At 45.6% G+C, this 115,343-nt stretch carries 104 protein-coding genes and 2 pseudogenes (2 of these 106 cut by a window edge); 19 read left to right on the plus strand and 87 right to left on the minus strand.

The annotated features are described in order from the left end of the window. The 3 genes from KI379_RS25740 to KI379_RS25750 form a co-directional block, all read right to left on the minus strand. Window positions 1–264, minus strand: the 5' portion of a protein-coding gene (locus KI379_RS25740) for a hypothetical protein (protein WP_212985359.1). The gene continues 39 nt to the left of window position 1, outside the view; the window shows 264 of its 303 coding nt (coding positions 1–264); the start codon lies at window positions 262–264; the stop codon falls past the left edge of the window. Window positions 265–347: 83 nt separating this feature from the next. Continuing rightward, window positions 348–518 carry a hypothetical protein gene (locus KI379_RS25745; RefSeq protein ID WP_244879439.1) on the minus strand — a complete coding sequence of 57 codons (171 nt, stop codon included), beginning with the start codon at window positions 516–518 and terminating at the stop codon, window positions 348–350. 40 nt (window positions 519–558) lie between these two features. Further along, on the minus strand, window positions 559–1,536 hold the full coding sequence (locus KI379_RS25750; protein WP_244879440.1) for an AraC family transcriptional regulator: 978 nt from the start codon (window positions 1,534–1,536) through the stop codon (window positions 559–561). A gap of 206 nt (window positions 1,537–1,742) precedes the next feature. On the opposite strand from KI379_RS25750, the gene KI379_RS25755 reads away from it, so the two are divergent. Further along, on the plus strand, window positions 1,743–2,696 hold the full coding sequence (locus tag KI379_RS25755) for an SDR family NAD(P)-dependent oxidoreductase (protein ID WP_212985360.1): 954 nt from the start codon (window positions 1,743–1,745) through the stop codon (window positions 2,694–2,696). A gap of 72 nt (window positions 2,697–2,768) precedes the next feature. Here KI379_RS25755 and KI379_RS25760 read toward each other — a convergent pair whose 3' ends face one another. Beyond that, a complete protein-coding gene (locus KI379_RS25760) occupies window positions 2,769–3,671 on the minus strand; it encodes an AraC family transcriptional regulator (protein WP_212985361.1) in 903 nt (300 codons plus the stop codon). A 241-nt stretch (window positions 3,672–3,912) separates the two neighbouring features. Further along, window positions 3,913–4,485, minus strand: coding sequence for a Crp/Fnr family transcriptional regulator (locus tag KI379_RS25765; RefSeq protein WP_212985362.1), 573 nt, complete (start codon window positions 4,483–4,485; stop codon window positions 3,913–3,915). Window positions 4,486–4,591: 106 nt separating this feature from the next. On the opposite strand from KI379_RS25765, the gene KI379_RS25770 reads away from it, so the two are divergent. Continuing rightward, complete coding sequence (locus KI379_RS25770; RefSeq protein WP_212985363.1) at window positions 4,592–5,554, plus strand: NAD(P)-dependent alcohol dehydrogenase; 963 nt, start codon at window positions 4,592–4,594, stop codon at window positions 5,552–5,554. Window positions 5,555–5,725: 171 nt separating this feature from the next. Here KI379_RS25770 and KI379_RS25775 read toward each other — a convergent pair whose 3' ends face one another. The 6 genes from KI379_RS25775 to KI379_RS25800 all read right to left on the minus strand — a co-directional run bounded on the left by KI379_RS25775 (window position 5,726) and on the right by KI379_RS25800 (window position 10,778). After that, window positions 5,726–6,949, minus strand: coding sequence for a multidrug effflux MFS transporter (locus tag KI379_RS25775; protein ID WP_212985364.1), 1,224 nt, complete (start codon window positions 6,947–6,949; stop codon window positions 5,726–5,728). 198 nt (window positions 6,950–7,147) lie between these two features. Then, complete coding sequence (locus tag KI379_RS25780; protein WP_212985365.1) at window positions 7,148–7,522, minus strand: hypothetical protein; 375 nt, start codon at window positions 7,520–7,522, stop codon at window positions 7,148–7,150. 215 nt (window positions 7,523–7,737) lie between these two features. Then, window positions 7,738–8,313: a dihydrofolate reductase family protein gene (locus tag KI379_RS25785; protein WP_212985366.1), complete on the minus strand. Its 576-nt coding sequence runs from the start codon at window positions 8,311–8,313 to the stop codon at window positions 7,738–7,740. 158 nt (window positions 8,314–8,471) lie between these two features. After that, window positions 8,472–9,257: a stalk domain-containing protein gene (locus KI379_RS25790; RefSeq protein ID WP_212985367.1), complete on the minus strand. Its 786-nt coding sequence runs from the start codon at window positions 9,255–9,257 to the stop codon at window positions 8,472–8,474. Window positions 9,258–9,435: 178 nt separating this feature from the next. Then, the gene (locus KI379_RS25795) at window positions 9,436–10,287 is read right to left on the minus strand and encodes a GNAT family N-acetyltransferase (RefSeq protein WP_212985368.1); all 852 of its coding nucleotides are present in this window, start codon (window positions 10,285–10,287) and stop codon (window positions 9,436–9,438) included. 146 nt (window positions 10,288–10,433) lie between these two features. Further along, on the minus strand, window positions 10,434–10,778 hold the full coding sequence (locus tag KI379_RS25800) for a winged helix-turn-helix transcriptional regulator (protein ID WP_145028534.1): 345 nt from the start codon (window positions 10,776–10,778) through the stop codon (window positions 10,434–10,436). Window positions 10,779–10,883: 105 nt separating this feature from the next. On the opposite strand from KI379_RS25800, the gene KI379_RS25805 reads away from it, so the two are divergent. Continuing rightward, entirely contained in the window at window positions 10,884–11,276 is a 393-nt protein-coding gene (locus KI379_RS25805) for a RidA family protein (protein ID WP_212985369.1), read from the plus strand. A gap of 239 nt (window positions 11,277–11,515) precedes the next feature. Here KI379_RS25805 and KI379_RS25810 read toward each other — a convergent pair whose 3' ends face one another. The 17 genes from KI379_RS25810 to KI379_RS25890 all read right to left on the minus strand — a co-directional run bounded on the left by KI379_RS25810 (window position 11,516) and on the right by KI379_RS25890 (window position 34,764). Further along, window positions 11,516–12,562, minus strand: a complete 1,047-nt coding sequence (locus KI379_RS25810) for an N-acetylglucosamine kinase (RefSeq protein WP_212985370.1) — start codon at window positions 12,560–12,562, stop codon at window positions 11,516–11,518. After that, on the minus strand, window positions 12,559–14,070 hold the full coding sequence (argH, locus tag KI379_RS25815; RefSeq protein WP_212985371.1) for an argininosuccinate lyase: 1,512 nt from the start codon (window positions 14,068–14,070) through the stop codon (window positions 12,559–12,561). Before argH ends, KI379_RS25810 begins: the two co-directional genes overlap by 4 nt. A 169-nt stretch (window positions 14,071–14,239) precedes the next feature. Further along, window positions 14,240–16,786 carry an NEW3 domain-containing protein gene (locus tag KI379_RS25820; protein WP_212985527.1) on the minus strand — a complete coding sequence of 849 codons (2,547 nt, stop codon included), beginning with the start codon at window positions 16,784–16,786 and terminating at the stop codon, window positions 14,240–14,242. Window positions 16,787–16,987: 201 nt separating this feature from the next. Then, the gene (locus KI379_RS25825) at window positions 16,988–18,730 is read right to left on the minus strand and encodes an ABC transporter permease (RefSeq protein WP_212985372.1); all 1,743 of its coding nucleotides are present in this window, start codon (window positions 18,728–18,730) and stop codon (window positions 16,988–16,990) included. A 16-nt stretch (window positions 18,731–18,746) separates the two neighbouring features. Continuing rightward, entirely contained in the window at window positions 18,747–19,829 is a 1,083-nt protein-coding gene (locus KI379_RS25830; protein ID WP_212985528.1) for an ABC transporter ATP-binding protein, read from the minus strand. Window positions 19,830–20,162: 333 nt separating this feature from the next. Then, on the minus strand, window positions 20,163–21,242 hold the full coding sequence (locus tag KI379_RS25835; protein ID WP_212985373.1) for an extracellular solute-binding protein: 1,080 nt from the start codon (window positions 21,240–21,242) through the stop codon (window positions 20,163–20,165). Window positions 21,243–21,277: 35 nt separating this feature from the next. Next, the gene (locus tag KI379_RS25840) at window positions 21,278–22,447 is read right to left on the minus strand and encodes an ROK family transcriptional regulator (protein WP_212985374.1); all 1,170 of its coding nucleotides are present in this window, start codon (window positions 22,445–22,447) and stop codon (window positions 21,278–21,280) included. Window positions 22,448–22,975: 528 nt separating this feature from the next. Further along, the gene (locus KI379_RS25845) at window positions 22,976–25,786 is read right to left on the minus strand and encodes an Ig-like domain-containing protein (RefSeq protein ID WP_212985375.1); all 2,811 of its coding nucleotides are present in this window, start codon (window positions 25,784–25,786) and stop codon (window positions 22,976–22,978) included. A gap of 233 nt (window positions 25,787–26,019) precedes the next feature. Then, entirely contained in the window at window positions 26,020–26,451 is a 432-nt protein-coding gene (locus KI379_RS25850; RefSeq protein WP_212985376.1) for a universal stress protein, read from the minus strand. 5 nt (window positions 26,452–26,456) lie between these two features. Next, window positions 26,457–27,686 (minus strand): CynX/NimT family MFS transporter, encoded by a 1,230-nt coding sequence (locus tag KI379_RS25855; RefSeq protein ID WP_212985377.1) that lies wholly within the window; start codon window positions 27,684–27,686, stop codon window positions 26,457–26,459. A gap of 230 nt (window positions 27,687–27,916) precedes the next feature. Next, on the minus strand, window positions 27,917–28,477 hold the full coding sequence (locus KI379_RS25860; RefSeq protein ID WP_145141191.1) for a helix-turn-helix domain-containing protein: 561 nt from the start codon (window positions 28,475–28,477) through the stop codon (window positions 27,917–27,919). 214 nt (window positions 28,478–28,691) lie between these two features. Continuing rightward, window positions 28,692–29,855 (minus strand): epoxide hydrolase family protein, encoded by a 1,164-nt coding sequence (locus KI379_RS25865; protein WP_212985378.1) that lies wholly within the window; start codon window positions 29,853–29,855, stop codon window positions 28,692–28,694. A gap of 177 nt (window positions 29,856–30,032) precedes the next feature. Then, entirely contained in the window at window positions 30,033–31,964 is a 1,932-nt protein-coding gene (locus tag KI379_RS25870; RefSeq protein ID WP_212985379.1) for a fructose-1,6-bisphosphatase, read from the minus strand. A 273-nt stretch (window positions 31,965–32,237) separates the two neighbouring features. After that, the gene (locus tag KI379_RS25875; protein ID WP_212985380.1) at window positions 32,238–33,128 is read right to left on the minus strand and encodes an alpha/beta fold hydrolase; all 891 of its coding nucleotides are present in this window, start codon (window positions 33,126–33,128) and stop codon (window positions 32,238–32,240) included. Window positions 33,129–33,160: 32 nt separating this feature from the next. Next, window positions 33,161–33,775 carry a DUF2239 family protein gene (locus KI379_RS25880; RefSeq protein WP_212985381.1) on the minus strand — a complete coding sequence of 205 codons (615 nt, stop codon included), beginning with the start codon at window positions 33,773–33,775 and terminating at the stop codon, window positions 33,161–33,163. Window positions 33,776–33,943: 168 nt separating this feature from the next. Next, on the minus strand, window positions 33,944–34,219 hold the full coding sequence (locus KI379_RS25885; RefSeq protein WP_163880891.1) for a hypothetical protein: 276 nt from the start codon (window positions 34,217–34,219) through the stop codon (window positions 33,944–33,946). A gap of 95 nt (window positions 34,220–34,314) precedes the next feature. Continuing rightward, complete coding sequence (locus KI379_RS25890; protein WP_145141201.1) at window positions 34,315–34,764, minus strand: MerR family transcriptional regulator; 450 nt, start codon at window positions 34,762–34,764, stop codon at window positions 34,315–34,317. A gap of 173 nt (window positions 34,765–34,937) precedes the next feature. Between KI379_RS25890 and KI379_RS25895 the strand changes: the two genes are divergently transcribed. Then, window positions 34,938–35,789, plus strand: a complete 852-nt coding sequence (locus KI379_RS25895; RefSeq protein ID WP_212985382.1) for an aldo/keto reductase — start codon at window positions 34,938–34,940, stop codon at window positions 35,787–35,789. 117 nt (window positions 35,790–35,906) lie between these two features. Here the strand turns inward: KI379_RS25895 and KI379_RS25900 are convergent, their stop codons facing one another. Continuing rightward, window positions 35,907–36,830 carry a DMT family transporter gene (locus tag KI379_RS25900; protein WP_212985383.1) on the minus strand — a complete coding sequence of 308 codons (924 nt, stop codon included), beginning with the start codon at window positions 36,828–36,830 and terminating at the stop codon, window positions 35,907–35,909. 117 nt (window positions 36,831–36,947) lie between these two features. On the opposite strand from KI379_RS25900, the gene KI379_RS25905 reads away from it, so the two are divergent. Continuing rightward, window positions 36,948–37,847 carry a LysR family transcriptional regulator gene (locus KI379_RS25905; RefSeq protein ID WP_212985384.1) on the plus strand — a complete coding sequence of 300 codons (900 nt, stop codon included), beginning with the start codon at window positions 36,948–36,950 and terminating at the stop codon, window positions 37,845–37,847. 125 nt (window positions 37,848–37,972) lie between these two features. Here the strand turns inward: KI379_RS25905 and KI379_RS25910 are convergent, their stop codons facing one another. The 5 genes from KI379_RS25910 to KI379_RS25930 form a co-directional block, all read right to left on the minus strand. Then, complete coding sequence (locus tag KI379_RS25910; RefSeq protein ID WP_212985385.1) at window positions 37,973–40,282, minus strand: helix-turn-helix domain-containing protein; 2,310 nt, start codon at window positions 40,280–40,282, stop codon at window positions 37,973–37,975. Window positions 40,283–40,445: 163 nt separating this feature from the next. Next, a complete protein-coding gene (locus KI379_RS25915; protein ID WP_212985386.1) occupies window positions 40,446–42,056 on the minus strand; it encodes an extracellular solute-binding protein in 1,611 nt (536 codons plus the stop codon). Window positions 42,057–42,094: 38 nt separating this feature from the next. Further along, a complete protein-coding gene (locus tag KI379_RS25920; RefSeq protein ID WP_089548865.1) occupies window positions 42,095–42,979 on the minus strand; it encodes a carbohydrate ABC transporter permease in 885 nt (294 codons plus the stop codon). Then, on the minus strand, window positions 42,973–43,971 hold the full coding sequence (locus tag KI379_RS25925; RefSeq protein ID WP_089548866.1) for an ABC transporter permease: 999 nt from the start codon (window positions 43,969–43,971) through the stop codon (window positions 42,973–42,975). Before KI379_RS25925 ends, KI379_RS25920 begins: the two co-directional genes overlap by 7 nt. A gap of 298 nt (window positions 43,972–44,269) precedes the next feature. Continuing rightward, window positions 44,270–44,815 (minus strand): TetR/AcrR family transcriptional regulator, encoded by a 546-nt coding sequence (locus KI379_RS25930; RefSeq protein WP_212985387.1) that lies wholly within the window; start codon window positions 44,813–44,815, stop codon window positions 44,270–44,272. Between the two features lie 116 nt (window positions 44,816–44,931). On the opposite strand from KI379_RS25930, the gene KI379_RS25935 reads away from it, so the two are divergent. The 3 genes from KI379_RS25935 to KI379_RS25945 all read left to right on the plus strand — a co-directional run bounded on the left by KI379_RS25935 (window position 44,932) and on the right by KI379_RS25945 (window position 46,853). Then, window positions 44,932–45,945 carry an NADP-dependent oxidoreductase gene (locus tag KI379_RS25935; RefSeq protein ID WP_212985388.1) on the plus strand — a complete coding sequence of 338 codons (1,014 nt, stop codon included), beginning with the start codon at window positions 44,932–44,934 and terminating at the stop codon, window positions 45,943–45,945. Window positions 45,946–45,959: 14 nt separating this feature from the next. Then, window positions 45,960–46,247, plus strand: a complete 288-nt coding sequence (locus tag KI379_RS34375; RefSeq protein WP_373309618.1) for a putative quinol monooxygenase — start codon at window positions 45,960–45,962, stop codon at window positions 46,245–46,247. Between the two features lie 201 nt (window positions 46,248–46,448). After that, window positions 46,449–46,853, plus strand: coding sequence for a VOC family protein (locus tag KI379_RS25945; protein WP_212970973.1), 405 nt, complete (start codon window positions 46,449–46,451; stop codon window positions 46,851–46,853). A gap of 76 nt (window positions 46,854–46,929) precedes the next feature. Here KI379_RS25945 and KI379_RS25950 read toward each other — a convergent pair whose 3' ends face one another. The 9 genes from KI379_RS25950 to KI379_RS25995 all read right to left on the minus strand — a co-directional run bounded on the left by KI379_RS25950 (window position 46,930) and on the right by KI379_RS25995 (window position 57,711). Further along, window positions 46,930–49,170, minus strand: a complete 2,241-nt coding sequence (locus tag KI379_RS25950; protein WP_212985390.1) for a helix-turn-helix transcriptional regulator — start codon at window positions 49,168–49,170, stop codon at window positions 46,930–46,932. A 104-nt stretch (window positions 49,171–49,274) separates the two neighbouring features. Next, window positions 49,275–50,909, minus strand: a complete 1,635-nt coding sequence (locus tag KI379_RS25955; protein WP_212985391.1) for an extracellular solute-binding protein — start codon at window positions 50,907–50,909, stop codon at window positions 49,275–49,277. Window positions 50,910–50,938: 29 nt separating this feature from the next. Beyond that, window positions 50,939–51,850, minus strand: coding sequence for a carbohydrate ABC transporter permease (locus KI379_RS25960; RefSeq protein WP_076176628.1), 912 nt, complete (start codon window positions 51,848–51,850; stop codon window positions 50,939–50,941). Window positions 51,851–51,861: 11 nt separating this feature from the next. Continuing rightward, the gene (locus KI379_RS25965; RefSeq protein ID WP_076176627.1) at window positions 51,862–52,794 is read right to left on the minus strand and encodes an ABC transporter permease; all 933 of its coding nucleotides are present in this window, start codon (window positions 52,792–52,794) and stop codon (window positions 51,862–51,864) included. A gap of 640 nt (window positions 52,795–53,434) precedes the next feature. Continuing rightward, complete coding sequence (locus KI379_RS25970; RefSeq protein ID WP_212985392.1) at window positions 53,435–53,953, minus strand: hypothetical protein; 519 nt, start codon at window positions 53,951–53,953, stop codon at window positions 53,435–53,437. A 52-nt stretch (window positions 53,954–54,005) separates the two neighbouring features. Next, window positions 54,006–54,911, minus strand: coding sequence for a copper amine oxidase N-terminal domain-containing protein (locus tag KI379_RS25975; protein WP_212985393.1), 906 nt, complete (start codon window positions 54,909–54,911; stop codon window positions 54,006–54,008). 341 nt (window positions 54,912–55,252) lie between these two features. Continuing rightward, on the minus strand, window positions 55,253–55,903 hold the full coding sequence (locus KI379_RS25980) for a hypothetical protein (RefSeq protein WP_212985394.1): 651 nt from the start codon (window positions 55,901–55,903) through the stop codon (window positions 55,253–55,255). 24 nt (window positions 55,904–55,927) lie between these two features. After that, entirely contained in the window at window positions 55,928–56,389 is a 462-nt protein-coding gene (locus KI379_RS25985) for a hypothetical protein (protein ID WP_212985395.1), read from the minus strand. Window positions 56,390–57,213: 824 nt separating this feature from the next. Then, window positions 57,214–57,711, minus strand: a complete 498-nt coding sequence (locus KI379_RS25995; RefSeq protein ID WP_212985396.1) for a hypothetical protein — start codon at window positions 57,709–57,711, stop codon at window positions 57,214–57,216. Between the two features lie 168 nt (window positions 57,712–57,879). Here KI379_RS25995 and KI379_RS26000 point away from each other — a divergent pair, with 168 nt between their 5' ends. Further along, complete coding sequence (locus KI379_RS26000) at window positions 57,880–58,128, plus strand: helix-turn-helix domain-containing protein (RefSeq protein WP_212985397.1); 249 nt, start codon at window positions 57,880–57,882, stop codon at window positions 58,126–58,128. Between the two features lie 57 nt (window positions 58,129–58,185). On the opposite strand, the gene KI379_RS26005 is transcribed toward KI379_RS26000, so the two are convergent. From KI379_RS26005 to KI379_RS26030, 6 genes are all read right to left on the minus strand, one after another. After that, entirely contained in the window at window positions 58,186–58,740 is a 555-nt protein-coding gene (locus KI379_RS26005) for an SMI1/KNR4 family protein (RefSeq protein WP_212985398.1), read from the minus strand. Window positions 58,741–59,331: 591 nt separating this feature from the next. Next, the gene (locus KI379_RS26010) at window positions 59,332–59,793 is read right to left on the minus strand and encodes an MEKHLA domain-containing protein (RefSeq protein ID WP_212985399.1); all 462 of its coding nucleotides are present in this window, start codon (window positions 59,791–59,793) and stop codon (window positions 59,332–59,334) included. A gap of 430 nt (window positions 59,794–60,223) precedes the next feature. Further along, a complete protein-coding gene (locus KI379_RS26015) occupies window positions 60,224–60,559 on the minus strand; it encodes a hypothetical protein (RefSeq protein WP_212985400.1) in 336 nt (111 codons plus the stop codon). Between the two features lie 99 nt (window positions 60,560–60,658). Then, window positions 60,659–61,099 carry a hypothetical protein gene (locus KI379_RS26020; RefSeq protein ID WP_212985401.1) on the minus strand — a complete coding sequence of 147 codons (441 nt, stop codon included), beginning with the start codon at window positions 61,097–61,099 and terminating at the stop codon, window positions 60,659–60,661. After that, on the minus strand, window positions 61,096–61,500 hold the full coding sequence (locus KI379_RS26025; protein ID WP_212985402.1) for a hypothetical protein: 405 nt from the start codon (window positions 61,498–61,500) through the stop codon (window positions 61,096–61,098). Before KI379_RS26025 ends, KI379_RS26020 begins: the two co-directional genes overlap by 4 nt. Then, on the minus strand, window positions 61,494–62,114 hold the full coding sequence (locus tag KI379_RS26030) for a hypothetical protein (protein ID WP_212985403.1): 621 nt from the start codon (window positions 62,112–62,114) through the stop codon (window positions 61,494–61,496). The genes KI379_RS26025 and KI379_RS26030 overlap by 7 nt, the downstream gene beginning before the upstream one ends. 507 nt (window positions 62,115–62,621) lie before the next feature. Here KI379_RS26030 and KI379_RS34165 point away from each other — a divergent pair. Continuing rightward, window positions 62,622–62,705 (plus strand): helix-turn-helix domain-containing protein, encoded by an 84-nt coding sequence (locus tag KI379_RS34165; protein ID WP_244879457.1) that lies wholly within the window; start codon window positions 62,622–62,624, stop codon window positions 62,703–62,705. 154 nt (window positions 62,706–62,859) lie between these two features. On the opposite strand, the gene KI379_RS26040 is transcribed toward KI379_RS34165, so the two are convergent. The 22 genes and pseudogenes from KI379_RS26040 to KI379_RS26145 all read right to left on the minus strand — a co-directional run bounded on the left by KI379_RS26040 (window position 62,860) and on the right by KI379_RS26145 (window position 93,495). Next, window positions 62,860–63,612, minus strand: a complete 753-nt coding sequence (locus KI379_RS26040; protein ID WP_212985404.1) for a hypothetical protein — start codon at window positions 63,610–63,612, stop codon at window positions 62,860–62,862. A gap of 117 nt (window positions 63,613–63,729) precedes the next feature. Then, window positions 63,730–66,000: a restriction endonuclease-like protein gene (locus KI379_RS26045; protein ID WP_306433705.1), complete on the minus strand. Its 2,271-nt coding sequence runs from the start codon at window positions 65,998–66,000 to the stop codon at window positions 63,730–63,732. Between the two features lie 118 nt (window positions 66,001–66,118). Next, window positions 66,119–68,341, minus strand: coding sequence for an MrcB family domain-containing protein (locus KI379_RS26050; RefSeq protein WP_212985406.1), 2,223 nt, complete (start codon window positions 68,339–68,341; stop codon window positions 66,119–66,121). A gap of 168 nt (window positions 68,342–68,509) precedes the next feature. Then, window positions 68,510–73,063 carry a hypothetical protein gene (locus KI379_RS26055; RefSeq protein WP_212985407.1) on the minus strand — a complete coding sequence of 1,518 codons (4,554 nt, stop codon included), beginning with the start codon at window positions 73,061–73,063 and terminating at the stop codon, window positions 68,510–68,512. A gap of 160 nt (window positions 73,064–73,223) precedes the next feature. Continuing rightward, window positions 73,224–74,993, minus strand: coding sequence for an HNH endonuclease (locus tag KI379_RS26060; RefSeq protein ID WP_212985408.1), 1,770 nt, complete (start codon window positions 74,991–74,993; stop codon window positions 73,224–73,226). Window positions 74,994–75,163: 170 nt separating this feature from the next. Continuing rightward, window positions 75,164–75,847 carry a hypothetical protein gene (locus KI379_RS26065; protein WP_212985409.1) on the minus strand — a complete coding sequence of 228 codons (684 nt, stop codon included), beginning with the start codon at window positions 75,845–75,847 and terminating at the stop codon, window positions 75,164–75,166. Next, on the minus strand, window positions 75,844–76,557 hold the full coding sequence (locus tag KI379_RS26070) for a hypothetical protein (protein ID WP_212985410.1): 714 nt from the start codon (window positions 76,555–76,557) through the stop codon (window positions 75,844–75,846). The genes KI379_RS26065 and KI379_RS26070 overlap by 4 nt, the downstream gene beginning before the upstream one ends. 130 nt (window positions 76,558–76,687) lie before the next feature. Then, window positions 76,688–78,406: an ATP-dependent nuclease gene (locus tag KI379_RS26075; protein WP_212985411.1), complete on the minus strand. Its 1,719-nt coding sequence runs from the start codon at window positions 78,404–78,406 to the stop codon at window positions 76,688–76,690. A 312-nt stretch (window positions 78,407–78,718) separates the two neighbouring features. Then, window positions 78,719–79,191, minus strand: a pseudogene (gene tnpA, locus KI379_RS26080) (IS200/IS605 family transposase). A 489-nt stretch (window positions 79,192–79,680) separates the two neighbouring features. Beyond that, a pseudogene (locus KI379_RS26085) lies at window positions 79,681–80,364 on the minus strand (DUF4317 family protein); the annotation flags it as partial. 133 nt (window positions 80,365–80,497) lie between these two features. Further along, on the minus strand, window positions 80,498–81,772 hold the full coding sequence (locus tag KI379_RS26090; RefSeq protein ID WP_212985412.1) for an alpha-L-fucosidase: 1,275 nt from the start codon (window positions 81,770–81,772) through the stop codon (window positions 80,498–80,500). Between the two features lie 40 nt (window positions 81,773–81,812). Next, window positions 81,813–82,910: a mandelate racemase/muconate lactonizing enzyme family protein gene (locus tag KI379_RS26095; RefSeq protein ID WP_212985413.1), complete on the minus strand. Its 1,098-nt coding sequence runs from the start codon at window positions 82,908–82,910 to the stop codon at window positions 81,813–81,815. A gap of 30 nt (window positions 82,911–82,940) precedes the next feature. Beyond that, a complete protein-coding gene (locus tag KI379_RS26100; RefSeq protein WP_212985414.1) occupies window positions 82,941–83,702 on the minus strand; it encodes an SDR family NAD(P)-dependent oxidoreductase in 762 nt (253 codons plus the stop codon). A 45-nt stretch (window positions 83,703–83,747) separates the two neighbouring features. Further along, the gene (locus KI379_RS26105) at window positions 83,748–84,917 is read right to left on the minus strand and encodes an extracellular solute-binding protein (protein WP_212985415.1); all 1,170 of its coding nucleotides are present in this window, start codon (window positions 84,915–84,917) and stop codon (window positions 83,748–83,750) included. Between the two features lie 22 nt (window positions 84,918–84,939). Beyond that, window positions 84,940–86,610 (minus strand): extracellular solute-binding protein, encoded by a 1,671-nt coding sequence (locus KI379_RS26110; RefSeq protein ID WP_212985416.1) that lies wholly within the window; start codon window positions 86,608–86,610, stop codon window positions 84,940–84,942. A gap of 51 nt (window positions 86,611–86,661) precedes the next feature. Then, on the minus strand, window positions 86,662–87,564 hold the full coding sequence (locus KI379_RS26115; protein ID WP_212985417.1) for a carbohydrate ABC transporter permease: 903 nt from the start codon (window positions 87,562–87,564) through the stop codon (window positions 86,662–86,664). A 14-nt stretch (window positions 87,565–87,578) separates the two neighbouring features. After that, window positions 87,579–88,502: an ABC transporter permease gene (locus tag KI379_RS26120; RefSeq protein ID WP_212985418.1), complete on the minus strand. Its 924-nt coding sequence runs from the start codon at window positions 88,500–88,502 to the stop codon at window positions 87,579–87,581. 107 nt (window positions 88,503–88,609) lie between these two features. Then, complete coding sequence (locus KI379_RS26125) at window positions 88,610–89,263, minus strand: GntR family transcriptional regulator (RefSeq protein ID WP_244879441.1); 654 nt, start codon at window positions 89,261–89,263, stop codon at window positions 88,610–88,612. Window positions 89,264–89,434: 171 nt separating this feature from the next. Continuing rightward, window positions 89,435–90,340: a fumarylacetoacetate hydrolase family protein gene (locus KI379_RS26130; protein WP_212985419.1), complete on the minus strand. Its 906-nt coding sequence runs from the start codon at window positions 90,338–90,340 to the stop codon at window positions 89,435–89,437. A gap of 23 nt (window positions 90,341–90,363) precedes the next feature. Then, on the minus strand, window positions 90,364–91,137 hold the full coding sequence (locus KI379_RS26135) for an SDR family NAD(P)-dependent oxidoreductase (protein WP_212985420.1): 774 nt from the start codon (window positions 91,135–91,137) through the stop codon (window positions 90,364–90,366). 414 nt (window positions 91,138–91,551) lie between these two features. Continuing rightward, a complete protein-coding gene (locus tag KI379_RS26140; RefSeq protein ID WP_212985421.1) occupies window positions 91,552–92,733 on the minus strand; it encodes a DUF4317 domain-containing protein in 1,182 nt (393 codons plus the stop codon). 192 nt (window positions 92,734–92,925) lie between these two features. Further along, on the minus strand, window positions 92,926–93,495 hold the full coding sequence (locus KI379_RS26145; RefSeq protein ID WP_212985422.1) for an SF0329 family protein: 570 nt from the start codon (window positions 93,493–93,495) through the stop codon (window positions 92,926–92,928). 473 nt (window positions 93,496–93,968) lie between these two features. Between KI379_RS26145 and hcp the strand changes: the two genes are divergently transcribed. Beyond that, window positions 93,969–95,657 (plus strand): hydroxylamine reductase, encoded by a 1,689-nt coding sequence (gene hcp, locus KI379_RS26150; RefSeq protein ID WP_212985423.1) that lies wholly within the window; start codon window positions 93,969–93,971, stop codon window positions 95,655–95,657. Window positions 95,658–95,724: 67 nt separating this feature from the next. On the opposite strand, the gene KI379_RS26155 is transcribed toward hcp, so the two are convergent. The 3 genes from KI379_RS26155 to KI379_RS34170 form a co-directional block, all read right to left on the minus strand. Beyond that, complete coding sequence (locus tag KI379_RS26155) at window positions 95,725–97,731, minus strand: DUF5054 domain-containing protein (protein WP_212985424.1); 2,007 nt, start codon at window positions 97,729–97,731, stop codon at window positions 95,725–95,727. Window positions 97,732–97,944: 213 nt separating this feature from the next. Beyond that, window positions 97,945–98,517 carry a hypothetical protein gene (locus tag KI379_RS26160; RefSeq protein WP_212985425.1) on the minus strand — a complete coding sequence of 191 codons (573 nt, stop codon included), beginning with the start codon at window positions 98,515–98,517 and terminating at the stop codon, window positions 97,945–97,947. 289 nt (window positions 98,518–98,806) lie between these two features. Continuing rightward, entirely contained in the window at window positions 98,807–99,034 is a 228-nt protein-coding gene (locus tag KI379_RS34170) for a GNAT family N-acetyltransferase (protein ID WP_306433706.1), read from the minus strand. 176 nt (window positions 99,035–99,210) lie between these two features. On the opposite strand from KI379_RS34170, the gene KI379_RS26170 reads away from it, so the two are divergent. The 4 genes from KI379_RS26170 to KI379_RS26185 all read left to right on the plus strand — a co-directional run bounded on the left by KI379_RS26170 (window position 99,211) and on the right by KI379_RS26185 (window position 100,699). Beyond that, window positions 99,211–99,612 carry a sigma-70 family RNA polymerase sigma factor gene (locus KI379_RS26170; RefSeq protein WP_212985426.1) on the plus strand — a complete coding sequence of 134 codons (402 nt, stop codon included), beginning with the start codon at window positions 99,211–99,213 and terminating at the stop codon, window positions 99,610–99,612. Next, on the plus strand, window positions 99,609–99,764 hold the full coding sequence (locus KI379_RS26175; RefSeq protein ID WP_212985427.1) for a YvrJ family protein: 156 nt from the start codon (window positions 99,609–99,611) through the stop codon (window positions 99,762–99,764). The genes KI379_RS26170 and KI379_RS26175 overlap by 4 nt, the downstream gene beginning before the upstream one ends. A gap of 4 nt (window positions 99,765–99,768) precedes the next feature. Then, entirely contained in the window at window positions 99,769–99,966 is a 198-nt protein-coding gene (locus KI379_RS34385; RefSeq protein ID WP_212985428.1) for a helix-turn-helix domain-containing protein, read from the plus strand. A 151-nt stretch (window positions 99,967–100,117) separates the two neighbouring features. Next, the gene (locus tag KI379_RS26185; RefSeq protein WP_212985429.1) at window positions 100,118–100,699 is read left to right on the plus strand and encodes a lysozyme; all 582 of its coding nucleotides are present in this window, start codon (window positions 100,118–100,120) and stop codon (window positions 100,697–100,699) included. A 159-nt stretch (window positions 100,700–100,858) separates the two neighbouring features. On the opposite strand, the gene KI379_RS26190 is transcribed toward KI379_RS26185, so the two are convergent. The 7 genes from KI379_RS26190 to KI379_RS26220 all read right to left on the minus strand — a co-directional run bounded on the left by KI379_RS26190 (window position 100,859) and on the right by KI379_RS26220 (window position 107,103). Beyond that, the gene (locus KI379_RS26190) at window positions 100,859–101,446 is read right to left on the minus strand and encodes a hypothetical protein (protein WP_212985430.1); all 588 of its coding nucleotides are present in this window, start codon (window positions 101,444–101,446) and stop codon (window positions 100,859–100,861) included. Between the two features lie 592 nt (window positions 101,447–102,038). Further along, window positions 102,039–102,203, minus strand: a complete 165-nt coding sequence (locus tag KI379_RS26195; RefSeq protein ID WP_212985431.1) for a hypothetical protein — start codon at window positions 102,201–102,203, stop codon at window positions 102,039–102,041. 102 nt (window positions 102,204–102,305) lie between these two features. Next, window positions 102,306–102,695: a VOC family protein gene (locus KI379_RS26200; RefSeq protein WP_212985432.1), complete on the minus strand. Its 390-nt coding sequence runs from the start codon at window positions 102,693–102,695 to the stop codon at window positions 102,306–102,308. Window positions 102,696–102,909: 214 nt separating this feature from the next. Further along, entirely contained in the window at window positions 102,910–103,779 is an 870-nt protein-coding gene (locus KI379_RS26205) for an aminoglycoside phosphotransferase family protein (RefSeq protein ID WP_163880795.1), read from the minus strand. Window positions 103,780–104,109: 330 nt separating this feature from the next. Next, window positions 104,110–104,646, minus strand: coding sequence for a hypothetical protein (locus KI379_RS26210; RefSeq protein ID WP_212985433.1), 537 nt, complete (start codon window positions 104,644–104,646; stop codon window positions 104,110–104,112). A gap of 337 nt (window positions 104,647–104,983) precedes the next feature. Continuing rightward, entirely contained in the window at window positions 104,984–105,922 is a 939-nt protein-coding gene (locus KI379_RS26215) for a phosphotransferase (protein ID WP_212985434.1), read from the minus strand. Between the two features lie 200 nt (window positions 105,923–106,122). Beyond that, window positions 106,123–107,103, minus strand: coding sequence for an aldo/keto reductase (locus tag KI379_RS26220; protein ID WP_212985435.1), 981 nt, complete (start codon window positions 107,101–107,103; stop codon window positions 106,123–106,125). A gap of 194 nt (window positions 107,104–107,297) precedes the next feature. On the opposite strand from KI379_RS26220, the gene KI379_RS26225 reads away from it, so the two are divergent. The 3 genes from KI379_RS26225 to KI379_RS26235 all read left to right on the plus strand — a co-directional run bounded on the left by KI379_RS26225 (window position 107,298) and on the right by KI379_RS26235 (window position 109,364). Beyond that, window positions 107,298–107,921 carry a CGNR zinc finger domain-containing protein gene (locus KI379_RS26225; RefSeq protein ID WP_212985436.1) on the plus strand — a complete coding sequence of 208 codons (624 nt, stop codon included), beginning with the start codon at window positions 107,298–107,300 and terminating at the stop codon, window positions 107,919–107,921. Window positions 107,922–108,051: 130 nt separating this feature from the next. Continuing rightward, window positions 108,052–108,969: a pyridoxamine 5'-phosphate oxidase family protein gene (locus KI379_RS26230; protein WP_244879442.1), complete on the plus strand. Its 918-nt coding sequence runs from the start codon at window positions 108,052–108,054 to the stop codon at window positions 108,967–108,969. A gap of 26 nt (window positions 108,970–108,995) precedes the next feature. Then, a complete protein-coding gene (locus KI379_RS26235) occupies window positions 108,996–109,364 on the plus strand; it encodes a hypothetical protein (RefSeq protein WP_076176581.1) in 369 nt (122 codons plus the stop codon). Window positions 109,365–109,491: 127 nt separating this feature from the next. Here KI379_RS26235 and KI379_RS26240 read toward each other — a convergent pair whose 3' ends face one another. Together KI379_RS26240 and KI379_RS26245 are read right to left on the minus strand one after the other, a co-directional pair. Then, the gene (locus KI379_RS26240) at window positions 109,492–109,788 is read right to left on the minus strand and encodes a hypothetical protein (RefSeq protein ID WP_212985437.1); all 297 of its coding nucleotides are present in this window, start codon (window positions 109,786–109,788) and stop codon (window positions 109,492–109,494) included. 180 nt (window positions 109,789–109,968) lie between these two features. Continuing rightward, window positions 109,969–110,502 carry a GrpB family protein gene (locus KI379_RS26245; RefSeq protein ID WP_212985532.1) on the minus strand — a complete coding sequence of 178 codons (534 nt, stop codon included), beginning with the start codon at window positions 110,500–110,502 and terminating at the stop codon, window positions 109,969–109,971. Window positions 110,503–110,893: 391 nt separating this feature from the next. Between KI379_RS26245 and KI379_RS26250 the strand changes: the two genes are divergently transcribed. Continuing rightward, window positions 110,894–111,637, plus strand: a complete 744-nt coding sequence (locus KI379_RS26250) for a TrmH family RNA methyltransferase (protein WP_212985438.1) — start codon at window positions 110,894–110,896, stop codon at window positions 111,635–111,637. 294 nt (window positions 111,638–111,931) lie between these two features. Here KI379_RS26250 and KI379_RS26255 read toward each other — a convergent pair whose 3' ends face one another. The 4 genes from KI379_RS26255 to KI379_RS26270 form a co-directional block, all read right to left on the minus strand. Then, window positions 111,932–112,795 carry a GNAT family N-acetyltransferase gene (locus KI379_RS26255; protein ID WP_212985439.1) on the minus strand — a complete coding sequence of 288 codons (864 nt, stop codon included), beginning with the start codon at window positions 112,793–112,795 and terminating at the stop codon, window positions 111,932–111,934. Between the two features lie 314 nt (window positions 112,796–113,109). Next, complete coding sequence (locus KI379_RS26260; protein ID WP_212985440.1) at window positions 113,110–113,442, minus strand: GNAT family N-acetyltransferase; 333 nt, start codon at window positions 113,440–113,442, stop codon at window positions 113,110–113,112. Between the two features lie 319 nt (window positions 113,443–113,761). Then, window positions 113,762–114,301, minus strand: a complete 540-nt coding sequence (locus tag KI379_RS26265; protein WP_212985441.1) for a GNAT family N-acetyltransferase — start codon at window positions 114,299–114,301, stop codon at window positions 113,762–113,764. A 389-nt stretch (window positions 114,302–114,690) separates the two neighbouring features. Beyond that, window positions 114,691–115,343, minus strand: the 3' portion of a protein-coding gene (locus KI379_RS26270) for a WG repeat-containing protein (protein WP_212985442.1). The gene runs 448 nt beyond the window's last position; the window shows 653 of its 1,101 coding nt (coding positions 449–1,101); the start codon falls outside the window, past its right edge; it ends in the stop codon at window positions 114,691–114,693.

Consider the following 115,343-nt stretch of genomic DNA (forward strand, 5'->3'; position numbering starts at 1 on the left):
ATCCTTTAGTGATTTACCAAGCGAATAGTGATATGGCTTCTCCTTTGGAATCACACATAGTATATTCCCAGCTTCTCCTTGAGATAAATTGGTTAACTGAAGAAGGTCATTATTGTCGTATATATAAGATACTAGATAATCATAATAGTCGTACTCTTTATCTGTTACATTTAATCCGGCATTAAAGAGCCTTATCTTGGTCCCCACCCATATTTTTTCGTCGTTGCTTATGTTTATTAAAGGAATCCATCCCTTAGATTGCATTAATCCTTCTCCCTCTGATTACCTGTATTTTCTAGTGATATTTCCGTTAGTTTGGCTCACTTTGTAAAGTACATGTTTCTCGTTCAGATAATGCCCTTCATATAATTAGCCGTGATTGTATGATTATTCCCCAGGCGCAGCGGCGGTTCGAGCAGGAAATCGTTCTCCCAGAAGCTGTAGGCGCGGATTTGCCCCTTCGCGGCATCTTCAAAGATATAATTGACGACATAAATTCCTCCGTCCTCGAACTGCACCCAACTGAATAACCGAGATCGGACACAGGACTGCATATACCTAACGACGAAATCTGTCCTCTTCTATTTCCTCTACACCGGGGCTATTCCTGAAAGCTTTGATATCTTTAGATGGTGAAGATCCAAAAAGTCTGCGATATTCCCGGCTAAATTGCGAGACATTTTCATAACCAACTTCCATAGCTGCTGCAGTCACATGAATTGCGCCACCCAGCATAAGACGCCTGGCTTCATAGAGCCGAAGCTGCTTTTGATATTGTATAGGTCCTAATGTTGTTACGGCCTTAAATTTATGATGCAGCCCGGATACGCTCATGTTCGATAATTTTGCTAGTTCCTTTATAGTAATCGATTGAGCATAATTCTCTTTGATCCAAGCGATGGCTTTGCCGATCCCCTCGTCTTGCTGATCCATCATGACTTGTTGAAAAAAAATATGCCCTGAATCCCCAGAAAGCAGCCGAAAGATCATCTCGCGTTTCATCAGAGAAGACAAGTAACGATTCGCATCCGGTTTCTCAATTAACTTGAGCAGGCGGTAAAAAGTTTCCACCAAACCTTCGTCGGCTGTCCCGACGTATGCTCCGGTATTCAACTTTTTATTTCTTGGTTTAAAATTAAGGCCAGCCTCCATAACCACAGAAGCGATCTCTTCCATCGTAAATTCAACGCGCAGACCGAAATAGGGTGATTGCTTGGTAGCCCCAATAATTTCTGCGGATGCCGGAATATCAATAACAGATACCAAGTAATCTCCAGCATGATAATCGATGACCTCATGGCCGAGATGAAGTTTTTTGGCACCCTGTAGAATCAGACAAATCGAAGGCGTCAAAACACCAGAAATTTCCGAAGTCTGCCGACTATACCGCATCGTCGTTAGAAACGGAATCATCGTTTGGGTACGCCCCTCGTCCAGGGTAATCCGTTTCGCGATCTCCAGCATTTGATCCAAATACATTTTGGATTGGGGGCTTTCTGAATATAAGTGGTAGTACTTGATTTGCCGCTCTCCCACAATACTCACCAACTTTACTTTGATAGATCCTCAGATGCTCGTTGAATCCTTTCTTGTAATCGTAACTTAATTCTGGATAAAGGCAAAGAACGGTTTCTATCATTTGCAGTTTTGAGCAAGTTTTAAGCAGAAACGAACTATTTCCATATATCCATTCAAGTCATAATGACCTTGAGATTAGAAAATCAAGAAAGAAGGAAATCACAATGTCGGAGTCCTCATTAATTACAACCCCATTTCATTCCGAATCGACAGCAAGCGATGTCGTTGCAGGGATCAATCTTGCGGGTCGCAGAGCTGTCGTGACGGGAGCTACATCCGGAATCGGCCTTGAAACGGCCCGGGCTTTGGCTGAAGCGGGCGCCGAAGTGACACTAGCTGTTCGCAATCTCAATGCGGGAAAGCTCGCAGCCGAAGATATTGCTGTAACCACGGGCAATCCACTCGTTAAGGTAATGCCATTAAATCTTACCGATCGATCCTCGATAGCCTCATTCGTTGCTTCATGGCGAGGGCCGCTGCACATCTTGATTAACAACGCTGGTATCATGGCAACGCCCGAAACGCGAACTCCTGAAGGCTGGGAGCTTCAATTCGCTACCAATCATTTGGGACATTTCGCTCTAGCCACCGGACTTCACGATGCTCTAGCTGCAGCAGATGGCGCTCGCGTGGTCTCAGTTAGTTCTGCGGGGCATCTCCGCTCGCCGGTGGTGTTCGATGACATTCACTTCCTGCGCCGTCCCTATGACCCGTTTCTTGCCTACGGCCAATCCAAAACAGCTAACATACTATTCGCCGTGGAAGCTTCAAAACGTTGGATCAATGAGGGTATCACAGCAAATGCTTTGATGCCTGGCGGTGTGCGAACTCCGGGAGTTGACCGTATACAGATCACTCCCGAGCAGATCGAAAAGCTAAACGAGACTAGAACAGGCTATCCGGAAATCATCTGGAAGACCCCTCAACAGGGAGCCGCTACTTCCGCGCTATTGGCAACATCTCCTTTGTTAAACGGTATCGGCGGCCGATATTTTGAAAACTGCAACGAGGTCGGACCTCGTGTTGGAGAAACTCAGTCGGGGCTCGCCTCTTACGCAATGGATCCCGACGCGGCTGATGAATTGTGGAATGTGTCTATGGAATGGATTAATAGCTAATGAGTCACTAGCCTACTTCATACAAAAAGACCCCTTTACGAGGGGTCTTACGCTACGTTATTACATAATCGGCTATACCTTTTTTACCGGCCGCAGCACAGCATAGCCATATCCCTCTGGGTAATGCCGTTGGTAGTCTTGTTTGATCCTTTCATCCCATTCGTAGCCCATACCTGTGGGGTCGAAGTTCCACGCCACTTCTTCAACGGTTCCCATCACAGCGCCATTATCCTTCAAATAATCGAAAGGCGGGTGAAAAAAGACCAAATACTCCGATTCCGGAATTTCCCTGCACTCCATCCCTGCCGGAATGGGACCCTCGTACTCCAGTGAAACGGGGATTCCATATAAGTACCCCTTTTGACCATTTTGGTAAAACCACCCCGCCGTCTGACCCATTTGTCCAGGGAGGGCGTGGTTGGACATACTCTCCAGCGTGCCGCAGATCTCGTCACAAGAATGTCCCCTTTCCCAGAATTCCCCAAAGTTTGCTGCGGAAAGGTCCCAAATTCCAATAAATTTGTGCGCTGGAATGAACTCGACTTTGATCTCCGCTGGTTGCAAATGCACCTTGCTCATCTTATCCCGCTCCTTGATCAAATAATGATAAGGCGAGAATACTTCCTGACGAATAGCCAACTTAATAGGTCGGGGAGCTTTTTGGTAAGCTGCGGGGGTGAGTTGAAAAGCTTTGTTGAACGCACGCGTAAACGACTCTTGGGATGAGAACCCGTACTTTAAGGCAATATCCAGAACCCGCTGGTCCGTGTCACGGAGCTCCAAGGCGGCTCGACTGATCCTTCGAGTCCAGACGTAATCCCGTAGTGTTATCCCAGTCAATTGGTTGAACTGCTTGGAACAATAATAAGGGGAATAGCCTAACTGCTCCGACATCTTCAATAAAGACGAACTCTCCGTTATATTGGCTTCGATCCAATCCACCATAAGCTGGACCATCTCGTTCCATTCGTACATGGAAGTCCTCCCTCCTTTCCCTTCGATCATAGCACCGGCGATCTTCGTATATTTGATTCGAGTTGCACAATAAAAACCGGGTGTTACTTGTGATATGGTTCGCCGCTCTAACTATAACGGTAAGTTTAAAGGGCACCTTGGAGGGTGCCCTTTATGTATATCCAGACTCGTCTATTGACTTAAGTCAATGAAAGGTAACATCTCCCTAGTTACAATTAGGGTGTTCGAACCAGTTAAGAGCTTACTGGATTCTCTTCTTAATTCGGCTTAGCGACTCGGGGGTGATGCCCAGATAGCTGGCCAGTTGATGTTGAGGTACCCTGTCGATAAGAGAGGGGCGCTTCATGAGAAGTGTCTTGACGCGTTCTTCAGGCGAAGAAGCGATAAAAGCAGCGAATTCCTCTTGGACCTGACTAAAGTTCTCCTCCATCATCCTGCGGGTCATGGATTCCAATTGAGGGTGTTTGTTGTACATGTCCTTTTCCTGATCCAGATCGCCAACGACCATGACCGAATCTTCTGCGCACACGAAAGTGTAATCGGAAGACTTATCTGGTTTATGATGATTGAAAATCGCGATGGCTTGCTCTTCAGTGTAAAAATTAGACGTGACCTCTCTTCCATCTTCATTGATCGAATACTGCCTTACGCAGCCTTTCAAGATGAAATAGCATGCTGTAGGGACGTCTCCTTGTTTGAAAAGAACGGTACCTTTTGTAAATTCCTCTATACGAATTTCGTTCACTATGGCTTGCTGATCTTCCTCGTTAAGAGAAGTCCATCTCGACATGTATTTGTATAGAATGTCTTTCATTATTCATCTCCTTGTCTTCCGTTCTTTCCCCTATATATTTTCTAATATTGGGGAGCCACTTGTAAATGCCCGTGACCATGATATTGCCTTTAGGAGGGGAAAACACATGAGAGCTATGATTCAGAACTCGTATGGTCCACCGGAAGTCTTTGTTCTACAAGAAATCGCGACACCGTCGCCTGGAAACAAGGAAATTCTCATACGGGTCCATGCCGCCAAAGTGGGGCCTTCTGACTGCGCTTTTCGCAAGGGCGATCCGTTTATGATTAAATTGCTATACGGACTGTCCAGACCGAAATTTGCAATTGGAGGAACCGAATTAGCCGGAGAGGTTGAAGCGGTCGGCACAGAGGTAAAGCATTTTAAAGTGGGAGACCGTGTTTTGGGAATGAGCGCCAAAAACTTCGGAGCTTATGCTGAATATAAGTGTCTTTCCGAAAAAAGCCCCCTTGCGGTTATACCGGACAACATCACCTATGAAGAAGCCGTTGGCGTCTGTGATGGGGGTGCCACCGCATTGACGTTCCTAAGAGATAAGGCAAAGCTGCGGAAGGGACAGAAAGTGCTGATTAATGGCGCCTCTGGGGCCGTTGGTATCTACGCTGTGCAGTTGGCTAAATACTATGGCGCTGAAGTAACCGGTGTTTGTTCTGGCGGCAACGAATGTATAGTAAGACAAGCAGGGGCAGACTTCGTCATAGATTATACCCGGGAAGATTTCACGAAGGCGAACAAAGCCTATGATATCGTTTTTGATGCTGTGGGCAAACGCACTTTCTCGGCATGCAAGCGCGTGCTTACGGCCAAGGGAGTATATCTGACAACCGCACCCGGGTTGTCGATCCTCTTGCAAATGATTAGGACATCTCTGTTTAGAGGCAAAAGGGCTGTTTTTGCAACAGCGGGCCTTATGCAGAACAAAGCGAATTTGACATTTCTTATGGAACTCGCCAACAATGGAACACTGAACGCCGTAATCGATCGTCGCTATCCTTTGGAACATCTGCCGGATGCCCACAAATATGTAGAGACCGAACGTAAAAAAGGTAACGTGATCATTCAATTCTAAAGCCATACAACTTGCCGTTACTTACGATAAGGTTCTCCGCGGTTGATCTTAAATTATCCTGCCCGTTAACACAACAACGGCAGCCGAGCATTTTCGCCCGCTACCGTCCTGTTATGATTGAACTATTGATTCCTATCAGCTTAACTGCACAAGCTCAGTCTGATCTAAAAATCAGGCTCGGATTTGAGCTTGTTGTGATGCCTCACGCGGGGCTTTTCTTACCAGTCCGAAATAAGCGAGCATGGCTGCCGTGCTCGTCGCTAAAATAATCAGGCCTAGCGGAACGGCGGTATTTTCACCGGCAATCCCAACCATAGGAGCAACCACCGCACCTAGCAGAAAAGGAATGACCCCCAGGAGTGCGGCAGCACTACCCGCCATATTGGCCTGTCTCTCCATGGCAAGCGGAAACGCCGCAGTGGATGTAATGCCTATGGAGCAAACAAAGAAAAACAGTGGGATGACCAAGGCGAACAGCGGACCATGGAATACAGCGACCACTAAAACAACGATGCTCGCCGATAAGGCTACCCATAGGCCAAACAGCAGAAAAGCCTGTTCAGATATGCGATGCGCCATCCGCCCGACCAATTGCGAGCCTATAATCAAGCTGATGCCATTTGATCCAAAAAGCAAGGCGAAAACGGCCGGTGTGACCCCATAAATATTTTGATAAATAAAAGGGGTTCCTGAAACATAAGCAAAGACACCCGCGATCATAATTCCCTGTGCCAGCATGTAGCCGACGAACTGACGGTCACGCAAGAGCATTCCGTAGCTGCGCAGCTGGTTCGCGAAGTTGGGTTTCTCGCGTCTTTCCGTGGGGAGCGTCTCTTTCAAGCGCCATTTTGTCATCGCCCACAAGTAAATCCCCAGCAGAGACAGCGCGATAAACACGCCAATCCACGTTGTGAACGAAAGAATACCGCTGCCTGCAATCGGTGCAGCAAGTGGACCTAAATTACCGACAAGCAGCAGCAAAGAGAAAAATTTAGTGAGTTCGTGGCCGCTGTACAGGTCGCGGGCTATGGCTCGCGAGATGACGATCCCTGCGGAAGCAGAAAACCCTTGGGCAAATCGGAACAGGATCAGCAAGCCAATATTGGGTGCGAATGCGCAAGCCAACGAGGAAATGATATACACGGCCATGGAAATCAGCAGCGGATTCCGCCGGCCATACACATCGCTTAGCGAGCCCATAACGAGCTGACCTATGCCTAATCCAAGCAAACAAGCCGTCAGGCTAAACTGGACGAGTGAAGCGCTCGTATTGAAATTATGTGCGATTTCAGGAAATGCCGGTAAATACATATCAATCGTAAACGGGCCTAACGTCGAAAATAAACCCAGCAGCAAAGCCAGGCCGAAAACATTCCCTGCATTATTTTTGCTCATTATGAATTGAATCTCCAATTCTAGTATGGTTTCTATTTTCTAAGATCATTTTCAGACATGCCGATGAGGCAGCTCACATCTTTTTCTCCAGTCTCCTTTCCTAGTCTTCGTTAGATCTTCTGCGTTTCTTTCATGTTTAGTTGAAGTATAAGGCCTAGAGTTAACTGTAGGTCAAGGATTTTCGCTTATAGAGTTTTTTCATTGAATCACATCCGCCGTCGGCAATGTAATATACACGGCATCAATTTCACTTTTGTCATCCATTAATGCTTTTGCAATTCGATGTCCCCCATCAATTAATTGTCCGTCTGAACATAATAATATGGGGTACTCCATGTTGGCATTGATAATCCGCTGACAATGAAGCGCAACATTGCGTATCGTTGGAATTGGGGTCCTCCTGCTATCTTTAAACCAACAATCCTGATCCAGTTCCTTTATTGAATCAATCTTGATTGTATGAACGGGGAAGTTCTTAGATAACTCCCATAGTTTCTCTACGTCCCAGAAATGATGCCTTCCGTCAATCATCCTTCCGTGTATATGTTTCATCCGTGAAAGTAACTCTTCCACAATCATCACCTCGGTTTTTCATAATAATCAATGACACATAGCTCTACATGTTTAGTTCGTTCAGAATAAGCAAACATGCACTCATGATGCCTGTTTTATTCATGGTTTAACTGCCCGTTTACGGAACGACGGCAGCCGAGCAATTTCGCTGGCTGCCGTTCTGTCTGATTGAGCTATTTTTCTTCATCTACGCATTCTAATTTACGAAAGCAAGGTCATCTAACCGCCTGGTAAAAGAGACCAATGGCCCCAGAATCAAAAGTTTTGTTGTCGATAAGTTTAAGATTGATCTTCTCTTTGATGCCTTGGAATAACGGTAACCCGCTGCCGATCAGGACTGGAGAAACCGTGATCTTATACTCATCAATTAAATCAAGCTCCATCAGGTAATGCGCGAACCTAGGACTGCCGAGGATGACCATATCTCTGCCTGGCTGCTGTTTAAGGTTCATAATCTCTTCTTTTACATTATTTTTCACCAGTCTGGAATTGTTCCACTCGACTTTCTCCAGCGTTGTGGAAAAAACGACTTTATTGGTCTTTTCGATCCACTCGGCATGATCCAGTTCATGCTGCGAAGCTGATGGGTCCGATGGCACAGATGGCCAGTAACTGTGCATCATCTGATAAGTCCCACGTCCCCAAATGACAGTGTCGGCAGTACTCAGAATTTCTTTCGCGAGTTTCTCCAAATCAGCATCGTAGGAAACCCAGCCAATGTCCATTTCGCCGTTTGGACCTTCTACAAATCCGTCAAGCGATGAATGCAAAAATAAAACAAGTTTTCTCATTTTCAGTTCTCCTATTGTTGATGTGGTGTGCTTCCATTGACTACACTTTACAACATTTCCATTCAGTCCGTTTATTATGGATTGCTAATTTAAACCCTCCTCTTGACCCATTAAAAGTAGTTTTTCAAACCAGCCTCTTAGTGAAGCGCTTATCCGTATTACGGTTCAATGATTTGTCTGCCCACATTCACATCGTCTACTTTCCATTGGTTATCAACAAATTTATAGAATACATAACGATCAACGAGCTCCAGATTGATAGGACCACTTTCAAAGTAAGCAGATTGGTGCATTCCCGCCGCTGTAGTGCTGCTGTAGGTAATATCGGCCATTTTTGTTAGTGTAGCGTTATTTTTAATGCCATTACTATAAATAATCTTGTTTATAAATGAGTCCGTGAAATAAGGGCTGAAATAGGTTCGAATTTGCGAAAAGCTTGAGAGATCGGTGGCTTCATTTATCTTTGCATTAAGTACGTTTATTCTCTCCTGACTCATTCTCCAAGGCTTGAGCGGCTCTGTATGGATAAAGACCTGTTGCAGACCGATCGTAATGGTTGCTATTCGTTCTTGTTCGGACCATAGTGCTGTACCGCCAAAAGCTTCAGCAAAAGCACGTGCTGGAACATAGGTTGTTCCATGATCAATTCTTGCTGGCACATCAATGCTGAGAGCAGCGTTATTTAATAAAGCAGTACGAGAATTAACAAGCAGCATGAGCTCCCGTTTGCCACGAATAATCGTAATGCTTTTTTGGGCCTGGTTCCAAGTCACTTCTGAATTGAATCTCTCTGAAACAGCACGCAGTGGAATAAGCATTCGTCCATTTTCAATTTTTCCGTTATCAACCGTATTCGAAAAATTATTGGCCAAGCTTATCGCTGGATTACCGATTAGTAAGGTACACACTAAAGAAAGTGTTAGTGCGATTTTTGTTTTTTTCATAGATTACTCCCACGGTTCTGTTATACTTTGGACCCTAGCTCAATTCTGTAGTCCAAACTTCTTTGCGATACACTCTCTTCAGTTAGGTAAACGCAATCCAAAAGGATAATGTTGCACCTATTCTTTGGTTAAGCGGTGTAGGCGCGTCCTCCACTCCTTGACCGTGACGGGTAATCTGCTACGGTGAAAAGATCGCTTCATAATGAATTCTTTGATATTCCTCCTGAAAACCAAATTTTGTATAGAGCCCTTTAGCCGCATCGTTGCTACTGTCTACACTTAACCGAACATCAACTGCACCTGAATGCTGCAGCCTTTGCAGTATTTCGGATAGCATCGCTTCCCCAATACCCCGTCTGTGCCATTCACGCTTTACTGCAAGGGTCGGTATTCTGGCGTGAATTTCTCGAAGTGTAGCGCAGAGGAGGCCAACCGCTGTCCCCGTTTCATTGACACATAGCATATACAGGTTTTGCGAAAAACCAGTTCCCTGAAATTCGTGAATGACACTCTCAACCGTTTTGTTACCACCGAATGCATTGTTATAAATCTCTGCCCAAATTGGAGCATCTTCTAGCGTAGGGGGACGGAATTCAAATTCTGATGGAGGGCTCGAAACTTTGATGTGGTGTAGGTCGTTTAAGCACAAAATATTCAGGCTGTTTTGCACCTGCATGCCAAAATTAGCACCAAGAGCGGTTTCTCCAGAAATACTCGTGAGTGCACGATGAATAAAGTGGATTTGTTTTGCCTCTTGCCTTGCGATTGCTTCCAGTCGAGCGAAAATGAACTTAAACATTGCCGTACCAATGCCTCGCCTGCGCCAATCCACGTCCACCGTCCCGTAACAATACACGGAAATGTGTGTAGTCCGTTCAACGAAACATAATGAAAAATAACCGACGGTTGTCTGTCCAAGCTCAACAACGAACGTGTTATCCCGAATTCGTTCGCCGGGTTCATCTAAATCCTGCTCAAACGCTTCGGCCGTTAGCCCGTTCAACATATGAAATGGGTCGCGATTGATCATGGATACAATGTTTGCTGTATCTGACCGTTTATGTAATCGGATTACCAATCATCATCCGAAAGCTTCATATTTTGCCTCCAATGCATATTTACGATTTATAACAATGCTGCCGGCGCTGAACTAACGTTTCCCGTTAATTGAAAGCCTCATGTCTTCGGTTGATTTTTTACCCCCCACTCGCATAACCCTTCCAAAACGGGCAAGAGTGTCTCCGCTTTCTCTGTAAGACTGTACTCGACTTTTGGAGGAACTTGAGGATACTCTTTCCGTTTCACCATCCCATCCGCTTCCAATTCTTTAAGCTGTGAACTCAATGTTTTAAAAGTAATAGCCCCGATCTGTCTCTTCAGATCATTAAAGCGAACCGGTTGATTTTCTGCCAGGAGGTAGATAATCACCATTTTCCATTTGCCGCCAATAACGGATAATGTGTACCCAAAAGGGGTATCCTGAATATTTTTCACTTTGCCTTTATACTCAGCCATACTCATATTTGCACTACCCTTTCTGATAGTACCTATCAATAAAGTGCGTACTATATTTTTATTTTTTCTCATCTTATACTTGCCTTACTTTGAAGTAAAGGAGAGAAAAAAATGACTACAGTGAAAACCTACAATCACGATCTTTGGGATCACGGCATTACCCAGGGCTATAGCGTCAACGGCACGATTTACATTTCGGGCCAATTTTCCCACGATACAGAGGGAGCGTTTGTTGGCGAGGGAGATATCGAGGCACAGACCCGGCAGACGCTGGACAATCTGGATCGAGTACTGGCGGAATTTGGTGTCACAAAGTCGAACCTGGCTTATGTTGAGATCTATCTGACAAACGCGCAAGAGCACTTCGACCTTTGCATTCGGCTGTTCAAGGAATACATCGGACAACACAGGCCGGCCGGCAGCTGTATCGGCGTAACATACCTGGCGTCTCCCGAACAGCTGATCGAAATCAGAGCCGTCGCACACACGGACGAACTCGGCTAACGTGGTTGGCCGGACTGCAAGGCGCAGCATTTACGAAAAAAGACTGAACGCCCTATTCAGGGCCTCAGTCTTTTATTGACGATCGACAAAGTATTGATTGCAGTAAGCGGAGCGCCGGTGAACTAGAGAACGGGAAAAAAGCGCCTTCTATGCTAACAGTGACTGCATTAGCAAAGGCGCTTCAAGCTAAGCCATTGATTTTTTATTAAAGGGTATGGGACAGATCGTTCCCCGGCTGCCTAGAACAGCCGCATCCCCTGCGCAATCACCCCGTAAATCGGCTCCATCTTTGCCTCGTCAACGCTGGCCAGAGGCGAGATGGAACGGATTCGTTCCGCCAATCGGCTTCGCACAAGCGGAATGTTCTGCAGCACGCCTCCCTGCAAAATCAGGGCAAATGGCTCTTCCGCTGCAGCCAATCCGATTCTTTCGATCACGGCTCGGGCCCCTAGAAACAACTCGTCGGCAGCAGCCTCGAGAATCATGCGTGCAGACGCGTCTCCCTCCTGCTCCGCTTCACTCACGAGCTTGCTGAGCCCGGCTGTTTTCTCCACGCTGTATGCCGCGGAGTAGGCCCAGTTGAACAGTTCCTCTTCCGTGCGCAGCTTCAGATGATACAGCAGCTTACCCGTTAACGCCGTGGCGCCGCTCCTTCCGTCATATCCACGCAGTGCGGCGATGATGGCCTGCTTACCGATCCAATAGCCGCTGCCTTCATCGCCGACACGGTGGCCCCAGCCGCCTGCACGGGCGCTTTCCCCGCTCGCATTGATCCCGTACACGATTGAGCCGGTGCCGGCGATGACCAGAATGCCGGGGGCACCGCCTGTTGCACCGAGTAGAGCGGCCACGCCGTCATTCTCCACGATGATGCGGTCGGCCTGCACCTGCGTGTTTCGAAGCGCTTCATGGACAAGTTCCTCAATTACTTGACGGTCATAGTCAGTATCCAGGCCGGCGAGGCCGAACACCGCGCAGGCAACATGCAGCGGTGATTCTACTGTTACGGCAGGTGAAGGATCTTCGGCCTGAGAAAGGAGAGGAGCTGCATCCCCGTCAAACGCAGACTGCGTATTCCCTTGAACATCCAGATCCGCCAGCTGCCTCTTGGCTTCCTCGATTGCACGCATAAGCTCAAGCGCCGCGGCTTCGCGCCCTACTCCCTGGTAGTTGCATGATCCCGCACGCCCGCTCGCCAGTACCTGGCCCTCGGCATCCGCAAACACGGCCAGACACTTCGTCCCCCCGCCGTCTACGGCCAGCAGAGGAATGGTTGCCATGTTCATCGGCTGCCGCTCCAGCCGGCCAGGATGTCATCCAGGTTCTTCAAGGCTCCTTCCGCCTGTTTGCGGGCTGCGTCCAGCCATTGCTCCTGAGTCTGCTGGGCTCCTTTCCGCTTCGTGATCACGCTTTGAATTTCTGAAGGAGCCGGTCCGCCGGGGAGCGTACGGATATTCACAAAATGAACCGGATCCAGCGCCATTCGCAGCTGCTCCTCCGTCAGCGAGAGCTTGCGGCCGATGACTTCCAGTGCGATCTCATTGACCAGATCCAGCGTAATCTGGTTAGCGGCAAGTCCATCGGCGACGGCACGCTTCACGAGACGGCTTACGATATGATGGGAGCCGCGGAACGACAAACGGTCGGAGCGCACCAGTGTATCCGCAAGCTCGGTCACCGTGGCAAAGCTGCCCTCGGTCCGCTTCCGCAGCACCTCCTTATTAACGTCCACGGTCCCGATGACGCAGGAGAGCAGACGATACATCCGTTCCAGCACCTTCAGCGCCTTCCAGGCATAAGGCTGCATGTCATCCTCGGTATCGACGATATCGCCGAATGGCGTGTTGTGCATCATAGTCAGCACGGTTTGGGTATTGCCGACGCAGCTGGAGAGCAGCGCACGCATATGCTCGAACGACACCGGATTTCTCTTCTGCGGCATGATCGAGCTGATCTGCACGTAAGGATCGGCCACGCGCAGCATGCCGAATTCCTGTGTGCACCATAGCAGGAAATCCTGCGACGACCTGCCCAGGTTAATCGCGGCCAGCTGCACGGCCGTCATCATCTCGCCGACGTAATCGGCACCGCCAATCGCGTCGTAGGAGTTATAGATCAGCTCGTCGAAGCCCAGCAGCTCCTTCACCCGCTCCCTGCTGATGGCGAAGCCGGAAGTGGTCAGTGCTGCCGCTCCCATGCTGCTTCGGTTGCAGTTGGCATAAGCCGCCTGCAGCCGGCGGATGTCGCGATCCAGCGAGTCGGCCATCGCCAAAATATAGTGGGCCAACGTCGTCGGCTGCGCCTGCTGCGTATGCGTATACCCGATCATGATCGTGCCTTTATGCTCCTCTGCAAACGAAAGCAGCTGACTCTTGAGTGCAAGGGCTCCGCGAAGCGTTACGAGCAGCTTCTCCCGCAGCACGATCCGGTAAATCGCGATCCCCATATCGTTACGGCTGCGGGCCAGATGCAAATTGTCGGCAATGTCTCCGGCCGCTGTATGCAGCTCATGCTCAACCTGAAAAAACAGGTCCTCGTACTGTCCCGTATATTCCGCTTGGCGCAGCCCCTCCAGGTCAAGGCCGCGAATGGCCGACGCGATTTGAAGGGCTTCTTCCCCGCTTACGAGTCCCTGCTCCTTCAGCATGATCAAATGCGCTTTGTTGATCGCCATCATCGCCCCGAGCAAGCTGTTCTTCGCTTCATCGAAAGCAGGCTCGAGCACGGCTTCCGTATAGGTACGCCCCGGAAAATGTCCGCCTTCCCGTTCCAAAATCTGTTCCCGATTCCTCATGTTGCCCCAGTCCCCTCCATAGTTTGTGTTTTTGTGTTTATGTACGTAAGCCAAAGTCTTATCCGTTTGAAAATCCAGGGTCCGGCGCGAAGCATATCATTGCTCCGCGCCCTCCCCTTTCAAGCTAAATCCTTCAACGATTCATCCTATATTCCGGCCCGATCATCCATTACTTCTGGGGAGTGGTTCCGGTAGAAACCGTCCCTTCCTGCTTCAGGCTGATCATGTTCACGAACATGCGAATCGAGCCTGGAACAAGGCTTGGCATTTCGCGGTACCAGACAATGGAGCTGTACGTGTAATTCCCTTTCCCATAAGGGGCTGTGAGGAACGTGCCCGTAAACTCTTTCTCGCCGGGATCTCCATTCGAGATCAGCTCCGTATACTCCTTGCCCCATTCGGACGGGTTGTAAGCAGAGCGGTCCTGAATCCAGTTCTCCCAGTCGGCCGATGTAATTTTATTCGGCGTGTTAAAGATCGGATGATCCGGCGCAAGCATCGTCACCTTGGAGTTTTCGTCCGTGACGCGCCATTCGATCAGCGGCGCCCCAATCTTGATCGGATACGGAGCGAGGTCCGGCGACCATTTGTCTTCCGGTTTGTGATACTGGACCACCAGGTTGCCGCCATTTTTGGCGTAATCGAGCAGGCGCTGATTGCTAGGAATCAGTTCTGGACGGAACGCATAGGCCCGAATGCCGAGTACAATTGTATCGTACTGCGACAGATCGCCGAACTGAATCGTTTTGGCATCCAGATTCGTCACATTGATGCCCACCTGGCGCAGCACCTGATCAATGTTATCAAACCCGCTGGACACATAGCCGACCTTCAGTCCCTCCGGCACCTTCAGATCGAACGCTTGAATGGCCAGGTTGGCTGGCTTAACGTAATAGGTTTTGCCGATATGCGGATACTGAATGACCTGCACCGTTCTGCTGCTGTCCAGCGCTCCGTCGCTCGACACAGCCGATAAGCTGTAGCTTCCCGCCTTCACGCCCTCCGGCGCCTTGACCGTAAATTCAGCCGTCTTGGTTTCGTATTTGGCCGCGAAGCTCAATTCCTGCGCCGCAGGCTCCACTGTCCAGCCTTCCGGCGTTTTCAGCGAAACTTTCGTCTTCTCCGCGCCTGGCGCATAATTCGTCGCGGTCACCTTGACCGATACGGCGTCTCCCGGTTTCAGCGTATTCAGAACTGCCGCTTCCGGACTTAGGGACAGCGCAACCGGCGGCAGCACGGCTACCGCATTATCCGGAACCGCATGCAGCGTTGTTGCTGTTCCGAACGCCTCATACCCGATATCCGCGGAAATCAGCGGAAGCGCATAAGGATTGAAGTCCTCCACCTGTTTCGGCACGGTGACCTCAAATTCGGTTTGGACCGTCTTGTTTTTGTCCAGCTTGGCAAAGGTCGCCGCTCCTGACGCTTTCGCATTCCAGCCTTCAGGAACATTCAGCTTCAGGCTGACCTTGCCGACATTCACGTCTCCGCCGTTAAAGGCCGTTACCGTCACCTTCGTTGTTTGCCCCGGAATAAGCTCTCCGGTCTCCGGCTTCACCTTGACGACGACGGAAGTCGCCTCCTGGCTGGCTTTATTGAGCTGTCTTTCCTTCACGTCCAAGCGATGCAGCAGATCATTTTTCGCCGATGAATCTAAAGATGAGGACTTGACAAGCTCCACAGCGGTTTGTACGTCCGCTTTCATCTCATGAACTTCGCGGGCGACTTTTGCAAATGCAGGATAAGCCGCAATCACTTCGTTGGCGTCCTTTTGCAGCGTGTTCAGCTGCTTGGCGACTTTGTTGTCTTTTCCTTTGGCGTCTATTTCTTTGGCCAGATCGTCAAACGTAAAGGCGATCCCGCCGAACAACGACGCTGCCCGCTTTTCGTCCTTCTTACCGTCCGCCGACGCCTGCAGTGTGTAATAGGCCGTTCCTTGGCCTTCGTCCACTTGCCGGCCCATGCCCTGGCTCTTATGCATATAGCGGGATTCTTCTCCGAGCTGGGCATAGGAAGCGCCGTACAGCTCATTGTATTCGTTGACCGGCAAAGAGACGTCGTATGCCTTCTCCGTTCCTGGTACATAGAGCTTCTTCGGCTGCCAAGGCTGCAGCCCTTCCTTCAGCTGCTCCGGGAACACCTGCGGATTGCCCGCATCCTTGAAGGCACGTACGGTCAGCACGTTGATCGCCCGATGATGCCCGTGCGTCGAAGGCTCGTTCAAGAACGCCGGAATCAGCACATCCGGACGTTTCTCCCGGATTTGGCGGATCAGCCGTTCATAAGCGACGTCCTCGCCCCATTTTTCCAACGTTTCGTCAGGGCTTTTGGAGAATCCGAAATCATAGATCGGATCGTCCAGCTTCTGGCTCAGGTTCGCCAGCGTCACATTCGTAATCTTCGACGCTTCCTGAAGCTCCCGTGTGCGGATGATTCCGAGGGCGTTGCCAAGCTCGCTGCCGATTTCGTTCTGCCCGCCTTCCCCGCGGTTGGCGATGACACTGTATGTATCCACGCCAAGTCCGAGCGAAAGATACGCGAGTGTCGCACTGTGCTCATCATCCGGGTGAGCCCCCGTATTCATCGCGCTGGCAATGGTGGTGAGGGGCTTGATGGCTTTCCATAAATCGACCACCCCCCTGTCAGCAGATGCCTTTCCAGGACCGGCTTGAAAAGCCAGCGTTCCTGCCATCACCAGGCTCATCGATGCCGCCATCCATTGTTTCACCCTGCGTTTCTTACTCCGTTCACGTTGACTCAAGTTACTTCTCCTCCTTCAAGCGTGAGTGTTGGCTGCATCGGCAAATGCCGCTGCCTGCCTGTATCATTATCGTGGAGGCTCGCCTTTTATCGGACAGGTCGCCGCGTAATGAAAAAAGGTGTTCTTTTACCGCTTCAGGTTCAGGGAAATGGATCGTCAAATCGCGGAGCCGGCATTGCCGCCGGTCAACCTCCGGGAAACGTAAAGCACGAGAATAATCATGACGATTTGCAGCACGCCGTACGCGCAGGCGGTTCCGAATTCAAAGGCGTACATCCGCTGAAAAATCTCGACCGAGATCGGCGTCGTCTTGTTGGTATACAGCAGAATCGAGGCGACGAACTCGCCGATGCCTTCCACAAGCGCAAGCAGCGTGCCCGCCAGGATGCCGCTCAGCGCCATCGGAAACACGACGCGGCGGAAGGTGTACCACCAGGACGCTCCCAAATTTCGCGCCGCCTCCTCTACCGAGCGGTCGGTTTGCATCAGCGTGGACGAGGTCGAACGGAAGATCAGCGGAAGATGCCGGACGAAATAAGCCAGCGGCAAAATCCAGAAGCTCCCGATCAGCACCTGTCCAAAGGAAAACGCATTGGGCTCGCTGAACGCCGTAATGAGGTTCACGGCCACGACCGTGCCCGGAAGCGCCCAAGGCAGCATGATCAGAATGTCGAGCAGCGTCTTCCCTTTAAAGTTCATGCGCACGATGGCATAGGCGGCTGCGACGCCGAACAACAGGTTGCCGATCGTCGCCGCAATGCTGATTTTGAAGCTGTTGGCGATGGGACGCCATGTTTTGCTGTCAGTGAAGAGATCCTTGAAATGGTCCAGCGTATAAGACGGCGGCAGCACTTGGGTCGTCCACTTTCCGTCTTCGGAAAAAGCAAGCAGCACGATCACAAGGATCGGCAGCATCAGCACAAGCACCCCCAGAAAAGAGAGCACCATCGCTGTGTTTCTGCCCGCTTTGCTTTTCACCTCGGTCCGATGAACGCTGACGCCTTTGCTCATGTTCTGGTAGTTCCGCGCGCCTTGGTACCAACGCATCAGAATGAGAAACAGAATGGACACGACGGACAGCAGCGTCGATTGCGTCGCCGCCATATCCAAGTCGCCGTTGGTGCGGGACAGATAAATCTGCATCGTCATCGTCCGTTCAATGCCGAAGATGAGCGGCGCGGTGTACGACGCCATCGAGATCATAAAGACGAGCAGCGATGCCGCAACGATGGCCGGCGTCAGCATGGGCAGAATCACCCGCCGCCAGATGGTGAACCGGTTCGCCCCCAGATTCGCTGCGGCTTCCTCAAGTGACGGATCAAGCCCCTTGATCGCCGAAGACGCCGTCATATAAAAATAGGTGTACATCGTAAACGTATGGACCACCAGTACGCCCCAAATCCCTTTTAGGGTAAAAGGCGGCTTGTCCAGATGAAGCAGATGCTGCAGCCCCCGCGGAATAATCCCGCTGGAACCGTACAAAAATTCAAAAGATAATACCCCGATCAATGGCGGCAGCGCCATCGGCACGAGGACAAGCACCGACAGGAGCTTGCGCCCGGGGAACTCATACCTTTCGAGCAGAAATGCCATAGCCACCCCCACGATGCCGCAGGTGATCACGCTGAGTACCGAAATGTATACGCTCGTCCACAGGGCCTCCAGATTCGCCGTATGTTCCAGACTAAAGAAACGGGAGTAGTTTTGGAGTGAAAAGCCGCCGTCCAACTGCAAGCTCTGCCGGAACGTCTGGAAGAACGGATAGATGACATATGCCAATAGAATAAGAAATAACGGCGCAATCAGCACATACACAAAATGCGGCGATCTCGTCAGCGAATTCCAGCGGCTGCTTGAGCGAATAGGCGGCGGTGCCAATTGAGGCTGAGGTTTGTTCATCGCTTCGGGTCACCTCCTATTCCAAAAAATAAATGCTGTCCGGCGCCACGGTAAACAACACTTCCTCGTCCCGCTCCCTCATCCGGTGCCCCTGCCCGACAAACATCGCCTTCACGGACAACGGGCCGGCCTGAGCCATATAATTCACGCTGATCCCGGTGAATTCCGACAGCAGCACCTTCACGGCCATCGTATTGGCCTCTCCGCGTTCGGACGCGGCGGCCTCCCGGACCGCCTCCGGGCGTACCGACAATGTAACCTTCTGTCCCACCGCCAGCTTGCATTCGGGCGAGGCGTTTTTGGCGAGGCCGGTCAGCCGCAAATCCGGTGCGAGCCGTACATCTACCATCCCGCCCTCCAGCCGCTCCACCGTGCCTTCCCACAGATTGGACTCCCCGATAAACGAAGCGACAAAACGGTTGACCGGACGGTTGTAAATTTCATGCGGCGTGCCGATCTGCTGCACGACGCCATCCTTCATGACCATGATCCGGTCCGACATGGACATCGCTTCCGATTGATCATGCGTAACGTAAATCGTAGTAATGCCCAGCTCCAGCTGAAGCCGCTTGATTTCCTGCCTTGTCTCTTCCCGCAGCTTGGCATCGAGATTGGACAAGGGCTCATCGAGCAGAAGGATATTCGGCTCGATCACCAGTGCACGAGCGAGCGCAACCCGCTGCTGCTGCCCGCCGGACAATTGATCAATGCGGCGCTGCCCGTAGCCGTCGAGATGCACCAGCTTTTGGGCGCGCGTGACCTTCTCGTTAATTTCAGCCTTTCCCTGTTTCCGGACTTGAAGACCGAAAGCAATATTCTCGAACACGGTCATGTGCGGAAATAAGGCGTAGTTTTGAAATACCATGCCCGTGTTGCGCTTATTGGGCGGCATGTTGGTGACATTATGCTCACCGAACAAGATTCGTCCGTCGCTGGGGTAATAGAAACCGGCGATCATGCGCAAAGTGGTCGTTTTGCCGCAGCCGCTCGGACCCAGAAAGGTAAAAAACTCGCCCGGATTGATATGTACGTCAACTTCCTCCACACCCTTGGCCCCACCGAATGTTTTGCTGACGCGGTCCAGCGTGACTCCGATCATCATTCGTCCTCCTTCAAGTCATTCACGTTCAGATGCAAGCATGACCGTCTTCATGTAATAAGTAGCTACATAAGTTGATCTATTGAAATGGATGATGGGGGCAAGTACGTAAAATGTTCCTATGATCGCTCTTGTTTTCGGATTTCTTGATTGTATATGACCCTTAAGGTAGAAATCCGAAAGCCAAAGCATATGCTTTCGATGTCAGCTTTCCTTTGGAAAGCTTTTAGACCGCTCCGCTTCTTCGGAATCATTTTTCTCCCTTGCCTTCATCGTATTTTTTGATTTAACTTATATGGTTGTAGAACCTCTGCTCATCAAGCCGCAATCCCGTTATTTGCCGCCCTTGCCTTTGATATTCTCATCCCAATACTGCATCCATTCCTTCTCTTTATCCGCCAGAACCGTCCAATCCAGGTCCAGCGGCTTGGTATCGAGGTTTTTGTACCAGTCCGGGAACTGGCTTTTGTCGATATCGGTCCGGGTTGGAATCTGGAACAGCTTGTCCGCCTTTTCCTTAAGCTGGCCTTCATCAAAAATAAAATCAAAGAACTTCTTCGCGGCGTCCAGGTTTTTGGCACCCTTGATAATACCGACACCATCCACCAGAATCGGTGCACCGCTGGTCGGATAGATGTAGTCAAACGGCTGCTTCTGCAGCTCCTTCTGGATCAGAATGTCCTGCAGGTTCCACAGCGACAGCTTTCCTTCCTGACGGGCCAGCTTCAAATACAATTGGGTCGGGTCCTGCGTATACTCTTTCGTGTTGGCATCGAGCTTTTTCAGCCACTCGTAGCCTTTTTCCGGATTCGCGGGATCTTGGCGGTAAATCATGGCATCATAGATCGTTCTCATCGTGCCGGACGCCATGACGCCACGGATCAGAATTTGATCCTTCCATTTCGGATCGAGCAAATCATCCCAATCCTTCGGGGCATCCTCTTTCTTCACCGCCTCGGAGTTGTACATGATGACCTCGGGCAGCAGCATCTCCCCGTACCAGCGGTCCTGCTCGTCTTTGTATTCGGCCGGAATGCTGTCCGCATAGCTCGGCTTGTACGATTCCAGCAGCCCTTCATTCGCCGCCGTGATAAAAGAGGACTGCGTGCCGCCCCACCAGAAGTCAGCCTGCGGGTTGGCCTTCTCGCCCCGCACCCGTTCCATGATCTGCTGGGCGCCCATCGTCATCACTTCGACGTCGATATCCGGGTTCTGCTCCTCGAACTTCGGCAGGATCTGCTCGACGACGTTTTTGTCGCGGGCAGTGTAGATGACGAGCTTCTGTGATCCCTTGTCCCCGCCCGCTTCACCGGAGGCGGCCTGCTCCTTGTCTCCGCCGCCGCAAGCGGTCAGACCGACCGTCATTGTCAGTGCGATGGACATCATGCCGAGCTTGAACCATTTCTTTGCCATTGTTAATCCCCCTAATTTATAATTCGAAATGTTAACTACCTGGATGCGTACGAATGCGATTCAAGCACGCTGTGCACCGCACCCATGAGCCCCGCGCGCTCTCGCAGCGCCGCCAAGCGGATTTCCGGCATCACCGGCACCCAATCCAGCAGCAGCTCACGGATCCGGTTCATTCCGGCTTCGTTCAAATGGACCATCTCGCCGCTCAAGACCAGCATCTCGGGATCGAGCACGCTGACCGTATTGGCGATTCCCGAAGCCCAGCCGTGATACACGTCATTCAGCAGTCCCTCCGCCTGCGAGCTGCCTTCCTCGCTCAGCTGGATTAACTGCCGGAGAATGCTCGTCTCCGCGTCGACCTCAAGCCCGAGCGCCTTCGCTTTACCGTGTATGCCGTTCACCGAGAAATTTTTCTCGAACACACCGAATTCGCCTTTGCGTCTTCCCGGCGAGTCACCGATCCGCATATACCCGATTTCACCGGAGGCTTCCTTGCTTCCGCGGTACAGTTGCTTGTCAAGGATAATGCCGGCGCCGATCCCCGTTCCGACGTACATATATACCAGGCTGGATACGCCAGACCCGGCCCCGCCGAAAAATTCGCCCTGCGTCATCATGTTGACGTCATTATCCAGCACTACCGGCAGCTGAAGGCGCTCTTCAATCTCCCTGCCCACGGGGAGGTCCATCCAGCCCGTGCTTGGAGCATGGCTGACGGTGCCGCTTCGGCGCTGCGTAATGCCCGGAAGCCCAACGCCGATTCCGATCACCCGGCTCCGGTCCGTCCCGCTCATATCCAGCAGACGCGCCAGCGTCTCCTCGAGCGCCTGGAGCGCGGATTCCCCATCCACCGGCTGCTTCAAACGCGTATGCATTTGGGCGATCAGCTCGCCCTTCATATCGGCTACCGCCATTTCAAGCTCGCTGCCTTCAAACACGGCGCCTACGACCGCATACGCCTGCACATTGTATTCCAACAGGATCGGCCTGCGCCCCCCTCTGGATTCTCCTGTACCCACCTCACGAATGAGCCCTTCATGAATCATCTCTTCCACCAATGCCGAGACACAAGGACGGCTAAGCTTCGTTTTTACTGCCAGTTCGGCTCGTGACAAGCGGGGCTCCTGCCGGAGCTGATGCAATATACCTTCCCGGTTCATCTGCTTGACGAATTTGGCGTTCCCGGTTTTCCCCCTACCGATCACGATGTCATCCACCACCTTACTTTGTTAAAATAACTAACAAATCCAAATTTAGGCTCAAGTATATGAATGCGCTTTTAATCAGTCAATGCGGTTTCCCGAAAATGAGGAATCATGCCTAGTCGTCGAAAAAACTCGAAACTCATGCTCACCTACTCCTCTTTCCAAACGTTCAAATTCTCGCCTGCCCCGAAATGATACGCTTTTTCCAGTCTCCACCATCTGTGGAATATCCCTTTTCTTAGGATCGAATCAGAGTTAAACCGTTTTTGTGGGATACGACTTTCTTCCCGCACCCTTTTTTCCTATGTTGAAATTAAATTCCCACTAAATAACGAGAAAAAGCCGGGCGAAAATCAGGCGTAAATACCTGGGTATCGACCGGCTCCTCTTCGGGTAACTTTTACAAACTTTTAGCATGATACCTTCTGATAGAAAGTCATTTTTCAAATCGTCACAAGAAAAGGCCCCCAGCGTTTATGCCGGAAGCCTTCTTCATGACATCAATCGTTCATAGGATTAAAATTTCATCTACCCTCGAAGTACGAACATATTCAGCAGGACCGTCACAGCCTCAGCTCTTGTAGCAGCTTCTTGGGGAGCGAACCGGTTGCCGTCTTTCCCAAGCATAATCCCGTTTTGTTTCAGAAATGCAGCGCTGCCCTTGGCCCAATCCGGAATTTCGCTGTCATCCGCGAAGCCTGCTTCCGGAGTGCCCTTGCTGATCTGGCCCACAGCATTGGTAATGGTGACGGCTATCTCAGCGCGTGTGATTTCTGCGTTGGGACGGAAAGTACCGTTTTCGTATCCTTTCATCATACCTAGCTGCACCACTTGTGAGACCGCATTTTGTGCCCAAGCACCGATACTGGCTGAATCGATAAAGGTCAGCTCAGCTCCTGTCTTTTTGAGGCCTAGCGTATTTACGAGCATTACCGTGAACTCTGCGCGGGTGACCGTCTTGCCCGGTTTAAACGTGCCGTCCGGATAACCGGTGACGATTCCGGTGCTTGCCGCCTGCTTGATGCTGGCTTCCGCCCAGTGTCCGGATATATCGCCAAATTCCGCCGGGTTGCTGATGACGGTTAACCCAGTTACCTGATCTATGGCAAGTACTGCAAACTTTGTGAAGTGATCGACAGTGACAGCAATGCGGTTTTCCTGTACCCTGCCGGCCGGAACCATGATCCAAATTTTCTTCGCTTCATCATAATAAAAAACAGCCGCCGTTTGATTGCTTTTCAAGCTCGCCGGGTCAAATGCAAAAGATAACGTTACCGATTTATCGAAGTATGCCGGTACATTTTTTGAAAGCTCGAATACCGGGCTAAGGAAAACTTCATGATGAGTTATAAATTGATGAGTGTCCGTTACTTTTTGGATCGCTAATTTCAGCTCTTGCTTTGTCGCGCATGCTGGAACAGAGATCGAGATGGCATCTCCTAATCGAACCTCTCCGGCTTTACCTGGAGGAAGGGTTAATTGACCATCCGTAGAGATGATTTTGTTATCGCTCGGGATTACCGGTGTGGTTGAACAGCCGCTGCTTACACTTCCACCACTACTGACGCTGCTACTGCTACCATTGTCGCGGCTCCCGCCCTCATTTGTCTCGCGATTAGCACGTGTCACGGAGATCGTGTAGGTCTTAGTCGAATGATCCTCAGCAATTACAACCACCGTAATGGAGTTTACACCTACGTTTAATGAAATATCCTGACTTGGTTGCCCGCTGGCTACCGGACTTCCGTTCACGGTCATCGTGGCGCTGTTATCCTTCATTGTCGCGTGTACTTTTATGCTGGATACAGCATAAGGAACATTGGCGGTATAGCTTGTCGTTTCGGGTACAAAAGCAGGGCTTAATGTGCCGCTCGATATGGTTAAATTGCTCAATGCCGCAGATGGCAGCACCGTATCGACAGTATAGGGATTGGATTTTGTCACTCCCTCCCCCAATGAATTGCCGGCCGCATTATGCACCCTGCTGTTGTCGAGCGTAACGAAATTGTCAGCCGCATTAACGTTGGCTTTAGGCGTCAGCGTAACGTTCCAAGTCCTTCCCCCGTCGATCGAAGTGAGATTACTTAGTGTCCCGTTACTCGCCGTAAGGCTGGATAAGTTGAAGCCTGATACGGCCTCCGAGAAAGTGATGGTCACAAGTGACGTTTCGCCTGACTTTAGCTCATTGTCGGCAACCACAATGGTGGCCGTTGGGCGTACAGTATCAATCTCGTAGTTGGCGGAATTGATCGTTCCTTCACCCGCATTGCCGGCGAGATCCCTCACTCTTGTATTATCTAGTGTGATGATATTGGTGTTATCCTGTATATCCGAAGTCGGCGTCAGGGTCGCCGCCCACGTCTTGCCGCCGTCACTCGATCTGGGGTTACTTAATGTACCGTTAGCCACCGTCGGGTCAGATAGGTCGACACCCGTTACCGCTTCCGAGAACGTAAACGTCACTGTTGTAGTCTGGCCGGCCATCAGTTTGGAATTGGCAATCGCAATCGTGGAGGTTGGGCGCTCTGAATCCAACTCATAGGGGTTGGAGGCGATCGTTCCCGTTCCGGGGTTGCCTGCGTTATCTAGTACACCCGCTAAGGCGAGCGTTATGATATTGTTTTTGATGTTGAGATTGGCCGCGGGCGTCAGGGTCACCGTGTACGTGATGTTGTCTGAAGTGCTTGGGTTACTTAAAGTGCCGTTTTGCGGAGTCATGTCGGCTAGATCGAAACCGGTCACTGCTTCCGAGAATTTGATTGTTACCGTTGAAGTCTGACCGATGCCCAGCTTATCCTTGTCCGTCATAACCACAGCCGTTGGGCGCTCTGGATCCAACTCATAGGGGTTGGAGGCGATTGTTCCCGTTCCCGGATTGCCTGCAGCATCTTTTACACCCGTTAAGTCGAGCGTGATGACATTATCCTTGGCTTGGCTGTTCGGACTCGGAACCAGCGTCGCCACCCAGGTGATGCCGTCATCTGAAGAGGTTAAGGGACCTAATGTGCCGTTACCCACCTTTAGATCAGCAATCGTGAATCCGGTCACCGCTTCCGAGAACGTGATCGTTACCTTTGAAGTCTGACCGATCCCTAGCTTATCATCGTCCACCACAACGGTAGCCGTTAGCGGTTCCGTGTCAGATTCGCTCGTTCCCTGAGAGGGGGATTCGGCCAAACTAACCACATCGTCGCTGGCTGGCGTGTTCACGCTCCCCGCCGACTGGACAGCGGCTGCTTCATCACTGGCGGACGCTTTATTGATAGTTGTTAAAGGAAGCGCCCCCGCTATAATGATCAAACAAAGAAATAACCTCCACATTTTTTTCACATGGTACACATAGACCTCTCCTTGTTCTTCAATTCATCTATCAATTTGTTATTTTATTCCTTCCATATCACTCTCCATTATAGGTTTAGGCAACGAATCTAACAATCTACTTGCCTGGAATCTAAACATAATATTTTTGATAGAATCGCCCGATCAGCCTCATGACGACACCAAAAAAGCCAAGAAGGTACTCTTCACCCTCTTGGCTTTTTCCCATATCATCTTTGCAGTTCCCGAAGGAGTCAATGCATAATGAGGACTGGACATTTGGACAGCTGTGAAACCTTGTGGCTGACGCTTCCAAGCATCATTTCTTTGATGCCCCTCAGCCCACGGCTTCCGATAATAATAAGCTGCTGCTCGGTATCCCTTGCATAATTTAATATTTCATGTGCAGGATCACCCTTAAGATGAACGGTTTCCGCATTAATCCCCGCAGATTCCAATTTAGATTTGGCTTGCTGCAGCTGTTCCAAACCCGCTTTCTCCATTTCGTTCAATATTTCTTCCAAGAAATTCTCTGGTACATAGGTCATGCCATTTGACACATATTCCTGGCTGACATGAACCAAGGTTACTTGCGTTTGTTTGTTTCGGGCGATTTCAACGGTTGCATCAAGGAGCTTGTTCATTATTTCAGCTTGATCAATGGCCACCATCATTTTGTCAAACATTCCAATCATCCTTTCCGTGGCAGCTCGTAACGATTTCGGCTACCGACATAACGGTTTTTTGCTGCGCCTAAACCGACTAGAAAGAGTAAGACCGAAGCGCCAAGCAGAATGAAAAGCGGTAAGTTCCAACTATTTGTCGTATCATGCAGGTATCCGATAAGGGCAGGGCCGATTGCGGCAAGCAGATATCCGATCGATTGTGCCATGCCGGACAGTTCCGCTGCCTGATGCGCATTTTCAGTACGCAGCCCGAAAAACATCATGGACAAACTAAAGGCGAAGCCTCCACCAATTCCGAGTAAGATGATCCACAACAGAATGATATCGGAGCTACCGTAAAGGATCCCCAGCGTTCCCGTCAAAAGCAAAATGGTTATGATGACGACTAACAAACGTTGGCTGGACATGCGCCCAGCAATAACGGGGACAACAAAGGTAAATGGAAGCATAGCCAACTGCATGATCGAGAGGTACCATCCGGATTGGCTGGAGTCAATTCCTTGCTGCTTTAAAATTTCAGGCAACCAAGCGATCAACACATAGAAAACCATGGACTGTATCCCCATAAACAAGGTTACTTGCCAGGCAAGCGGGGATCTCCAAACATTCACCTCGTTGCCGGCCACCTGTTGACTCGTCGTGGCCGTTTGCTTCGTTTGATTTCTTAATTGGGGTAACCAGCAGAGGACCGAAACAAAGCTTAGCATCCCCCATATTCCCAATGCTCCCTGCCATTTTAGACCTGCGTTCACGGCGATCGGTACACTGATTCCCGATGCGATTGCTCCGCATAAGCTCATTGAAATGGAGTAAACACCTGTCATGGAGCCAATTTTATTCGGGAAATCCCTTTTGATGATACTTGGCAGTAATACATTACATACGGCAATGGCGAATCCAAGAATTGCTGTTCCAATAAACAGATCAACTGCGCCAGATAAAGAACGTATGACAATACCAACGGTCAGAAAGATGAGGGCCATCAAGATGATCCGTTCAACCCCATATTTTCGTCCTAATTTCGGTACTAGAGGAGATAATAAAGCAAACGCAAGCAAGGGTACCGTTGTGATCAGGCCCGCTAATGTATTTGAAATATGAACGTCATCCCTTATGAGACTCACTAAAGGACCGACAGAGGTTAAGGGAGTACGTAAATTAGCTGCAATAACAATAATGCCGAGAATGATCAGCCCTATAGAGGATGGTACCCCTTTTATATTTTGTTTCGGCATTCTTCAATTCTCCTTCCTGAATTCATGCCTATGATTTGTTTCCTATGGATTGAAAAAAACGAAAAAAACGATGCAATAACATTCGCGCGAACAACAAAAGTATATTATAGTATACTATTTTTAACAATAAGTATTTTATAGTAAACCTTATCTCGTCTAAAAACAAAAATACAACTCTGAATCCCATCATGGAATTCGAAGTTGTATGTAATAAGAGGAATTTTCGATTTTTAGAAACCATACTTTAAGGAGATATGGAGTACGGTTTCACTATCCGTAGGATTCGTATAAGAGTGAGCATAATCTGCACGAAAACTCATCGTATCATATTGATTCAATGTGTAAATCTCTCCGTTGACTTGTATTTCAATGGAACCCGTCATGACTGTCGCAATTTCCGTTGTATTCACATGATGACCTTCCGGGTAATACGAGCTATTCGGCTGTAAGTATGCCCGACACATTTCAATATCGTTGCTTTTAAAGACAGGTTCAATGATCCAATTTTTTTGACCATTAGAAAACCGCAGTCCTTCCCCAGCTCGATACAAACTAACAGGTTCTTCTGATTTGAACAAAGCCAATAGCGGTAAAGATATGCCTTTTGAAATTTTCCATATCATCCCCAAAGTTGGATTTGTCTCGCCACGTTCGATATTCCCAAGAGTAAGCTTGCTGACGCCCGTTAACTCCGCTAAGTCGTCTAAGCTCATATTTTTTTCTTTTCTGTACTTTTTCAAGGCACCGCCGATTTGTAATACAATTTGTTTTGAATCATCGATTTCTTCCATTTGATATTCACCTCAATAAAAAACAGTTATAGGGATATAGATCTATGACATTCATTTCTTTAGTTCATTCTATACAGTATATTGTTTATCTGGATTCTTTTCCATACGGCTAACCGGAGCAAGCCCAAGCTGTTTGCCGAGCAGCTGAATGACGTTTGATAAAAAAGCCAAGAAGGCGTTCTTCACCCTCTTGGCTTTTTCCCATATCCCTATATCAGCGGTATCGGCTGAAGAATGACCGGATGTCAGGAATCAGAAGATCCGGCGCATCCATAGCGGCAAAGTGGGTGCCGCGCTCAAACTCCGACCATTGCACAATATTGGTATTGTCGCGTTCGGCAAAACGTCTTATCGATTTGAAATCATCGCCGAACACCGCCACTCCTGTCGGAGTCGTATTTGGTCCTTGCGGCTCCTGCTGCTGATGAGCGTTCTCGTAATATAACCGGGCGGACGATTCCGCCGTATTGGTCAGCCAGTACAGCGTGACATTCGTCAGGAGTGCATCCCTGTCAATAAAATCCACATGATCGCCGTATCCGTTAAATAACTCCGCTATCCAAGAGAGCTGACCTGCCGGCGAATCCGCAAGCCCATAGGAGAGCGTCTGCGGCCGGGTGGATTGGATCGAATTGAAGCCCGCCCGTTCATGAAAATTCGCCAAAAATTGAAGCCGCTTCTGATCATCCTCCGATAAATCCACCATCTCGGCAGGATCTCCTGACGGGAAAGAAAATAACTGCAGCACATGGATGCCGCGCAGGCCTTCCGGCTTTTGTATACCAAGCTCTCTGGACACGAGTGCGCCGCAGTCGCTGCCGTGTGATCCGTACTCGGTATATCCCAAACGCTTCATTAACGTATCCCACGCCTTTGCAATGCGGGCAATATTCCATCCGGAGCCGAGCGCCGGACCCGAGAAGCCGAATCCGGGGACGGAAGGGATGACGAGATGGAATGCGTTCGCCGGATCGCCGCCGTGGCTGCGCGGATCGCTTAGCGGTCCAATCAATTCGAGAAATTCGACAATCGAACTGGGCCAGGCGTGGGTAAGCAGTAAAGGAAATGCATCTGGCTCTGGCGAGCGAACATGCATGAAATGGATCTGGGCTCCGTCGATTGTCGTTGTAAATTGCGGATACTCGTTCAATTGCGCCTCGTATTTCCGCCAATCATATTCATTCTGCCAGTAGGACGCCAACTCTTTGATGTAGTCAAGTGAAATGCCGTATTTCCAGCCGGCCCCGTTCATCGCTTCAGGCCACCGCGTCCGGGACAGACGATACCGAAGATCATCAAGATCATCCTGTGGCACGGCGATATGGAAAGGATGGATCGCTTCACTTACCTCGTAACAATTCGGGTTAACTGTAGTCATTTCATTTTCCTCCTCAAATGGGTTGGCGTTTGTCTTGCTTACATTACTAATATTAGACCACCCACCTTGACAGCATTATGTCAGGGTACAGCAGGAGGCAAAACATTTTTAAAAATAAAAAAGCCGCCCTCGGGCGACTCCTTTTACCTATAGCCATGGTTCCATTTCGCAGCTGTTTCATTTCATATAGCGATATTCCAGGAGATTCTTCAAATTGGATATTTTCTGCTGCAGCTTCTTCCCGACATTGGTTTCCCTTACCAGCTTCCGCTCCAGTTCTTTGTCCACCAGTCTTTTTACAGACAATACGTCCGTCCCGTTACATAACACATCTTCTCTGGAATTGAATTTCTGATGGGCGACAAGCTGCATGCCAAAAGAATTATACAGCAACGTATATCCGGCAATGCCGGTTGTAGACTGATAAGCTTTGGAAAAACCGCCGTCGATGACGACCATTTTCCCGCCTGCTTTAACCGGGTTCTCCCCACGAATTTCTCTAACCGGCGTGTGCCCGTTAATGATATGTCCATGATCCGGATTCAATCCGAAATCCAGCAGGATTTTCCGGCAGATCTCCTCATGTTCGCGCAAATGGTAATAAGGGTTCTTTCTCTCCTTATGGGTCTCTTTATCTTGGATAAAGTAACGTTCAAAGGTTGTCATTTCTCTTTTTCCAAAGAGCGAGGAGCACTCCCCTGTCCAGATGTACCATACCATATCCGTAGCCAGATCATCCGTCTCTTCCGGATGCGCAAAGGCGTAACGTAAATAATATTCAAAAACGTCGAGCAGCTGACGGCCCGAATACAGTTGGTCTTCGATCTGCATTTCTTCCATATTTCCTTCTTCGTCCAAAGGAATGCAGCCGTGGCTTAACAAATTCCCGTTGTATTTTAAATAAAGGCTGCCCTTTTTCATCAGAAAATTCATATGTCTCGCCAGCTTTTCGGAATGCTGAACGGAGAACAGCAGCTTTTCCAGCACCTGCTGCTCTTCCTCTAACAATTGTTCAGGCTGCTCCGGGTTTACGGTCGCGAAACAGGTGTTTTCCAGTGGGTAAGTTTTCCCGCCAATGTTGATTTCATTCTTCTCGTAATCGATCTTCTCCAGCAAAAGCCTTTCAGACATATTAAAGTAAGGGCGTCTCTTAATAATCGGGATTTCAAGCTTAAACTGGATCATGGCAATGGCTTGATGAATTTTAGTAATCTGCAGAATTTCCGACTCCGATACGTTGTGGTCCGCTTGCAGCTTCGGTCTGAAGGCCGGATTGTCATCATAGTACTTCTCCGCCAAGTTCAGCAGTGGGCGAAGATTGATTCCGTATACGTCTTCGATGATGTCCAGATTGTCGTATCTGGCACAGATCCGGATAATATTCGCAAGGCAGACCAGGGAACCCGCATAGGCGCCGATCCATAAGGCATCATGGTTCCCCCACTGGATGTCTACAGAGTGGTAGTTAATCAGCGTGTCCATTATTTTATCCGGTTCCGGCCCGCGGTCATAAATATCTCCGACCACATGAAGATGGTCAACCACCAGGCGCTGGGTCGTATAAGCAAGGCCGATAATGAGCTTATCCGCCTGCCCCAAAGAGATAATTTGCCGGTAAATTTCCTCATAATAAGGATCCTTATTGTGGGTCAAATCCGTTTTGTACAGAAGCTCTTCGACAATATATACAAACCGCTCCGGCAGAGCTTTACGCAATTTCGAGCGCGTGTATTTGGAAGAGGCATAAGAAATGAGCTTAAGCATGTGTTCGATCGTTTGCCGATACCACCGGTTCAAGGCTTGTTTATTGCACAGGTCTCCTTTAACCAGCTGTATTTTTTCTTCCGGATAATATACTAATGCTGCAAAATCACTGATTTCTTGATCCGTCCATTCCTCACGGAACAAATCTTTGATTTTCTCTTTGACGGTACCCGAACCGTTTCTGAGCACATGCTGAAAAGCCTGGAACTCTCCATGCAAATCACTGACAAAATGCTCGGTTCCCTTGGGGAGGTTGGAGATCGCTTCAAGGTTGATGATCTCGGTGATCACTTTTTCTTCTGTATCATATTGCTGGGCTAATAAATCTAGAAACTGCGCATCCAAAACAGATGTCCCCCTTCAAGGAAAGATGGTGATGTATAAGTTTTTTAAGCTAGCGGCGTACCGTTATGCTTAGTGTAGACAATAAAAGGAAAAACATGACGTTTCCTTGTTCCCCTGGTATTATGCTAACAGCTTTGCCTTTGGTGGATCAAATTTGCATGAAAAAGAAATAGACCGCCCTTTACCAAGGTTTGCGGTCTATCTCTTGTGATCAGCACTGCGCCCCTGAGCCTGCTCAGCCCTCTGGGCATTGCGGACTCACAGAAAAGCGTGTCAATTGCGGCGAGCCGTCCGCTCTATGCCATCAGCGATTTCTTCGTACAGTTGATGCGGCAAGTCGTGTCCCATGCCGTCAACCAACATGAACTTGGCGCCAGGGATGGCCGAAGCCGTGTCCTCGCCACACGCTGGCACGAACATGGGATCATCCGCCCCATGAATGACAAGTGCGGGTACTTTGATCGTCGCCAGCCGCGGACGACGGTCACCGGAGACAGCGATCGCAGCGATTTGTCGTCCGACACTGCCTGGATTGTAGGCTCGCCGGACTTCCTCCAGAATAAGCGCCCGATAAGCGTCCTCTTCAAACGGATAGCCAGTACCGGCAATGCGTTTGGCAAAAGAGAGGCTGTGCGCCAAAAATCCTGCTTCATCCTCAAAGGGGTTCGGCGCCGGTTGAGTCATCATCGCCATGACATCCGGGGAAGTTGGCGGAAGGGCTGGATTACCGGAACTGGACATGATGGAAGTGAGGGATAAAACCCGGTCAGGGTACTCACTGGCAGCAACCTGGGCGATCATTCCGCCCATCGACCTGCCAACGAAATGTGCCCGGTCAATGGAAAGGGCGTCGAGCAGTCCGATAGCATCGTTGGCCATGTCGTCGAGAGTGTAAGGGATGTCCGGCCGCTGTCCCGACATGAGAGCAGCCGCCAATGCGTCAAAATCCAGCGTCTGGTAATGGCTAAAGTGTGTCGAGCAACCAACGTCGCGATTATCAAAGCGGATCACGCGAAAGCCCCGTGCTGCCAATAGTTCACAAAACGGAACCGTCCATCGGATCATCTGGGTTCCAAGCCCGGCGATTAAGATGATCGCCTCGTCATTTTCGTTGCCAAAACTGTCATAGGCCAAATCAATGCCATTGACTTTCAAAGTGTTCATCTTCATGTTCTCCTCCATCCACATGCTTTCATTCAGAAGCTCTCTTCTGGGAACGCATTAGCCGATAATTTTTTGATATAGTCTCTGATATCAGGTGCCCAGTCATCGATAAAGTGGTAAAAACGATCCACATCACCAGCATACAGTGCCCGCAGCGCTTCTTCGTAATGATGAAAGTTCCCGGCCATGGCTGTCATAAAGTGATATGTCGCTTCTTGGGACTCTCGTCTTTTGCTCTGTTCTCCTCCAGCATGGCGAGCCTCATCAATGAGTTTTCGTAATGTTACCGAAGCCCCTCCAGGCTGACTCTTGAGCCATTCCCAATGCCGCGGTAATAACGTAACCTCACCGGATACAACCCCCAGCTTGGGTCGGCCGACCCGCCGTGCAGGCTGATGATCCACTTCTGTATCGGGAGGCAAGTCACCGAACTGTTCTCCTAATCGATGGAGCACGTCGTCTGTCTTCCCGCGAAAATCAACATCGATTTGCTTCCCCGAGATATCGTCAAATATAAGCAGCTGTGTGAGGTCCCTGTCATCCAGAGTATCCTTTACCGTAGAAACAACGTGCTGTAGCGAACCACTGGCGACGACTCTCACATCCAAAAATGCCGTGCAGTAAAATCGCGTTAGGTCATTTCCCATGCCTGTATCTCCTTCTCTGATTTCTTCACTAATTATACCCGGGTAAAATAGATAAGTCAATATTACCCGGGTAAAATAAATTTTGTCGCTCGCCCTGGTCGTTTATCCAAACACGAAGAAGCCAAGAAAGGTCAAACTCCCTTCTTGGCTTTATCCATTTTTTAAGCATTATCTGGTTTCAGATTTCAGCTTATCAATATATTCTTTACCTTCTAACAGGGAAAAGCCTAAAGTTTCTCTTGCTTTTTTAATGGCTTTTACGTCTTCACCCTCTTTTATCAACTGACGAAGTTCATCATTTATGGGATTTTCCGGCAGTCCCGATTGTTGGGTTAACTGGTTTATGGTATATTGCATTCCTTTTATGCGGCCTTCTAATTTACTCACCTTAGCCCATAAATTTATGATGATCAGGAGAGATATGGTGATTAGAATGTATTCCATTTTCCGAATTAAACCTCCAAACTCTATGGCTTATCTATAGAACTACCCATTTTCTCCCCCTCGACTAACGCCTTTGACCCGCTCAAGAATATCTCTTATGCCTTCCGAACCGAAGGCGAGTAGAATACGTCGCCATGCATATGCTGAATGTTGTCCCAGTTGCCCGGATTGGTCGTGTCTGGAGAGCGGTGCTCCAAAATGGCCTGATAGAGCTCCGTTTTTTGTTCCAAATGGGCAATGTGCCGCTGGGCTTCTTCGAGCTTAATGCGCGCGGCTTCTTTATGTTCCATGATGAGTTTGTAGCGCTGCGGAATAGACGAGTCTCCTTCGAGACAGAGATCGATGTACGTTTTGATGACTTCAATCGGCATCCCGGATTGCTTAAGGCATTTGACGCCAAGCAGCCAGTTGATCGATTCTTCGTCGAACATCCGGATGTTATTTTTATCGCGCTGTACGCTCGGCACCAGGCCTTTATCCGTGTAAAAGCGTACGGCGTGCTCGGTAAGTCCCGTGATCAAGGCGGCTTCTTTGACCGTATGCATGGTAATCCCCCTTGGAAAATTAATTTTTGATCGAGGCTTGCCTTCGTGTTACACGAAGGTAGTAGGCTTATTGTAAAGCAAACCGGCCGTAAGCGGAAGCCCCGCTGAGGTGCCCGATTCCCGGGATTCGCGGCCGTTTGCCGTTTTACACTTAAACCATGGGAGGAATTACAATGCAAACCGTAACTTTAAATAACGGAGTACAAATGCCGATCATCGGCTTCGGTGTCTACCAAATTCCCGATGCAGAAGAATGCGAGAATGTGGTCTATGAAGCGCTGATGGCCGGTTACCGCCTGATCGACACCGCCTCCGGTTATCTGAATGAGGAAGCAGTCGGACGCGCGATTAAGCGCAGCGGCATACCACGTGAGGAGCTGTTCATCACGACCAAGCTTTGGGTTCAGGATGCCGGCTACGAGAGCGCCAAACTGTCTTTTGCTAAGTCCCTGAAGAAGCTCCAGCTTGACTATCTCGATCTGTACCTGATTCACCAGCCGTTTGGCGATTACTACGGTGCTTGGCGCGCGATGGAGGACCTGTACCGCGAAGGCAAAATCAAGGCGATTGGGGTCAGCAACTTCCTGCCTGATCGTCTAATGGACCTCATCGTGCATAACGAAATCGTGCCCGCCGTCAATCAGATCGAAACGCATCCGTTCTACCAACAGATCGAGAGCGCCGCTTTTATGAAAGAACAGGGAGTACAGCACCAATCGTGGTCACCGTTCGCTGAAGGACTTAACAACTTGTTCGGCAACGAAGTGCTGGCCTCCATTGCAGAAAGTCACGACAAGTCTGTCGCCCAAGTCGTGCTTCGCTGGCTTGTCCAGCGTGGAATCGTTGTGATTCCAAAATCAGTGAGAAAAGAGCGTATCGTCGAAAACTTCAACATTTTCGATTTTGAGCTCCATCCAGAGGATATGGAACAAATTTCGACCCTGGATACACGGGAAAGCCAGTTCCCGTCGTACCTTGATCCGAATACCGCCAAAAGAATGGGCAATTGGAAATTCGATCTGTAACCCTTAGTTTAGACTCCCCTCTACCGCCACTACACCACAAAAGCCAAGAAGGTGACGTCCACCCTCTTGGCTTTTCCCATTCCTCTTACGGATTGTGTCACGGTATCGATAACCCCTTTAAACCACGCTTGTACACTGCTCGCCGATCGTTTTCGTTTTGGCTTTTCCCGACCGGATGAGGTTAGCGGACAACAGCATCCCCGTAATCACGATAACACCGCCAACCATCTGGGAGACCAGTAATGCCTGGCCTGTCATCACAGACAGGATCGCCGTGAAAATCGGCATCAGATTCATCGTGATCCCGGCTTTGCCCGGCCCAAGCACCTTGACTCCCTGGTTCCAGAACAGGAACGAACCGATGGATGGGAATAAACCCAGATAGATGACCCCGGTAATGCCGATTGCAGTAATATGCCCGGTTTGCAAAGGCTGAATAAACAGCAGTGGAACCATACAAATAACGCCGATCGAGGCTGTAAAGGCTACAAATGTAATCGGGGGCAGATGCTGCGCCCTTTTGTTGACGATGGAATAGATGGCCCACAGGAACACGGCTATGAGCAAAATGCCGTCTCCTTGGTTATAATGCGTGCTGAACACGCCAAGGAGGTGTCCCTTCGTCAATACCGTTAATACGCCCAGGAAAGATAAAACGAGTCCCACTCCCTGCCACACCGAAATCTTGTCCTTCAGGAACAGCAGCGACAACACGATCATCACGGCCGGAGTCAGGCTGTTGATCAGACTGCCGTTTGTCGATGAAGTATGCTGAAGTGCTGTATAGGTAAGCAGCGTGTAGAATACAACGCCTACTAGCGAAAAGAATAATAAAAGACCCCAGTTATTTTTCCACACCTTCCGCCAATTGGGTTTCTCCACCAGCTGGGCCATCGGGATTAACACGACAGCTGCAATCGCCCAACGCAGAAAGGAAGCCCAGACCGGTGGAAAATCGGCCGTAACCGCTTTGCCGAAGATCAAATTCCCTGCCCAGAACAGATTAGCCAATACTAGAAAAAGCCACGCTTTAGCTTTCATTACCAAACACCTCTCCCCACTCTATTCCAAGTCTTTCTCTTGTTCTATTGTCATGTTACAATAAACCATATCATAAATAAAATGAATATAAATCATGAGGGAGATATCAAATTTGGTATGAACAAATCACTTCTTCAATTGATTGTGGCGATCTCGGAGACCCGAAGCTTTACGTCCGCCGGGGAAAAGATGAATATGACACAGCCTGCCGTCAGCCGTGCGGTCACCGCTCTGGAACGCGAGCTTGGGGTAACGCTGCTGATTAGAGACCGGCGTCTGGGCGTTGCCCTCACACCAGTTGGAGAACGAATCGTCCGGATCTTTCGCGAGATTCTTCAAGGGTATGATAAGGTCGACCAGGAAATCGCCAGCGAAAAAGGAATGGAAACCGGCAGCGTCCGAATCGGCGCATTCCCGGTTGCCGCTTCATATTTTGTTCCGAAGATCATCAGCCATATCAAACAACAATATCCAAAGCTCGAATTCAGCATTCTTGAAGGGACCATTGCGGACATACAGGAGTGGCTGGATAACCGGGTAATCGATGTCGGGTTTGTTATCCCCTCGGATAAAACGGCTCACTCTCATCCACTATACCGGGAAGGCATTTACGCCGTGATGAGAGATGATCACCCTTTAAGCGAAAAGTCCATCATCAGCCCGGAAGATTTGCGGGAGGAGCCTATGCTGATCTGCAAAGCCGGTTACGAGCCTCCTGTCCTGCAATGGTTCGACAGCGCCGGGGAAGAGCCTAATATTAAGTACATTCTCTACAACTACAGAACGGCTCTTCAAATGATTGCTGCAGGCGAAGGCTTGGCCGTCATGTCTGAGCTGTCCCTGTTGGACCTGCCTCCTGGCCTTATCCTCAAACGCATCTCACCAGCAGCCTACCGGGATATTCACATCGTCTCCGGTCCTGTGGAGGACTGTACCATTGCGGTCAAAACCTTTATCGAGACCGCCCAGAAATTATTCCCCGTCCAAGCTGAGCATGAACCCTTGATTAAACTATAGGGTTTTGTCACCCAACGTTATCGTGAACTTGCATACCGTCCCTACACTACAAAAGCCAAGAGGTGATGTCCATCCTCTTGGCTTTCTCCCGTATCTCTTCGTTCGGCGGCCTGTCGTCTTGCAGTTTAACTTTTGGCAATATTGCGGTATTGGATCGGCGTGATGCCTTCGGCTTTTTTGAATTTGCGGATGAAGTTCGTCGAGTCTACGTAGCCGACCTCGTTCATAATGTCTTTGAGAGGCAAATCTGTTGTTTTCAGCAGCTTTTTCGCCTGATCCATCCGGATCGAATCAATATATTTCATCAGCGGACAGCCCGTATGATCTTTGAAAAATCGCGTCGCGTAAGACGGCGAGACGCCGAACCGGTTCGCGATCGATTCGAGATCAATCGTCTGATCCGAATACTGCTGGGCGACGTAAGCCTTGATATTCTCCAGCAGCTCGATATTCTTGCTCTCTTTCTTCGCTTCTACGTACCGGCATACGTTGCGGCATATCGAGACGACGAGACGTTCCAGTTCCTCGATCGTTTCGAAGCGCGGAACGAACAACTGCTGCATCGTTTCCCCCAAATCGTCGTCGATTTCGATTTCCAGCTCGATAAGCGTTTTCATCATATTGTTGACGATATCGAAGCAGATGCATTCCGCCGCCTCGAGCGACACGTCCATTTCCACGATATGGCCAAATGCCTCGCGAACGGCCGGTTCAACCTGAGACATGTTTCCTTGCTTGATCGCCTTCACGAGCCGGTCTATCCGTTCGACGGGGTAGACGTACTCTCCGCTTGAGCGGGGCACGATCTCGGCAAACAGAAACACCTGGTCGCCTCCCTTCACGAACCGGTACCTTGCGGCATGACTTGCTTCTACGAACGATTGCGGAACGGAGGACAAATCGTCGTAAATCCCCCCGATGCCGACAGTTACCGTAAGCCGGAAATATTGCCGGAAAAACGCCTTTGCCTTCACGGCCAGTTCCCGTAAAACGTCGGTATCGTCAAAGCCTTCGTTCAAATTGACCAAAAAAGCGATGGTACGGCCGTCCATCAACTCGGCTCCATATCCTGCCCCAGACTCCAAGGCGAGCTCCTCGACCACTTTCATCAAGCTGAACGTCAGCACCTCCTGCATCTTCTCTGAATTGTCCTGCCGAAAGCGGTTGTAATCGTCAATCAGCACAATCATGACGGCGTAATGGGGTTTGTCGAGCTGGATATTGGAAAATTGCAAAATATCGCTCATTTCCGCTTTCGTGCTCAGCTTCCCCTTGAGCAGCGTCAGCAGCACCTGCTCGCGGAGCGTGCGGCCTTGGTTGCGCAGCTGATGCTGCAAGCTCTGCTTCTCGCTGGCCATGAGGCCGACAGCGCGGGAAATGTAATCGATCTCGTCGCTCGAACGTACCAGCGGCTCGGACCGCGCTTCGCTGGAAACGATCCCGGCCAGACGCTTGAGCGGCCGGTAATGCTGGACCGAGAAGCCGAAGGCGATGGCGATCCCGATTAGGAAAACGGCCGCGATGGTTATGCTGAATATGCCGCGCTTCTCATTCACTTTCCGCATCCATTGATCGGTTGGCAGCACCGCCACGTAAGACCATTGACGGTTGCTTGACGAATGGATAAGCACCGAATATTTCCGGCCGTCTACGGACAACTCGCTGAAGGGAGACCGGTTCGGAATATCGTTGATTCGTTCGAGCAGGCGTTTGCCGGATTCGGGCGATTCTCCTTGCGATTGACTGAAGACGATTTCGTTGCGTTCGTTCAGGATGAACAGAAATCCGTTCGACTCCGTCAGAACGCCTTGGGCCAAATCTGTCAGCGCCTGCTCGCGAATGAGGAAAAGCGCGACACCGTAAGGGACTTCCGCGTTTAGCGGGATCGGCACCATGTAGGTGGCATACCGCCGTTCCTCAAGCCGGTTGAACAGAACCGGTTCAACCCCCCGCATAAGCGGAGCGGACAACGTAACGGCCGTTTGCATAAACTCCGATGGGCTCCAATTGCGATAATGGTAGATCGAATTGAAAAACAGATCGAGTTTGTACGTTCCGCTTGCGGCATAAAGCTGTTTGGTGCCTGATCCGTTGAAGGATAACACGACATCCTCGATAAACAGGTTCGTGGACAAGTATTGCTTCAGCTCGGCAACCGCTTGCAGAGAACCGTATCCACCATCCGAGGCCATGTAGGGGGTCAGCACCGGATTGTAAGACAGCTGGGAGGCAAGCCGGTTCATTTCGTTCATGCGCAGATCGACCGCATCCCGAAATTGGCCGAGGGCGCCAACGGTCGTATGCTCCACTTCTTTGCGGAGCGTATCGAAAAAGTTTTGGTACACGACGCTGCTGACGGCAACGAGCAGAACGACGACCAGCACAATATAGGAGAACAGGAAGTTGTAAAATCGTTGGCTGCGGATCATGTTCATCGGGCGCTCCTCCATACCGGTTCCGGGAGTAGTCGGTACCCGGGCTTTCCAGCCGGGCACTGCTCTCCCGTCTACGATCCCTAACACTTTCGCTGTGCGGCCGTGTTTTCCGCTCGGTAATGGTCCGTTTTACCCGGCCCCACCGCTCCGGCGCCGCGTTTTATTAGTTCTTGTACCGATCATACGCGGCTTGATAAATTTGCATATAGTCGTCGAGCCGCATTTTTTTCAACGTGGCCACATAGTTATCCCACTCCGAGAATGGCGCTTTGCCGGAGACGAATTTGGCGGCCATTTCGGTTACGTACGTATTGATGTCGGCGGTTAACGCGGACATTTTCGTACTTTCCTCGGCAGTATAGCTGAATGTCGGCCAAACCTCCTTCGGCATGTACTGCTTGAACTTCTCCGCCGCCTGGATCGATTCCGGCTGCGATTCGGCGCCTTTGAAAAACTTTTGCTGCACCATGTTCGGGTAACCGCCACCCGGCCATACGACGTATTTCACAAGCGCCTGCTCGAACGTCAGGCCATTCGGATTGGCCGTAATTTCTTTTGTATATTGAAGCTCGCCGGAGGCGGTTTTCTCGTACGACTTTCCTTCGAAGCCCATAAAGAACATTTTGCTGCCTTCCTCGCCGTACAAGTAATCCATCCAACGAACCGTTGCTTCCGGACTTTTGTTTTTGTCGGTAATGACGAACGCGCCCAGACCAGCGAGAGGGGAGCCGACGGCGGAATACAATTGGTCGCCATGAGGACCTTTAAGCGCGCTTGCGCCTATATATCCCGTCTGGTTCATCAGCGTGTACGGACTTGTCGTGATGGTAGCTCCGTATAATCCTTTTGCGCCGGTTGCATAAAATTGATTCGCTTGGATCGTAAAAATATCTTCCGCGATCAGCTTTTCGCTGTACAGTTTGTTTAAATATTCCAGCATTTGCTTGTAGTTCGGATCGGTAGGGATAAATCTGAGCTTCCCGGCGTTGTCCATATCTACGTTAGCGTGGCCTGCCCCCCGGGTACCGAGCCCCCAAGCGCCCTTGAAGTAGTTCATTATGACCGGCAGCCCAACACTCTCGAACGGAATTTCGTCCGCTTGGTTGTTGCCGTTCGGATCTTTTTCTTTAAACGCTTTCAGCATGTTGTAGAAATCTTCGGTCGTCTCCGGCTCCTTTAAGCCAAGCTTGTCGAGCCATTCTTTCTTGATCCACATTTTGCCTCCGGCGAGCACGGACGTAAACTGCGGGTCGTAGATTGTCGGGAAGGAATAAATATTGCCGTCTGGCATTGTCAGCCCTTTGCGTACCTCCGGGTATTGATCCAATAACTTTTTGAGATTCGGGGCATATTGGTCAATCAGGTCGTTCAGCTTGATAAATACGCCTTGCGAACCGTATTTGAGCAAATCGGTCGATGGGATGGCTGCCGTAAAGAAGGCATCCGGATAATCGCCGCCGGCCAGCATAATGTTACGCTTTTCCGTTAAGTTGTCGTTTGGCACCATCTCCCAAGTGACATGTATGTTTGTTAGCTTCTCATATTCTTGCCAGAGCATCACTTCGTTCCAGTTGGAGGCGGTCGTCGGCGCTTTCCCGGCCACCATCTTCAGGTTGATTTTTCCGGCTACGATCGGCATTCCCGTCTTATTGATGCCGGATTCTTTCGGTTTGTCGCCTACCGCTTCATTCGATCCACCCCCCGAACAAGCCGAGAGCAAGCTAAGCAATACGAAGAGGGATAACAAAGCCGCTGTCGTTTTTTTAGATTTCAAGAAAAAACCTCCTTTTTCTTTTCACTTCTTGGGTAGGATTAACCTTTTACCGCGCCGATCACAAGTCCTTTGACGAAATAGCGCTGCAGGAACGGATACAGCAGAAGGACCGGCAGATTGGCGATGATAACGACCGCGTATTTGATAGATTCACCTTCCATGACGCTTTTGGCAAGCGACTCCTCGTTTGTTTCCACCATATCCTTCAAATTACTCTGAATCAAAATCTCCCGGAGCACGAGCTGAAGCGGGTATTTGCTCCGGTCGGTCAAATAAATAAGCGCGCTGAAAAATGAATTCCAATGGGCGACGCTGTAAAACAAGGTCATGACGGCCAGGATGGGCATCGACAGCGGAAGGACGATGCGAACCAAGATTTGCAGGTTGGAGCAGCCGTCAATTTGCGCCGATTCCTGTACTTCGATGGGGATATTTTGCTGGAAAAAGGTGCGCATAATGATGACGTTCCATATGGCGAGCGCATTCGGGATGATAAGCGCCCACATCGTGTTGACCATGCCGAGATTTTTCACCAGCAAATAGGTCGGAATGAGCCCGCCGCTGAAAAACATCGTAAATACGAAAAAGGCGGTAAAGTAGCCGCGTCCGGCCAAATCTTTGCGCGACAGCGGATAGGCGGCGAGTATCGTCATAACGATATTAATAGCCGTCCCGATAACGGTGTACAGGATCGTATTCCCGTAGCCCTGCAAAATGTCGTTGTTTTGGAACACTTTCTCGTATCCGCGGAACGTGATGCCCTTCGGCCACAGCCACACCTCTCCGCCCAAAACTTTGGAAGGATCGCTAATCGAGGCGGCCAGCACGAACAACAGCGGATACAGGACGGCGATCAGGGCGAGAACGAGCAAAGTGTGGATGATGAAACTGAGCACTCTGTCGCCAAACGTCTCTTTTACCATAAGCTCGTTTCACCAGCTTTCCGTGCAATGTAGTTGACCGTAATGAGCATGATGAAATTAACGACCGAATTGAACAGCCCTACGGCGGCAGAGAAACTGTATTGTGCTTCCAGGATGCCGCTTCGGTATACGTAGGTCGAAATGACGTCCGAGCTTTCCATATTCAGACTGTTCTGCATCAGAAATACTTTCTCGAAGCCGACGCCAAGAATGGATCCGACATTCATAATGAGCAAAATCACGATGGTAGGCAATATGCCCGGCAGGTTAATATGCCAGATGCGGGCCAGCCGGCTAGCTCCGTCAACCTTGGCCGCTTCGTGCAGCTGCGGATCGATGCCGGTCAAGGCGGCCAAATAGATGATCGAACTCCAGCCCATCTGCTGCCATACCCCGGAGAAAACGTAGATCGTTTTGAACCAGCCCGCCTCAGTCATGAACGAAATGGAATCCCCGCCCAACCACCCGATGAACAGGTTCACGATTCCATGCTGCGGCGACAAAAAAACCATCAGCATGCCGACGAGCACGACAGTCGATAAAAAATGAGGGGCATACGTTACCGTTTGAATCGTTTTCTTGAACCATTTCGCCCTCACTTCATTGATGAGCAGCGCGAGAATGATCGGGACGGGAAAGCCGACAACCAGCTCATATATTCCGATGCCAAGCGTGTTGCGGATGAGCCGCCAAAAATAGTAGCTGTCAAAAAAACGCTGGAAATGGGCGAAACCGATCCAAGGGCTGCCGGTTATCCCTTTGGAAGCAATAAATTCTTTGAATGCGATCTGCACCCCATACATCGGGATGTAATGAAAGATCAAGTAATAGGCGACGACCGGCAAAAGCAGCATATACAAATCCCAGTTTTTCTTGAGCGAACGGCCTATTGCCGATCTGCGGCCAATGGCGGTCTGCGCGGAAGCCGCTTCCGGAGGAGCATGCTTCAAGAGTGCTTCACCTTCCTTCCAATTCGGGAGTGTCGCTAACATTTCTTCAAGGGGCCCCTTTGCCGTTATGGTATTTTAAAACGCTTTCATCGTCCATCAGCAATTTTTGCGGCGACCATCTATTCTTGACATCGCTGCAAGGTGGTAGGCCGACATAACGAAAAACTCCCCTGTTCATGATCGACGGGGAGCAAATATATAGATTATTTTTGCCTTAAAGGGGTCGTACCCCATGCCCTTCAAGCTAGGGTTAACGTAACGACGGCAGCCGATTTGGCCGGCTGCCGTCGTGTCATGATGGAGCTATTGTTCCCCGTTAGTTCAATCTCGTGCTACTCGATCAATTCGTCAAAATCGCGCTCGCGATAATACGGAAGAGATGCTCAGCCCGTGGCGCGGACGAGGGCTGGTTGCTAAGCCATGCAAGCGCAGCTGCTAACGAGAACAGGTCATCCCCATCCATGTCGGTACGCGCCAGACCTTCGGCCTGAGCACGAGTGAGAAGTCGCGTGCCTGCCGAGCGCATCGTGACGCACGATGCGTGGAGTGCGGACTCCGGGTCCTCCTTGGCTGCCATCATCACGTCCACAACACCATGATAGTTGCCCGTAAATGTAACGACGTCGCGCAGCCACGATACGAGTGCATCATCGGGTGTACTCGCAGTTTCGAGCTCACGTGCCTTTGTCGTAAACTCGTCGAAGCTTGAGCGGAGCAAAGCTTCGAGCAGCGCCTCTCTCGTCGGGAAATGACGATACAGCGTGCCTAGCCCGACACCAGCTCTGCGAGCGATGTCGCGCAGCGATGCATCGACACCCTGCTCGGTTACAACGACGTTCGCGACTTCGAGTATGTGCTCATAGTTTTTCATTGCATCGGCTCGCATAGAATTCCTCCTTGACAATCGGAGCAGTGCTCCGTATAGTTATAAACGGAACAGTGATCCGATTATACGGAGCACTGCTCTGGTAAGTATAACTCATCTACATGAAAGGAGAAAGCATGATGTCTATAGATACAATGAAAGCGATTCGTTTGCATGAATTCGGCGGCCCAGAGGTGCTGCGTTACGAGGAGGCGCCGCTTCCCGAGCTGAAGCCAGGTGAGGTGCTTGTGCGCGTTCACGCGGTTGGCATAAATCCCCCCGACTGGTACCTGCGCGACGGGTATAAGTCGCTTCCTCCTGAGTGGCGGCCGCCTGTGCCCTTTCCCATCATTCTGGGGTCGGACGTGTCGGGCGTTGTCGAGGCAGTAGCCACGGATGTGAAGGATTTCTCCGTCGGCGATGAAGTTTTCGGGATGGTTCGCTTTCCTAGCTTTGGGGAGAGCGCCGCTTATGCTGAGTACGTCGCCGCGCCAGCGTCGGACCTTGCACTCAAGCCGGCTGGCATCGATCACGTGCACGCTGCTGGGGCGCCGATGGCTGGCCTCACCGCGTGGCAGTTTCTGATCGATCTGGGGCACAATGAACCGAACCCGCTTCAACCGGAGATGCATCGCCCGGTGCCGCTGGACGGCAAGACGGTGCTCGTCAATGGTGCTGCGGGCGGCGTGGGGCACTTCGCGGTACAGCTGGCCAAATGGAAGGGTGCGCACGTCATCGCGGTGGCATCGGGGTCGCATGAGTCGTTCCTGCGTGAGCTCGGTGCCGACGAATTCATCGACTACACCAAGAGCCTTCCCGAGGACGTCGTGCATGACATGGATCTCGTCCTTGATACCCTCGGCAGTCCGACCACCGGTCGTTTCTTGCGTACGCTCAAGCGTGGCGGCGCTTTGTTCCCAGTGTTCCTAGGCTTCAACGATGCCGAGGAGGCCGCGAAACTGGGTGTCACGGTATCGATGACCCAAGTGCGCTCAAACGGCCCGCAGCTGGCGGAATTAGGGCGCTTGCTTGACGCCGGAACGGTTCGCGTCGCTATCGACAGCACGTTTCCACTTGCCGATGCTCGCAAGGCGCATGAACGTGCAGCCGGTGGGCACATTCAAGGCAAGATTGTGCTCACGGTCGTGTAACCATGATTATACTCATGGGTTACGTTCACCTAAATCCGTCTGATGTGAATGAGTTTACTGCAGACGTTCAGTCTGTCGTTACCAGCACGAGAGCTGAAAAGGGATGTCTCTTTTATGCCTTTACTACGGAAGATGCGCGCGCCGGACGCATGCTGACGGTCCAGCGGTGGCAAGATCAAGAATCGCTGTCGGCCCATGTTGAAAGACATGAGTCGGCGCCGTTTTTAAATAAATGGGGAAACAGAATGAAAATGGACATTCTAAAATACGATATCACGAACGAGCGCTCGTTCATGGAATAAAGGCCCCATCGGCTCAATGAACAAATCTGCCTGTTAGTTCAAAAACGAATGTTAAAACGCTACTGACATACTGTTGTCAGTAGCGTTTTTTTATACTCGGAGTATGTAACCGTAAGAAATGGGAGATCAATGCGAAGTATTCTGACCCAAAATGATGATTATACGGTTCTGTATCACTTAATATAGGAAGGATGGTATTTCATGAATTTTGCTTCTGTACGCATCATTACCGACGATGTAGATCGTCTTGTCGGGTTTTATGAGAAAGTTATGGGCGTGTCGGCGGAACGCCCCGCGCCCGTCTTCGCCGAAATCGTTGGGTCATCGTGCACCCTGGCGATCGGCCACTCCCAGACGGTGCAGCTGTTCGGTGCTGGTTCCGCCGTGGCGGCCGACAATCACACGGTCATCCTCGAGTTCCGTGTTGACGATGTCGACGCCGAATACGAGCGCTTGAAGCCGTTTGTCAGCGAGTGGGTCAAGGAGCCAACCACGATGCCGTGGGGGAACCGTGCGGTGCTGTTTCGGGATCCCGACGGCAACCTGATTAACCTCTTCACGCCGGTGACGGAGGAAGCGATCAAACGGTTCAGCGGCAGGTCGTAAACGGACCGTTGAAGTGAGTGAGACAGATAAAGAGACCAGAGACTATAGCAATGAGCTATGGTCTCTTTATTTTATCTCACCGGCATTCCGCCGACTCCACGTATTCGTCAGGCTTGATGCCTTCATATCGCGCAAAGGCGCGTTTGAAGGAATACACATTTTCGTACCCCACCGTGCGTGCGATGTGATCGATACCGCAGCTTCGCTCCCGGAGCAGCTCTTTCGCCTTCTCCATGCGCAGACGGCATACATAATCATAGAAGTTGATGCCGGTCACCTCTTTGAATATTTTGGACACCTTCGATAGGGACATATGATACATCTCCGCCAGCTGCTTTAACGAAATGTCCGCACTCGAATAGTTGTCGTTCACGTATTGCAGCAGCTCGGTGCCGGCCGACACCGCCGAAGACGTATTGGCATACCGTTTGCGCTCGCAAATGAGCGTGCCGACCTCAAACATATAGCTCCACATTTCTTCGATGTTCGCCGCTTTAGCCCGGCTGCAAAACTGCTTCGTGTAGATATCCGTATCGAGATTCAGCTCATGCAGCACCCGCAGCATCGTCTCCATCAGCAGGGAGAGCAGCCGGCTCACGCTGGCCTCGGCCAGTTCCCGCTTGTCGTTCTCGGCATGGATCTCATGCAGAATTTGCAGGGACGTATCCAGGTTCCCGATCTTGAGGTTATTGATCAACTGCACTTCCCAATCCGTCGGATAATAATAATCGACGCCGGCCTGCATCGTCTCCTCCTGCAGTACCTGAAAATGCTCACGCGAGAATACGGTGTAGCGCAGCCTTTCATTGGCCGTGTAATACGATTTGCTGATGCCGACCAGCCCTTGCTCAACTCCTCCGTATAAAATATCGGGATGAAATCCGCTCAGCCGCTCGATTTCGTCAGCCATCTCGGCAGCGATGCGCTCCAGCATATCATCGTCTCCAAACGGCTGCCCGGAGGACACGATCATCGCCTTGTCCGCATTCGTGACCTCGAACAGCGCATAGTCCAGCCCGTAACGGCTCATCGCTTTTTCCACGATCACCATCATCAGCATTTCGATCTTCCGGATTTTCTCGAAGTCGGAAAAGTCGCGAATAGCGTGGAAGCTGACAAGCATCGTGCAGTAATACATGTCCTCGGTATAACCGATCCCCAGTTTGCCCAGCTCATTCTTCTGCTGATCGTCCATAAAATATCCCTTGAGCAGGCGAAGATACAAATTCGACTTGGCGGCATTTTCGTAATCCTGCATCGATTGCTGAAGCTTGCGGTTTTCGTGCAGCAGCCGGTCAAACGATTTTTCTATAAAATTGTATTCGGACTCCGTCACTTTGCCGCTTCGGGAATACTCAACCCGCGCCGCGGCGCTCAGCTTACTCAGCAGAGCCCCGAGAGGACGGTAGCTGATTTTCGCCAGCAGATAAGCCATACACGCGCCAATAACGATGGAGATCAGGATGGCCGCCAGCGAGCTGAACAAATTGCCGATGCCGATGACGCTGCTGTCCGCGTAAGAGATCGCATACTGCACATCACTGGCCTCCGAAGACAAATGAATGGGGTAGGAAGCCGCTCCGTTGCGGGCTGCCGGATCATTTCGGACTTGGCTGTAAATCAGCGCATCCCGGGACGTCATGACGATCTCCTGCGATTCAATCCCTCCAAACCGGTGCATATACTCTGAAAAGTAAGCGCTATCAATAAACAATACTAAAACCGCACGCGGATGATTCACCACCTCCAGGCTTTGCAGCACGGGAATCACGCGCTTTTCGCTGCCCCACAGCTTCATGCTGGCCGGCGGCAGGATGGTAAAATACTGCTGCTGCGCAAAGGAGCTCTGCAGCTGCTGCTCAGCAGCTTCGTCGAATGCGACAATCGATTGAAAAAATTCCTTCAGCGGGAACATCCCCCACGAAGTCATCGCCTTCTGCTGCTCCGGAAACACCACCATGCCAAACGAGAGAATCCCCTGCGAACTCACGCTATTGCCGAGACTGGTGCGGATGTCCAGCATTTTGGTAATGTCGAATTCCTGATCGTATACGTTCGTATCCTGCATCAGCTTCTTCACCCAGGATTCGTTGCTCAGCGTTTTGCCCAAGGTTTTGAGCTCATTCAATTTATTGTCGACCAGATCGGCGATCCGCTTGGCGTCCAAAGCATGTGCCTCATGCTGCCGGCGTTTCTCCTCGACGATGTTCCGCTGCACGTTTAATGCGCTGAACACAATAATCGGGATGATCAAAATCGCGGTATAAGACAACAGAATTTTACGAAACGTGCCGCTTCCGAAGCTGCCATTGCGCACAGACTATCCCTCCCCCATTAGATAAGCAAAAACAGGAAAACAGCAGAGCCTCCAAAGCGAATTGGAGCCTGCCATTTTCCAAAGTCATACGGTTACTGTCAACGTTACTGGATGCTGTTGTATCTGTCGAGCAATTGCTGGTCGATCTCCAGCAGCTGGTCCAGCCCCAGCTTTTTCAGATCGGCCATATATTGATCCCAGTTGTCGAGCGATTTTTGCCCCAAAGCCAGCTTGGTCGCAAGCTCCGTGGAGTACGTGTTCAGGTTGGTCAAAATCTTCGTTTTCGCTTCCAGCTGCTGATCGTCGGGAATCGCCAAATAGTTGTCGTTCATATTGACGAAATACGGCTTGTATTTCAGAATATTGAGCTCGTTGTCGGCTTTGTATTTCGGTACGCCGGACAGCTCAAACTCGAGGTTGGCGAACTGAACTCGCGGGAACACCGTATCGCCGAACAGGCGGAGTCCGGGAACTTGACCCGTTTTGGCCAGTTCTTCGTCCGAGGCGTTGTTGATGAATACATTCGCGCCGCTCTCATCCTTTTTATAGGTTTGTCCTTCGATGCCCCAATACAGAAGTTCCGCATACTTATCCGAATAGATCGTGTCAAAATACTTGATCGCCGCTTCTACGTTTTTGCTGTCTTTCGTAATCGCGTATTTCTGCCACACCAGAAACGGCGGCTCAATTTGGGCTGCTGGCGCAATGCCGTCTACCGCTTGAAGCGGCATGAGCGGAAGATATTCCCCGCCCCCCTTGATCGTCGGCTCCAGATACGTCTCCAGATTGTAATCTCCTGTGGAAGCAACCTGGTTTTCCGTCATCTTCTGCTGCTTCTGCTCCCCTGTCGCCCCGATCAGGCTGGTGTCGAGCACGCCTTCCTTCACCAGCTGCTGCAGGTAACGGAAGTAATCCTTGATACCGTCCTGGTACCACGGGGAGACGACCTTCTTGTTCTCCACATCCACGGATGAAATGCTGGTCCCCAGCCCAAACCACTGCGCGATCGGTCCCGAGAAGGCACCCGGATCGTAGACGAGCACCTCATCTTTTTGCCCGTTGCCGTTGGCGTCCTTGTCGCGCATCGTCTTCAGCGTTTGCAAGTATTCCTCCGCACTTGTCGGAACCGGAAGGCTCAGCTTATCGAGCCAGTCCTTGCGGAGCAGCATCGTTAAGGAGACCGGAGCCGGATCGGTGCCTTGATACGTTTTTTTGTGCAGATCGCTGAACCAGTACATTTTCCCGTCCGACGTCGTTGTCGTCTTTTTCGCATACGGGAACTCCTGCTCATACATCTTCTTGATGTTGCCGTTGCTGTACTTCTCGATCAGCGGATTCAGGTCCAGCAGCACGCCCTGCTTCGCCAGATTGAGCACCGTCGTATTGTCCAGCGCCGAAATGTTGACGATATCCGGAAGGTTGGAGCCGGACGCCATCCGCGTCTTGATGACGACGTTATACTGCTCGTTCGGAACGAGCTCGTAATCGAGCTGCAGGTTCGCATCGGTCAGCAGCTTGTCGACTTCCTTCCAGACCGGGTACTTGTCCCTGTCCTCGAATTTGATGAACTTGTTCGAACCCGTCGGCCCGAGAAGCTTCAGCTTGGCGGACTGCTGCCCGGCCGGAGCGTTGCTGTCAGCTTCCTCTGGTTTGCTGTCTCCCCCGCTGCAAGCGGTTACAGAAGCGATCAAAACAACGGCGATGATGGCGGACACAAGCGGTTTTTTCCTTTTTTTCATACAACTCTTCCCCCTTCGGATGGCCTAGCCTATTCCTTTAATGAACCCAGCAGCGCTCCCTTGATGAAATACTTCTGAAAGAACGGATATGTAAAAATGACGGGTAACGTCGTAAAGACGATAATGGCGTATTTCAGCTGAATGTTCGAAAGCATGTTGGCGACCGCATTTTTCGCATCCTCCATCGACAGCATCTTCAAATCGACCGACTGCTGGACCACGACCCGGTACAGGTACATTTGCAGCGGATGCAGCTTCTCATTCGGTAAATACACGAGCGCGTCGAACCAGCTGTTCCAGATGCCCACGACCGAATAAATGGCGATGACCGCCAGGATCGGCTTGGATATCGGTATAATGACCCGGAACAGCAGCTGCAAATGGGAAGCGCCGTCGATAAAGGCCGACTCCTTCAGCCCGTCCGGAATGTTGGCAAAGAACGTTCGCACCAGGATGATATTCCAAATGCTGACCATCCCCGGAATGATGACTGCGAACATCGTGTCATACAGTCCAAGCTTGTTCACCAGCAGGTAGGACGGAATGAGACCGCCGCCAAAATACATCGGGATCAGCAGGTACGACACGACCCATTTTCGGCCCATGAGATTGCGAACGGTGAGCGGATAGGCGCCGAGCACAGCCGTCAGACAGTTTAAAATCGTCCCCGCACTCACATAGATCAGCGTATTGGAATAAGCCCACCACATTTTCGTATCGCTGACGATCAGCTTGTACGAGTCGAGGAAGAATCCTTTCGGGTACCAGAACACATTCATGGCCGCGACTTCCGTCGGATTGCTGATGGACATAATGATCACGAAATAAAAAGGATACAGCGTGATTAAGCAAAGGGCGAGCGCCAGCGCGTACAACACGACGTCGACGACAACCGAGCCTTGCTTGATGGTGTTCGGATTTCTTTTGACCAAGGCGGCCATGGGACTCCCCCTTACCATAAGGCGTAATCGGAATATTTACGGCTGAGCGTATTGGCTGTGTACAGCAGCGTGAAATTGATGATCGAGATAAACAATCCCACGGCCGTTCCCGCGCTGAAATTGCCGCCCAGCAGGCCGTCGCGGTACAAATACGTGCCGATGACGTCGGCCGTCTCGTACACCATCGGGTTGTAGATGAGCAAAATAAACTCGCTGTTAGCCGACAGCAAATTGCCGATCGCAAAAATCAGCAGGATAAAAATCGTCGGCCGAATGGCCGGCAGCGTAATATGGAGCATTTGCTTGAAGCGGTTGGCCCCGTCCATCTTCGCGGCTTCGTACTGATGCGGATCCACAGAGGACATGGCGGCCAAATATAAAATGCTGCTCCACCCAAACGACTTCCAGATGCTCGTAATCGTATAAATCGCCGGAAAATACCCCGGCTCCGTATTCAGCGCCACCGGCGTGCCGCCGAACAGCTTGACGATGGCGTTCACGATGCCGTCCGTATTGATAAAAGACAACACCATCCCCGCCACGACCACATTCGAAATAAAATGGGGCAAATAGCTTGCCGTCTGAACGTATTTTTTAAATACGCCGCTTTTGAGTTCATTCAGCAGCAGGGCAAACAGGATCGGCACCCAGAAGCCAAACACCAGAAAATAAAAGCTGAGCAAAAACGTGTTCCGCATCAATCGCCCGAAGTACGGGCCGTTAAAAAAGTCGATGAAATGCTGAAAGCCGACCCAATCCGTTCCGTGCAGGGATAGAAAGGGTTTGCCCGGGTAGTAATTCTGAAACGCGATCAGAATCCCGTACATCGGAATGTAGCTGAAAATAAAAATGTGAACCAGAACGGGAAGCATTATTAAGTACAGCTGGAGGTTGTCACGCACTCGAAAAGATTTTCGCTGATTCGGCTGACGAATGGCTCTCATGATCTTCCCCTTCCCTGATGATCTCGACGGAACTTGCAGGCCCGCTTCCGCATGGACTCATGATATGCCGAGCCCCGGATTTCAGGCAAGCAACATTTTTTGATGGGGTGCGCAATATTTTCGGGGGTGGGGGAAGATGGGCGGTGGGAGGCGGGAAAGGCCGATGGTGCGGGGATCTTCGGGGTTGTCGAGCTCATGGTTAAACAAAAAAAGAAGCCACCATAATTGGTGACTTTGAGAGAGGATCAGATCGTTATTTCTTCTGCTTGGCATAGAAGTAAACCACCATTGAAACCAGTGTGATGGTCACTAATACCTTGACTACATTAAAAATAGTGCTCACGCTCGAAAACTCAAAGACCGTTAAAAAGACGGTCCCATTTCTCGGACCAGCAGCCCATGCTAAATTCACCAGCAAAATGCTTAAGCAGATGGTTACGATCATGACTAACAAAGATATTTTTGTTAAAAAGTTGTCTTTTTCATTCTTAAATATAAAAATGAGCGAAAATAATAAGCAGATCATCAGAAAAATAAGATACATCCTGTCCACCCCAAACTTAAATTATGGTAGTAACAAATGTCATAGTCTTCGTCTAGGGATCCAAATGCCTAAACATCCTGGTGAAACAACCTGCTGTTAAGGGGTTAAAATTTCAACTCCATCGACATACCAGGATTTCGAATTTCTTTTAGACCTTAAATCCATGACAACGTAAGAACCATTGGCCTTTTCCCAATAAACTAAAGCCCGTGACTTTTCTGGATTTATCAGTAATGCCGACATATAATCGCCTACGTCAAGATTAGCTCTCCGCTCCTCACTATAATAAGCCTCTAGAAAAGAAGAACGTTTTTGCATAGAAAAAGTAGGTATCATATCATAAAATTGAGCAAAATCGATAAACGTCCATTTTGACAAATCTTCGTTTTTGCTGTTGATTCCAAATGCCCTTCCCTCACTGCTCAGTATGATCTCACGACCTTGGCTCCATGATTGAGTTAGACGATCTTGAACGGCTTGCGGAAGAGCCTCATCTTCGGGACTTACATTTGGAAAAAGAGAAGGAAGAACATCGCTTGCATATACACTTGTCCCTGTGATCAAAACAAGAACAGCAAATGTAAGAATTATAAATCTTCTATTTATTTTTCTCATGATTAGCCCCTTGACTTAAAAATATGAACCAGCCATCAATTCAGGTAGCCATTTAATGTTTCATGTAGTTCTTTTCCTCAGGGATGTCTACAATAACCCCTTTGTTACCATCTGCTTCACCTAGCTGTTTGGCCTTTCCTTGCTCATTGATAATGCCATAATATACAGCCGCGATAGCTCCAATGTTTTTATAATATACAAAAGACCCCTTCACGCTTGGCCGCTCCCCTATTTCTTGAACAATTTTATACGGAAAGAAAGGAAGACCCTTATTCTCAACAATATCGTAAGTTGTTCTAGCAGCCCATATCTGAACCGCTCTTCCTTGCTGCACTTTATAATAATCGATTCGGTTTTCCTCTTTCACAAAATATTCATCCGCTTTTCCTACAGGGAAATAGCAGACAACCGTCATTAATCCACCCGCATGAATCTGTTCCTTTAAGCTCACACGAGGTAGAGAGAGGACCCGGATTCGCTCCAAGGTTAGAGCACTTTTAGCATGACTACTTACCGTTGAACTCCCAACCGTTACCGTTTGAGCCTTTGCATCCCATGCCACCGGTTCACCCAACGCCTCTCCAACGAATCTTACAGGAACCATAACCCTTCCATGCTTTATCTGGGCAGGCTGCGCTAATGGAGTCCCCTCATCTCCGATAATCCCATATTTTTCGTTAACCTTGACCGTGATCATGACTTTTCCGTATGAGATCCTAACCTGTTTGCGGGTATTGTCCCAAGACATATTGAGATTACTTAGACCAAGCTTTCCAATGATATTGATCGGTACCAGCACGGTTCCTTTCTTTAAGTAAGGTGCAACATCCGAGGAAATGGGGCCGTTCTTCCCGATTACTTTGATGCTAGAAGCTGCGGCATGATTTTGTCCACCAAAGACCATGGACATCCCTAGTGCTACAGTTGCGAATAAGGTTAGTGTCTTAAACTTTCTCATTACGCTCTCTCCTTTCCTAGCAGTCTACCTTATGGAGGAAGTCTCCTCTCTTTATTTAAGACACGTTATGGTTATAATTTGTTTTGTTGCTCTACGATAAATCCAGAAAGATTAAACACTTGAGATGAGTTGATCCATTATTTCAAGTGTGAGATTCGGTTAGTATTTGAAAATGGAGAAAAAGCGCCTCTTTGCTCACGATTACTGCATAAGCAAGGGGCGCTTCAGATTAAAGGTCCGGTTTTGGTAGAGCGGCGAAATATCAAATTACGAAAACCCAACTGTTAAAACTGGTAGGGTCCTCTTAATATGTAGATTCTATGTTGTAAGCAGATAGTTAATTAACGTGGCCCAACCCAGATATCCTTGGAGTTATAGGAGTAAGCATAGTGGCCTGTTTTAACTGTTAGCGTGAGAGTAAGAGTACCGGTTTCACCAAGCTTAATTGAACCTCCGACATTAAGTGTTCCATCACCATAATTATAAAAGTCCCCATTTAGAATCCAATGAATTGATTGTCCATTCTCTAAATAAGTTTTGATATTGCCTTCGAATTTTTTACTTCCATTACCACTAATATCATTTCTATTTAAATCCCACGTAATAATTTTTTCAATCGCTATATAGCCACCACCCTCGGTTGTTTGGCAATAAAATTCCATAGAAGGTTGGTATGCATTATTCATTTTGTCTAAAGAAGATGTAATAGTTCTGTAAGATGCAGTTGTGGCATTTAGTGTCTTTACTGAATTTTGGCTTAACAATTTAGTTGCTTCGTCAATGGATATATTAAAATCGTCTGAGATTTTTTGTGCCATTTCATCAAACGTTAAAGATTCACTAATCACCGTATCATTAGAAGTGTTATTTAAATCAATATTCCCTTGGTAAACCCCAGTTGCCGGATTATTGTCAAAATCAGCAGCAGAAGCAGATCCAACAGCAGTAAATAAGAGCATTAAACAAACGACTAGAGAATAAACTTTTTTCATAAGTATCACTGTCCCTTTATAGATTTAGTTAGAGGGTGTGGCGTAGGCATTCCCTCTTGTTTGGATATAACGGAAATCCCAATCATCATAAAGATAAGCAGTAACGACTATTTTATATGTACCCGGTGGTACATTAGTCCAGCTTTTTTGGATATCACCAGTTCCTGTAAAATGTGCCTTCTCGCCAACCTCTACACCTTTTGAATTAACAAGCGCATAGTCAAATGAATATTTTTCATTACTTGCCTTTTGACTACCTGTAATTGAAACTGTAGAGGTAGTGCTTATACTAAATGAACTAACTGTTGTTGATGATCGATCTTCTCTAAATACAGTGTCCCCCCAATACCCAACAACTGCTTGAGGAGATATTATGGCGTTTGAATCAGCACTTACAGTCTCAGCAAAGGTAGGCGCATCCAAATAGAGCGAACACCCAATAATCCCACATAACATTATAATAGTTACTTTATTACCAATTTTCACTTTTACACCACCTTTCTCCTAAAATATAGTAATAATGGTAACAAGGAGTATTTTATCATAAATTTATTTTGAATATAACCCATAAAATGAAAAAACTACTAATTATATTTATTATTATTATTGCATTACTAAATAATTACATAGTTATAATTTAGAGTAATAATGGTTTATTAAAATGCTCTTAAACTTTGAATAAAAAAAAAGCAACTGCTATATCTGTTTAGATAACTATCAACAGATATAGCAGTTGCTTCCCTATCCTGATGCTATTAACTTATTCATCGCCATGTTTTATCATTTTGGTTATCCCTATAATAAACATCAAGATGCCAATCAGAAAACATGAGAATAATGTACAATTTAGCATCGTATGGTAGATTCCCGTTAAGTCCGTATTATAGAAAAAAATATTAAATAAGAAATTTCCCAATGGTGCACTAAAAATTAAAAAAACAAAAGAGACTACAAACCAAATAGTTGATCTTTTCATAATCTACTCCCTTCAAAAGTTTGGTTGTATAAGTTACATTTTACCATTTTATTCGGAAAATATATATTTATAACCTATTTTGATAAAAAATTGAGGGAATGTGTAAGATCTAAAATAGGAATAATTATTTATTGGTAATTTTCAGGAGTTTTCAGCGGAAAGCCTCTTTTCTCTTAATTGTTCTAACATAAAAGTTAAAATTACTCGTAGTTACAATTAAAGTATTATAATTACCACCACAACCACTTGCTTTCATGCTTTCAAGCGATTGATTTTTTACTGTGCGCTATTACCTATGACCTCTAATGGTTACAGAAAGTGACCCTATGTTAAATTAATCCCCATTGCTATAATCCATTTCTACAAAAAAAACAGAATGGTATGTTTCAGAGGGTAGGTGAAGTCGATCCGATAGTCGAAGAAGCAGGTCATCCGCTCGCTTGATTAGGTTCATGAGATGGGTTGGCTGCATTTTGCTGATCAACAGCCTCTCCTGAGATAAATAGGATAAGGATTGGATAAAAGTAATGGCTTCCATACCCATCTCATCAGAAAGGTCCTGAAGGATATCGTCCAGCAGCATAGTTGTAGTGTGCAGCTGGTTCTGCTGCTTGATATGAATTGCGTGTAACATGCACTCCAGTGCCCTGTTGCAAAGTAATAAGCTGACATGAAGTAAGCTTTCCTCCAAAAAATGCACGGATAATCGCATGTATTCTTGAGCGCTGTTGTTCAGACGATGGATCGTTTCCTGGTAAATGAAGCCCGGCTTCTCCTGCTTGTGTGACATTTGCCTGGTAACTTCGATATCACTTTTCGCGATCGATTTCATGATTAGCTTCAGCTCCCGTTTGATCTAAGAATACATGCTGGTTCTCCCAAATCATATTTTCCAGTATCTGTATTATATCATTCACATCATTTTGTAGGCAATAGCCTACGGAAATTCCCTTATAGAACCGCATAAGATTATTTTAACTATCCAATAAGGGGTTATAACGTGGCCAATCATACTGAGAAATCCATAGAATTGCTTGCCTTCGGCAGAGCTCTGCGCAAAATCCGCAAAGAAAAAAAGCTCACTCAAGATGAGTTGAGCGTCTATTCCCGCGTCGACCGGTCTTATATTAGTGAGCTGGAGAACGGAGAAAAAGCGCCCTCTCTGCTCACAATTACAGCATTAGCAAGGGCGCTTCAGGTTAAAGCTTCGGTTTTGGTTGAGGGGTATGAGAGAGAATTGGAGGAATAGTGGGTGGTTTCGTATATTCAGTCCAAGAATCTTCTGAATCTCGGTTGATTGCCATCGTTACTTATTATTACGGTAGAAAATCTTAGATGTAATTTTGGGCCAGTCCCAAAAGTGATCTCCTTGGGAGACAATTAATCGATCCAAGAATAGTTCGAAACTCAAATTAAGCATTTCTCCATCATGATCGGGAGGAGTGTAGATTGAACGAACACAGAGATACTCCCTTTTTTGTTCCTTGAAGCTGTAGCTGTCGATGCAAATTAATACATCATCATACTTAGCCATAGGATACTGATGACTAGGTATAGAATAATCCTCTATGCCGCTGGCAATCTCCTCTAAGGAGAAGATGTTCCATGATGGATCATCAAAAACCTCAGAATTCACAAATAATCTAGCCCCATTGTGAATCTTAAAAAAATCTTTATGGTCACCCGGTATATAAAATCCTGTATTCTCTTGAAATTCATTAACTTCATTCATTGTTGCTGGTTGGTAAAATTCACAGTGACACCATGCGGAATATCCCAAACTTCTTTGAATGAGTATTTTATTTGAATCATCGAGTCGACTTTTGAAGCGATGAAGAACCCGTTCAACTAAATTTTCCATGGATGGTACCTTCCTTCTTAACAGAAAGTAAACCAAAACGTAAATTTGGTGTGAATATCAGCCCATCAAGGGATAAGATTACCGTAACTAATAGAATAGAAAAAGGACTCTCGCAATGAGTCCTTTTTCGTATAATCTGGTTTGTGCAGCACAATTTGTGGTGGGTATACATAAGCCTCCAGAGGGAGGTGATGTGTATGAACTTCTCTTTTTCCGATATTATCGTGTTTGCAGCGTTTATCGTTGCTTTGTTGACGTATATCGACAGAAAAAAGAAGTAACCCGCCACAGGTTGACGGCCTGACGGGTTACTTCTTGTTCAGTTACACCTGAGGAGGTAATCCCACCACAAATGCTGTATTGGGGAGGAGTTGGCCGCTGCTCCTTATTTATTGTTATCTTAGCATATGGAGAAATATACCTCAAGTTACTTCTGCAGCTTAGCCTCAAGATCAGCAGCTTTTTGCTTGGCTTCGCCGAAAATCACGCGAAGTGTTTACGTATAATTACCCGTTTTTCCCAACCATGATTTCGAGAGGGGCGCTAGTTTAAAACCATGTCTGTTTCGTATCCTTGGATCAAACCGCATCCTCAAACGTAACGATACTCTCGGAATGCAGCGGCCTGCCCGTGAAGCTTCCCGGTTTCATCCGTCAAATTCCATACGGTTGCCTCCAAGATGTGAAACCTCCGGCCTGTACTGGATATGCGGATTCCCGTGTAGTTATCGATATAGCCTTGTTCGCCTACCGTTCTTAGAAAAACCGACCGCGCCTCCCGTTCCATCGGTTCCGCGGTGAGTCTTGACGGCGTGCTTGTGAACTTGTCCCAATCCATTGCCCATAGCTCCAGCGCCGCCCGATTGCCGAAGTTCAGGACCGGGTCGGTCTCCGTTCCGTGGGAAAGCACCACACAGGGTGCGCTAAATAATTGTTCGAACGGGTGGCTGTCTGAGGCTGGCTCACCCAGAAGCGATTGTCCGGTCAATCTTTGATAGCTCTCCATGATCAATCTTGCATGCTCGTTAGTGGCTCCTATTCCATTGTAAGGCATAACTGCAAATCCCCCTCTTATCCGTCTCAAGATCATATTATACGTATGTATATCTCTTTTACAAAGAAGGGCTCGAGCCGCCGTCGATATTAAGGACGCCGCTTCGGATGCGAGGAATGCGATGACTTTCGCCGCCCCGTCCGTGTTACCAAGCCGGCCGAGCGGAAAGTCATGTTCCGGCTCACGCGCGTATTACACTCATGTCAAATCCGGTTTTTCTCGTTTCCACCGGTCCTCCAGCTGCCCGCTTCGGATCAAACCTTTTGGACGCCATGAAAATCACATCTCCACAGCATAAGACCATATGCGGATTCAGGACTCGGATTTGTTGAAGGAGGAGCGGCCCGGTCGACTGGATTTGATGTTCAATATCCGTAAGTACCGCCTGCGAACCACCAGCAATCTTCTTCACGTTGGAAAAATAAACCTGTCATAAAAACTGATCTGCCTCTTCCTTTATATTTGCATAACGATTTTCAACTTCGAGGAATTCAGGATATCCATGCAGAATCCCATACGTCCACCGAATGAGCGTCGGCCTGGTGCTGCTTTTCTTGAGATATCCCTTCTCTCTAACAAACCTCTGCAGATTCCATCCAGCATCAGAAGAGTTTACTTCTTTCAGTAATACCATAAGTTTGAGCCGAGAACCGGACAACACTTCCTCGTCCACATGACCGCCTTGGATAAAAATCCCCTCTGCACATGCTTCGTGCATCTTCCACTGTTTGACCAGTTCATCGAGTTGGCTGTGGATGGTCATCATTCACACTTCCCTCTATATTTTCAAATCTATCATTCTTCTTCGAGTTGAAAATGTTCCGTGAGACGTTCATTCGTAATCTGGTTTCTCAACAAGTTACATTCAAAGAATTTTGTCCATGAATATCGAAGCTAATACTAATAGTAAATAAGGAAGCCAAAACATCCATCTCTTTGGTTGAAATAGCTTCAAGAGATCCACTACTGTTGGGGTCAAAACATTTGTCGATATTCCGTCCTTTGGAATTTGTATTTCTGCACCAACAAGATAATCATTAATTGATCTCTCCATTTCAATCGACTTTTCAATATACTTATTCTGTAAAATACGCATTCCAGCTTCCAGTAACAAAAAAATCAAGATTATCATTAGTGCAATCAAATACATAGATCCATTTTTATTTTTATAACCGTAGGCTATAATTGCTGCCCAAAAACCTATGCCCATGGTTCGAACTTTCCATGCGTTTTCCCCAAATCCTTTAGATAAATTTTGAAAAGATTCCCATGCCTTCACAAGTACTTGAATTATATTGTCATTCACACTAACAAACCTCTCAATCTTTTTGCATTATCGTCGTTCTTGAATAATGAATGATTTATAAGCGTGTTAGATAATTTTTTCAATTCTTTGTTCATAAAACTATCAAGATCAGAATTATGATCAGAGTATGTTTTAGAAAAGACAATTGGATATTCCCTAAGCACTGCATCAAGCGCAATTAATATCTCCTTGTCTTCTTGATTGGAAAAGTTTTGAATATTTTTATTAATCAATGCTCTAGTTCTTTGACCACTGGGGCTCTCTTGAAAATAATAATTACATAACTGTTCATTAATTGAATCAATAATTACTTTCATTTCTTTTCTACTTATTCTTTTTTTTGTATATTTTAGTGTATAATATTTTTCATATAATCTCCAAATCATTGCTGTGTCTAACATTTATATAGTGCCTCCATCTTTGATAAATAATAATTCGTTACTTCAATTGCGATTTTTTTACAGGAATAATTCCATTTCTTATTAATGACACCACGTTCAAAATAATTATATGCATCAAATATCAGATCATAGTAATATTCTCCGAATGTATATTTAATTGCCTTTTCTTTATTAAACAAATAAATTCCATTTCTAGCTAAATAGAAAATGGAGAAATTTTTAACGTTTGTAAACAAGTTCGAAAACAATGATAAATAATGATTACCAAATATTTCGGTTTTCTTGAAAATTTCATTTAAATCTAATATTTTGACAATCTCATTACTAAAATTACCAGTTAAACTAAAATTCAATATAAGCTTTTCCCACGAATCTATGTTTCCTTCAATAAGAATACCCTCTGTTAGAATGTGATATATAAATAAACTTCCAATATTATATAAATGCTGAAAAGTCTCAGTGTCATAATCTATATAATTAATTGGACCATCTGGCCAATCAGTTTGTCTATTAATGGTAACATCACTGTTAATTCTGCAAATATCAATATCACTTCCAACTGAGTAATCCTTTCGGGCTACTGATCCTATTAACACCACAAAACTTTCCATCATCTTTCTCCTCTGTGAATTTTGGATAGCGTTCTAGAATTTTCACGAGACATAACATTGTTGAGTCCATCGCCAAATCAAAATGAATAACTAGTCCATACGATTGCAAGTATAAAAAAGTTAACTTCTAGTTCTTCAATATTAATGTTCGAAGGCAAAAATATACTTAGCCTAATCCCCATCAAAAAACAAGACATTAGCACTACGCCTTACCACCCATGTTATGCCATAATTCCAAATTATTCAATCCCAGAAATTGGTACAAATGGCATAAAAATTGACAATACTTTATTAAAACTAACTTTCTTAAAGAAACATTCCCTTTTGATTTAAGAATATATGCTGCTAATATTTGCAGGCAATAGCCTACTCTTTTAACTTTTAACGTCGCCAGTTATAGTTAGAAATCCATAGATTACTTGCCCTCGGCAGAGATGTGCTTAAAATCCGCAAAGAGAAAAAGCTCACTCAAGATTAGTTGAGCGTCTACTGCCCGTCCACAGGTCACATATTAGTGAACTAGAGAACGGAGAAAAAGCGCCCTCTTTGCTGACAATTAATGAATTAGCAAGGGCGCTTCAGGTCAAAACTTAGTTTTAGGTTGAGGGTATGTGAAGGGTGTTGGAACCACCAATACAAGAGTAACAAATAAAGACTAATCCAACCAGTATGTACAGAATCACGATAGAAGGTGGGTGAAAATTTCACATAAATGGACCTAAATCCCTTTTTTTGTTGAAATAACCGTTTAATAAATCGAGAAAAGCTTTTTTAATTTCTCATTTATATTCTTTGAAATTTTGCTCTTCCTTCTATTCTTTTTTATCAGTATTTCCTTAAACATCATCATAATTGACAAAATGAGGATTGCTGAAATGACCAATAGTATGGCATACGTTATATTCCACCATTTAGGCACCAAATCAAGAGGAACAATTAGATGTGCAATTGTAAAATAAAGAATAACACAACTAATCCAAACAACAAATACCGAGAAGTGATATACAATTCTAAATATACTGGATATCATAACTAAGAATGGATTGTTAAATGTATCACTAATAAATTGCTTATGATCCTCATATATAGTATCGTGAGCATTCCAATATTCATCTTCCATCATAGGATAAAGTCCATTTATTTTCTCTAAGAGTTCAAGTTCATTCACTCTATTCTTTTCATTTTGATACTTTATGTAAACTTTCCTAAGGTCGTGAAAGTAGTCCAAAATAAATGATGATGCTATTAACCGAATTTTTGTGTCCTTACCCGAATACTCCTGTATAAAAGTATCAATCATCATTAATTTCTCGTTTTTCTCCTCAGCATTTATTATGATTGACAATTGTTCAAACATCGGAGAGTAAATCTCGTTGTAGCTCGTAGTCAACTCCTTGATAAATGCTTCTCGTTTTTTTGCTCGGTGATTAAATTGATATCCGATATATGCAGTTACAAGTGCAACAATAATGACCGACAAATCAATACCCCAAATTTTCATGCTATAACTCCTATCAATCTTTCCGATTTATATTTAATTTTTTGAAATAAAGATAAGATATTAGAGATAAATTGATTTTTGAGCACGCAAAAAATGCATGCATTTCTAAAATAAATCTTATTTCATCCCCCGAATCCCCAACACCCGCTTCGCCAAATCCACCTGCTCATGATCCAGCTCCACCTTCACCGAACCCGTACGTCTTTGCTCACGCCAGAGGATGATATCCTCTTCCGTCTCGAGTTTCAGCTCCGCAATTTCCGCAGCTCGGTCAAAGATATACTTCGAAGTATACAACGCCGTATAGATCCCTCGCCCACCAGAAACGATCGGTTGATCCCGCTTAATCCATTGGTCGATCGTAAATTTGACATACAACTTCTCCTCCGACCCTTTCCCCGCAGGACGCTCAGTGATTTCTTTGCGTCGTAGAACCTTCCAATCCACAATGCGCCCATACCAATGGATACCGGTCTCCCCAGTAGAAGCAAACTTCCCTTGCGATTGATAGAGCGCAATATATTCGATCTGCGTTAGGATCTTGTGATCCGAGATATTTTCAAGCGGCATATGGTAAAACCTAAGCTCCAACGCCTGTTCCAACTGCGAAGGCTCTCGCAACGAGCCTACTAGCACGTTTTTGCCGGCTATTTTATTCTGGTAATAACTCTTTGTGCCTCGTGGTCTTGTGGAGCGTTCGTAAGCTTTTTCCGGACTGTCCATAATGATCTCATCCAGGAAGGCTTCCATCAGACGGGTCGAGTTAGGTAGAAACGGAAAGGCCCCTACGTTTACGAGCTCGATGCTTTTATAAAAACGGTGCTCCCGAAATTGCTTCTCATCATGGTAAGGAAATAACACATACGCTCCAAACATACTCCGTTCATACTCTCGCCGCTGCCCTTCCCCATCCGCGTACACAATCGCGTCCCGGTATCGATGCATGGTGTTGATATCGTCTTCCTCCGGACCGGGCTGACTGTATTTATCATAATAGGGAGTCCCCTCGTATGCCGGGTTCAAACGATATTTCGCGTCAAAAATATACTTGTACTCTACCGCAGCCTCATTTTTCTTTAGCGTCAGCACATTATCCGGCCTCTGGCCGAGCGTCTCACTTTTATCACCTTTCGGAAGAGCATTGTAATATAGGGTGAATAGCTCTCCGTTCTTCGGATTGCGGTACACCATTTTGGCTTTCGCAGATTTGTCCAAAGTCACAAAAATCCCGTTCCGCTGGACCTTAATAATATCTTGCTTAAGAAGCTCGTACTTCCGGCTGAGGAGATCGTGAATTTTCAGGAAGCACCAATACTCATACAGCTGCGCCAAGTCTTTCATCGAGAGCCGAAACAGGTCGCTTTGGATCGATAGGCCCTTCATCAGCATCAAATAATTGCGATACACATCACGATACCCTGGCGCCATCTGCAGCACTAAGGAAATTGAGAGTTGCTTCATTCCGCCAACGTTGAGAAAATCGAGCTTCAGAAGCCGCAGCAGTTGATTCTGCATCGAGTCGATTCTCTTCATCAGAAGAGGATCCTGCATCCGCGCTTTTCCCGAAAGTCTAGATTTCAGCTCCTTCAATTTACTTGATATGCGTTCGAGAACCCACCTTACAAAACGATTCTCCAACGTGTCATATTGAATCCGCCGTTTCATCTCTAGCGCATGGCTGGGATATAACGTTTGCCCGTTGATGGGAATAAATCCGATCTTGTTATCGGCTCTAAGGAACTGAGGATGCTTCGTCAGATAAGCAATGTTCTCCTTCCCGGTCTTCTTTACTCTAGCTGCCTCGACCCTTCTCATCTCTTTCTCTAACCGATAGTTAGGCGAAGTCTCAATTCGCGAGACGGCCTGTACAAGTTGGTCAAACACATGCTGTAAAATCGTAAAAAACTCCGTCAAACTCTGATGCTTCGTTTCTTTTAACCCGGTTAAATGGTACGTCTTCCGCAGAAAATCAAAGGACAAGTTATAGATCTGCCGATTCACATCTTTTAGAATCATTTGGTAATCTTGTTTGTAATCCATTTTGGAGGGAAAGATCTCAATTTGCAGTTGAAAAATCGCCTCCCCACTCAGCCGAAGCTCCAGATCGGTTAGCCCTACCTCATTCTGAAAATTCAGGATCCCCGACAGGATCGTCTGACCCAGCGGCTTAATCGCCTGTCTTACGCTAGCATTATCGTGATGAAAGGTCATCGCCAGCGTCAGCTTCTTCTCCACTACCAATTCATACGACTGCGTTTCGAAAAATAGCGGCCAACTTCGCTCTCCCACCTGCCATGGGATAAGCTCCCCTTGTTCCGGTGAGAATATCGAAATTTGTTCGATCTGAAGTTTACTCGAAAGAGAGCGAACCAAAAGACTGGTATCCATCCACTCTCCATCCTGGCGACGATGCAACTGCAACGACTCCACCGTGGGATGATAGGGTTTGCCTTGAATATATAAATTGAAGAGGTTGGTTTCGATGCGCAGCAATTCAGCGCTCTGATTAAGAGAGCCAGTAAGAGGTGAATCCATCTTCTTCTAACCTCCGTAGCATAAAGGCGATTTTCCGGGCGCTAAGGGGATGCTTAGCCTTCTTTTCTTCTTGATCGTCATTCCATTCTTGGTCGATGTTAGACGCATCTTCCATAAGGTCGGAGAACGAAGAGAGCTTTCTTCCTAGTGTCCCCTCTAGAAGCTTTAAAAGGACCCGTTTCACGGATAAATTGCTCCCCTGAACGCGCGGTAGGATTTTCTGCAGCAGTTGCAGATCAAAAGCTTCGTCTGGAGTAAGCAATTCATAGCGTTGATTGTAAACCATATAAAAACAGATCGAATCCCGAATCCGGAATCCCACATGGGAATGAATCTCTTCTAAAATATGATTGATCTTGACTAACTTCTCTGTCGTAGTGTGGACTAAGTCCGTATAGTCGGCGTACACATCAACCAGTTGTAAATACTCGCTTCTCAAAAACGAGTTATGCACGGGAAGCAGCGTCTCCTCTTCTTGCAGCGCAAGACTCGGATATTGCTGAAGATCAATATAGTTGAACTCAATCGTGTTCGCGCGATCCAGTACCTTTTTGCTAAAAGGATGCGTCGTCTCGTCCATATTCACCGTGCCAATCAAATACACGTTATCCGGTATGGACAAGTCCCCATAAACCGATTGGTCCTCCGGCAGCAAGGACTCACGGTTGATAAGCTTGGACGTGACAATCCGATCTTGCTTCCACTCCTGCGTCTCAATCACGCTGAGCACATCACTGAAGTAGTACTCCACCCGAGCCAAATTCATCTCGTCCAGACAGATAAAATATGGTTTATGCTGATTCGCCGGCTGAGAAGCTTCAACGAGTACCTCAGCTAAACGACCGGGCCGAAATGCGCCCGATAAGTCTTTGTATCCTAATAAATCTGAAGGATCGCTCCAGTCCGGCCGTACTGGGATCAGGGTAAACTGATGGTTATCCCCCGTAGCACCTAACGCTTCGGCAAATAGCTTAACGAGCTTGGTTTTCCCGGTACCGGACACGCCTGCTAAGATGACGAATGGCTTGGATTTCAGAGAGAGGTATAGGTTCTCGATAAGGCCGTTTGGGTAGTGGAACCCACGGCGAGAGATGTAGGATTGGATTTGTTCAATTTGTTCTGGCACATTTAATGAACTCAAGGACGTACTCCCCTTCTCTTCTTTCGGCGGCATCTCTTCGTCATTGCCTTTATTCTTCAAAACGTGGTCCACATACATTTTATAGTTAGTAACCACATTTTCTAGATCGGCCAGTAATTGATCGTCGTCCGGAAGAGCATCTCGATCATAGCGGATATACGCCACGGTAGAGACTTGGTAGTCGCGACCGAGTCCGCTTCTCGAAGTGAGATTAATGCCATCATCCTTCTGCATCCCTTCCAGTGGAAGGAGTTTACGGAGTTCATTGGCCTTCTGCTCAAGGTATTGATACCCTTCTTTCTTTCCGAGCTCATCTTTGGGTACAGTGACTCCTTGGGCCAATGTTAAGTAGACGGACTCCATATCTTCGGAAAACAAATACACAATATATTCACCATGTTGCGTCGTATCCGTAATCCGCTTGTCCATCACCGCAATCCAAGGAATGGTCGCCCAGTTGCCCATACCAACAGAACCTTGGATTTTATAGCTGGGATCCATATAAGAAAGGGATCGTAACTGCTCGGGGATCGTCTGTCTGAATAATGTGCCCAATTGGTGGCCTGCAAAAGTTTGGCTTCTTGCTGTTATGTAACTGTTCATGATTTCGGACAGAGCGCTATGGAGGGAAACCTTGGGTTCCCCTAATTTTTCGTTATAGTTCTGCAATTCGTTCAAGGCATACTCCTTTAATTCTAGGATGACGTCCTTATCCAATTTATTAGCTATATCGGCGCGAAAAGATACGATCTTTTGGTCATAGTCAACTTCAAGTATGGACGATAGAGCATCAAAGGGTGTTTTAAGTAAGGTTAGCGTTTTGGATAAGTTAAACTCACTCCAGTATGTTGCTATCCCTGGCGGCGGGGAGTCTACTTTAATGCCCTGTCTGCTATTCTCCTGAAAGTATGCCAAAAACCGCTCAGCTATTGCGCTGAGCGGGAAAGAGAAAGAGTTGGTTTGTTCGTATTGATCAATGAGACAAAGGATTAAGACCATTTTGTATGATTTTTGTTTGGTGCGAAATATGGATGAGAGTTGTTCTGGTAGCATTGGGACCTCCGATAAATTTGCTCAGTTATTACTTTATATATGGGGGATTGCTTTTAAGCAGTTAAATAAAATAATATTATTTACATTTACGATAGAGCTAATATCGGTTAAATCGTTTGGTAACTCTTAGGTTATTTTAAGGAAATGTAAAATCTAATGCAATTCCTATTATCTTTCCATCATCTCCTGACTTAATCGTCTAACTGGTCCAATTTGCTTTTCAAACATTAAATCCCAGATATCAAGACATTCATTTGCTATTTTTCTTAATTCATGTTTCGTAGACCCAGAAACCTCATCATATAGTCCAATTACTAATTTAGATATTTCATCTTGTATTCCCCAGGCACCTTCATACTTCCCAATTTCAGTTTTGGTTAAATGATAACCTATTGACAGTATAATATCTTTGTAATCAATTACTGACTTTGATTCCTCTTCGAGGTAATGTACAAATGCGTGCAACGTTCTACGACTTAAGTCTGAGCTCATAATTTCAATTAAAAAATCTTTATCCCTCTCTATGTCAATATGATTATCATAAAATAATCTTGAAATTGGAATTTCTAAATCTAATGTACTAGTTTTAAATTGTCGTATAATATTTTTTACTAACTCGTTATATTGCGGTTTATTAAAATATAATATAGCCATTTTGAGAACTGCTTCTGCTTGCCTTTGACTCATAGAATTCACATTATTCATTTCTTCAATGAATTCACTTTTAAGAATAAACATTTCTGATAAACAGTAAGCCCCCATTTTTATTAAATCCTCATCTTCGGACTCATAGCATTTTTTAATAATTCCTAATATACGTTGACGATATCGAGGATACAATAAAAAAAACAAATTTTTAGAATCATGGAAGCCTGCTAGCCTATAATCTTGTTCATAAAGATAAATAATCCTCTCAGATGTCCAATCTTTATCAATATTATATGACGGCCATAATGCAAATAAACTTGCCAATCTGACTGCCGGATTTTCATCCAGTACCAGTTTTTCAATTGTATCTTTAAACTGTTCAAAAAAATAAGTGTCACCATTCCACAGTAAGTGACCAATCGCTTGTGCAGCTTTTCCTCTTACACAATTTATCGCGTTACTTTGTAATAAATTATAGCTATGCATATTTTCGTCTTCACTACTAGTTACATTTGGCTTGCCAATTTCCGGATTTTTATGATTAATCGCAATATCCTTAATTATATCTAATACCTCTAGGGACCATTCCTTCTCTTTTCTTTTCTCAATTAGACTACAAATGTAGCCCGCCCTGTGAGAGGTATAGTCGTATAAGTACCTTAAAATCATTGCTTCCAATAATTCCATTGGTACATGACTCAAATTTTCACTATATACCACTCCACTAAATAAGGAGTCAATGTATGCATTCAATATGTTATTATGCGAAAGCGCTAACTTTATCATTCTTGCAGGCTCTTTAGAAGCGGCATCTCTAAAACTACTTGAAAATTCTTCAATAGAACTTTCAACAAACCCACCGGGGATTTCTTTCCAACGGGACAGAGTTTTGTTTCTGAGCTTATTATTTGTTAGTATATCTATCCATTTTTTATTACTTAGATTTTTCCCTGCTATGGCGGAACTTACCCATCCACTATGTCCATCTGAATACTTGTATAAAGTAGGTTCTTCAAAAAATTTTCGTTTCAAAATACATAGCAGCTCTTTAGCCTCATCGCTTAATCGATTATACGGAAGTATTTCCAGGATCTCCTTTTGGAGGTCCCCCCAAAAACTCCAGTACACTGTGTAACCCCTTTTTTCTTTGTTTATATCAATTCTTTGCCGATATAAATCTTTAGCTTTCGGCGATACATAATTAATAACAGTTTTCTCTAATAAATTAAATGCATTTTGGTTGCAATATTCAGAATGCTTTGCTAAAACTTGTTTGGCAAGTAATAATTCATCGCCATTACCACTAGTTTTTTCAAATAAGTTACCATTAAAGTCAGTACATAAATACTCAACTACTAAATCGCTGTGTAAAGTCGGCAATTTATGCATAGAGTCTAAAATGATCTCGTTAAATAATTCATTTCCAGTTCCCATATACTCCTTATATCGTTCCCAAAATATAGTGGGATCTCGCGCAATTAATGCTGCATTAGCTTTTTTGATAATTTGGACGCATGTTCTTTCAAGCCCCCTTTTGTGAAAGTACCTTCCAGACCACTCACTAAAGGGTAACATCTCATCATTTTTAGTTGGAATATATGGTAATAATAGATTGACAACTTCCATACCATTCTTTATAAATATTTCTGAATCTTCTTGCAAAAATTCCTCTTCATATCTGTAAATACTTTTAGAATTTCTTTTCAGCTTATTATCCAATAGGAACGCAAAGACTCGTATGGTTCTCATTTCACAATTTCTAAGCATTGCCCTAAAGTCAAGATATGAATCAGCCATCTGTGGATATTTATGATAAAATTTCATCCGTAATTCGAACATCGCATCAGTATCTTGATTAATATCGTGTAAAAAGCATCGAGCAAATTTATTATCATCCTCTTGTGACTGAAATGCATACCTTTCAATAAATGCCACATCTATACTATCAAATTTAGGAGCCATGCTTATCATCAGATTAAATACGATATCTTTCCTATCTGGTATCTTAAACCATTTGTCTAAAACACCAAAATCTCTGAGAAGTCTAATATATTGCGGTCTGGAATACACAACATTATTAATGATATGAGTTCCATATGGTTCCTTCTCACAATTTCCAACCACATAGTTCTGTATATGCTCGTCTAAAACTTCCAACTGATTTAATATTTCAAAAAAGACAAATTTTATACTATATCTGATTTTGTCTGAATCCAGTATTTTTTGACCTGCATTTATAAAATCTTCGCTATCAAATTCAACTAAATTCTGCAGAAGCATTTGCACCTGATATCTTTTTCCTGGGGTTTGCCGTTCTTTATTTCCTATAACTTCAATTATTGCTCCTCTTTCAAAGTATTTTTTTAGCATCTTTTCAGCAAAAAAACAATCTAATATAGATTGATGAGCAAAAGACACCCTATTGTCCTGAATTACTAAAAAACCATTGGACGATAAAAAATCAAGGCATGACCTATTGACGCTCAATATATTTAAAGGGACACATATTCTACCTAATTCATCAAAACAACTAATTATTTTTTCTTTTGTTTCAATTATATCTCCCTCATTCAATCCAAACTCAAAACACTTTCTTGCCAATTGCCCCCACCATTCAGATACCAAATGGTTGGCAGTCGAACATTCATTATATTCTTTACTAGTTTCCAACTGATTCCAAATATAAAGGTTGCTTGGAATTCGTAGTATTTCCTTCAATTTACCTGTTAAACGTTCATAACGAGTTCCAATAATAACCCTCACTGTCTCATCATTCAATTCCCTTATTTGAATCTTTTCCCACTGAATCCCACTTCTATTGTTATCGCTTTTAAACAACAATTTAATATTATTATCGTTTTCTAAATCATACGTTCTACTTACAAAAACAACAGAAATCTTAAACTCTCTTTCAGAATTCAATCTTTCAACTTGGTTAATAATCTGAGTGCATACCAATAATGCGTCTCTAGAATGTGCTTGGGTCCACCGTAACGCATCTAATTGATCTAAAATAATTACTGCTTTTTCAAATTTAGAAATACTATGAATGCAATGAACTATTGATGCTGGAAGTCCTAAATCTCTACCCCATTTGTCAGCAGTTCCACTCGGAATGCGCTTATCTAATTTGACAGCTAAGTATGGTATAGTTTTTTCTTTGCAATAATTAATAATATCCTCAGTACAACCGCTCTTTCCCCTTCCAGCTTTTCCATGAATTATTAAAGATCCCCCTGTATCTATTGTTTTTCTACAAATAGAAAATTCCTCCCTGTTAATCAACTCATAATTCAACGGAATAAATACTGAACTGTATTCTAGATTCAGTTCCTCCAACCTTGGAAGTATACGGTTATCGGAAGCAAGACTCTTTAGTTTAATACCTTTTTCGCTAAGCAACTTATACAATACTGATTGGTTAATTGGTTTCCCTAAAATATCCCCATCCACTATCCAAGCAACCAATGTTTCATAAATATCTTCCTCTTTACCAACTAATAGGTAACTTATTTTTGCTAATATTATTTCTTTAAGTTCGGTATCTGGAAATTGGCGATAAAACATTCTTCTTAAATAGGAAATACACTTTGATAACTCAGTATCTACCTCTGGGTTAATATTCATCGACTTACAAAAGTTTCTGAAGAAATCTATGAATTCTTTGCTAGCATTAAGTATTTGATTATGATAAAAATCATCGGGATTGTCACTACTAGTCTTTGCTCTATTAATCAAATCTTCTAATAATGTAAAAGATAAAGGAGATACTAGCGCCACTGTATTCAATTCATCTCTATCTAAATGAAATTTCCAATTCGAAAAGATTCCTCTTGCATTTGCTGTACCAAAATCCCAATACTCCTTACTCGAATTTCTCCCTTTACATTGCTGTCCCTCTCTACTACTTTCTTTGCCAATCCAGATGTCCACTCCTCGCTCATCATCACCAAGAGCTTCTAAAATAATATAGTCTAGTTTCTCATCCAATATTTCAAGGATTTTATATATGACCCATCTAATTTCAAATCTATTACCACTTTTATCAGCTCTTCCACCTAATTCATATGGCATAATTAAACACTCCTTAGTTCATTCTATTTATTTTTTCTTTAATTTTTAATATCAGTAATAACAAGGAGCATAGATTCTAATTGCTTTACAAAAAAGAGTCCTGCGTTTCTATAGAGAAACCAGGACATATATAAAATTGTTATAACTATGTAATTCGGTATTACGCCAAAACTCGAACTCTTTCTAAATCACATAAAAAAGCGTATTCCTGGCCAAGGACGTTTAGAAAAAAAACAAGTTCTAGCACTAGTTTCTCTTCATTTGCGATAGTTCCTTCACGAAGCATTACACATAGTGATCTTAATGTATACTCCATGTTACTTCCATTAATACTACTTCTATTTCTTATGTCCATCAGTTTTTGCTCAACACTTTTAATTATTGATTCTAAGGAACCATTTCCATCAAGCTTTATATTTATATATTCTAACGTCCCTTGGTTTAATTTAATGTAATTTAAACAAAGCAGTATAGCTTTATAAACACCATCAATACTTTCAACACTCAAATAATGACGTGAGTGAGTAGCAAAAAAAATTTGGACTTCATCTATCCAATTTCTCATAATTTCGATATTTTTAATGTCTGTCAGAATATTGTGTGAGATCACTGATAAAGTAAAATCTGAAGTTTCAAACGTCGGCATTAAAAACTTTCTTCTTTTAAATAAATTATGAAAAAATGATTTTTGTTTTGATTTTTTATATTCAAGTACCACAGGTATTAACCTGTTTTTAAGCCATTGATATGAATATTCAGCATCCCATACAATGTTGTTTTTAAACTTTACACTATCTTCTTTATTATCAATTAAGAAAGACGGCTCCCAGCATAACCAAACCTCTTCATCAGGATAAATAAACGACTCCCATATTTCTCTTTCTTCAGCTTCAGGGTAAACAAATAATCGGTAATCTCTAACTTTATCTTGAGGTATTTCACAGCAAATTTTTAAATATGCTGCCCTGCCATCGAAAATATGCCATTCTGTATCTCCATTCTCGTAATCATGCTCTCTCGCAAATTCAAGAATGTTTCTCCATAATGAACGAGATATCTTTAATAATTTGAACCTACCATTTGAGGAATATGAAAAATTCTGTGTTTTAAATACCGATTCTATAGCTTTAACAGCATTAATATATACTGGAGCTACCTTATCAATTAGTTCACATAACTGTCTAACTATATCTACAGAGAGTGTAAATCTATTGTTACCTAATTGAACAACGCACTCTTTAGTTGCATTATAGGCAACTATAAATTCCCTAAATCCACTTTCTGGACATGAACCAATTCCTTGAAATAGTTTATTTACCATTTCTAAGTGCGAAAATGTTATGTAACAGTCCCGTATACGCAAACTTCGAAAGGCAATTAACAGTGAACCGTGAATCTCAGGAAATTCAGGTAAATTACAATAAATCATCACGTTCTTTGTGCTGATTCGAGCAGAGTTTGCCTCAATTGTCTCAGCCTCGACAAAACTCTCATCATCTTGACTTAAATGGTCATAAAGCTCTTCTGGTGTAACATACCCCTTCTCAATATGCGCTACCATTTGTGCTATATTTTCATCATACTTTTCTTCTAAGTCCAGCTTTTCTTTAATCTCTAAAATCTTGGGGATCTGATTTTCGGTGATTAATAGCGTGCCAGCAACAATATTAATAGATTTGGGTACAAGTTTACCTTTCCTTCCAGTGTTACATGAAGAATGAGATGGCACCAAGTTTTTTAGACTGTTAAATTCGAAATCAACATCAAGTTTCAAGTCAGAAAGAATTTCTCTTTTTAAATCACTATCTAAATGGCGCGGTATAAAATGATCAATGTGAAGTTCTCTCCAAGATACATCCTCGCCGCAATAAAAGCATTTCTTATGATACGCCTTCCAAATAGCTCTCCTTAAATTTGCTTCTATTGTCATCGTCCCCTTTACCACTCTATTTCTGCTTTAAATATCAATTATTCTAGCCATAAGACCTCTTTAAAGCTTATGTTACTCTCCAAATATGTGAATGAGTACCCAAGCCAATGAGAACAAACAACTCGTGTCCCAAGAAAATAGTATGTTGGCCCTTTGTGACTTAGGATGAACTATATTTTGGAAATACCAAATACTCTTTGAGCGACATTTTTCATTATTATTATTAGCAATTCGCTCCTATCTGGAGCCTTAACACCTTCTTGTTCATAGAATTTTCCTTCCGCAAACCCTAAACTTGAGAAGTGTACAACTCCAGAGACAAGATGGTTTTCTATGTGAAATACTGATTCATGACAATTGCTAGAGATTAATTTTATATATGAGCCCTCTAATTCAATGTTCTCAAAGAATTTTTCTCTCCATTTAAATCTACCGTTAACTACCACTCTAACCTCATAATTAAGAATATCAGTTCTTATCGATAAACAAGATAACTTTTCTGAATGAGATAAGACAATGGGGTTATCTTCTTCTTGTGTGTTGTTTTTTCTCTTGTCTAATAACTTGGCTTTTCTTTTTGAAAGCTCATATAATTTCCTCGCTTGATTTGCTAAAAACAGCCCTTTCGTTCTTGCCTTTTCCTCCTTAGTCACTTTTTGCTTATTATCGACCGGGAGAATTTTTTTAAGGTCGTATATGGGCCTTATTTCCTCTTTGGATACGAGTTTAATATTCTCTCCAACTTCTTCAGGAACTATCTCCGTCTTTTCGATTAATTTCATGCTTTTCTCATAGTCTGCGACCCAGTGCATCAATAAACTGTTGTTGAAAAGAGGTATTGACATATCTTTCATATTTCAAAGTACCTCCCCGGTTTCTCATAAAAGGTCTTGAATCTCGCTTTTAATATGGCGGAGTTCGCTACACCACCCTTAGGCACAAATAAAAAATACCTTATTACATTAGTCTTTAGATTGACTCTAGCAATGATTCCATATCCAATTCCTTTTGGGTAGTCTGCTGCGCACTCATTCCAATAACTTTTTAACTGATGCAATGCAGTTATAGGATACTTTTGTTTATCTCCCAAATGAGATTTTACCTCCATCGGTAGATCGTCTGGAAAGTTTGAAAATACTGATCTAGGTAAATTCCAAAGGTAACTTAGTAAACGAGGAACTGTCTTGAATCTATAATCTGGACATTTGGTTGTTGAACTGAACCTTTGAAATGGCATGTTGTAAATAGGCACTTTACAACATGCAGTAAGGGCAGGCATTGCTAATGCCTCACCGATATTGCCTGATACTAAAGGTGCCTTTTTTTTAAAACCTAACATGTCAAACCTACCAACGGGCCTTCCAGTATACGTATTTCTAATAACAGCAAAGCCACCAGTTGCCCCACCTGTATATAATGTGAAGTGTCTGCCTAAGGAAAGCAATAAATTTTCGCTGTATAGAGTACCAAATTGTCCAATCTCCCAATCTGAGAAATGACAGGTGAGGGTATTCCTTAAATTCAAATCACTTGCTAAGTAAAATTCACAGGTAAACACCGGCACTAACTACACCCACTTTTTTCCATTATTATAAGATTTCATCCAAAATCAATTTATAAAAAATATTATTGACTATAATGAACTTAATTATTGAACCAATTTTATTTTGGTTATAAATAAAAACTTTTGTTTTTCAAAAAGTAAATATTTTCCCTTCTTTCTTCTTTTTTTCCATTTCTTCTTCACGAATTTTTCGTTCAATCAACTCAGAAAATAACTCTTCATAATCCTTTTCATTATTTATTCTACGAAATCCGGCATCTAAATTTTTCTCTTCACTACGATTTATTATTTGCTCAAAGATATTTTCAACAAGTAGTTTAGCTTCACCAAATTCACCTGAGTCGGAACTCTCATGTAATATTTGATAAATTACTTGAGTTTTTTTATCATTGGCTATGTCTCCAATGCCAATTGCATTTTCAAAATGTGATATGGAACAAAATACTCTAACATTTTCGCTTTTTTTATAGCTGTATATTTTTTTGCAATTTGTTAGTTGAGCTTTTAATGTTGAAGAGGAATGTTTTTCGTGATTGTCTACATCATGCAATACATCATAATGAGAGCTGAACTGGTTAAGAACCTTCATTAAGGTTGCAATTGTAGCTTTTCCCCTAGCGCGAATTATATGAACATTATAATCTCTTTGCTTTGCAAGATGTTTAAAAGCAATATACTCGGTATCTCCTTCAACAATCACTATTTTATGTGCAAAGAAGAATTCGTTCACATACGAGTCAACATAGTTTAAAATTTTCATATTTTTAATATCATCATCATCAAATTGTTCACTAACAGACTTATATAATTGAATAGCTTCTTTTTCACCAACACGGAAAACTTGTATAGAGGTATGTCTTTCAGATAGGTCTATAAGTATTGGCGAGTGAGTCGAAATCATCAACGGAAGTTTTTGACCAATTTTATAAAGAGAACGACTTAATGCTCGAACTGCTTCTGGGTGCAAGAAAGCTTCTGGCTCATCTATAAGCAACAATTTATTTTCATTTTCACCTAAAAGCTTTTTTTCGATCATATTTTGAATAAGATATATAAGACTCATTCGTTGTAGACCAGTACCTTGATTCGCTAAAGGCATTTTAGATTGCACATTACTGTCTATATGAACACTTGAATTAGTAGACTTTAGTATATCCGTGGATGAAAAGCCTTCGCTTTCCCCACCTACAACGCTTAAAGATAAGTGGTCATTAGAAAATAAAACTCGCAAGTTATCAGAAACATCATTACTTACTTGTTCGAGTATTTTATCCGTATTTAATTTAATCTTTCTTAAAAACTTGGGGTAAGCCTTTTTAATTTGAGAATATTCCTCTGCTAATTCGAATAACTCCTGTTCTTTTTTGGGGTCACCATTAAAATTCTCAAGTTTTTGCAAATCACTTTTTATTATTTCAGAATAAATATTCTGAATTAGATCACTAATATCATCAGGTAACATAGATGGGGTTATGTAAAAAGGCTTGTTACTTAAGATTTCTTCCAATTTATCCTTTAATTCATGTGAATTTTTAATCTCTATATCATTTTCATCATAAAAAATCGGTGCAGATTCCTCTTTATACTTTTTAAAAATGGTAATTTTTTCACCATTAAATTCAAATACTGCTTTTAGGACAATCTTCTGTTCCCTTTTTGAAAAGCAGTCGTTAGGAATAGTTTTTGCTTTAGATTCTTTTTGAAAAAAACAATTGATAGCTTCTAATATAGTTGATTTTCCTGTATTATTTCTTCCAGTTAAAATAGCAATCGAGTCATTAGAAAAGTCAATTGTAAACATTTCACTAAAAACTTTATAATTTGTTACACTAAAACTTATTAGCCTCATAAATATCCCTCCTTCAGATAATAGTTAAATTATACCATGTAATTAGATAGTAAGTAGGTGAAAAAAATCAAATCTAGTACTTAAGAAGGATTTCAATGAAAAATTTAATTACATCTCAACACAAGGCATATCCTAGGCAAAAAATAGCATCGAATCTAACTATCTTTATAAATCATAACCACCCGTCCAACGGGTGGTTTGCTCTTGGGGTATAACACCCTGTTGCCAAACTGTGGCTAAAGACGCTAGCCTGGCTACAAATCTGTTCAGGCTCAGTGTAATTTGTCACTTTCACTTACCAGTTAAACTGGTTTATTTCTTTTTGCTCCTATAGTCGCTGAACGGATCCTCATACTCTTTTACACTCAATTTATCTATTGCTTGGTCGTGTGCTTCTTGTTCGCGAATGTACTTTGCTACGGTTGCTTCATTTAACCCTACGGTGCTCACATAATATCCTTCTGCCCAAAATTTCCTATTTCCGTATTTATACTTTAATTGGCATGCTTCTCAAAGATCATTAGCGAACTTTTCCCCTTGAGATATCCCATAAATGATGAGACGGATATCTTTGGCGGGATTGCTACCAACTTGTGTACATGATCTGGCATCATATGGCCTTCAATTATATCCACTCCCTTGTACTTACATAATCGTTTAAAAATTTCGATTAAATCTTTCCTCACTTGATTATAAATTTCTTTCCGTCTATACTTCGGGGTGAATACAATGTGGTATTTGCACATCCACTTGGTGTGCGCTAGACTATAGTTTTTGTTTGCCATCTAAGCATTCCTTTCCACCCCGCCTGAACATCTCAATTCTATCGGGATGGTCTTAGTGGTCAAACCCTCGATCCCTCCATCCGCATAGCGGGTGGTTTTTTGTTTCGCACGCTTCGCGAGCTCAACTGGCTAAAGCCTAAAATAAAAGGGAGGAGCTGTCCGCTCCTCCCTTTTGCCCACTACCATTGCGCTTTGGCCGCCTTATTCACAAGGTCCTTCGGGTTCATTTGCAAACTCTTGCTCAATATTACTGCTGGTTATTCAACGATGGTCGAAGACGTAATCTTCAATGTCTTTGTTGGTGGCACTTATTGCTATCATTTGAAGATCCGGTACAACCACTAAGAGCTAAAGACCAACAAATGAACAGACTCAACAAAGTAACCATAAAAAGTGCCCCTTCACGGTAGACAGGTGAATCATAGGGGAGCATCTCACTAACCCACTGATGTGACATATGCGAAATCCATCTCAAAAGCTCTTATCCCCTCATTCCGCTTTTTCCAATAACGTCTCTGTAGTCAGCGTAAAACCCTCAATAACAGCATCTTCGTCAACCTCAATCATGATGCAGCGTTTGCCTTGAAAGCTCACCTGTTTGATATACCTTAAATCCTGTGGACTGATCGTAATCGTGGCTACCTTGGTATCGATCTTGATCGATTTGGACGTGAATTTTGGGATTACGCTGTTCGCCTTCAGTTCATAGTTCTTATCGTCAACGATGGTCTCAAACGCCCGTTCCACGGCTTCCTTGGTCACGTTGTCTACGCCGCTTGCGGTCAGCACGCGTTCCACATCGGTGTAATCCAGCTTCGCCGGTTCTTCTTCATCCTGGTGGGATTCAATCACTTGGTGGATCTCCTCGTACACGTGTGCGATCGTGGCTGAGTCCAGTTGTTCACCCGCCACTTCCTTCACGATGTCTTCAAAGATCTCTCGCTCTTCCATCGCCGTCACAGACCGTTCCGCATTCAATACATCCGAGATGAAACGCTCATTTGGATCGTTCGATTTTCCCGTAGCATAGAGAACCCGGTTCACGTCGGAGTAATTGTCTGTCACGCTGGGATAGAAGAACCCTTGCTCCGGTGTGCTGAGCTTGATAATCGGATCGACAATGACATTGTACTTAAACTCTCTCTCCACATAGTCGAACAAGAGCGCCTTCCGCTTTGGATCTTGGTTATTAAGACCGAGCTCATTTCATTAAAGATTTCAGAGTCATTACAATAAATTGCGATTAAAACTTTGCTTAAACTATAAACTCCCCTCCGTATTAAACCATGAAGGGGAGTTTTTCACCTTATTTGCGCACAGGCCAAATGGGTTCTTGATCAAATTCTACAGCAATGACCGTGTTCCATTCGTCGCAGAATTCGGCGGGGACATCGATCCAGATCCGATTTACGCTGTACCTTCCTTCTGTCCCGCTCAAGTGACCGAATATTTCTTCTACTTTGTAAGCGAGTTCTTCTCCCGTCTTCAGCAGCTTAACAGACTTCACTTGGCCTCCTAGTTCACGCACTTCCACAGGGAATCTCGGAATCTCTCTTAGATGCAAGTAGATCGTATTTCCCTTTCGGGTCATAGGTCCATAAAAACAAGGAGGATAATGTTCTACAACGCGTTGGGTTCCATAAATACTGTCACCCGAGTGGGCAAGCCACGCTCCGATTCGCTGTAATCGTTCGATCGCTTCTTCGGGCCAGGTGCCATCGGGCCCGGGACCTACATTTAACAACAGGTTCCCCCCTTTGCTGGCCACTTCGAGCAATGTATCTAGCAGCGTGACTTCGCTTTTATAGGTCGAAGCATCGGAATGATAAGCCCATTGATGATTCATGGTCATGCAGGTCTCCCACCATCCATCCGGCGGATGTGTCGGTACGAATTGTTCTGGCGTCTCATAGTCACCCACGTCCGGCAACCGATCGTTAATGACGAGATGCGGCTGCAAGTTCAACATCATTTGCTTCACTTCACTGCTGCGCCAGCGATCCGCACCGAATCCCGGAACATCGAACCAGATCAGATCAATTCGGCCGTAATGGGTTAGTAATTCACGCAGTTGTTCCATAAAACGCTTATGGAACTGCCACCATCTCGCAGGATCATATGTATTCGGCTTGGGCGATTGAATCCCCTTGCTAATGGGGATGGTAGCGAAATCAGGATCATGCCAGTCAATGGTCGTAAAATACAACCCCACTTTTAACCCTGCTTCTCTCACAGCCTCGACGTAAGGCGCGATCAAATCTTGTTGCGGTCCTCTCTTCGTCGCACAATAGTCGGTCGTTGCCGTGTCGAAGAGGCAGAATCCATCATGATGCTTCGCGGTGAGCACCACGTATTTCGCACCTGCTTCCTTCGCATGCTGAGCCCATTCTCTAGGATTATAGCTCGTAGGATGGAACTCATCTGCCAGACTTTCATAGGTTTCAACATCCAGATGCTGACGGCTATGGGGCATTAAAGGCCAAGAGGCCTCAATTTCGCGTAATGCATACGGACCCCAATGAATAAATACACCGAATCGAGCCTCATCAAACCATTGCGCTTGTGGATGAACTGCTTTCATGCATATCCAACTCCTCGTGATTTAATCGTGAAATAGCATATTACTGAACTCGGTATTCATCAAAATAACGCGGAATGATTTCGGTCGATGCTCCTGGCATCTGCGGCAGCACATAGAACCCGTCCTTTACCGTTGCTGGCTCTTCGAAAATATGACGAATCCAAGGAATATACTCTAACAGAACCGCATTCGGCGTGGATGCAACCAGATGCTGATGAATTTGCCCCATATCGCCGACATGCGGACATATCGGTAAATCGTATGCGGCGGCTAATCCGGCGATTTGCAGCCATTCGGTAATGCCCGCAACACGCGTGACATCCACCTGCACATATTCGACTGCACCCTGATGGATGTAATCACGAAACGCATATTTGGAATACACATGCTCGCCAAGTGCAATCGGTACGTTCAGCTCATCTGCTAATTTCCGGTGATTCATGATGTCATCCGGATTCAGCGGTTCCTCGAGCCAGAGAAGGTCGAACTGTTCCAATTTCTTGCCCCACGTCATCGCTGTCGTGATGTTCCATTGCTGGTTCACGTCAATCATCAATCCGGCTTGATCTCCGATCGCGCGACGTACCGCCTGTACCCGAGTAAAGTCCTCACGTGGATCCGGCTTGCCGACTTTCATCTTGACTGCGGTAAATCCCTCTTCAAGAATGTTGGTCATATCGGCAATGAGCCGATCCTGACTCCAATTCAACCAACCGCCATTCGTATTATAAGCTTTAATCTTCTGTGATTTATGTCCTCCGAGGAGCTGCCACAACGGTTTGTTCAAAGACTTCGCCATGATATCCCATAAGGCAATGTCTACTGCGGCTAAGGCCATATGCGTGACCCCAGCGCGACCAATCCAATGCATCTCCCCATATCGCAGCTCATCCCAAATCTGCTTCACCATAAACGGGTCTTTGCCGATCAGCTTCCTAGCATAATAGCGATCAATGGTCGCTGCGATCATCTCGTCTCCTTGTGCGCATGTGCCTGTATAGCCGTAACCCGTGATTCCTTCATCGGTATAGATGCGAACGCCTGTCACGCCCCAATGTGTAGCAACATTTATCGCGTCTGTAATCGGCGGCGTAATGGGAACGTGCAAAATAAAGCTCTCTGCCTTTATGATCTTCATGATTCAATCTCTCCTGTTCCCTCGATGTCTTCAATAGCCTAACGATGCGCCGCCATCTACCGGCAAGGCAACGCCTGTTATGAATTGCGCTGATTCCGAAGCTAGAAATACGACGGCATCGGCAATTTCCTCTGCACGTGCCGGTCTGCCAAGTGCATGCATCTCATTCAGTGAGGTGCGTACCTGTTCTGGATCGTCCTGCTCCATCGTCCATTTCTCTAGAAGCGGCGTCATCACGCCCGCTGGGCAGATACAGTTCACCCGTACCCTGTCAGGGGCATAATCGATTGCAAGAGCTTTCGTCATGGCAATAATGGCGCCTTTGGTCGCGACGTAGACGGCGTTCTGCTTCTGTCCAACCAAACCGTTCAACGAGGCCATATTGACGATACTCCCACACGTGGTCCTTAAATAAGGTATCGTATATTTAATCATCAGATAGACGCTCTTCAGGTTAATGTCGATTACCCTTGTCCATTCGTGTTCCAATACCTCTTCCAATGGTTTAGGCAATATGGTTGCGGCATTATTGAATAAGACGTCGATCCGACCGAATTGCCTGGCAACATCCGCGACAAGCGCTTGAACCGCCATACCATCGGATACGTCCGTCTGTATAGCCACTGCTGATCCGTTACAGCGAATGATCTCATGTACGACCCTTCGCGCCTCTTCTTCATTAACATCCGCAATGACCACGATTGCGCCTTCGGAGGCGAATCTTCTGGCTGTCACTTCACCGATACCGGATCCGCCACCCGTTACAATGCATACTTTCCCTTCAAAAGACAACGCGCTTCCTCCTCTCAACCCTTATCATGAATGTTTGCTTCTTGCCTAAGAACGGATAAGCTGTTGAATTTGCTCCGATGCGAGGGCTAACGCTTGTTGTTCCGATAATTCACCTATGATGCATCTACGAAGCGCTTGCCATAGAATGTCCTCAGCCGTAGGGTACGTTGGAAACTTGGGTGGTATAATGACGCTCGTAGCGATTGTCTCCTCGAGTAGAGACCAGCGTTTAGAGGCAATGGAATTCGGTAGAGCCTCCCGCTTCAGGCGTTTCATGATCGATTGTCTTACAGGAACATGACCTTGATCCGCATCCATGGCCTGCGCTTCCGGCGAAGTTATAAATTTGAGCAATACAATTGCCTCTTCCACATGTTCGCTGGACGCTGGAATCGCGAACGAATGACTTCCGCAATAAACCGCACGACGACCGCTTGCCGATTTCGGGGTCAACGCAAGGTCGAATACATTAGCGACGGGTGACTCGGAGAGTAAGCCGAAATAACCTGGCCAATCGGTAACCATCGTACTCTCCCCCTGTCGAAAGGATGCCGATACTTCATCATAATGCATATCCGGCAGCCCTTTCGGTGTCCACCCCCATTGATACCATTGTCTGAGCTTCTGAAGGGCCTCGACTCCCGCTTCACTGGCAAACATAGGCTGTAATTGCTCATCGAATAGCTGCCCGCCGCCACTGATCAATAATTCGAAGAAGGTCCCGAATAACCCGGACTCCATCCCAGGGAATACGAATCCCGTGTAGCCGGCTTCAGTTACGCTGGACGCGACATGAGCCAGCTCCTCCCAGGTCTCCGGAACGGATAACCCCAGCTCCTCCAGACGATCGCGCCGGTAGAACAGCAGCCTAGCATCAAAATTACGCGGAATACTCATCAATTTACCTTGCACGCGAGCAAGTTCCAGAAGAGCGGGAGAGAAATCCTCCAGCTCTTCTGCGGTGAATTCTTGATCCAATCCATATAAATAACGGGCTTGCGAGGGAGCATATTTTGTATGCGTCGATATCAGATCATAGGATGGTAAACCATTCTCCATACATTCTTGTACATGGCGATTCAGCTCAGGATGTGTTCCCTTGAACCCAATGTCCACTTGAATCCCGAACTGCTGACTGAATTGCGACAAACATGCATATAGCGGAGCATAGGCAGGACCGTCAATGAGCGCAACCCGAAGCGTCTTGGAATTCATGTCTTACACACACCTCCGTGGTTTATTTCAGGGATGACAAGAACTCAACCGTCTTCGGATCGGACTGGAATGCGGATGTATCGAACGGCTCGGTCATCGCTTTCTGCGCCATCTCCAGATACTGCGTCAAGCCTAGTTTCTGCAAGCCCTCTACATAGGTCTGCCAATCGTTCTCGATGGATTTCGATCCATTAATAAATTGGGCCATGGATTGTTTGACATACTGTTCAATATTCGTCTTCAGCAAGGCGAAGTTCTGGTACTCCTGTGGTTGAATCCAAATCACCCCTGGATACACTTGCTTCGGCTGATGACCGGCATAATTCTTCATCGTCTCCAGCATCAGGAGGGATTCCAATCCATCTGCCGAAAATGGCGCCTTCGCTTCTACAAATCCGTTTCTCCACGTCGTATTCTGGAAAATGGGCCCCATTTGGTTCCAGCCTTCATTCTGCTTCGCGCCGGCAGAGTAGAACTTGTCAGACTGCGTAATGAACAGTGCTTGTTCTCCGCTCAGACCCTTAACCCCGTCTCCTGCTTTGGTCCAATACTTCCCTTCCTGCCCGAAATTCATCATTTGGGTGCCTTCAGGCGTATAGATGAAATCGACGAGTTTGATCATTCGCACAATTTGCTCTTCCGTCGCGTTTTTCGTTACGACGAACGTCAGCGATTTAGGCGTATTTCCGCTGAATGCTGCATATTGGGTACCATCCGGCCCTTTCAAAGGGGGTACAGTACTCCAGTTCGGATAGTTCGGATTCGCGGTATCAATGAATCCCGCGCTGTACAAATACGGTACGACGCCTACTTTGTTCTGCGCAGCCAGCTGCTTGATGACCTCGCCCTTTTGGCTGAAAGCTTGCTTATCAAGGAGTCCTTTCGCGTACAAATCACGGATATAGGTAAGGCCCTTCTTCCACTCTTCCTGCACAGGCGCATAGCTCACTTTCCCATCCTCTACGTTGAAGAAATCGGAGCCATTGTCATAGATGAAGGCATTCATGAGGAAGATGGTCGGATCAAACCCGTCGGAGGTGCCGGACAACGGCACAAGCCCATGATCTTTAAAGGTCTGCAGGACATTCGTCAGCTCATCCGTCGTCGTCGGCATGGACAAGCCGAATTTGTTCAGAGCATCGGTATTAATCCAGAATTTCTGTCCCCAGTAGCAATGAATGCATGAATTATAGCTCGGCACGCCATATATTTTCCCGTCCGGTGCGGTCATCGCTTGCTTCAGACCAGGTGCGGTCTCCATCGCTTTCGTCAAATTAGGAGCATACTTCTCGATATAAGCGTTGAGCGGGACGATGATTCCTTGCTTTGAATATTTCAGGATATCTGACGGTGAAAAGCTGCCCGACCAGAAGGCATCCGGATAGTTGCCACTGGACAGCAGAAGCGATTGCTTTGTTGAAGAATCACTGGATGGCGCGATATTCCATTGGATGTTCAGTTTGAAGGTATCTTTCACATAACCGGTGAACCAGTTCGTTTTGAGGTCTATGACATCGGAAGACGGAACCGCGAAGAAAGAAACATCGACCACTTTGTTCTCGTCAACCGCTCCATTACTATTCGTCGATGCATTATTGTTCGCAGGTTCTGTCGAATTGCCTGAGCATGCGGATAATATGATCATGATGGATGCCATCATGACCGCCAATACCGTTCGATTGATACGAATCATGCATACCCCTCCAAAATTCGAAATGAAAATCACCCGAATGACCCTCCGTGCTCATTCTTTGATGGAACCCACCATCACCCCTTTGACGAAATATTTTTGAATGAAAGGATACAGGATCAACACCGGAATGCTAGCAATCACAATCACGGAATATTTCAGGAGTGTCTTCATATCTTCGAACTGCTTGAGTTGTTCCGGAGATAACGTAATCGAGTTCGTCGAGACATTGTTTAAGACCAGAATTTCACGCAAGATGAGCTGCAGCGGGTAGAGATGCTCACTGTTCAGGAAGATCAGCGCGTTAAAATAGGAGTTCCAATTGCCCACGGCAGCCCAGAGCAGCAATACCGCAATAACAGGCTTGGATAGCGGGAGAACGATTCGTGTTAAGAACTTCGTATCATTACATCCATCGAGCTGAGCAGCTTCATACAAATCATTTGGGATCGAGCTTTGGAAGAATGTTTTGGCGACAATAATCGAGAAGATGTTGAGCGCGCCTGGAAGGATCATCGCCCAACGTGTATCGAGCAGATGAAGAGATTTGATCACGAGATAGTAAGGAATTAATCCCCCGCTGAACAGCATCGCGAACAACAGCGCCCACATGAGGACTTTCCTGCCCATAAACGTCTTACGTGATAAGGGATAGGCCATCATGATGGTTAGAGCAACGCTAATGATAGACCCCGCTACGGTATAGATGAAGGAATTGAGGTAACCCGTCCAGATTTGCTGATATTGGAACACGGCTTGATACCCGTACCACGTAGGTTCTACTGGGAACAACCATACTTTACCGGACATGACGGCAGCCGATGAACTGAACGATGAGCTAACAATATAGATTAGGGGGTATGCGACGCATAATAGAATGATACTTAGAAAGATATAAATAACGACGATGCTCACTCGGTCGCTCCAAGGCTCGCGAATGTGTTTGGCTTTCTCCATGGCTATCCCCCTCATCAGAACAGACTCGAATCCGAAAATTTTCTGGCGAGCACATTCGTTGTGAAGATCAGAATGAACCCAACAACGGAGTTGAACAAGCCAACGGCGACCCCGAAGCTGTAGTTGGTGTTCACTAACCCAATTTTGTACACATACGTGGATATGACTTCGGACGTGCTCAGGTTCAACATGTTCTGAAGCAGAAAGACTTTCTCGAATCCTACGCTCATCAGCCCGCCAACGGCTAAAATGAATAGCACGATGATCGTTGGGCGAATCGCAGGCAAATCGATATGAATGATTTTCTGAATGCGGGATGCACCGTCAATTTTAGAGGCTTCATAGAGCTCTGGGTTCACGTTCGCTAATGCTGCAAGATAAATGACGGCGCCATAACCCGTCTCCTGCCAAACGCCTGACCAGACATACAGAGATGAGAACGCTTTCGATTCGCCTAGAATATCATAGACATTTGCTACGCCGAAGAGATGGGATAATTGACCGTAAAGTCCTGTTGTGGGGGATAAAATAATGTTAATCATGCCGACTAACACCACGGTGGAAATAAAGTATGGGGCATACGTAAACATTTGCACGATTTTCTTAAACCGTTGATTTTTCACTTCATTGAGCGCGAGTGCGAGCAGGATGGCGGCAGGTGTTCCGATACATAATGCGTAGATACTAAGAAGGAGGGTGTTTTTGATAATTGGCCAGAAGTAAGGTGAACCGAAGAACATCTCAAACTGCTCCCCCCCGATCCATGGGCTGTGCCATATGCCTTGTGTGGGGTTGAACTCTTTAAATGCAATCTGGATGCCGATCATCGGGACGTAATTAAACGTGATAAGGAACAGAACGGGTAATGCCACGATACAATAAAGCTGCCAATGCCGATAAATGTTTTTCCTCCACAAACTCACTGTGCGAATAAACATGATCGTCCCCTCCGCTATTATGTAATCGCATTCAAAATAATAAATCGTGTATGATTTATTTTGAATAATATCATACACGATTTATAGTGTAAAGCGGAATATGGAAGTTACTTAAAGTTGTCTCGCAACCGTTGATATGCCTGGTGTAGATGGATTCTGGAAGCTTCTACGGCTTTTTCTGTATCGTTCTCGAGCAAAGCTAACACGATTCTTCGATGTTCTGCAATCTCCGCGCTCATGTCGATCTTGTAATGGGCTAAATTCAAGTAGCGGTGAACCCGTTCGATTAAAGCCGTGACCATCTGCTTCAGGTTCTCATTGCCTGCATAAGCCAATATCGTTCCATGCAGATCATGGTTCATCTTGGAGATGATATTCTCTTCGTGGCTCGCTTCCCACATGTGTTCAACCGCATCGAGCTCTTGCAGAATTTGTTCGAGTCGGAACTTAGGGATATGCGGAGCAGCCTTTCGAACCGAAAGTTCTTCTAACGCATAACGAATTTCGAAGATTTCGTCGATATCCGTCATGTTCATTTCTGCGACATACATCCCTTTAAACGGTACGACTTTGACAAATCCATCGGAAGCCAAGCGGAACAACGCCTCTCGAATCGGGATATTGCTGACGCCCAAATCTCTCGCTAATTGATCGATATTGATTTTGTCTCCTGCGGATATGTCATGGGACAGGATTTTTTTCTTCAACAAATCATAGAGTTCATCCGTTAATACATGGCGGCTCAATCGTTTATCTGCCAAAGGGCTCATCTCCATTTTTTACGAGTTGCCCCAAGTATATCATGTATCATATATGAAATGTACGATTGCTATGGCAAATCCATCCAATCCAGGCGTTATAAAAAACGCACATCGGATGCATAGCTTCGGTGCTGAAAACCGACTTTTTTAAGCACGAACTTTTACGGATATTTACGACTCGGCTACCATCGTATTGGTGATGGATCCCAGCTTTTCGATTTGTATGGTGACTTGATCGCCGTCTTTCAGATACACCTGCTGCTCTGGCGGATAACCGAGCACAACCCCTTCTGGGGTTCCAGTCAAAATAATATCGCCGGGAACAAGGGTCATATGCTGGGAAATATAGCTGACGATCTCATCGCAGTAAAAGATCATATCCGACGTATTGGAATGCTGACGCACTTCTCCATTGACAAGGCATTGAATATCCAGATCATTCGGATTGCCGACTTCATCCGCCGTGACCAAATACGGCCCCAAAGGCGAAAATTTATCGCAGGATTTGCCGAGCAGCCACTGAGGGGTGCGAAGCTGCAAATCACGAGCGGATAAATCGTTCACATTGCAATACCCGAATACATGGGAAAGTGCGTTTTCTTTGGAAACATACTTGGCCGTTTTGCCCATGACGATAACCAGTTCTGCCTCATAATCTACTTTCTGTGAAACTTTCGGAAGCGGAATCTGTTCGCCGGCTCCTGCCAGGGTGTTGTTAAATTTATTGAAAAGAATCGGGTATTCCGGAATCGGTGCATTCGTTTCTTCCGCATGCTTCCGATAATTCAAGCCTACACAGATGATTTTATTCGGATGGGTCACACAGGGCCCAAGCGTTAGTGACGACTCCTGCAGCATAGAAGCGCGGATTGCATCATCGGATTGCAGCACATGATCCACATATTCGCGAAGGGCAGCCAGTGCTTCATCTCCGCCATCCAGCACCTCATGGATCGTTGTTGGAATCGCCGTTTCAGATGGGATCAGGGATAGCGCCCCTAGGACATCCAGGACTCCCTCATCCGTTTTCACTCCAAGCCGATATTGGTCATTATGAATAAACGTTAGTAATTTCAAGAGCTCACCCTCCTATTAAAATGTTAAGCATCCTTGCCGAAGACGACGCCGCCATCGATATACAGCGGAGAGCCCATCATAAACTTCGACTCATCCGAGGCAAGGAACAAAGCCGCTTTAGCTACATCTTCCGGTCTGCCCAGTTCGCCGCTGAGCTGGCGTTTCTTAAGGGACTCAATCGCAGCTTCGGGATTCTCGTAGCTGTTATTCAAATAATTCTCCACAAAGGGTGTCAGAATGGTTCCGGGGAGCAGCGCATTGACACGAATACCATAAGGCGCATAGTCTACCTGCATCGATTTCGTCAGTGCCAAAACAGCACCTTTCGTTGCCGAATAGGAAGCGCGCTTCGCCAAACCGATTTCCGCGATGCACGATGACATATTAATGATAGAACCCGATTTGCGCTGCATCATATGCGGCAGAGCATATTTGCTCGGCAAGTACACGCCGCGAATATTCACACGCATCACCCGGTCCCATACATCCGGTTCAACCTCATGCAAAGCGCCGACACCGCTAATTCCGGCATTATTGAACAGAACATCGATATGGCCGAAAGCAGCAATAGTCTGCTCCACCATCGCTTGGACTGAGGCCGGATCCGTCACATCCGCTTGTATGAACATCCCTTTACAGCCCATTTCAACGATTTCCTGTACGGTTTCTCCTCCCTTCTGCGCATCCAGGTCGTTAACAATCACCGTTGCCCCTTCTTGGGCAAAGAGTAATGCCGCAGCTTTTCCGATTCCGGATCCGGAACCCGTAATAAGCGCTATTTTTCCTGCCAGTCTCATTTTGACTCCTCCTATTCAATTGACTTCGCCTAAAACAATCGCTGACCCGGGAATAAGCTGGATGGATGATTATGATGAAGGGTGCTCCGAAAAAAAGTTATTCCTTTCTTATCATCAGAATCTAATATCACGTTCTCTATTTCAGTACTCCAATCCTTCTCTTCATAGAAAAAAATTACACTGTTCCATGCGAATTGACCTGGAGCGATTTGCTTCGGTTTTACAATGCTGATGAGCATCTGCACCTTCGCCGGATCTGAGTATCCCCATGACCAACAAATGAACAGACTCAATAAACCAAACACAAAAAAGCCCCCTCACGTAAACAGATCAAAACCTGTCTCCGTAGGGGGAGCATATTAACAAGCTACCGATATGACGTATGAGAAATCCAATTCAAAAGCTATTATCCCTTCAATCCGCCTTCTCCAACAACGTCTCCGTCGTCAACGTAAAGCCCTCAATAACGGCATCTTCGTCAACCTCAATCATGATGCAGCGTTTGCCTTGAAAGCTCACCTGTTTAATATACCTTAAATCCTGTGGACTGATCGTAATCGTGGCTACCTTGGTATCGATCTTGATCGATTTGGACGTGAATTTCGGGATCACGCTGTTCGCCTTCAGTTCATAGTTCTTATCGTCAACGATGGTCTCGAACGCTCGTTCTACGGCTTCCTTGGTCACGTTATCTACGCCGCTTGCGGTCAGCACGCGTTCCACATCGGTGTAATCGAGCTTCGCCGGTTCTTCCTCATCCTGGTGGGATTCAATCACTTGGTGGATCTCCTCGTACACGTGTGCGATCGTGGCTGAGTCCAATTGTTCACCCGCTACTTCCTTCACGATGTCTTCAAAGATCTCTCGCTCTTCCATGGCCGTCACAGACCGTTCCGCATTCAACACATCAGAGATAAAACGCTCATTCGGATCATTCGATTTCCCCGTCGCATAGAGAACCCGGTTCACGTCGGAGTAATTGTCCGTCACGCTGGGATAGAAGAATCCTTGCTCCGGTGTGCTGAGCTTGATAATCGGATCGACAATGACATTGTACTTAAACTCTCTCTCCACATAGTCGAACAAGAGCGCCTTCCGCTGCTTTTCCGTAGAGTTGACGCTGCATAGAATGAACGGATGTCCGAACACTTCGTCGTTCCCAGTCTCCTCCGCTGCATCATTCCTCGCCTTGGTCGGCCGGTAGTATTGTCCGCGTACGAACGTGATGACCGTATCCCGTTCGTACGTCGTGTCCGCCAACATTTTGTTCACGAGCAGCATCATCAGATCCTGCCACTCCTCCGGATCTCCCGTCTGGATCGCTTGGTGAAGCAGCACCTTCGAAGGGTCCTCCGCTTCATCCTGAAACTTAAGCTCGAACAGCTTATGATCCAATTCACCGGTCAGCAGCTTTTTGAAATTGCCCATGTACAGCTCCTGCTTCTCCCGGTCCACTAACTCAAAGGGATTCCGCTCCCAATGATAAACCTCGTTCGTTTCTTTCATAATGTACACGTTCAGAATATCGAAAATCTTCATTAATTCATTATCCATCTTAAACTGCTTGCGAATGTGCGCGATTTCTTTCTTGTTCATAGTTCGTCAGACAACTCCTAGAAAGTAAAATTGGCTATATCAGTATAAACGAAACAAAAACCCTTCGCTATACAGAATGAACTAAAGCCATGTTATAGGCCGCTGTCGGACGCTTATAACAGGAGTTCGATGTAAAACTCTAGTTCAATCGATATAGACGGGGTTCTCGTCAAATACGAAAGTTATGAATTCTCAACACGTGCTGCGCCGCAGCTCATAAAAATACTGCACAGCAGGATGCTTTAACTTCATTTTCTCGGACATGTTCAAAATCCGCTTTTTCCCAACGCGTCTGTCCACCAAAGCCAGAATATTCAATAAAATATCTTTGCTCTCGATGTTTTCTTCTATAGAAGTAGATAAAAATTGATTAGCCAGAGCGACAAAATTGGATTTGCTTAATGAAGCCTGTGCTGACATAAGCTCCTTGGCATACCCTGTTATTTTTCGGTTTCTGGCAATGACTTTTAGACGATCCTCCGGAACGGTCCCTTTCGTGTCCTTTCTGACCGCCTCCATTTCTTCAGGGCTGATCGGAATTTGGATATCGGGATCATTCTTAATTTCCAGCTCGGACTGGTACCACCGGATTTGACTCGCTTTATCATTCATTCGGAGGACGTCCTTTTTATCTACCGAAATATAACAAAGCCCTGCTTTATCCGGTAAATAACGATAACCCGTTGCACGGTATTCAACCCTTCCAACTAACGCAGGACTGAGGAAACTCTCCAGCTGCTGCTTCAATTTACTCCAGGACATGGTTCCTCCTCTATTCTCAAACCAAGCTATCTTTTATTTAAAAATAACTCTCGTTTCCATTGTGCCTCTGTTCAGTATGAATAACCCCCTGCTAAAAAACAACCCACAAAGTCTGCACTTTCATTCTCCTTCGTTTCGGTGTCACACTTTTTCCGTACGAACGGGAACAAATCATCAAGGTCTCTCGTTTCAAAATCAGCCCACGCCGCTCCACCTCTTTTTCAAATTCGCCGAGCATTTCTTTATTTTCTTCCTTAAGCAGGGTCTTGATTGCCCGTATATTTCGGCCAGTCGCCGAGCGGTACCCGTTTGTTCTTCGCCTCCGGATCGTATGTCCTGTTCGTTTGTCCCTTAGTGATGTTCATCACTTTTTCGGTGATCGCAGCGGAGTATACTGTTTCTGACAGTCCAATGACAACGCGGAAGTATGTTGACCTTAGGCCACCAATCACTCACGAAACGGGGGAGAAATCATGAATAGTAACGCGACAGAGCCGTCCTTGAATCATCAGCCGTCCATGTTCTGCTATCAATGCCAGGAAGCATCCAAAGGAACCGGCTGCACCCTTGTCGGCGTATGCGGCAAACCGCATGACGTGGCGAACCTGCAGGATTTGCTGATTTATCTGCTGAAAGGGATCTCTTTTCTCAGTCTGGATGTCCGGCTGCCGGAAGTGCTGGAACAGCGCGTATCGCTGTTTATCATGGACTCCTTGTTTGCAACCATTACGAACGCCAACTTTGACCGCGAGGTTTTTGTGGGGAGAATCCGGGAAGCGATCGCGCTCCGCGGCGAAGTACGTGCCTATTATAACGAACAATATCCGGAAGGAACGGCTCATCTCCCTGATGCTGCCGTCTGGGAAGCGGATCATGAATCCGCATTGGATGAAAAAGCACGTACCGTTGGTGTCCTCTTCACCCTCAACGAAGACATCCGCTCGCTGCGCGAATTGATTACGTACGGCTTGAAGGGAATGGCTGCTTATACGTATCACGCGCTTCATCTGGAGCAAGATGACATCGAATTAAACCGGTTCATGCGACGTGCGCTTGCGGCTACGCTGGATGACAGCCTTGAGGTGCAGGATCTGGTCGCTTTGACGATGGAAACCGGAAAATACGGGGTGAACGCCATGGCGATGCTGGACGAAGCAAACACATCCGTGTACGGGCATCCGGAAATCACGAAGGTCAATATCGGGGTTCGGAACCGGCCCGGCATTCTCATCAGCGGCCACGACCTGAAGGATTTGGAAGAGCTGCTGAAGCAGACGGAAGGAACCGGCGTGGACGTGTACACGCACAGTGAAATGCTACCTGCCCACTATTATCCGGCTTTCAAGAAATATGAGCATTTTGTAGGCAATTACGGAAATGCCTGGTGGAAGCAGAACAGCGAATTTGCGTCTTTTAACGGGCCGATTCTGATGACGACCAACTGTATCATTCCGCCGAAGGACAGTTATAAGGACCGTATTTATACGACGGGCAACACCGGGTTTCCTGGCGTCCGCCATATCCCGGAGGCAGCGGACGGCGTTACCAAGGACTTCTCCGTACTGATCGAGCAGGCAAAAGAGTGCCCGCCCCCAACGGAGCTGGAAACCGGCGAGATCATCGGCGGCTTCGCCCATGCGGCTGTGATGAACGTGGCCGATCAAGTCGTCGATGCTGTGAAATCCGGCGCGATCCGCCGGTTCTTCGTCATGGCCGGCTGCGATGGACGGATGAAATCCCGGAATTATTACACCGATTTTGCGGCTGCACTTCCCAAAGATACGGTCATCCTGACTGCAGGCTGTGCCAAATACAAATACAATAAGCTGGACTTAGGCGACATCGGCGGAATTCCGCGGGTTCTGGACGCCGGGCAGTGCAATGATTCCTACTCCTTGGTCGTCATTGCTTTGAAGCTGAAGGAAGTATTCGGCCTTGAAGATATCAACGAACTGCCGATTTCCTACAATATTGCCTGGTACGAGCAAAAAGCGGTGATCGTGCTGCTTGCCCTGCTGTATCTTGGCGTCAAACATATCCATCTGGGCCCCACGCTTCCTGCATTCCTGTCGCCTAACGTGGCCAAGGTCCTCGTGGACAACTTCGGGATCGGCGGCATTACCAATGTGGAAGATGACATGAACCTGTTCCTGGGTGCCTGATGTCTCCGTCTAAACCAAAAAGAAGACATACAGGAGGATCCTGTTGTCTTCTTTTCTTTTAGACTTTTTATCCCAGCACTAACTCAAACCGGGCGAAAATATCTTCTTCATACCACATCGTGAAATTCGTTCCCCATGTGGTGTTCAATAGTGTAAACGTAAATTTATGGTTGTCTGGATGGTATTTGTTGTTATAGCTTAGATTGTTATTAGTTCCGATTCCCAAGAGAGGGGCATCAATCGGTTTAATGTTGATTTTTTTATCGCTGCCATCGTACATTAACTCTTCAATCATGTGCTGCAGCTTATTTCCGTGACCTACCACTTCAAATGGTGAAATCACGGTATCCATTTTACGAATCTTCGTTAAGTACGGCGAATTCAGACGTGGTGTCATATCAAAAGAATAAATTTCCGGATAACGAATGGCATCTTTATCCTTCAATAAAAGTGCAATTTCAACTTTATCTCCAAATTGATATTTAACCTTTACCACTCTTGGAGCACCATACTCCTCCACAGCTCTTTGGCTATACTTTAAAGTGGCAATGATCGAATCATTTTCCTTAACTAATTTAATAACATGTGGTGTGAAATGTTCATTCCATTGAATGCGTTTTTGGATTTCCATTCCTGGCTTTAAGAAGTCAATGGCCCACCAATTATGCTGCAGCTCACGCAAATAGTTGTAACGCAGGTTATCATAGTCATTTTGCCCGGCAATGGTATAGCTCAGCACCCCGAGTTTGCTGTCCTGATCAAAGTAAAGGATTCCATCCTTTTCTAAGTGGTTGATAGAACCATCGCTCGCAAACATCACTTGATACCCGTTTATCGAAATCAATTCTTCCAAACCACATTCAGTCCCTTGGTTTTCAAAAATATGATATGGAACTTCGATTAGTTTTTTAATGTTAATTTGATCTTCAGGCTCCAAACAAGCGATTGCACGATCAACGTTCTTTCGTTGTTCTTTCCAGGAAGACTCATAAAATTTGTACGAACGATCCGTCCACTCATTATAAGTGAATTTCATTTCGCCAACCGTTGCATCTTTAACAATGCCATAAGCGTAGGTTAAATCAGCATCGGTAATTTGGTCTAAACTGCGCGCTCGCTGGAAGTCTTTCTTTTCATAATTCATATAGTCACTGAAATAGCGTTTGATATCCATACCCCAAGTATGCTCTGGAACTAACATCGCATAGAAATTAGCATCATCATTTTCGATTTGGTGATCCAACATGTATTTCGTTAAAATCCGGTAATCCCGAATGATTTTCGGATCAGACATCGTTCCGTGAATCCATGTGTCCCCAATCTCCTCTGTAATCACTGGCAGTTGGTCACGTACTTCCCAAAGTTCATTGGCGAACTGATCCATGGAAGTCATTTCAAGCTCATAGTCTGGATACGCATTCGCCATTTTTGACAAGTAAGCGTTAATTTTCTCTTTTGTTCCTGGACCACTGTTATCATGCGTATGCATAAACGCCAGCTTGTTATCCATGCAATCCACTCCGATGACGCCGCCATAGTCGTCTGAATAAGAGACAATGATCTCACTTTCGCCATGCTTCCATAGAAATGTATCCGGAACCTCTGGAATGGAGCTCGAGCCATTTACACCAATGTGTAGGAATCTAATGCCTTGACGATATAACTCATCAACAATCCCGATCGTATGTCCTGGGACGTCCGTCATCTTTGCGCTTGTTGTTGTGTATCCATAACGAGCATCTAACTTCTTGGAGATGGAAATGATGTAATGTAACGTTTGAGGTGTCATCGCTTCAGAGTGAAACGTACATGGGATCGCGTGCCAGCGTATGTAACCTTTCTTTATGGCGTCGTCTAGCTTTTGACAAGCTTCTTCATCCATGTTTTTGAAGTAATATTCAATAAGAAAGCTGCCTGTTGTCCAAACAAAGTCTTTGCCCTCTTTTCTTAAGTCTTCAGCTAAAGTGATTGCGTTTTGAATGTATTCATGGCAATACTTGTGCAAGACATTTTCAGCCAAATCGGTAAAACCAATGTCCAAATGAGTTTTGTTGACCACATAGATTTTTTTCATTGCTATCATCACGCCTTTCTTACGTCGTAAATATCTACTAACGAGAACATGAATTTGGATCGTGTTATCTGATATGATAAACGCCCAAACGACATCATTCTTTGAACGAACGAGACAACATTTTGTATGGTGTGGACATGATGATGAATAAAGGAACAGCTGCCGGCCCACGGCATGCTGCTCCCTTATTTTGGACTATCGGTTCCTGTTAGCTTAATCATTTCGAGCAATATTACGAATTATTAGTTCAGGAGAATTTAAAGTCGAGTATCGATCAAAATGAGAATGACCAGCATATGAAAATGCCAAGTGTGCACAGGAGTGAGTCAACAATTCAAGTCCTAATTTTGAGATATTTAGAAGGACAAGGTCTTTATCCCCATTTATTCTTAACTGCCTTTCATACTTCCAACTTTCCCATTTACCCCAAAAAGCCTCATCTTCGCTGCTTTCAATATTCAAATCAATTATTTCCTCTGACTTTGAGCGATTAAGCACCCATTTTATTTCTTTAATAAGCTTTCGGTTTAATGGAGTGACAGCACCATTGAAAATAAATATGTCGGAATTCGAAGGACTTTCCCTGCGAAGGTAAAGCACGTCATCAGTGTCATGACAATGTTTAAAAAGAGCTGATAATAACAACATCTCAGGTGAATCTTTCGCATCAATGAGTAGAAGTCGCCCCATCTCTTCATTCACAGTTACTCCAATTTCCTTTTGGTGTAGAAGTACAACTCTTAAATCAAGTGGCCCTAATCTAATTTCGTATCGATCTAAAATCAAATTGTTAAACCTCCGTCAAATGATTAGCTCCAGAATAACAACTTTTCCAGATGATTGAACTATCCTGCCCGTTAGTTTCATGAAAAAAACAGCCGGTTTTGGGACGGCTAACTTCAAATGTCTTTATTGAACTAACGTAGCCCGTTAGCTTAACAATATTATGTGATAAACTCGTTGGTTTTCCTGCCTGTATAGTTTCTGAACAATTACCATTTGAGTATTCTATTATAACCTACGTCCAAAATGCCTTCGCAGGAATGTTTTTCTCCAACCAAATCCCTTTAAACATCTAAATAACTTTAAGCGCTGATTCTTTACCAATTCCTCGCTTCCGGTACTTTTTTAATATGAAAAACTCTGCGATTGAGAACTTTGGCGGTTCACAATCTGCTGCAATTTTCCGTACTAAAACAAAGCCCGCCAACTTGTCAGACTGCATTATAAGGTAAGAATATATTACGCTGGATATTGTAAGGCGATCAACAAAGAAGTCAAAGTTCAACATGCTAAACCGCATCTCTATGGTACTGTTTGGTTTTGTCTAATGACACAAATGTGACCCCATTACGAACTATTAATGATAAAATATAGAACGCATGTTCCTTTTTTTGTTGGGAATGGTTGTAAAAAAACCGTTTCATTTCTCTTTATTAAGAAGGAGCAATCTCTTTATAAAAAAAAGGGGGGGTTATATTGAATAAGGATGATGAGGTAAATCGTCGTTTTATCAAGTATATGGCCAATCTTATTCACTATAACTCTATCAATTATGATAAAAAGAGACGAATAAAGGACAGCCGATTCCAGCTGACTTTAGACAACGATGAAAACTTAGAATCTGCATTACTTACTGTTCATGATTCAGAATCTGTGCCACCAAATTTAAAAGATCACATTACGGATCACTCTCTTTATCAAGCTTTTGAATCCCTCTCAGCACAACAACAACAGATTTTATCTTTTGCTTACGTACAAGCACTAAATGACAAGGAAATAGCCGGAATATTGGGAGTATCTCAACAAAACGTCTCGAAACACCGATTGAAAGCTCTAACTAAATTGCGCAGCTTAATACGGGAAGGGGATGAAATATGATGGAGGGTGACATTGCTACTTTTATTGCTAATTTAGGTTTTCCTATTGCCATTACTTTATATCTACTTATTCGTTTCGAAAAAAAAATATCTGATCTAAGCGATGCTATTAATGGCTTGAAGAATGAAATACAAAAAAATGTAAAGCGGTGATGTTATGTTGACCGGATTTTTAATACAAGCACAGCAACACCACGATAGGGAGGCAACATTACATATCCTAGAATCTTTTTTGCCAAAGATCAAAGCCTCCTTGCGACAAGTACCCGCCGATCATCGAGATGATTTAAAACAGGAACTCTATGTCAAAATGATTGAGGTTATACAAACTTTTGATATCAGTGAATTGATATAAAATTTGGAGAGTAGTTGTAAAAAAAGAGATTCATTTCTCTTTATCTATATGTGAAGGCAATACGGCATTGCAGAAAACTTGGGAATGGTGCTCTGTCTATGATTCCTCCATATTGCTCTCATTACTAAAAATAACTTTAGGAGTGATTATTATGGGAAATCAATCTTTAAGCGCTAGTGGAGTAACCTTTTTGAAAGGGCATGAGGGACTTAACTTAAAATTCTATGCTGATCCTAAAGGTTTTCCAACAGTTGGATATGGACACCTGATAACAAAGTCTAAAGTATATACACCAAATACAAATTTGACCCAAGCAGAAGCTGATGCTCTATCAAAATCTTTGGGACTCAGTTATACTTCTCCCATTACTCAGTCTCAGGCAGATACTTTCCTTACTAAGGATACGGCAAGTGCTGTAGCGGCAGTAAATAACTTGGTACTTCCTTCAGGTCATAAATTTTCACAATCTCAGTTTGATGCACTTGTATCGCTCACTTTTAATGCAGGTTCTGGGGTGCTAGCAACCAATGATGTAAAAACTATGCTTGCCAATGCGCATATATATCCAACTTTTATTGGTCCACTAACACAAGATATGCTCGATACTTGTTCAAAAATGGTCAGCAAAGCATTTTCATATGATAGAAGTTTACAACCACGAAGAAATGACGAAGCAACTTTGTTTTGTACAGGCATGAAGTATACTCACAAATATCCAGTATATACACTTTAGTTTAAACGACATAAACAAGAAAGGTCAGCCTAGAGGCTGACCTTTCTTGTTAAAAAAATTATATTCACATGCATTTTCCGAATTACTTATAGGATACCTGACCTTCCTGGATATTTTCTGTTCTTTCTGTTCTATTAGCACAGAACTTATTACATAACCTTAATTCATTTTTTTAAGTTCAAAAATAGTTCCCTCTGATAACAAGATAAGCCTCTCATTATTAACAACAAAAAAACTTACACTTACAGGTATGCTAATTTTTGTAGAAGGCTCACTTATATCTATTGCTTTTACTACATCATTTATATTTAAGTCTGGGATATCTATTTTATATAATCTATAAAAAGAGTCAGGGTTATAGCATGTCGCTGTAATCTCATATAATGGATTTTTTAGTTCATATTGATAATTAGTATAGTTTTTAAGTCCTTTTGATGAAAAGAAGTCTTCTTTGATTATAATTTCATCTCCAATAAATTTTTGCCCTGTTGGATATTCAGAAGCATCATTATATGAATTTGCAAATCCTAAAAGCTTCTCAACTTTCCAAGTTCCATACAAATATTTTTCAGTTTCGCTATCCAAACTTATACGTTCAACAAGACAAGATTCGGATGTGTTTTTTGTAATAATAGATTCTTCCTTCTCAGGCTTAGCCTCACTAGAAGTATTTGGATTTGATACATTTCCACAAGCCGATGCTAGCATCAACATTACCAAAATACATGCCAATAATGTTTTTTTCATATCTCACACTCCCACTATAAAGTTATGTTTTCGCATACAAATGGGGCGAGCCTTTTTCTTTATTTTCGATGCCTTTATCAGTTTCGCCTCAGTATTTTGTTCCAGTTGAATTGTTCCTTGATTACTGGTAAGCTCGCTCGCACCTCGCGTAACCATTGTAGGCTTATCTGATCCACATCCTGAAAGCAAAAAACGCACTCAACATCACTATACCAGCTCATTTTTTAACATTATATCAGAGCAATTGAAGCGATGAATGACATAAAATTAACATTATTTAAGAAAAATGATAACTTTTGTAGGACAAGAACTTGGTCCCATTGCCGATCTCCCCACTTCTTCTGACATAAATAACCACGCAATACCTTCTTATAACAAGAACTTGTTCCCTTAGTTGATTTCAACTAATTTTCAAGCACAAAAAAGCCCATAGGCTTATATATGTGTGTGTGCACAGACTCCAGACGTAGATTCCCTGAAACTATCCATTGCTCGGGTATCGGCGCCTATTTATTCGCGTCAAAAAACAAGCTCATCTGACTAACATTCTCTCGAATTTTGAAGCTTCAACGGAGGGCGAAAGCCCTCTTCTTTACTTTCCAAATCCCTTCCTCAAACCGTGCCGATCCCAATCCCATTGCTGCACTTCAAAGGCTTTCACGCCTTCCATGGTCTTAACATTCATGAACTCAAGGCTCAGCTCCCTCCTGTTGGTTATTAAACTGGCCATTAACGTATTGAAGCTGCCGATCAACACGGCAGCTTCTTCCTGATATTTTATTCAGCTATCGTTTCCCGTTAGTGTAACGAGTTACAAGTTTCATTGATTTTTATGTTTAGGTTACAACTAACTTGAGTGCTAAACCTCTTGTGTTGCAATCCACCACGTGTTTCCAGCAGGATCCTTTACCCCTGCACGTCGATCAGGATCTCCTTCTTTGCGAGTTGGTTCCAAGATTGATGTGCCACCAGCATGAACTGCAAGCTGGTGAACTCTTATAACATCCTGCACATAAATATGTAATTGAGCAATAGTTGCGCACCAATTATTTGTGGCATCCCCAAGCATTACAACCGTATCCTCAATTTGCAGTTCGACATGCATAAAAGAACCATCAGGTCTATAAAAACGTCTTAATTCGGTTGCACCGAAAGCTTCCTGCAAAAAATTAATTACACTCTGTGCATTCGGCACCACTAAATAGGGTGAGACACTTGAATATCCTTTTGGCTTCCAAAAGTCAGACATTTACGGACCTCCCTATTTACAAAAATGTTATTTATCTTACTTCGCTGAAATATTCATAAATCCTTTCAAAAAATGCTTGAACTATCCTGCCCGTAGCTTAATGAAAAAAGCAGCCGTCTTTTAGGGCGACTGCCTTCAAATATCTTCATTGAACTAACGTTTCCCGATAGTTCAATGAGCGTTAGAAGTTAGTGATTCTTTTCTTAATCAAGTATTACTCTGATAGTACTAGATCGAGCCAGGATCTCGCCTCCTGATACAGAACTGGATTGTTTTCCGGCGTGTAGTAAGCCAGTACTCCCACTGCCTGAGAAACGACCCATCCTTTGGCTCTTGCCCACGTAGCGTCGTCCGTCGGAAGATATTCACGGAACGCATCACGGGCCGCCGGCGAGTGTAACTTCCAAGCGACCATGACATCGCATGCAGGATCGCCAATGCCCATTGTAGCCCAATCGATCACACCGGTGATACGTTTATTTCGCACGAGCCAGTTACGCGCGTCAAGATCACCGTGATGCCAAACCGGCGGGCCTTTCCACGTAGGCGCAGCAAGCGCCGATTCCCACACAGTAGACACCGAGGGATCGCCATCGAACCGCGCCAGCCAGTAGCGGAACTCCTCATCCAGTTGAGCCAAAGGAATGCCGCGGCCCGGCGGCCCGCCCGATGGATCGAGTTGTTGCAGCGTTGCAACGAACGCAGCAAGATCACGCGCGGCCTGAATCGCATCAATCTCCTCTATCGGTACAGTCTCGCCTTCAACCCAAGTATGGATCTCCCAAAACCACGGATATTCACTATTCGGATGTCCCTGAGCGATAGGTACGGGGATTTCAAGCGGAACCAATGGCGCCAGCTTAGGCAGCCAAATAAACTCGCGACTATCTGGTGTCGAAGGCCCCTCCCGCCGCGAGAGCCGAACAGAAAATTCGTCGCCTAGCCTGAAGACGGCGTTCTCTGTGCCAGCAGGCTCGATCCGTCGCAGTGACAGCCCTGCCCAGTGGGGAAACTGGGCGACAAGCAGTCGGCGCACGAGCGCCTCATCAATTTCTATTTCGTCGTCGTGCATCTTCTCACCCATTAGTCGACTCCTCCTCGTCCGCATTCACGTTTGTAATTCGAGTCCTGCATCATGTGATCAAATGTTGTTCCCACTCTAACACCTCTTTAGTTCGTTGCTCTCGTATAACGAGTCCTCACAGCCGCTTGTTCCTGAATCACTGCGCTGTTATCAATAAACAGAACTTGACCACCATCGAAGTGGTATCAAAAAAGAGTCAATTAATCTGATCATACCTAATTAAAGTTAAACTATGCTGCCCGTTAGCTTAATGACATGAGCAGGCTGCTGCAGCCTGCTCAACATTAAGTTTTATTCAACTAACGTTTCCCGTTATTCAACATGTGACATTTATTTTTTAGTTTTTCCATGATAGTATTTTCCATCATAAACCCCATCTTTCCATACGATATCACCATTACCTGCTAAAGCCTCAATTTTTAGGTGGTCTGAGGTTTCTTCCAAATTATCGAAATAGGTAAACCAAAATCGTCCTTGATCTGTTGAAACCATTTTTGCTTGTTGATTTACTGTCGTTTGTCTTACGATCACATTTTGTATTTCGTCATCGATAATCAACCCTGCGAATGTCAGTTTTGGAATGTTAGGGTCATTTGTCATTCCCCAAGTAAAACCATCTATTGGGTTTAGCTCGGCATTTCCACTTATATTCCAGTATTTTGTTTTATTAGAAAAGTAAGCATGCCGAAATCCCGATTCGTCTTTATACAAGACAATCATTCCATTTTCTACTTCTTCTTGATAAAGTAACTCAAATGGTTTACCTGTCTTCTCTAATAATTTGTCAATTTTATCCTCAGTCGATGAGCAACCTGTAATAAGAATCATAAGTAAAATAAGTAAAAAAAACCTTCTCACCAAAATCACCACCATACCTTCTTATGAAATACAAATTGCAATAAACAAATTTCTCCTGCATGTTTTATGTATTTAGACGTTATCAAATGATCAAAGTTCCACATTTTAACAAAACACCAAAACTATCCTTATTACACTAACCTGCCCGTTAGCATCAGGCGATAATGCCAAATAAATTAATGCCTTGCCTACAGTCGAAATATATAAACCCGTAGATTATGGAATAGTTTTACTTTTCGATCCTTTTACTGATCTATCCTACCCGTTAGATGAGGAATAAGGCAGCCGCTTTTGGGTCGGCTGCCTTAAAATGTCTTCATTAAGCTATCGTGTTCCGCACAATCTGCTAATCCATCGTAATATCTACTACTTGTTTCGCGAATGCAGCATAGGGTTTGACTAGGTCCGGCCTTTGATCAATAGACCACCTAAGGTTATCAAAAGCCCGTAATAACAGATAATTCCTTATGCCAGAAAGGTCTTCTCCAATTATTCCGTACCCATCTATAAACGCTTCGAATTCTTCAGCATTTGGGCTTTCATCCAGCCCCAGGATTTGGTAATGCATCAATTGAGCAACAGTTGCATGTGATACCACGCTTACTTTTGCATTCCAATCCAGCAAGATCACTTGGTTTTCCTGATTGATAATCGTATTCTTTAAGGAGATATCACCATGGATTAACCCGAAACGGAACGGTTCACTCTTTATATCCTCAAACCGTTGTTTTATTCTCTGTGATTCCGCCTGATTGATTACTCCAAGTTCAATCAAGGGATCATGCTCAGTCAAACTATTTATATTATGCTGTACATACCCTTGCCATGTACCGTCTGATCCAGCATGAGGTGGTGACTGAAACTCTCCGTGGACAGGATCAATCAGATTTTCCCCGTATCCCTTCACTTGAATAGAATCAATAAGCTTGGCATATTCGCCCAGTCTTCTCCAAATAATAGACTTTTGTACAGTACTGTCTCCCCCGTTGACTCCCTCAATAAAGCCTTGAATCATATATGCTGTCTCATCAACAATGCCAATGGACATGACCTTAGGTCCAGAAACGCCTACTTCAGCTGCTTGCTCGATACACCATTTCTCTTTGAAAAAGCTTTGATATTCATCCTTTACGTTCATGCGGACAACCACTTTATTGATCTCTGTTTCAACTACGCATACCTGATTTGTGATGCCTTTTCCTTCGATCTGATAAGAGGTTTTAACTTCTTCCTGAAGAAAATTGCCTGCAATTCGTGCTGCTTGTTTAACTAAAGACTCTTTCATTGTGAGTTGTATCCTCCCTCAAGTACCCTGCTTTGAATAGTTTACCACGAACTTATTTGGGAGATCGTTTGATATACTAAACTGCCCGTTAGCTTAATAAAATGAGCAGGCTGCAGCAGCCTGCTCAACATTAAGTTTTATTCAACTAACGTTCACCGTTCGTTTATTTCAATCAACACTTTCCTATCAGATATTCCCTGCTACAAGTTTACGCTTCTCATATCCGGATATCGGGTTCCGAAGGCCGCTCCTTTGGGAGCAGTTTCGTCAATTCGCACCAAATCCTCTTGAGTCAGTTCGACAGAGATCGCACCGATATTTTCCTCCAGGTACTTCCTGCGTTTGGTTCCCGGAATGGGTACGATGTCGTCTCCTTGTGCCAACAGCCAAGATAAAGCTAATTGGGACGGCATGACACCTTTCTCGGCGGCTATTTCTTTTACTCGTCTTACGAGTTCCAAATTTTTAATGAAATTATCACCTTGAAACCGGGGTGAGAACCGTCGATAATCATCATCCGCCAAGTCTTCAAACTTTTGGATTTGACCTGTAAGAAATCCGCGTCCGAGCGGACTGTATGGCACAAAGCCAATACCGAGTTCGCGACAAACCGGCAAAATTTCATCCTCCACATCGCGGCTCCAGAGTGAATACTCCGTCTGCAGCGCCGTGATCGGGTGTACGGCGTGCGCTCGCCGAATAGTCGCAGCGGCGGCTTCTGACAACCCGATATAGCGGACTTTGCCCTCACTCACCAGTTCGGCCATAGCGCCGACCGTCTCTTCGATCGGCGTATTTGGGTCTACCCTGTGCTGATAGTACAGGTCGATATAGTCAATGCCAAGGCGCCGAAGGCTGGCGTCACAAGCTGCTTTTACATATTCCGGACTGCCGTTAATCCCCAGAAATTTACCATCTTCACTTCGCACATTGCCGAATTTCGTTGCCAGAATGACTTCGCTGCGCCGCCCTTTCACCGCTCTGCCGATTAGCTCTTCGTTTTTCCCGACGCCATACATATCAGCCGTGTCCAGAAAAGTAACTCCCACTTCTATAGCTCTATGTATGGTCCGAATGGCCTCTTCTTCATCACGACCGCTGTAAAAGTCGGACATGCCCATACAACCGAGTCCGAGCGCTGATACCTTTAAGCCGCTGTTACCTAACGATCTTTGCTTCATTATTCATTCACACCTTTCCATCCAAGAATTGGAATATATTCATCTTACATCTTAAAGTACACTCTAAGGCAAGCATTATTTATCTTCCCCTCACTTGATCTCAACCTTATCGACGGGCCATGGCGACGTCCTAGGCGAATAACAGCAGAAAGACTATAATGATGAAAGAATAAGTTTGTAAGGAGTTCGGTAAGATGCCTAAGAAAATTGCCCCTGCTTTTCAATTTATCGGGAATCATCCAGCACTGGATTTTATCAATACGAAAATTGCGGTGGGCGGACAACCGGTAGAATTACTGTGTAGCTGGGAAGACGTGCTTGAATGGTTATCCCTAATGAATTTCTACACGAAAGAACGACTCGATGCTGTGATACAGAAATGGGAGTACGGGAATGGAGAATCGCTGGTTGAGGAAGCAATAGCGCTTAGAAAAAGTATGCTCACGATGGTCCAGAATAGAACGCGGAATATCGAAGTCTCGGAAGAGGACATGTCATGTATCAACAAGGTACTTCAAGAGCAGGTCATCACCACCAAACTGATCAGAACCGATCACCGATTTGCTGCCGAGAAGCAGGTTGCCCTTCGGAAACCGAGCGATTTACTCATTCCCGTAGCAGAGGCTGCCGTCGATCTATTCTGTCATTATGATATTCGTCTGATCAAGAAGTGCGAAAACCCGGCATGCGTACTTTATTTTTATGACAATAGCAGGAACAGCACCCGCCGATGGTGCAGCCAGAAAACGTGCGGCAACCGCATGAAAGTCACGGCCTATTTGGAGCGGCATAAAAATAAAGATACCACGGAGTCCTAGATTCATAATTGTCTAGGACTCTTTTTTTGCAGTCATTTATTAATACCCATATTTAATGTTTACAGGTTAAATAAATCAATATATAATACCCACAAGAAGTTTATGATGGTTAAAAAAGGGGGTGTAATACGTGATTAGTGTGTATCATGCCGGGGAATTGGCCGTTCAAAAGCTGGCGGGTGAAGAATTCCTCGCGGAACAGAACAGTAAAAGCATAAGGTCTGTTATTTTTAAGGGTGCCATGGCATTTATCCAGACACAATCCATGATCATTGCTTCCACTGTTGGTGAGAACGGGAAAGTATGGATTTCCTTTTTAACCGGTGAACCAGGGTTCATCAGCGCTGCATCGGAGACTATAGTAACCATCATGTCCTGTCCTCCTGCAAGCGATCCCCTCATCAAAAATTTGCTTTCTAACCCGGAGATCGGATTGCTTGCGATCGATTTCAACCGAAGAATCCGAATGAGAATAAATGGAAAGGGAGAAATCGATGAGAGCGGACGATTGACGGTCACAACGGAGCAGGTATACGGTAATTGCCCCAAATACATACAGAAACGTTCGCTCCAACCGAGTGGGGGGTTCCGCCGGACGCAAAGACATGCACAACACAGCAACAAGATAAGTTCCGAGCAACAGGAATGGATTCGCCTAGCGGATACTTTTTTTATTGGCAGCGCAAGTTTGGAAGGGAAAATGGACGCCTCTCATCGCGGAGGTCATCCTGGGTTCGTAGAATTGTTGGATGAGAGTACCCTTCTTTTTCCGGATTATTTCGGGAATTCCATGTTTAATACGCTTGGCAATCTTTACAGCAATCCGAACACCGGTATGTTGTTTATTGACTTTCAAGCGGGACATTCGCTTCAACTGACCGGGCGCTCCTATATCATTTGGGATAAGTGCCAGATTTCTCTTCATCCGGGGGCAGAGCGGCTGGTTCGGTTTGAGATCGATGAAGTTCTGTATATTGAAAATGACACGCCGATTATCTGGGACTTTCACGAGTTTTCCCCTGCAAATCCATCTCTTGTACGCAATTAATAAAAATGAAATTGGAGGTATTCAAAATGTCAGTTTCCAATAAATTTGTCATCATCATTCAAGCGAATCAACAGGATCTCGGTAAGGCAGTTCATGGTTTGTTGTACGGGCAGGAGCTGCACGAAGAGGGCTTTGAGGTTGCAGTTCTCTTTGACGGAGCCGGAACGGAGTGGCCAAACGAACTCAGCAAGGCGGATCATCCATTTAACGGTTTGTATAAGCAGGTGTTGAAATCGGGGATCGTGAAGGGCGGCTGCCAAGCCTGTTCGGGATTCTTCGACGTGGAGGACGAAATCCAGGAAGCTGGGATCTCTTTGGTCGGAAACGAATTGACCGGGGGACATATTCCGTTCGCACAATATATAAAGGATGGCTTTTTCCCAATCGTTCTGTAAATGAGCGGGATAAGGATCACGCGTAAAATTTATAGTATTCTGCCTGTTAGTTTAAGAAAAAGGCAGCCGGCTTTTGTGGCGGCTGCCTTCAAATGTCTTCATGGAGCTATCGTTCCCCGATAGCTTATTACTTCAAGTCTTTCATCACCCTTAACTCAATCTCAGCACCTGATTCAACAAGAAGATAGATATGCTCGTTGCGCCTAGGGTCTGTACAATAATTTTCAAACGATTGGGAAGATGGAAACCAGATGATATGAATCTCAATGAGACGATCAGGGCTTTGGAGTCTTCTTTCCAATTTCGCGCCGTGCTCATTAAGTAAAGGTAGTACATGACTTTCATATTCATTAAATTTCTCTACGCCTTCTTCCGGAATCTTTGCCGTCATTACGTAAAGCTGAGCAATGGACTTTCCATTCACCGGAGCACCTCCAACCTGAAGCATTTGATCCAGCTTCGCAAACTGGGTCCCTTATACCAAACCATTTCGCATATTCATTATACAGCAATTGGAAATATCCTTCCCGTTAGCACAACGCGGCTGCCGATCATACGGCAGCCCGCGTATTTGTGTATTTATTGAGCTATCGTTCTCCGTTAGCTAATCAATGGCTTGGTTATTTTTCTCACTCATTTTTGCCTTTTGAATTACATCAAAAATAAATGGATGCTTGGCATTGGTATAAGCAACTCTGTCATGATGATACTTCTCTGCAAGTTCTTTTTTTAATTGATTGTACTGCTTAAGCATTTCTGGATGAGTTCTTAAATAATCCCTGAACAAAATATTGTTATTCCATTCTTCACTTCCATAAACATAAATATGTAAATGATGCGTTCCTGCTCTCCATTGACCTCTTCTGAAAAACCTTCTGTTAGGGAAGTTATTGTGATAAACATGCTTATAACCTATCTTTGCAAGGGGTTCAATAAAGGCTTCAACATCTTTTAATTCGTTTACTTCAACCATGAAGTCGATAATCGGTTTTGCTCCTAAACCCTGAACAGAAGTACTGCCAATATGTTCAATAGCAATGGCTTTATCAGTCATCACCTCCTCAATTTTTCTTTTCTCCTCTTGGTATATAAATGGCCATTCATCGTTATATTCTTCAATTCTTACCGTTTCAATAATTATCCTCCTCCTTGTCTGAGCATGTATTATTTTCTCACAGACTATTGAAGTAAACTGCCCGTCAGCTTAACCAGCGGCTGCCAGAAAAGAGAGAGCCACCTCTTCGTACGAATCTAATTTTCGATAACCCTTTACTTTATCGCAGCATCCTGCCTCTAATTAGGTGCTTATGTTGCGCTAGTGATATATAATATCAGGAAAACTAAGAAAGATGGTGAATCCTTTGGCTATTCATTTTGGTGTAACACTCGATCTGCTCCACGCAAAGTCTTAAGGGCAAACAGACCTTGAACCTTGTGTGGAGCTTAACAGATTGGCATCCTGAGTTAGGTCTGTTGGTCCAGAGACTTTGCATCCTATATGAAATTAATTCATAAAGGAGCGGGTTTCGATGACAAGCATGACAAATTTTTCATTAAAGCAATATCGTAAAGAGCAGGACTATAGCTACACCCTTGGCGCATACGCAACAATTGAAATGATACAGGCGCGGCCGGAGATCGTAGAGGTCGTTTATATCCATTCTGCTTATCGGGATCGTAGTGTACTTGAAATCCTCTGCAAGCAGCAGCATATTCCAGTTGTCCAGCAGGATAAGGCTTTTGCCAAGGTCGATCGGAAAGAAAATTGCTTCGTGTTTGGGGTGTTTTCCAAATATTCAGACAGGCTTGCTTCCGATAAACCTCATATTCTCCTCGTCCATCCTGGGGATATGGGCAATCTCGGCACCATTATCCGGATAACCGCAGGTTTGGGATTTGGCAATCTCGGGATCGTTACTCCCGGAGCAGATCATTTTCATCCCAAAACCATCCGCGCCTCTATGGGGGCATTATTCCGGATTCAATGTTGTTCCTTTCCCAGCTTCGAGTCATATCGGAGCCAGTTCGGTCGGCACGACTTGTTTTCTTTCATGCTTCGTGCTGCAACCACACTGACACCGGAGAACTGTCCTGTAACAGAGCTGTTTACCCTTGTTTTCGGAAATGAAGCTACTGGTCTTGACGAAGAAAAATTCAGCCATGTGGGAACCGGATTGAAAATAGCACAGACCCCAGACGTGGATTCCCTGAATCTGTCCGTTGCCACGGGTATTAGCGCCTATTTATTCGCGTCAAAAAACAAGCTCATCTGACTAACTTCTCTCGTATATAAGAATTTGAAGCTTCATCGGAGGGCGGAGGCCCTCTTCTTTACTTTCCAAACCTCCTTCATAAAACCGGCCCATTACACATAGACGTTGCACTTCAAAGGGTTTCACGCCTTCTATGTTCTTAGAACTCATGAACTCATGGCTGAACTCCCTCGTACTGGTTACTATCCAGCCCGTTAGCTTAATAAAGCTGCCGATCAGTACCGGCAGCTTCTTCCATGTCGTTATTCAACTAAACGTTCTCCGTTAACTTTTGATATAACCCCGGGTCACGAACTATACTAATCTTTTGCTCATATTTGCAAATCTAGGTCCTGGGTAAAAACCATTCTTTCTATAGAGGTTCTCCGCATAATTGCCAACTGTAACACAAAGTTTAACAACTTGTGCATATTTGTGAGCGTTTGCCCTTACGTGCTTAAGCATAGTTTCAGCGAGCCCCTTATTCCTGTATTTAGGCAAGACACATATTTCACCTATTTCGGCAAATCCTAAAGGCATGTTTTCACTAATACCAGCAATACAAAGTCCTGCCATTTCTTGTTCCTTTTCATCAAACACACAAATGGAAAGATTCCTGTGGGCATAAATCTGCATTAGACGCGTTGCATCTTTTATTACCTCCGCCTCGTTCGGAGCACCAAATATCTCGTTGTCAATCCCTCTGCTGTATCCTTCCATAATAACTTTGGCAACGGTTTCACTATCAATAGAATCATTCAAAATATGCAGAGAGTAACCTTTTGGTAGTATCGTAGTTATGCCAGTATCAGTTGGACAGCACATGACCTGCCGGATTACATCTAATCGATACGCGAAAGTAAGCAAAATATCGATATCTTTTTGCAAGACACCTTTAATGTGTACAATATCATTACAACAACTGAACAATGCTTTCCAAAAAACGCTTCTGTCTACATGAGGTGATATCAAAAAGGGATACATAACCGTTCCATTGTTGATAATTGCACCCCCAATCCTTTCATCATCCCGCATGATCCAAAAACATTGATCAGTAAATTTTGTATCATCGAGCCGGGAATTCCAGTCGTACCACATTTCAATATCGGCATCGGAATATATAACCTGATACACTGCAAATAGTTCTTGTTCCGCTTGTTGCAATCTGTATTTTGACATAAAAATGCTCCTGTTTTGAAAAAAGTTATATTTTTGAATCACTTAATACGTCCGTTAATAAATAGACGAGGTAAGTTTAATTAAAGTTAAACTACCCATTGCCGAAGCAACCGCTGTCCCACGATCGTGTCCCGTTAACTTAATATGTATCATCAGTGTTTGTTTGGAAATATTGATATATAACCTTTATTCCATCCTCAATTTCGGGCTTTTCGTAAACATCTAAACTATTCGTTTCATAGACGCTTTTCCAAAAATGGATAGCCGGAATATTACTTAGCGCCTGACTTATCGCATAACGACCTGGATACAACTCAAAAAACTCGACATGCTAATTTCCCGATCCCCTTCCTCCTGTACTTCTTTAGAATAAAGAAGGAGTTCAGCACATAATCAGCATACTCTTGATTTGAATATGGACCACTTTGCAATAAAATAAAACCTATGGATTTTCCGTCTAGATTAATGAAAAAGGGGGTTAATCCTTCTTTCTCAAAAAACCACTCAAATACTTCAAATTCAAACAATCCGTTTTCAGTATTCAGGTCAAGTTTTTCATTAAATTCAGATAAATCATGAAGGAACAAGGTCATTAAATTTTTTAACACTTCTTTCCGACCGGCATTCACTTTTTCAATGTGTAACATTAAATAACCTCCCGGAGCTTAGTTTTATCAATTATGCTACAAATTGTTTTGAAGTGAAATGTACAGATCACTTATAAATAAACTATCCTGCCCGTTAGCGTAATGAAGCTGCCGATCAGCACCGGCAGCTTCTTCAAATGTTTGTTTATTCAACTATCGTTACCTGTTAGTTCAATGTCTACAAATTGCCTCTGGCGACTAGGCTCGTCCAGAAGCTTGGAGCCTTTTTAATTCGATCCGTAAAACGAGCGTTTATGGCTGCAGATCACCTGAGACAATATCCAATTGCAAATGGTCCACGGAGACCGTGGACCATTGCTTATTTTCTGTAGCTTCTGTAATAAAAGTAACTATCATTTTCCATATAAAATTGGTTATCCCCTATAGGCGTTCGTTTTTCAAGCAATTTAAATCCACATTTTTCAGCCAATTTGTTCGAGGGAACATTGGCACAATTAATTGTCAGGATTAAATACTTAACATCAGATACCTCAAAGCACCATTCTGCCAAGGCACTTACCGCTTCTCTGGTATATCCGTTCCTTTGGTGCTTTTCTGACATGAAATATCCCAGTTCGATTTCATTTAGCTTCTCTTTAAGCCCCACTCCTATGCTACCAATCATCTCATCGGTGTTTGGCAAGGCAATCGCGTAGGAACGGCCAATGGAAATATCCGTATTATCCGATTGCTTTTGATACTGATCAATCAATCCATAATAATCCTTCGGATGTGCGCGTCCGTCAGCCCAATCTGGCATATAGCGGTATACAGCCGATTCCCTGGCAATTGAATAAAATCTTTTAGCATCTTTTTTTTCCAATGTTCTTATAACAACATTTTGAGTTTCTATGCGCATGGCAGATACTCCTCCTAATACAAATTTTGTTCGCTGCTCATTTGTTTACCTATTAACATACACAAAATTGACAGGGGGGCACTTTACATTCACTAACGGCTTTCGTCTTCAAGTCCCCTCGCCAATTCTTGTTTCAATTCTGCTGGACTCATGTAAAGTAAAGAAAAGAAAAGAGCTTTTCATCGTTTAAAAAGTCATCCGCAGTATAGTCAGGCTTGTGCTTCAAACAGTTTATCACACACTTTTTTGGAAAGTACGTTTATAACTAAACTATACTGTCCGTTAGCTTAACGAAAAATGAAACAGTTGCCAACGGCAAGTTAGTTTCGATGAGTTAGCTATAATGCGCTCTTTTTCCGATACAAACCGTGAAGCTCGGTTGTTCTGCCTTACTGTGGCTTTGTCACTCCGTTCGGAAGTTCGGAAGCCGGCGGCCAGACGATCGCTCCGCTGCGGTTCACGTACCCTCTGATTTCCTCGCGCGAATTCGGAACGAGCAAACTGATCACCGCCAATTCGCCTTTAAAATCGTCAGCCCAATAAAATTTCGACTTAATCACAAAACGGCCGGATGTATTGATATAGCCGTACCTCTGCCCCTGGCTGGCCGGAGCCAGGCCGCCCTTGAACAAACCTCCGGCTCTAATGCCCTGGATGACTTTGGTGCCCTTCTTGTTGATATAAAAGGTGGCTCCATTACGCTCGACAAAAGCCAGTCCTTCTGAGAACGGCTGCGCCATGCTGAACTGCGGTGTTAGCAGGTAATTGCCGTTTTTGTCGATGTACCCGTATTTTCCGTTCACGTAAACTACTGCCGCCCCGTTTGAAAACGGCATGGCGTGATCATACCGGGGTGTAATGCGGAGCTTGCCGGTGGTGTCGATATAGCCGTATTTGCCGCCGTACGCAAGCATTACGGCCGCCATACCTTCGGAAAAATCGGACGTCGAGCTATACCGGTATGGAATGACCAGTTCGCCCTCCGTGTTGATGTACCCCGCTGCTTTGCCCACATTGACCCGAGCCAGACCTTCGGAGAAAT

Origin of the sequence: Paenibacillus cineris (genome assembly GCF_018333335.1) — a bacterium.
Taxonomy (GTDB): Bacteria; Bacillota; Bacilli; order Paenibacillales; family Paenibacillaceae; genus Paenibacillus_AQ; species Paenibacillus_AQ favisporus.

Excerpts from the sequence above, each read along its gene's own strand:
- KI379_RS25755 (WP_212985360.1), top strand. The coding sequence starts at position 1,743 with ATGTCGGAGTCCTCATTAATTACAACCCCATTTCATTCCGAATCGACA.
- KI379_RS25760 (WP_212985361.1), bottom strand. The coding sequence starts at position 3,671 with ATGTACGAATGGAACGAGATGGTCCAGCTTATGGTGGATTGGATCGAA.
- KI379_RS25765 (WP_212985362.1), bottom strand. The coding sequence starts at position 4,485 with ATGAAAGACATTCTATACAAATACATGTCGAGATGGACTTCTCTTAAC.
- KI379_RS25770 (WP_212985363.1), top strand. The coding sequence starts at position 4,592 with ATGAGAGCTATGATTCAGAACTCGTATGGTCCACCGGAAGTCTTTGTT.
- KI379_RS25775 (WP_212985364.1), bottom strand. The coding sequence starts at position 6,949 with ATGAGCAAAAATAATGCAGGGAATGTTTTCGGCCTGGCTTTGCTGCTG.
- KI379_RS25785 (WP_212985366.1), bottom strand. The coding sequence starts at position 8,313 with ATGAGAAAACTTGTTTTATTTTTGCATTCATCGCTTGACGGATTTGTA.
- KI379_RS25790 (WP_212985367.1), bottom strand. The coding sequence starts at position 9,257 with ATGAAAAAAACAAAAATCGCACTAACACTTTCTTTAGTGTGTACCTTA.
- KI379_RS25795 (WP_212985368.1), bottom strand. The coding sequence starts at position 10,287 with ATGATCAATCGCGACCCATTTCATATGTTGAACGGGCTAACGGCCGAA.
- KI379_RS25800 (WP_145028534.1), bottom strand. The coding sequence starts at position 10,778 with ATGAGTATGGCTGAGTATAAAGGCAAAGTGAAAAATATTCAGGATACC.
- KI379_RS25805 (WP_212985369.1), top strand. The coding sequence starts at position 10,884 with ATGACTACAGTGAAAACCTACAATCACGATCTTTGGGATCACGGCATT.
- KI379_RS25810 (WP_212985370.1), bottom strand. The coding sequence starts at position 12,562 with ATGAACATGGCAACCATTCCTCTGCTGGCCGTAGACGGCGGGGGGACG.
- argH (WP_212985371.1), bottom strand. The coding sequence starts at position 14,070 with ATGAGGAATCGGGAACAGATTTTGGAACGGGAAGGCGGACATTTTCCG.
- KI379_RS25820 (WP_212985527.1), bottom strand. The coding sequence starts at position 16,786 with ATGGCGGCATCGATGAGCCTGGTGATGGCAGGAACGCTGGCTTTTCAA.
- KI379_RS25825 (WP_212985372.1), bottom strand. The coding sequence starts at position 18,730 with ATGAACAAACCTCAGCCTCAATTGGCACCGCCGCCTATTCGCTCAAGC.
- KI379_RS25830 (WP_212985528.1), bottom strand. The coding sequence starts at position 19,829 with ATGATCGGAGTCACGCTGGACCGCGTCAGCAAAACATTCGGTGGGGCC.
- KI379_RS25835 (WP_212985373.1), bottom strand. The coding sequence starts at position 21,242 with ATGGCAAAGAAATGGTTCAAGCTCGGCATGATGTCCATCGCACTGACA.
- KI379_RS25850 (WP_212985376.1), bottom strand. The coding sequence starts at position 26,451 with ATGTTTGACAAAATGATGGTGGCCATTGATCAAGCTGAAATAATGAAC.
- KI379_RS25855 (WP_212985377.1), bottom strand. The coding sequence starts at position 27,686 with ATGCCGAAACAAAATATAAAAGGGGTACCATCCTCTATAGGGCTGATC.
- KI379_RS25860 (WP_145141191.1), bottom strand. The coding sequence starts at position 28,477 with ATGGAAGAAATCGATGATTCAAAACAAATTGTATTACAAATCGGCGGT.
- KI379_RS25865 (WP_212985378.1), bottom strand. The coding sequence starts at position 29,855 with ATGACTACAGTTAACCCGAATTGTTACGAGGTAAGTGAAGCGATCCAT.
- KI379_RS25875 (WP_212985380.1), bottom strand. The coding sequence starts at position 33,128 with ATGAACACTTTGAAAGTCAATGGCATTGATTTGGCCTATGACAGTTTT.
- KI379_RS25880 (WP_212985381.1), bottom strand. The coding sequence starts at position 33,775 with ATGGGAAATGACCTAACGCGATTTTACTGCACGGCATTTTTGGATGTG.
- KI379_RS25885 (WP_163880891.1), bottom strand. The coding sequence starts at position 34,219 with ATGGAATACATTCTAATCACCATATCTCTCCTGATCATCATAAATTTA.
- KI379_RS25890 (WP_145141201.1), bottom strand. The coding sequence starts at position 34,764 with ATGCATACGGTCAAAGAAGCCGCCTTGATCACGGGACTTACCGAGCAC.
- KI379_RS25895 (WP_212985382.1), top strand. The coding sequence starts at position 34,938 with ATGCAAACCGTAACTTTAAATAACGGAGTACAAATGCCGATCATCGGC.
- KI379_RS25900 (WP_212985383.1), bottom strand. The coding sequence starts at position 36,830 with ATGAAAGCTAAAGCGTGGCTTTTTCTAGTATTGGCTAATCTGTTCTGG.
- KI379_RS25905 (WP_212985384.1), top strand. The coding sequence starts at position 36,948 with ATGAACAAATCACTTCTTCAATTGATTGTGGCGATCTCGGAGACCCGA.
- KI379_RS25910 (WP_212985385.1), bottom strand. The coding sequence starts at position 40,282 with ATGAACATGATCCGCAGCCAACGATTTTACAACTTCCTGTTCTCCTAT.
- KI379_RS25920 (WP_089548865.1), bottom strand. The coding sequence starts at position 42,979 with ATGGTAAAAGAGACGTTTGGCGACAGAGTGCTCAGTTTCATCATCCAC.
- KI379_RS25925 (WP_089548866.1), bottom strand. The coding sequence starts at position 43,971 with ATGTTAGCGACACTCCCGAATTGGAAGGAAGGTGAAGCACTCTTGAAG.
- KI379_RS25930 (WP_212985387.1), bottom strand. The coding sequence starts at position 44,815 with ATGCGAGCCGATGCAATGAAAAACTATGAGCACATACTCGAAGTCGCG.
- KI379_RS25935 (WP_212985388.1), top strand. The coding sequence starts at position 44,932 with ATGATGTCTATAGATACAATGAAAGCGATTCGTTTGCATGAATTCGGC.
- KI379_RS34375 (WP_373309618.1), top strand. The coding sequence starts at position 45,960 with ATGGGTTACGTTCACCTAAATCCGTCTGATGTGAATGAGTTTACTGCA.
- KI379_RS25945 (WP_212970973.1), top strand. The coding sequence starts at position 46,449 with ATGAATTTTGCTTCTGTACGCATCATTACCGACGATGTAGATCGTCTT.
- KI379_RS25955 (WP_212985391.1), bottom strand. The coding sequence starts at position 50,909 with ATGAAAAAAAGGAAAAAACCGCTTGTGTCCGCCATCATCGCCGTTGTT.
- KI379_RS25960 (WP_076176628.1), bottom strand. The coding sequence starts at position 51,850 with ATGGCCGCCTTGGTCAAAAGAAATCCGAACACCATCAAGCAAGGCTCG.
- KI379_RS25965 (WP_076176627.1), bottom strand. The coding sequence starts at position 52,794 with ATGAGAGCCATTCGTCAGCCGAATCAGCGAAAATCTTTTCGAGTGCGT.
- KI379_RS25970 (WP_212985392.1), bottom strand. The coding sequence starts at position 53,953 with ATGAGAAAAATAAATAGAAGATTTATAATTCTTACATTTGCTGTTCTT.
- KI379_RS25975 (WP_212985393.1), bottom strand. The coding sequence starts at position 54,911 with ATGAGAAAGTTTAAGACACTAACCTTATTCGCAACTGTAGCACTAGGG.
- KI379_RS25980 (WP_212985394.1), bottom strand. The coding sequence starts at position 55,903 with ATGAAAAAAGTTTATTCTCTAGTCGTTTGTTTAATGCTCTTATTTACT.
- KI379_RS25995 (WP_212985396.1), bottom strand. The coding sequence starts at position 57,711 with ATGAAATCGATCGCGAAAAGTGATATCGAAGTTACCAGGCAAATGTCA.
- KI379_RS26005 (WP_212985398.1), bottom strand. The coding sequence starts at position 58,740 with ATGGAAAATTTAGTTGAACGGGTTCTTCATCGCTTCAAAAGTCGACTC.
- KI379_RS26010 (WP_212985399.1), bottom strand. The coding sequence starts at position 59,793 with ATGCCTTACAATGGAATAGGAGCCACTAACGAGCATGCAAGATTGATC.
- KI379_RS26015 (WP_212985400.1), bottom strand. The coding sequence starts at position 60,559 with ATGATGACCATCCACAGCCAACTCGATGAACTGGTCAAACAGTGGAAG.
- KI379_RS26025 (WP_212985402.1), bottom strand. The coding sequence starts at position 61,500 with ATGTTAGACACAGCAATGATTTGGAGATTATATGAAAAATATTATACA.
- KI379_RS26030 (WP_212985403.1), bottom strand. The coding sequence starts at position 62,114 with ATGATGGAAAGTTTTGTGGTGTTAATAGGATCAGTAGCCCGAAAGGAT.
- KI379_RS26040 (WP_212985404.1), bottom strand. The coding sequence starts at position 63,612 with ATGAAAATTTGGGGTATTGATTTGTCGGTCATTATTGTTGCACTTGTA.
- KI379_RS26045 (WP_306433705.1), bottom strand. The coding sequence starts at position 66,000 with ATGGATACCAGTCTTTTGGTTCGCTCTCTTTCGAGTAAACTTCAGATC.
- KI379_RS26050 (WP_212985406.1), bottom strand. The coding sequence starts at position 68,341 with ATGCTACCAGAACAACTCTCATCCATATTTCGCACCAAACAAAAATCA.
- KI379_RS26055 (WP_212985407.1), bottom strand. The coding sequence starts at position 73,063 with ATGCCATATGAATTAGGTGGAAGAGCTGATAAAAGTGGTAATAGATTT.
- KI379_RS26060 (WP_212985408.1), bottom strand. The coding sequence starts at position 74,993 with ATGACAATAGAAGCAAATTTAAGGAGAGCTATTTGGAAGGCGTATCAT.
- KI379_RS26065 (WP_212985409.1), bottom strand. The coding sequence starts at position 75,847 with ATGAAAGATATGTCAATACCTCTTTTCAACAACAGTTTATTGATGCAC.
- KI379_RS26075 (WP_212985411.1), bottom strand. The coding sequence starts at position 78,406 with ATGAGGCTAATAAGTTTTAGTGTAACAAATTATAAAGTTTTTAGTGAA.
- KI379_RS26090 (WP_212985412.1), bottom strand. The coding sequence starts at position 81,772 with ATGAAAGCAGTTCATCCACAAGCGCAATGGTTTGATGAGGCTCGATTC.
- KI379_RS26095 (WP_212985413.1), bottom strand. The coding sequence starts at position 82,910 with ATGAAGATCATAAAGGCAGAGAGCTTTATTTTGCACGTTCCCATTACG.
- KI379_RS26105 (WP_212985415.1), bottom strand. The coding sequence starts at position 84,917 with ATGAATTCCAAGACGCTTCGGGTTGCGCTCATTGACGGTCCTGCCTAT.
- KI379_RS26110 (WP_212985416.1), bottom strand. The coding sequence starts at position 86,610 with ATGATTCGTATCAATCGAACGGTATTGGCGGTCATGATGGCATCCATC.
- KI379_RS26115 (WP_212985417.1), bottom strand. The coding sequence starts at position 87,564 with ATGGAGAAAGCCAAACACATTCGCGAGCCTTGGAGCGACCGAGTGAGC.
- KI379_RS26120 (WP_212985418.1), bottom strand. The coding sequence starts at position 88,502 with ATGTTTATTCGCACAGTGAGTTTGTGGAGGAAAAACATTTATCGGCAT.
- KI379_RS26135 (WP_212985420.1), bottom strand. The coding sequence starts at position 91,137 with ATGAGACTGGCAGGAAAAATAGCGCTTATTACGGGTTCCGGATCCGGA.
- KI379_RS26140 (WP_212985421.1), bottom strand. The coding sequence starts at position 92,733 with ATGAACAAGAAAGAAATCGCGCACATTCGCAAGCAGTTTAAGATGGAT.
- KI379_RS26145 (WP_212985422.1), bottom strand. The coding sequence starts at position 93,495 with ATGTCCTGGAGTAAATTGAAGCAGCAGCTGGAGAGTTTCCTCAGTCCT.
- hcp (WP_212985423.1), top strand. The coding sequence starts at position 93,969 with ATGAATAGTAACGCGACAGAGCCGTCCTTGAATCATCAGCCGTCCATG.
- KI379_RS26155 (WP_212985424.1), bottom strand. The coding sequence starts at position 97,731 with ATGAAAAAAATCTATGTGGTCAACAAAACTCATTTGGACATTGGTTTT.
- KI379_RS34170 (WP_306433706.1), bottom strand. The coding sequence starts at position 99,034 with ATGCGGTTTAGCATGTTGAACTTTGACTTCTTTGTTGATCGCCTTACA.
- KI379_RS26175 (WP_212985427.1), top strand. The coding sequence starts at position 99,609 with ATGATGGAGGGTGACATTGCTACTTTTATTGCTAATTTAGGTTTTCCT.
- KI379_RS34385 (WP_212985428.1), top strand. The coding sequence starts at position 99,769 with ATGTTGACCGGATTTTTAATACAAGCACAGCAACACCACGATAGGGAG.
- KI379_RS26185 (WP_212985429.1), top strand. The coding sequence starts at position 100,118 with ATGGGAAATCAATCTTTAAGCGCTAGTGGAGTAACCTTTTTGAAAGGG.
- KI379_RS26190 (WP_212985430.1), bottom strand. The coding sequence starts at position 101,446 with ATGAAAAAAACATTATTGGCATGTATTTTGGTAATGTTGATGCTAGCA.
- KI379_RS26200 (WP_212985432.1), bottom strand. The coding sequence starts at position 102,695 with ATGTCTGACTTTTGGAAGCCAAAAGGATATTCAAGTGTCTCACCCTAT.
- KI379_RS26205 (WP_163880795.1), bottom strand. The coding sequence starts at position 103,779 with ATGGGTGAGAAGATGCACGACGACGAAATAGAAATTGATGAGGCGCTC.
- KI379_RS26215 (WP_212985434.1), bottom strand. The coding sequence starts at position 105,922 with ATGAAAGAGTCTTTAGTTAAACAAGCAGCACGAATTGCAGGCAATTTT.
- KI379_RS26220 (WP_212985435.1), bottom strand. The coding sequence starts at position 107,103 with ATGAAGCAAAGATCGTTAGGTAACAGCGGCTTAAAGGTATCAGCGCTC.
- KI379_RS26225 (WP_212985436.1), top strand. The coding sequence starts at position 107,298 with ATGCCTAAGAAAATTGCCCCTGCTTTTCAATTTATCGGGAATCATCCA.
- KI379_RS26235 (WP_076176581.1), top strand. The coding sequence starts at position 108,996 with ATGTCAGTTTCCAATAAATTTGTCATCATCATTCAAGCGAATCAACAG.
- KI379_RS26250 (WP_212985438.1), top strand. The coding sequence starts at position 110,894 with ATGACAAGCATGACAAATTTTTCATTAAAGCAATATCGTAAAGAGCAG.
- KI379_RS26255 (WP_212985439.1), bottom strand. The coding sequence starts at position 112,795 with ATGTCAAAATACAGATTGCAACAAGCGGAACAAGAACTATTTGCAGTG.
- KI379_RS26260 (WP_212985440.1), bottom strand. The coding sequence starts at position 113,442 with ATGTTACACATTGAAAAAGTGAATGCCGGTCGGAAAGAAGTGTTAAAA.
- KI379_RS26265 (WP_212985441.1), bottom strand. The coding sequence starts at position 114,301 with ATGCGCATAGAAACTCAAAATGTTGTTATAAGAACATTGGAAAAAAAA.